We start from the raw sequence: 92,920 nt of genomic DNA on the forward strand, positions 1-92,920 counted from the left end.
CCTTCGCCCTCCTGCCCTTCGAACGCGTGCGGTGCCGCTTGCCGCGCGGCAGGTACTGCCTGAGGTCCAGCGCCTTCTGGGGTTTGGCGTAGATCCACTGGTAGAGGCACTCGTGGCTTATCCGCATGCGCGGGTCGTCGGGCCATTCGATTTTGAGCCGTCCCTCGATCAGCTCCGGCGTCCATCCCTTGCGCAGCGCGTCCATCACCCAGGAGAGCAGCGGGTCGTACGCCATGCGCAGGGGCTTGCGCGACCTGCGGGCGCGGGTCTCGGCCTTGCGCTGCGCGGTCAGGGCCGAGTAGAACGGGCGCGCGGTCCATGCGCCCGTCTTCAGGCGTTTCGGCCTGTACGGACGGTAGGAGTCGTTCTCGTTGGACGCGAACCACAGGCCGCGCCTCAGCTCGCGGCTGACCGTGGACTTGTCCCGGCCGATCCTCAGGGCGATCTGGCGCACGCCGAGCCCCTCTCGGTTCCTCAGTTCGTCGATCCGGACTCGTTCCTCGGCCGACAGGTGGGAATACACTTTCGTCATGGGCGCAGCACTTTCTCTTCGGTTGTGGACTTGAACACTTCCAACCTTAGACAGGTGTTGCGCTTCTATTTAGAACCCGGGGGACGCTACGGGTTCCTCTTGGATATGGTTGCGGATGAATCGGTGGATGAGCAGGTTAACCAATCGACTGACGTCTCGAATGAAACGAAGTGACCATGTAGAGGGCTATCTCAGGCCATCCGCTTTGCTTGTCCGAGTTCCTTGGACGAAGGACGCAATGTGATGAGCTGATAGGCCTTCTGCGCTCCGGTTTCGGCATGTAGGAGCCGTTATAGGTCACCATGGGACATGGCCGGAATGTGTGCCCGGCGGTCCGATCGTCTGGCCGTCATTGTGGCCTATGATCATGCCCTTGCCGGCGGGAGCGGAATGTCGGTGCCATGCCGTCCCTGATTGTTCGGCCTTATCGATTGTCCTCATCAGTCGGCCATTGGCTTCCGACCTCCCTACGGAGGAGGGGCGGGTTCCCGCGCAACCGATCGACCATTCGACAGACGGGATCGAAAGCATGGAGCCGAACGCATAGAATGGGCGGCATGGGACACGCGAGACATCCTTCTGTGCATTCCGATTCCCGAGGCCGCGGCGGTCGACGGGTCGCTATCGTCGTCATCACGCTGATTCTGCTGCTGGCGGTCGGATCGACCGGTGCCATGGTCCTATGGCGCGGGCGATCATCCGGGACCCCGGACGGTTCCGCCGCTGCATCGGCCGGATCATCGATTACGGTGGCGAACATCCGATCCTCGTCGGACTACAACCATAACGGGATCGACGACTATACGGATCTCGTGCGGGGCGCCCGCGCCGAGGCCAAGGTACATCCCATTTACGACGACGGCTACTATCAGGGCGGATACCCGCCCGAAGGCCGGGGCGCGTGCACTGACCTCGTGGAGCATGCATTCCGCGCCGCAGGCTTTGATCTCAAGGCCATGGTGGACGCGGACATCGTCGCTCACCACGAACACTATCCCGGTCTTACCCGGCCCGATCCCAATATCGACTTCCGCCGGTCCGGCGTGCTGGACGGTTTCTTCGGTGCCTACGCCGTACGGCTCACCAATGACGTACGGCCGGGGGATGCGGCGAACCTTGCCCAGTGGCAACATGGTGACATTGTGATCTTCGACCACACCAAGCACATCGCCGTGGTTTCCGATCGCCGCGACGCGCAGGGCGTGCCATACTTGATCCACAACAACCGTCAGCGCGGCGACATGGAGGAGGATTACCTGATCCGCACCCATCGTCGTACGATCACCTCGCACTACCGGTTCGACTCGAGTAGAGTCTCCGCGGACGTCCTCAGAACCTGGCACGGATGACGGCTGATCCGCCATCGAATGAACACAGCATGTCCGGATGGTGACGGAACCGTGCGATGTCCCAGTGGGGACTATCCTTATTGAGGGTTTCGCGGCGACCTCGATCATGGCAACATGGCAACCATGGATCATGGCGATACGGTCACAGACCGCGACCGCAACGAAACAGGCCGGAACACGGTATGTCAGACTGAGGCAGGTGATGCACGATGATGAGGACTTTCAGCACCATCAATGGTCAGATCGAACAGATCGAGAAACCCACGCCCGGATCGTGGATATGCCTCAGCGAGCCCACCGACGTCGAGCTGGCCACCGTCTCCGAGGCCTGCAACATCGATCTGGCCGATCTGCGCGCCCCGCTGGATGACGAGGAGCGATCCCGTGTGGATGTCGAGGACAACTACACGATGATCATCGTGGACATCCCCACCGTGGAGGAGCGGGGAGGCCGCGACTGGTACGAGACCATCCCGTTGTCGATCATCGTCGTCGATGACATCATCATCACCGTGTGCATGCAGGACACCCCGGTGCTGCACCCGTTCATGGAGGGTACGATCCGCGGGTTCAACACCTTCATGAAGTCCCGGTTCATCCTGCAGATCCTGTATCGCAACGCCACGATGTACCTGCGGTATCTGCGCATCATCGACCGCGAAAGCGACAAGCTGGAACTCAAGCTGCGCCATTCGATGCAGAACCGGGAGATCCTCATGCTGCTCGAACTGAGCAAGACGTTGGTCTACTTCACCACATCGCTCAAATCGAACGAGATCGTCATGGAGAAGCTCAACACCCTGAGCCGTATCCGTCAGTATCCCGATGATCAGGACCTGCTTGAGGACGTGATCATCGAGAACAAGCAGGCCATCGAGATGGCGAACATCTACAGCGGCGTTCTCGCGAACATGACGGACGCCTTCGCCTCCGTGGTATCCAACAACCTGAACAATGTGATGAGGGTGTTCACGATCATCTCCATCACCCTGTCCATTCCCACGCTGATCTTCTCGATGTACGGCATGAACTTCGCCGAAGGCCAGCTGGGCATGCCGCTGACCGACAAACCGTGGGGCTTCGCGGCGATCATCATCCTCTCGCTGATCGTCTCCGCGCTGGTGACCTGGTTCCTCACCCGCTCCCGTATGTTCAAATAGCGCAGGCGGATCTCGTGCATCGCGCATTCGGTGATTCGGGCATGCCGAGGCACGCCCGTGGGCATCTTCGCCGGTTACTTGCGGTGGCTATGAGCGTGGCGTTGCTCCTGCCGCTGGCCGCATGCGGTCAGAACGATCCGCTGGGCGCCAGCGAGGTGGTGGGCCCCAGACTGACGATCGGCGTGGCCACCGACCAGCCGACGATGGGATACCGCAAGGGCGACAGCTACACCGGTCTGAACGTCGAGGTCGCCCGCTATGTGGCGGACCGGCTTGGATACGCCGACTGGCAGATCGTGTGGGAGAACGCCACCGAATCGGAAGGCGGCCGCATGCTGCGCGACGGCACCGTGGACATGATCGTGGGCGTGTTCGTCGACGATGCCATGAACGCGGACTACGGTTTCGACTTCGCCGGACCGTATCTTTCCGAGCGGCAGGCGGTGATGGTGCGCAGGCAGGGCGGCCAGCCGATAGATTCGCTGGACGGTCTTGCCGGGCGCAAGACCTGCGTGGTGCGATCGAGCCGATCGGCGGTGCAGATGCGCAAGCGGTTCGGCGAGGAGGCTCGTCTCGTCGAGCAGCCGGGAGCCACACAATGCGTCACCGCGCTGCTCAGCGGCATGGTGGACGCCGTCGTGGCGCCCGGCGCCGTGCTCGCCGGACTGCACGGCGTGGAGAACACCGACACCACGCGAATCCTTCCGGAACGGTTCGGCGACGAAGGACACTATGGCGTGGCGCTGCCCTCCGGCAGCACCCAGCTGAAGCATCGGGTGGATCTCGCGCTGCGTCGGATGCGCGAGGACGGTTCGTGGAAGCGCTCCTATGAGCGGACGTTGGGAACGCTCGGATACGAAGCCGATCCGGATCAGCCGAACGGCTGAGCTGCAACGGGATCGAAATCCGGAGCAGGATGCGGTTCACTAACTGGAACGAAACGTCCGCGTGTCCAGATGAGTGGTGATAATGGCCCCTGTTACCTGAGTAAGTTAGGAGAAAAAGGAGCAGCATGGCCCAGGATGCTACCGATGCCAACGTGACCGCGAATCCGGAGGAACCCGCGTTCCGATACAACGCGCAGCTGGCACAGAGGATCGAAGAGGATTGGCAGAGGCGTTGGGACGACGAGGGTACCTTCTGGGCCGCCAACGTCGAAGGCGATCTGAAGGACGGTGAGGGCCGCAACGCCGAGGGCCGTCCGGCATACTTCGCCATGGACATGTTCCCGTACCCCTCCGGCAAGGGCCTGCATGTGGGTCATCCGCTCGGCTACCTCGCCTCCGACGTGGTGAGCCGCTACCATCGCATGAAGGGCGAGAACGTGCTGCACGCCATGGGCTACGATGCCTTCGGGCTGCCTGCCGAGCAGTACGCCGTGCAGACAGGCCAGCATCCGCGCGTCACCACCGAGCAGAACATCGCCAACATGTCCCGCCAGCTGCATCGCATGGGTCTGAGCTTCGACAACCGACGCACCTTCGCCACCATCGATCCCGGCTACGTGCGCTGGACCCAGTGGATCTTCTCGCGCATCTACGATTCCTGGTATGACGATGACGCCGTCAACCCCAGCGGTTCCAAGGGGTCGGCGAGGCCGATCGCCGAGCTTGTCGCCAAGTTCGAATCCGGGGAGAAGCCGATCCCCGGCCATGAAACCGATGGCGTGGCGTGGAAGGACCTCACCGAAGCCGAACGGCAGGACATCCTCAACGACTTCCGTCTCGCCTACATCTCCAAATCCCCGGTGAACTGGTGCCCGGGTCTCGGCACCGTGCTCGCCAACGAGGAGGTCACCGCCGAAGGCAAGTCCGAGCGCGGCAACTTCCCGGTCTTCCAGCGCGAGCTGCGTCAGTGGTCGATGCGCATCACCAAGTACGGCCACCGCCTCATCGAGGATCTCGACGGCATCGACTGGCCGGAGAAGGTCAAGCTCATGCAGCGCAACTGGATCGGCGAAAGCCACGGCGCATCTGTGCACTTCGCCGTGGAGACCCCCAATGGCGTCAAGGACATGGAGATCTACACCACCCGTCCGGACACGCTGTTCGGCACCACCTTCGCGGTCGTCTCACCGGAGCATCACCTGCTGGAGGACGTGCCCGCCGAATGGCCTGCCGAAACCCCCGACGGCTGGAAGGGCGGATACGCCAATCCCGTCGAGGCCGTGAAAGCCTATCGAATCGCAGCCGAGTCGAAGACCGCGAAGGACCGCGTCGACGAGAACGGCGAAAAGACCGGTCTGTTCACCGGTCTGTACGCCGTCAACCCGATCACCGGCGCGAAGCTCCCGCTGTTCACCGCCGACTATGTGCTGATGGACTACGGCACCGGAGCCATCATGGCCGTGCCGGGCGGCGACCAGCGAGACTACGATTTCGCCGTGAAATTCGGTCTGCCGGTGATCTACACCGTCAAGCCTCTGCCTGATTCCGACGACGATCTTGCGAACTATGAAGGCAAGGCTCCGTTCGTCTCCCACGACGGCATCGTGATCAACTCCTCCGTATCCGCCACCAAGGCCAAGGGGGATGCTCTCAGCCTCGACGGTCTGCGTGTGGACGACGCCATCGCCAAGGTCAACGAGTGGCTCGAATCCGCCGGCGTCGGCAAGGGCACGGTGAGCTACCGCCTGCGCGACTGGCTGTTCTCCCGACAGCGCTACTGGGGAGAGCCGTTCCCGATCGTCTACGGCGAGGATGGCGTACCGCATCTGCTGCCGGACTCCATGCTGCCGATCGGCCTGCCCGACGTGCCGGACTACCAGCCCCGCACCTTCGATCCCATGGACGCCGAATCCAATCCGGAAGCGCCGCTGAGCCGCAACGAGGACTGGGTGAAGGTGACGCTTGACCTCGGAGACGGTCCGAAGACCTACTACCGCGACACCAACACCATGCCGAACTGGGCCGGATCCTGCTGGTACTACATGCGCTACATCGATCCGACCGACACCGCGCATATGGTCGAAAAGAACGAATTCGACTACTGGATGGGCCCGAATCACAACCGGTATTCCGGTGACGAAGGCGGCGTCGATCTGTACATCGGCGGCGTCGAGCATGCCGTGCTGCACCTGCTGTACTCTCGCTTCTGGCACAAGATCCTCTTCGATCTGGGCTACGTGGATTCGGCCGAACCGTTCCACAAGCTGTTCAACCAGGGCATGATCCAGGCCTACGCCTACACCGACGACCGGGGCCAGTACGTGCCGGCCGACGAAGTGGTGGAGGGCCCGGCCGACGCCAACGGCGAACCCACGTTCACCTGGCACGGCGAGCATGCCAACCGCGAATTCGGCAAGATGGGCAAGAGCCTGAAGAACATCATCACGCCGGACTACATGTACGCCAACTACGGCGCCGACACGTTCCGTCTGTACGAGATGAGCATGGGTCCGCTTGACGAGTCCCGTCCGTGGAACACCCGCAACGTGGTCGGCGGCATGCGATTCCTGCAGCGTCTGTGGCGCAACGTCGTCGACGAGAACACCGGCGAGGTGCATGTCGGTGACGATGCGCTCGACGAGAAGACGCTCAAACTGCTCAACAACACCATCCACGACGTGACCGTGGAGATGGAGGGCATGCGTCCGAACACCGCCATCTCAAAGCTCATCGTGCTCAACAACCATCTCACCTCGCTGCCCGTGGTGCCGCGCGCCGCCGTCGAACCGCTGATCCTCATGCTTTCTCCGATCGCCCCGCATATCTGCGAGGAGCTGTGGAACCGTCTCGGCCATCCGAAGTCGCTCGCCCACGAGCCGTGGCCGGTGGCCGACGAACGCTACGTCGGCCAGGACAGCGTCACCGCCGTGGTGCAGGTGAAGGGCAAGGTGCGAGGCAAGCTTGAGGTGAGCCCCGACATCACGCCCGAGGAGCTGGAGAAGCTGGCGCTGGCGCTGCCGGGAGTGCAGAGCCGTCTCGGCGGCCAGCCTCCGCGCAAGGTGATCGTCAAGGCTCCGAAGATCGTCTCCGTGGTGCCCGCGAACTGAACCGTCATCCGATACGAGTCGGTGGTCTCTCGCGCATGAAGCGCTCTGATTCACTGCCGACTCGGATTCCCTAGCCGGACAGGCCCTTCATCCATCGTCAATGGTGGGTGAGGGGCCTGTCCCGTATGGGGACGGGCCACCTGAACGCCGGAGTCAATCCATGTCGGCTTTCAGTCGTGAACACCATGCACGGCTGTTGACAATGCCCGATTCATCCACATGCATACCGGAAAGCGGCCGGATCATCCACAGACACGCCGAATCCCGGGCACGTTCGACCACATCGTCGGATACGGATGCCGCCGGATATCCATCGCGTGCATAGTGGTGTCATGTCCAGATACCGCAAGCCCGCGAAACCGATGCCGGGGCGAACGCTACGACCTCCGCCTCCGCCGTCGAACCGGTGCGGAAACGGCGGTAAGACGACGCTTGGCGAGCTCTGCGGCGTCTCGCCCGACGATCACGGCGTCGACGACCTGCTGGAACGTCGGACCCTCAGGGACATGCCCCGCCTGCAACTGAGTCCGAAGCACAGTGCGATCGTGATACTGATCCTGACGCTGGCATTGTCGCTGAGCCTGACACTGCTGGTGCAGCAGACGATCGGCATGAACCGTGCCATCGGGGAATCCTCCGGAGTCATCGGGGAATCCTCCGGAACAGGCGACTGGTCGGCGACTTCCTCGGCGCCGTCCGCCGCTGCGCCTACGTCCTCGTCATCAGCCTCTGCTACGCCATCCTCCTCCGCGTCGGACTCCACGCAATCGGCGTCTCCGGCGCAATCCCCGTCGGGGTCGACGTCTCCGTCCGCATCATCACCATCCTCCGTCGGAGGGGCTTCGCTCATCGATCTCAATACGGCGACCGCCGAACAGCTGGAAAGCATCAAAGGCGTCGGTCCGGTGACGGCGCAAAGGATCCTCGATCACCGATCGAGCATAGGACGCTACTCCAGCGTCGATGATCTGCTGGACGTGACGGGTATCGGCGGCAAAACGCTGGAGAAGATCCGTCCCCACGTCACCGTCGGTGCCCCCTCCGAGGGAGGTGGACCATGAGCCGCCGCCCCGAGATCGGTAATGATCCGGCATGCCGCGCCTCCAAACGGAAACGCGCGACCGTGGGCCGGGAACGCCGTGCCGTGGAACGGGAAAATGGCAGCCGTGACTGGCGCATGATGCCGGTCGCGCTGGCCTCATGGACCGCGATGCTGATCGAACGGCGAACGTTCGAAGCGCTGGACGGCATGGATCGGCGGATCGACGCATCGGCATGCGCCCCCATGCTGATTCTCGCCGTTCTGACGGTCATGGCATGCTCGGTGCTGCCGAACGCGGTCGCGCGACGGCGAATACGATGCGGTCCCGCGGTCGCCGCGGCCATGCTGTGCGCCGCAACAGCCGGACTGTGCTCGGACATCGTCGGGGCCGGAGACTCCGTGACCGAAACGATGCGTGAGGGCGGAGGGCACGTTTCGATGGTGCTGCGAACGGTTTCCCCAACGACCCGCTCCCCGATGCGGGGATCCGACTGCCAGACGGATGCCAACGTCCAGTGGCTCGAAGTCCATCAGATCAGGTCGCCGTCATCCGCATCCGTCCGCATCTTCGCCGACGATGATCATTGCCGTTGGAACAGGGATGCCGTCTACCGCGTGGAGGGCACACTGTCGAAACCGAAGTACGGTACCGCCGATGCCTGGCTGACCATAGGGAATTCGCCTCGCGACGGCATGACGATGATCCGGAAGGCCGGCATCATACCATCGATGACGCAGACCATGCAGCGTGAATTCCTTGCCGTGACCCGCGGTCTCTCCGACCAGGGCAAGGTGCTCGTGCCGGGACTCACCATGGGCGTGCTCGGGCAGGAAGCCTACCTGAACGATGCCTATCCGATCGAAATCGCGGACGACATCGACACGAACTATGCCGAAACGCTGGAGGACGATTTCAAGGCGGCAGGCATCATGCACCTGATGGCGGTTTCCGGAGGCCATTTCGTGCTGATCGCCGCTGCGGTCATGCGGGCGGCATCCTTCGCCCTGCTGCCGCGATGGGCGAAGGCGTCCGGCGTCATCGGCGCCTATGGCATGCTGACGATATTGATGTTCCCCGCCGATTCCGTGCTCAGGGCGTTTGTCATGGGACTGTTCCCCGTGGCGGCCATGCTGTTCGGCCGTCGGTCGCAGGCCATGTCGGCGTTGAACTGGACGGTGATCCTGCTGCTGATGTTCGACCCGTCTCTGGCCGTGAGCTTCGGCTTCGCGCTGTCATGCGCTTCGGTGTACGGCATCGTGCTGCTCGTCGACCCAATGTCCCGGGCATTGTTGCGATACATGCCGAAGCCGCTTGCCTACGGTGTGGCAATGACGCTTGCGGCCCAATGCTTCACCCTGCCCATACAGGTGCTGATGTCGCCGAGCATCCCTATCTGGTCGGTGCCGGCGAACTGCTTCGCCGCGCCGGTGGTCGCCGTCTCCACCATTGCGGGGCTGGCGTCGCTGACGGTGTCCTGGGCGCTGCCGACCGTGGGATTCGCGCTCGCATGGCTGGCAAGCCTCGGCACCTGGCTGTTGGAGCGATGCGCCACGCTGTTCGGCGGCGATCATGCGCTGGCATGGCCGGAAGGCGTGCCTGGCATGATTCTGGTGTGCGCTGCCGAAACGGTGCTGGCGCTGACCTTCTGGGGCATTCCCCGACTGCTGCGTGTCGTCGCGACGGCATCAGGGCGCATGGCACCGGGAGAGTACCGTCCCGGGCCGGCCGAACGGGTTACGTGCTGGTGGCGGCAGACCTGCAAGATGCTGTTTCCCCGATGATCGCCACGGGATTGTCCACGTCGTCGGGAAGATGGGATGATATGGCAGCAGGAAAAGCAACAGCATCCGGGAGCTCCCCGGTGATCATCGTGTTCGGCGGTGACGGATTCCTCAACCGTCAGAAGGCTCGGGAGCTGTGTCATCAGGCCTGCGAGAGCAGGCCGGACGCTGAATTCATCGAACTTGACGCCTCCTCATGCGATGCCTATGCGTTCGACGAGGCGGTGAGCCCCTCGCTGCTTTCCGACATGGCGGTCGTCAGTCTGGCGAATCTTCAGGACGCCGATGATCGGTTGGGCGACGCGCTGACCGCCTACGCCAGGCAGGCTCGTCAGGCTCCGGCGCAATCCAGCGTGGTGATCTGCCGTCATGAAGGAGGGCAGAAGGGCAAACGCATCGTGGACGCCATGTTTCGCGCCGGCGCCGCCAAGGAGAAGGTGCCGGACCTGAAAAAATACGATGCGAAGATCGACTTCGTCTACGACCGGTTCGAGAGCGAGCATCGGCGGGTGGATCCGCTTGCCGTGCAGCAGCTGGTCGCCGTGCTGGGCGAGCGGACCGGCGAATTGTCGGCCATGTGCGCCCAGCTGTGCTTCGACTTCGACGACGATCCGATCACGATCGACCGGGTGAACCAGTATCTGACCTCCAATCCGCAGGTCACCGGCTTCACCGTGGCCGACAAGGCGATGGCGGGAGACACGGCAGGAGCCATCGTGGCCATGCGATCCGCCATCGAGCAGGGCATCGATCCCATCGCGATGATCGGTGCGCTTGCGATGAAGATGAGGACCTTGGCCAAGGCGTCCGCCGTCAAGACCGGCAAAATCTCGAAGGCCGAGGCGAAGGCCAACCCGTGGGTGTTGGATATGGCGGCCCGACAGCTGCCCGGATGGACTTCGCAGGGCCTCGGCCGCTGCATCCGCATGCTGGCGTGGGCCGACGAGCAGAGCAAGACCAATGGGGGAGACCCGGTGTACGCCCTCGAACGCAGCATCGAGGCCATCGCCGTCAAAGGACGTGCCTGATGGCCGAAGAGGGCGGATCATACGGAACCGGGCCGGTGTTCGCGCAGACCGGACCGACGTCGGGCAGCGTAAGGATGTAGGGAAGCGAAAGGACGGATCGATATGAACGGGTTGACCATGACTGCGGCCACCGCCGAGGACACGAGGGCCGTCGGCGAACGGATCGCCGGACTGCTGCACGGAGGCGATGTGCTGCTGCTGTCCGGCCCCCTCGGAGCGGGCAAGACCACCTTCGCCCAAGGGCTGGGAGCCGGACTCGGCATCGAGGAGCCCATCGTCTCGCCCACCTTCACCATTGCCCGCGAACTCGACGGCCGGTTCCATGACGGCGGGGCCGCCCATCTGATCCACGTCGACGCCTACCGGCTTGGCGGCAACGGATACGCGCCGGGCGAGGACGTCGTCTCCCGGTTGCTGGACGAACTGGAATCCCTCGGTCTGGACGAGGAACTGGAGGACCCCAGCGACGACACGGTCGTGCTGATGGAATGGGGCGAGCAAATGATCGCCGCACTGGCTCCGGAACGCCTGGAGATCCATATCGACCGGCCGATCGACCCCGTCGCCGCAGCAACGGACGATGATCGGGAGCTGACCGGCGACGGGACGAGGACGATCACCCTTATGCCCGTGGGATCGGACTGGACTCGACGGGTGTCGGGCTTACAATAACGGGGAGCAAAACCGACCGTTGGCGGCAAAACAGGCGGAGACAACGGACGGAGCCGGCAACAGAGCGGACAGAAGGGCAGGACTGGACAGGACTATGGTGTGTGAGGATCCGACCGCATTCCCGACCACATTGGTGATCGACACGTCGTACGGTTCCACGGTGAGCGTGGTCGGCGAGGAACCGATCCACGAGGCGGATTCCCGCCTGCATGTGGAACGGCTGCAACCGAACATCGCCACGGCGATCGAACGTGCGGGACTGAAGCCGGAGGACATCACGCGCATCGTGGTGGGTACCGGACCCGCACCGTTCACCGGACTGCGCGCCGGCATCGTCGCGGCCAAGGCGCTCGCCTTCGCCCTTAACGCGCAGCTGCTGGGACAGGACGTGCTGGAACCGCAGGCGGTCTGGCAGGCCGAACGTCGCCTGCGAGCCGATGGTGGTGTGACGTCGGAATACCGGCATTTCGTGCTCGCCGTCAACGATGCCCGGCGCCGTCAACTGTACTGCCGTCTGTACGAAAGCGTGATCGAACCGGCCGATACGTCCGGGCTGGCGAGGGTGGGACTGCCCCGTCCGGTCGGCGACATGGACATCGCGTATCCGAACGACATCGTGGAACGCGTAAACGCGGTCGTTGCCGACATGCTCGGGGAGGATGCCCGTCCGATTGTGGTCGATGTGGTGGGCCACGGCGTGGAGAAATATGCCTCCGCATGGCTGAATCTGATCCGCCGCGGGGACCTGATCGACGATTCCGTGCTGCATGGCGCCGGCGTTGAAGGGCCGATCCTATTCGCCCGCACTGCCGAACGCCATCATGCCGATGGCGACGAGTGCCCGTCCGAGCCGCTGTACCTGCGCAGACCCGATGTGTCGGTGCCGAATCCGCTGAAGCATGTGCTGAACCATGGTGGCGCCGATCGTGCCGGCTCGGATCGTGGCGTCGGAGAAGGAAAGGGTGGCCGATGATCCGCGTATTCACGGACAGTGACATCATGCGCATGGCCGAACTGGAAGCCGACCTGTTCGGCAGGGGCGCATGGAGCGAATCGATGATCCGGCAGGAGCTCGAGGCTCCGGCCCGCTCATACTTCGCCGAAGCGGAGAGCGAGGGCGCTCCGATGCGCGGCTACGCGGGATTCTGGTATGACGGGGACGATGCCGAGCTGATGACCATCGGAGTGGACCGTCGATATCAGCGGCGGGGCATCGCCGCCGCGCTGATGAGCAGGCTGATCGACGAGGCGCGGGACAAGGGTGCCCGAAGGATGCTGCTCGAAGTACGTGTGGACAACGAGCCGGCGCTCGCCCTGTACCGGAGCTTCGGCTTCGAGATGATGGGGCGGCGCAAACGGTATTATCAGCCGGAAGGCATCGACGCCTTCACCATGAGTCTGGAACTGAGCCCGAGAGTGGTGGGTTTCCACGGCTCGCACGATACGCATGATACGTGTGATGCCGTGGTTGAACATGAGAACCGTGAACAGAAGCACGGACGAGGAAACGGGGGAGACGAATCATGAGCGAACCGGTGGTGCTGGGCATCGAGTCCACCTGCGACGAGACCGCGGCGGCGATCGTACGCGGCCGTACGCTGCTGAGCAACGTGGTGGCCTCCTCCATGAACGAGCATGCCCGATATGGCGGCGTGATCCCCGAAATCGCATCGCGCGCCCATGCCGAGGCATTCGTGCCGGTGGTCTCCAAGGCCCTTGCGGACGCCGATATGGAACTGGCCGACGTCGATGCGATCGCGGTCTCCTCGGGGCCGGGACTCGCCGGGTGTCTGGCCGTCGGCGTCTCCGGCGCCAAGGCGTTGGCCTGGGCGGCGAACAAGCCGTTGTACGGCATCAACCATGTGATCGGGCACATCGCCGTCACCCAGCTGCAGTTCGGGCCGTTCCCTCCCGACACGCTGGCGCTGATCGTCTCCGGAGGGCACACATCGCTGCTGCATGTCGAGGACGTTGCACGACATGTCGACGTGGTCGGCACCACGCTTGATGACGCGGCCGGCGAATGCTTCGACAAGGTGGCCCGACTGCTTGGCTTCCCATATCCGGGAGGTCCGCACATCGACCGCCATGCGCAGCAGGGCGATCCGCATGCCATTCGGGTGCCGCAGGGACTGACGCAGGGCAAATCCGCGGCCAGACATCCGTACGACTTCAGCTTCTCCGGCGTGAAGACCGCCGTGGCTCGCTGGATCGAGGAGCAGCAGGCGGCCGGCCGTGAGATCCCCGTGAACGACGTGTGCGCGTCCCTGGCCGACTCGGTGGCCACCGTGCTGGCGCGCAAGGCCATGCGAGGCTGCGAACAGTATGATTCCTCCACGCTGATCGTCGGAGGGGGATTCTCCGCCAATTCGCAGCTTCGTGCCAAACTGCTGGAATTCGGAGCGAAGCATGGCGTCGAGGTGCGGATTCCCGAAATCAAGCTGTGCACCGACAACGGTGCCATGGTGGCGATGCTCGGCGTGAATCTGGTGGAGGCGGGAATCAGCCCGAGCTCCCCCGGTTTTCCCATCGACTCCGCCATGCCCATGACCCGCATCGTCGCCGCCTAGCTCGGATGCCCGTCCTCCAGCGTCTGCTGTTCGACGAGCACCTGCGTGAAGATCTCCACGGGTGTGACGTGCAGCGCGTCGCTGAGCTGCCAGATCTTGTCGAGCGTGGGAGATTTCTCCCCACGCTCGATCTGCCCCACATACGAACGGTCGATTTCGGCGAGAAGAGCCAGCCTCTCCTGCGAGATCCTACGATTCCGTCGCAGTTCCGAGATCGCCCTGCCGAATGCCCTGCGTCGTACGGTTTTCACATCGTCCACATCCATATGGGACATGATTCCCGAAACAGGACCCGCAGTCCACGGACTATAATCCGTATTTTGCTGATTTCTCCGAGCGAACCGGCCGGGCGCGTTTCCGCCAGACCGCCGAGCAAGGGTTGCGATGCCGACGATGCCGACGATTGCCTGACGGTACCGCCCGAGTGCTATTACTGGATTGCGGAAACCGAATCCTTGTTGCTCTTCCGAGGGATCGTCATGACGGACATCGAAGATGGACATATGCCCGGGCCGTTGTCTGCGGCATGGGAGCTGCTGCACCTGCCCTCGCTCGCCGTCACGTTCGCCGTCGGGTATCTCAACTACGGCCGCATGCCGGGCATGGTGGCCACTCATATGAACGCCACCGGACGAATCGACGCCTACACGCCGAAATCCATGACACTGGTATGGCTTCCGGTGGGAATACAGGCCATCATGGCGATCTGCATGGTTGCAGTGCACTGGATGGTGCTGCGATCCTTCCGTTCTGCGGACCTCGTCGCCTCGCCGACTGCTGCGCGGTCCTACGGACTATTCTTCAGGGCATGGAGCCTGTTCGTTCTGATCTGCGGTCTGACGGCGTCCACGATGCTGGGCGTCGGCATGGAGCTTGCGTTCACGGGATTGACCGACATCGGCATGTTCGCGACGATGATGATCGTCGTGGCGCTCGTCGCGATCGCCGGCGCAGTGGCCACCGGTTTGCTGTGCCGTCGGCGCGGATGGAGGCCGGTTCCGAACGTCCATGCCGTCGCGCAATATCCGGCTCGGGATGGAACGACGCCGGACATGGCCTCATCGCCGGCCGGCGACGACGCACCTCCCTATGAGGACGACCGGTATTGGAAGGGCGGCATCATCTACTGGAACCCCGATGATCCCGAGGTGTTCGTACCCGACCGGGCGGGGGATGGCTGGACCTTCAATGCGGCCAGACCGTCCATCTGGATATTCCTCATCGCCATCATCGTCGGACCCGTTGCGTTGGTCTGGTGGGGCAGTGCCACCTGAACCGAGGTGATCCACTCTTCCACGCCGTTGCTATATGGGCTACGATGGAAACGGTTGTGTCAGACATGAAGATAGGGGATGGCGATGATCGATCCGCAACCGTCCGTTCGTGAACACCGCATGCGAACCATGCATGCCAGACTGCTCGGTGCCGTCCCGCGCGTCCGAGCCGACGATCTCATGACCGAGGATCATCCGATACGTCGTTTCGACGCACCTCGAAGGCTCCGATTCAACCCATGGCTGCGTGCAGCGGCGTTTCTGGGGACGATGGTCGTCGCGACGTTCCTGATCGGCGGGGTCCTCCTACTGGCATTCGCCATGTTCACGTCGGGCGGAGGCGGCCTCGATTCACTAACGTCGATCAAGACCTCGGACCAGTCCTCTCCGGAGGCTCTGATTTCATTGTTCGGCGAAATAGCTGGAGCCATTGTCGCCTATCTCGTCGTGGTGATCGCCATGGAGGGGCGTCGTACCCCGGTGGAGCTCTCACCGTCGCGCGCCTTCGATCTGGTGCGCGGAGCGGTGGTCGCATTCGTCTGCATTGCGGTCTGCATCGGCATCATAGCCCTGTTCGGTGGATATCGGATCGTCAGTTTCAATGCCGCGTACAGTCCGTGGGCCGACCTGATCATGCTGGGTCTCACCGCCGGCGTCGTGGAGGAGATCACGATGCGCGGCATACTGCTGCGCCTGCTGGAGGAAGCGATCGGCTCATGGGGAGCCGTCGTGGTTTCCGCACTGGTGTTCGGTCTGTTGCACGTCTCCAACCCCGACGGTACGCTATGGGGCGGCATCGCCATAACGATCGAGGCCGGATTACTGTTCGGCGCCATCTATCTGGCCACGAGGTCGCTGTGGTGGTGCATCGGATTCCACTTCATGTGGAACGTCGCCGAAGGGCCGATCTTCGGTTCCATCGTCTCCGGCAGGGGAGGGGTGCAGCAATCGTGGCTGATCGCTCAATGGCAGGGGCCGGAACTGCTCACCGGAGGGTCGTTCGGTCTTGAGGCCAGCATCGTGCCGGTCGTATTGCTGGGGGCGCTGGCCATCGCCGTGCTGGTGCATCTGCAGCGGCTTGGTCGCATGATCGAACCGGTGTGGATTCAGTGCAGACGTCTTGCCAGCAATCTTGATCCTGCAGGTAATGCTGCGGCCTCGCAAGACGATGCGATTCAGAAGTAGGTGCTCCAGCCGAGCTTGGCGGCGAGGATCACGCCCGCCAGCACGGCGGCCGCGCGCATGATGTTCTCCGGGATTCGACGGACGATCGGCGGGGCGATGTAACTGCCGATGAAGCAACCGATACCCAAGGCGATGGCGAACGGCCAGTTCACCGACCCGCGGGCGATGAACATGATCGACGCGGTGACGTTCGCGCCGAATCCGACGATGATCTTCAGCGCATTGATTTCCACGAACGGGCCGATCCTGCCCAGATCCAGCATGGCGAGGGCCAGCGTGCCCGCTCCCGCACCGAAGTATCCGCTGTAGACGCTGACGAACACCATGCCGAACCACATCCACCACGGGTCTTTGCGGATATCGTCCCGTACCGCATCGCCGACGACCGGCATGGATGGATCGCCGGCACGGATCGACGTCTCCGCCGTGACGGCGTCGGCCTGCATGCGGTTATGGATTCTCCTGCGAGGGTTGAATGCGATGATCGCCGCGCTGAGCAGGATCAGCGGCGGCACGAGATACTCGAACACCTGCGGCGGCAGGTCGAGCAGCAGTATGCCGCCCGCGAAGCCTCCGGCTACGCCGATGATCGCATAGACGATCACACGGCCGCGGTGACCGGTGAGCTCCCGGCGGGCCGAGATGCAGCCGCCGATTCCCGTACCGAGCACGCCGACCGTGTTCGTGGTGTTCGCCAGCACCGGTGGCACGCCCAACGCCAGCATCGCCGGGTAGGAGACCAGCGACGAGGCGCCGACCGCATAACCGACGAAACCGGCGCCGACCCCGGCCAGCAGCATCCACAGCAGTGTGATGATCGACGCTCCCGCGATGGTCATGGCGAACACCTCCGTATGTCATCCGTATGTCATGCCCGATGATGATTCGCGCCGGACTGCGTTCCGTCGGGGCATGTATGGAACGAAACCGCTAACGTTTTCCTAACGCCGCAAGAGAGCATAACGATCGGTTTCCTCCGTGGCAATGGTCCGTCCGAACAGTGGAATCTTCCGAACAGTGGAATCTTCCGCACCGTGATATCTTCCGAGCAGTGGGGAATGCCGGTTCCGGCCTCCGGAGTCGGACGTCGCGCGGGAATTCGCTTGCGTGCCGGCGCCCTACGGTGCTAGCCTGTGAACGCATACGCGGAAACACTAGGGGTGCCTTGCGCTGAGATGGCTTGCCGCCAATCCCTTCGAACCTGATTTGGCTAACACCAACGTAGGAAAGTGGTTTTCGACGTCGGTCGCGTCTGGTAGTTCCAGTGTGCATGTTCGACAACCAACACCGTCACATCGGAAAAGAGCACAGATGACCGACACCGTTTCATTCTCCCAGCGACTCGTCAAGGCCGGCACACCGATCTTCAACGAAATTCTGAAGCATCCGTTCGTACAGGGTATCGCCAACGGCGATCTTCCCAAGGAGGCGCTGACCTTCTACGTGGGCCAGGACTTCAACTACCTCAACGCGTTCATCAAGGTGTATGCGGGGGCGATCCAGAAGTGCGAGAACCGCAAGCAGATGTCGTTCTTCGCCCAGCAGATCGGCTTCGTGCTCAACAGCGAGATCCACCCGCACCATAACTTCTGCGACGTGGCCGGCGTGGAATACGAGTCCCTGCAGCATGAGGCGCAGGCCCCGTTCACCTACCTGTACAACGAGCACATGTACAATGCGGCTCGCACCGGCGATCTCATCGACGTGGTGGCGGCGATGACCCCCTGCCCGTGGACGTACATCGAGATCGGCAACGAGCTGGTGCGGCAGGGGAAGAACTCCGAGAGCAACGTGTTCAAGCCGTGGATCGACTTCTACGCCAACTTCGACGACGAGGACGGCTCCGTGCTGCCGAGCATGTTCGCGATGCTCGACGCCGAGGCTCCGAAGTATCAGGAGGAGCATCTGGCCCGCACCGAGGAGATCTTCCTCAAGAGCTGCGAACTGGAGTGGGAGTTCTGGGATCAGGCGTGGAACCAGCGCGGATGGCGCTTCGTCGAGCCGAAGAACACGCTCTGACAGGTCCATCGACAGGTCCATCCCGTGGACCCTGTGTCATAATCGGGGCATGAGAATCGTATTGCAGCGTGTTTCGCAGGCCAGCGTGGACGTGGTCAACGAGCTGGGCACGCCGGACGTCACGTTCGAACCCCAGCAGATCGGCCACGGCTACGTGATCCTGGTCGGGGTTTCGGATTCGGACGGCGAACGGGAGATCGCATGGCTGGCGCACAAGGTGCTGTGCCTGCGTGTGTTCGAGGACGAGCATGGCCGGATGAACCGTTCCATTCAGGATGTGGGCGGCGAGATCCTCTCGATCTCCCAGTTCACCCTGTACGCCGACGTGCGTAGGGGCAACCGTCCGAGTTTCGTCGGCGCTGGTGAACCCGAGCATGCGAACCTCATGTGGATAGAATTCAACGAGGCGTTGCGTTCCGGGGGAGTGAAGGTGCGCGAAGGTCGGTTCGGCGCCCACATGCGCGTCGGCTTGGTCAACGACGGTCCCGTCACCATCGTGATCGACACCGAGCGCGACATGCCCCGCAGGGCCTAGCGATCCGATGTCCGTATGTTCCGATTATCGTTTCGATGTTTCGGATCGATACGGTTGCGAGCCCGCCCGGCCATGCGGTCCGCTACAGATCCCTTCTGCGAAATCCTCGCCACGCCGCCTTCACCGCGATGGTCAGAACGACCGCCGAGACCAGCGTTTCGATGCATTCCTGATAGGGAATCACGGCCTTCAGACCCATGTCGGTGAACCACATCGAACGGTTGAGCAGTGCGTGCATCGGCCCGGCCGAGATCAGGTGATAGACGCCCCACCATCCGTTTTGGGAGCATATGGCGGGCAGTGCCCCCGTGGCGAACATGGCGAGCCCCGTCACCGAGAACGCCGAGGCCATGCTCCGACACAGGGTTCCCGCCAGCGCCGCCGCCAGCATGGACACCAGCGTCAGCATAAACGACAGCGCCGTCGATGCGGCCAGATACCCGGCGAGCGTGAATCGCGTCCATGTGAGAAACGGTTGCTCCCCCAACTCGGTGGTCATTCGGTTGAACGGTCCCGAAACGTCCATGCCCCAGATGGGCGAGCCGGCGAACATCACCGCATACGGTGCGATCGCCGACAGGACGAACAGCAGGAAACCGCAGACGCCGATCATTGCCGCGGCGAGCGTTTTGGCGGGGACGATCCTACGCCCGAACCGTGCGGTCATGACGGTCGCCTCGGTTCGCATCAGGCGCTCGTATCCCAGCGCATACAGCATGGCGAGCACGGCGAAGGAGATCGCCTCCCACGTCACGCCGCCGAGTATCACACCGAACAGAGCGTTGTGGATCCGTTCGCTGCCCACGCCGAGATACAGATCCGCCGATCCGGCGGGGAGCCGTGCGCCGCCAGCGCGATCGGCGAGCGTCCGATACTTGCCGAGCATGATGTGCGAAAGCGTGGCGTATCCTTCGTCGTGCAGCAGATCGGCATACCGCGTTCCGATGCCGATGACCTCGCGTCCGGTCGGGACGTCGACATTCCCCTGCAGGGCCTGCAGCAGGCTTTTGCGTCGGGGGCTTTCCGGCAGCCGCCGCAGTCGTTGGTCGAATCCGCCGTCGATGCGTCTGCCGGCCGTGGAGACCACGCGGCCGACGAAATCGACGTCGCCGCGAATCGAGGCCGCATGCAGCGAGGCGAGCGCGATGTTCATGACGGCGCATATGACGAGGAATCCCCATATCATCGGCAGCATCGTGATCTTGTGCAGTTCGTCGCGTATGACCGGCCACATCGGAAGGCTCCGGTATTGGCTGTATCGGGGGCATCGGCCGGAACGGCGTCGTCTTCGCGTATTCGTCGTCATAGGTTTGCCGGCCATGTCATACGCCGTTCGGTTCTCGATGACGCAGCCGGATGCCGTCCACGACCCACAGCGCGCAGGCCGCCAGCAGTACGAGCGCGAACAGCATCGGCTCGTTGCCGGGCAGGGGGATCCAACGGTCCAGCGGGCCGGACAGCAGGAACAGGGCGGGGGCGAGCAGCAGCATCGTCGGCGCGATGCATATCACGGTCGGCGGCACTGCGCGAAGCAGCATGGCGATCACGCCGGAGGATCGCCTCGTCAGAAAGGTCACGAGCATCACCACGGCCAGCGAGAACAGCATCGCGACGGCGGCGCCGCCGATCAGATACGATCGCAGGTTCAGGTCGAACCAGATGAGCTGGACGGCCATGACGCTGATGGCGGGACAGGACATGAGCGTCCGGATCGGCCAGACGGCGGGAACGGCCATCATCAGGCAGACGCCGGCCGATGTGATCAGTGTGGTTGCGGATATGGCGGCCATCTGATCCCAGACCACACGTCTTCCGGTGCGGGAGGCGTATTGCAGGGCCAGCATCCGGCGCTGACGATCCCGCGGAATCAGCGGCAATGTCATGATCAGCGAGCAGATCGGCGGGGCGATGAACATCAGGGTCACGATGCTCGTCACCCCGCTCAGCACGTCGGATCCCAGATAGCCGTAGCGCTCGGTGTGGCCGAAGATCGCGTCGATGCGTTGCGTGACGCCGGACGGCAGCTGCGGCAGCCGCGGCGAACCGTTCAGCGGCCTGCCCTGATCGTCGTAGCTTCCCGGCTGCCTCCCTCCGCCGAACACGTCGGTGATGCTTCGGGCGAACGCCATGCGCAGCTGCAATGCCGCCATGTCGCGTGAACGGCGATCCGTTTCGGCCGTCCGGTCCAGCACCTGCTGCAGGAACGCGATGCGGGAGAGCGTGCGGCTCATGGTTTGATCCGCATTCACCGTCTGCAGCAGAGGGTCGCTGTACACGTCGTTGCCGGAGTCGTCGATCGTGACCTCCACCCTGCCGCCGCCGAATTCAGCCTCCTGGTACCGGTTGAACGAATCGTAGTCGCCGATGTTCGCGGCCCGGGCCTGCGGGATCGCGGCGAGTCCTTCGGAGAACAGTCGCTTCTGCCGGTTCAGCTCGCCGGCGAGTCCCTCCTTCGTCCGTCGGTCGAGATTCGGGCCGTATCGTTCGATCATGTCGGCGATGAAGGCGTTGTCCGCGGAATTGCCCAGGGAGTTCGCGGACTGCGGTGCGTCGTGGGTGAACGATGACGCCTGGCCGATGGCCTGCAGCATGAACAGCGTCGCGCACACCAGCATCACCAGCGTCGGCAGCGGGCGCCAGATCTTGCGCATTTCGGCGAAGAATACAGTAGGATTCATCGGTTTCTCTTTTCCGTGCTTGTTCGCGGCCGTGGCGGCCGGTCGCCCTGTGCGATCAGTCAATATGCGATCAATCAATGTGCGCTCAGTCGCCGTAGGCGATCAGGAAAGCGTCCTCCAGATTCGGCTGGACGGTCGTCGTCGCCGAGGCCAGTTCCGTCACCGAGGGGAACGCGGTGACGCCGGGCAGCCGTGTCGGCGAGTAGACGCGTTGCCGGGTGAACGCGCCGTACTGCACCTCGCTGAGCAGTCGGCATCCGTCGGGCAGCGGATCGGATGCCGGCATCTCGTAGATGTGCCCCATCAGCGTCGTGCAGATGTCGGTAGGCGTGCCGTTCGCGATGATGTGCCCGCCTCGGATCATGATGACGCTGCCGGCGATGGTTTCCAGATCGGAGACGATGTGCGTGGACAGAATCACTGTGCGCCGTACGGCGAGATCGTGGATGAGATTACGGAACCGCACGCGCTCCTTCGGATCCAGTCCGGCGGTCGGTTCGTCGAGAATCAGCAGCTGCGGGTCGTGGATGATCGCCTGCGCGATGCCGACCCGCTGAATCATGCCGCCGGAGAGCGAGCGCATCCTCCGATCGGCCATGGCAGTGAGACCCACCATCGCGAGCATCCGGTCGATGCGTTTGTCGACGCGGCTGCGCCGGATGCCCTGCAGCGCCGCGACGTAGCGCAGGAACTGCCGTGGCGTGTAGTTCGGGTAGTAGCCGAAGTCCTGCGGCAGGTAGCCGAGCAGACCCCGGTAGCGTTCGTCCATGGCGATGATGTCCTCGCCGTTCCATTGGATCGAACCGGTGGTGGGATACAGCAGCGTGGCGATCATCTTCATCAGCGTGGTCTTGCCGGCGCCGTTCGGCGCCAGCAGCCCGTATACGCCTTCGCCGAAGGTGAGATCGATGTCGTCGAGTACGGTTTGCTCGCGGAATCGCTTGGAGACATGGCGCAATGCCAGCATGGGTATGCCTTTCTCGTTGGTTGGCTGGTCGATGACAGACAGATGCCGGACGGAGGTCAGACGGAGGCCGGACGGGATTGGACGGTGGCGAGCGCGACTCGCGGGGCGAGCTCCATCGGACGCTCGTCGCAGTACCGTCGCAGCATGGACAGATAGATCATGGCGAACAGCGCCGAGACGCATAGGGTCAGCGTCGCGGGAAGTCGCGCCAGCAGGGGCTCCGCGGAGACGCGGAAGAGCGCCATGGCGATGGACGACGCCGCCCACAGAGCCGGCATCGGCATGAGCGACAGGGGTGATGGCAGGCGCAGATCGGCCAGCAGCTGTCCGGTTGCGAACAGGAACAGGGAGCTGAACGAAACCCCCAGCAATGTCGGGAACGAAACCCGCAGCGGGGATTGGAGCGACACCGTCGCGGCGAACAGGACCGTGCCGGCCGCCGAGATCAGGCTGAAGGCCATCATGCGCATCGCGCGCAGACGTCGGCTTGGCCAGCGATATGTGCGCAGCAGCTGATCCATGCGGGCCTCGCGTTCCTTCCACACGGTCAGCAGGTTCACCAGCCCGTACATCAGGGGCGAGATGATGAACGTCGGTACGTACAGCATCCGGCTCCGCCAATCGACCTCGGCGTCCACGATGGGGGAGAAGCCTCCGGATGCAAGACCGAACACGCCGCCCCACGCGACCAGCGAGACCATCGCCGCCAGCAGCATGCAGTCCCATAGGCCGAATAACACGTTGCGCCACGACAGCGTGCCGGTCACATCGGCCAGCAGGTCGATCAGCCGGGTGCGCGAGGGCAGTCCCCGCTCCACGATCAGCCGGATCCGCCGTCGGTCCGGACTGGCGTCGAACCGCATGCCGGCCGCGTCGTCGGCCAGGCTCATCAGCTTGGCCTCCAGGGCCTGCGATTCCTTCGAATCGTCCGCCATGTCATTCGTATTCATGTCATTCGTATTCATGTCATTCGTATTCATCGCCGAACTCCTTCCGTATACGGTTCAGCAGCCGGTAATGGCGGGCCTTCACCGCCGGCTCGGGCATGTCCATCGCCGAGGAGATCTCGGGGAAGCTCATTCGCTCGTAGATGCGCAGCCGCCAGATCACCTGAGTGCGTTCGTCCTCATCCGCGATCGTCGATTCGATGCGTTCCAGCAGATCGGCATCGGCCGCCTGCGAAGGCACGTTCTGGCTGGAACGCGGTTCGGACGACGCGCTGGCGTCCTCCACGGACAGCGGCGGAGCCGGCCGGGATCTTCGCCAGTCGATTACCCTGCAGGCCGCGATGCGATACAGCCAGGTGGCGAACGCGCCCTTGTCGGGATCGTACGAGGACAATGAGCGCAGCGCGGTGATGAACGACTCCTGCACGATGGCATGGGCCTCATCGGCGTCGCGCAACTGACGGGAGACGAAACGCAGCAGCGCGTCGTAGTAGGCACGAACCAGACGGTCGGCCGCGCGACGGGAACGCCGACGTACGACGGCATCGATCAGTGTGCGTGTGCCGCGCGCCGACAGTGGTCCGTCCCGCATGCGTCCGTCACCCCCGTCTTCCGTATGATGCTTCGTTTCCTGAATCTCGTCACTGGAATATACGGATGGACGCGATGAATCGTTGCGGAGGGATCCGGTTCCCGCCTTCCGGGTGTGTCGCATGTGGAGCCTTGCGGGATGCGGAACCGCGCGGCGTACGGGGCCTATGCGAAACTCGTGCCCGGAACCGTATGACGGAACGGCCGCCGGGCCCGGTCACAGGGAACGCCCGCGAAGGTGCAGGGTGATCACAGCGCGTACTGGTCGTCCTTCGTGAAGCAGGTGCGGTAGACCATCGCCATGATCAGTCCGTCGGCCAGCAGGGTGAGCGCGGCGATGGCGGCGAACACCACGAACTGGTATTTGCCCGCGTTGAGCGGGTCTCCGCCGGCGATCACCTGTCCGGCCATCATGCCCGGAATGGTGACGATGCCCGCCGAGGCGAGCGAGGCGTTGGTGGGCAGCAGTCCCAATCGGATCGACGAGACGATCGAAGGCCGGGCCGCCTCCCATGTGGTGGCGCCGAGCGCGAGCATGGTGTTCACCTCGTCCCGTCGATCCCGCATGCTTTCGTAGAACCGGCTCAGCCCCACGGCCAGCGCGGAGACGGTGTTGCCCAGCAGCATGCCGGTCAGCGGGATCACCAGCTGCGGCGAATACCAGGGCTGCGGGCGCACGATCAGTTCGGTGACCAGCGAGATCATCAGCATCATCGTGACGGTGAGGCTTAGGAACACCGGGCCGACCAGCCCCTTCGGCACGCCCTTCGCCCTCGACAGCGTGATCTGCACGGCGGCGATCAGCATCACCGCGATCAGCGAGAACGCCATCCATGGATTGTTCGCCCGGATCACGAAACCCATGATGAACCCCATGGCGCACAACTGTGCGAGCGCACGGCAGGCCGACCATAGCAGCGTCCGTCCGATGCCCATGCGCATCAGCCCGGAGATGCCGACGGCCACGGCCACCATCGCCAGCGCCACCAGCAGACCCCATACGTCGATCGCGTAATGTATGCCGCTCATGCCAACGTCCTTTCATGCAGACGACCGTCCGACAATTCCACGATCCTCGAAGCATGGCCGTCCGGAGGCCTATGCCGTATGCGCACCACCGCCATGCCACCGTTCGCCGCACAGGTCATGATCCGGGCTACCTTCTCCGCGTTCTCGTCATCCAGACCGGCGTCCACCTCATCGGCCAGCAGCACGCTCGGTTTCGTCATCAATGTACGGATCAGGCTCACTCGCGCGGCCTGCCCGCCGGAAAGCTCCTGAGGCGAACGGGTCAGCCCGATGTCCTCGCATCCCACGGCGTCCAGAGCCTTGCGAATATCTTCGTCGCCGGGATACGTGGGTGCTGCATCCCGGACGAGGGACAGGATCCTCGTCCTCCACGACGATGCCATGTCAGTCTGCCTTCGGCGTACGGTCAGTGTGAACGGCAGTCGGATCACTTCGGCTACGCTTCCGCCGATCAGCACCGGTTTCTGCGGTAGATACGCGATCTCCCTTCGCCACTGTTGCTTGGAGAATTCCGACGAATCGCGTCCGTTCAGCGTGTAGATGCCATGCGCATGCGGATTCAGTCCGGCGAACGCGGTGAGCAGCGACGTCTTGCCCGAACCGGATGGTCCCGTCAGATCCACGATCCGCCCGGCCCTGATCGAAAACGACGATCCCGAAAAAATCGTCCGTGTCCCGTCCGCGTCGTCCATTCCGCTTGCGGTACGGTCGGAATCCACCGTGCACGACACGTCCTTCGCCGAAAACACCATGCTCATGGCTCTCCACGTTACCTGCGCCCCACGGATTATGAGCATGTCGTGTTTCTTAGTGCCGTCTAAGTAATATCGCCCTTGGATATAAGTCGGGAACGCAACGGGACGGAAACGACGCGCGGGACGGAGGCGACCGATGACGGAGCATGAGATGGCTCGGAGACTGCTGCTGCCGGCGATCATGCTGATCGAGGATGATCCGGATCTCGGATCGATGATGAGCGAGATGCTCGACGTGGACTATCGGGTGGATTGGGCTCGGACCAGACGTCAGGCCGATGAGCTGATGAGAGCGGAAGGCTCCTCAGGATACGATGCATTGATCGTGGACCGCCGTCTGCCCGACGGAGACGGGCTCGACCTGATCCGATCCCTGCGTCGTGCAGGCGTGACCGTGCCGGCTCTGATGCTTACCGCGCTTTCAACGGTGGACGACATCGTCGAAGGGCTCGACGGCGGTGCGAACGACTATCTGACCAAACCGTTCCACATCACCGAACTTGAGGCCCGTCTGCGTGCCTTGCTGCGCGGATACCATGCGCAGAGCGCAAACATGATCATCGGGGACTGGCTGCTCAAATCCGACGCCATGCTCATCGAGGACCCGGACGGGCGAACGGTGCCCCTCACCGATACCGAAACCCATTCGCATCCGCACCCGCGTGGATGGTGAGAAAGACGGATTCGTGGTGCAGGGCAACGCGACAGGCATCTCCCGTTGCATCGTCGAGGTGGAATCCACCTCGCGGGACGGCACCACCATGTTGATCTCCCTGCCGCTTTCGCGATGACGGCTCCTCGTGATGATGGCTCCGAATACGAAAACGGCGGGAGAACGACGTCGATGAGACGGCGGGGATGAATCAGGCGACGACGTCGATGGGGGCGGAGAGTTCCGCGCCCGAGGCGTCCCTGCGCATATCCACGTCGGGCAGATCGATCGGAGCGCCGGAAGACGTCGAGGCGAACGGCGGCCAGACGCCCACCCATGCGCGGATCAACGTGTCCTGTCCTTTGAGGAAGCGTTGCGAGCGCACGCCGCCGGTTCCACGGCCCTTGGTCGGATACATCTCCAGAGGGGTGATCTTGGCGGCACCGTTCTCCGTGCCCTCCAGCGCCTCGGAATCTCCTGCGACGGTAAGCACCACCGCGCCGGACTGGGATGTCAGACCGTCCTCGGTCTCCTCATACGTCCATGCCACCTTTCCGGCGGGAATCACGGTGAACGCCGCCACATGGCATCCCGATGCGAGCCGGATGCCGGCCATGCCTGCGGAGTTGCGTCCCTGAGCGCGCACGTTGCCCGCGTCGAACGTCAGCAGCGAGGAATCCGTGGAGACGAACACCATTCGGTCGTCGTCGGCAGCCGGGGCCGCGAACACCACTTCGTCGCCATCCTTGAGATCGATGACCTGCCAGGAGTCCATCGTGGTGGGCGATTCCCTGTTCCATCGCTTGACCACGCCGTTTCGGGTGCCGATGGCCAGCGGCTTGACGTTTTCGCCGAGCTCGACGGCGGTGACGGCATGCTCGCCGGCGACGGGCTCGGTGCTTTCGGTCGAAACCAGCAGATCGTCCGCCCGCACACCCGAGGCAAGCGAGATCTCGTCGGCGGCGGGCAGCGTCGGCAGATCGCTGACATGAGCCAGCACGAACCGGCCTGCCGAAGTGAGCAGCGCATACTGCGAGGTGGTTCTCGTGAGGAAGATGCTGATGATCTGATCATCAGGCACCCGTCTGGTCGAGGCCGTGCGAGCCCGATAGGCATCAAGCGCGCTCTCCGGGGCCCGCGCGATGCGTCCGGAGGCGCTCATCACCACGGTGCAGGGTTCATCGGCGATGGTGAGCGCGGCGGTGTTGGAATCGCTGGCTTTGGCGGCTTCCTTGGCTGCGGCCTGAGCGTCGGCAACGGTGTTGGCGGTGCGGATCGCGGCCAAAGCGGTCTGCGTGTCGGCGGTGGGCGTGCCCGTCGCCGACACGCAGCCGAGAGCCTTCGCCTCGCTGACCACGGGGGTGAGCTTCCCCTCGCCGTCGGAGTCGAGCAGTACGGTCCGTCTCGGATCCCCCCATTGGGCCACGGCCTCATCCATCTCGCCGGTGACCACGCGATCAAGTTCCTCGTCCGAACCGAGGATCACGGTCAGCTCCTCGATGCGCTTACGCAGATCATCACGTTCGGCCTCAAGCTCGATGCGGCTCATCCGGGTGAGCCGGCGCAGACGAAGATCAAGAATGTACTGGGCCTGTACGTCGTCGAGGTCGAATACCGCCATCAGACGGGTCTTGGCGGTGTCGGCGTCCTCGGAGGAACGGATCACCTGAATGACCTCGTCGATGTCGATCATCGCCAGCAGCAGACCCTCCACCAGATGCAGACGTTCCTCGGCCTTGCGCTTGCGATGCTCGCTGCGACGGCGAACCACGGAACGACGATGGTCGATCCACACTTCGAGCAGCTGGCGCAGTCCCATCGTGTGCGGCCGGCCATTGACCAGCGCCACGTTGTTGATGGTGTAGGAGTCCTGCAGGGGGGTGTATCGGAACAGTTGGGCGAGCACGGCTTCGGGGCTGAACCCCGTCTTCACCTCGATCACGATGCGCGTGCCGTTATGCCGGTCGGTCAGGTCGATCGCGCCGGTGATGCCTTCGAGCTTCTTGCTCTTCACCCCTTCGGAGATGCGTTCCAGCACCTTCTCCGGACCCACCATGTACGGCAGTTCGGTCACGACGATGCCCTTCTTGCGGGCGGTGATGTTCTCCACATGGGTCACCGAACGGGTGACGAACGATCCTCGGCCGGTCTCATAGGCCTCGCGGATGCCGTCTCTGCCGATGATGATGCCTCCGCCGGGCAGATCGGGTCCGGGCACGAACCGCATGAGATCGTCCACGGAGGCGTCCGGATGGCTCATCAGATGCTTGGCCGCGGCCACCACTTCGCCCAGATTGTGCGTGATCATGTTGGTGGCCATGCCCACGGCGATGCCGGATGAGCCGTTGACCAGCAGATTCGGAATGGCGCTCGGCAGAACGGTCGGCTCCTGAAGCTTGTTGTCGTAGTTGCCCACGAAATCGACGGTCTCCTCGTCGATGTTCGCGTTCATGCCGAGAGCAGCCGGCGCAAGCCTGGCCTCGGTGTATCGGGAGGCCGCAGGGCCGTCGTCAAGCGAACCGAAGTTGCCGTGGCCATCTACCAGCGGCAGTCGCATCGCGAACGGCTGGGCGAGACGGACCATGGCCTCGTAGATCGCCGAATCGCCGTGCGGGTGCAGCTTGCCCATCACCTCGCCGACCACGCGGGCGGACTTCATGTACGGGCGATCCGGCGTCAGATTCATCTGACCCATCTGGTACACGATTCGGCGCTGCACGGGCTTCATGCCGTCTCGCGCGTCCGGCAGGGCGCGTGCGTAGATCACCGAATACGCGTATTCGAGGAACGACTTGCTCATCTCCTCGTTCAGCGGCGTATCGACGATATGCTCCTTCACCGTGCGCGGGTCGAAGGACGGCTGCGTCTTGTGCTTTCTTGCCAAATCGAATGCTCCTTATCGGGTGAATCGAATACCCATGATACCCAGTCGCCATACCGTGGACGTCGGGTTGCGTCACGGATTCGACTCGTCCCGGTGGTTGAATGGGAATCATGAGTGTTGAAGTGCCGGATTCCGAAGAACTGCTGCGGCTGCAATCCTTGGTGACCTATGACGCGCCGAACGGGCAGGGTCGCGGAGGCGTCCGACATCTCAGCTGCGTGCTGCCCGCGCTTTCCGCGGCCATCGGGCATCCGGTGCCCACCGCGATGCATGCGGATCCGGAGCGGCTGCGCGAGACACTGGGTCTGCCGACGGCGTCGAGCGCCATTGTGGTGATGGTCGATGGTCTGGGATTCTGGAATCTGGCGATGCGTCGCGGACATGCCCCGTATCTGCGCTCGCTGATCGACGAATCCGTGAACATGCATCCGATATCCACCTGCTATCCGAGCACCACCGTGGCGGCGATGAGCACGTTCGGCACGGGCACCTGTCCGGGACTCACCGGCATGACCGGATACACGCAGCTCAACACCGAAACCGGGCAGATGAGCCAGCTCATCCAGTTCAAGGAGGCGATCGCCCCCGAGCGGTTGCAGACCCAGCCGACGGTGTTCGAGCGGCTGCGGGATCAGGGTGTGAGGGTCACGTCTTCCGGACTGCCCAAGTTCGCGGCCTCGCCGTTGACGAGGGCGGCGTTCCGCGGGGCCGACTATGTGTCCAACGTACTGCCGAATGATCGGGTGATGGCCGCCTGCGATGCGGCAAGAACCCCGGGACTGACCTACCTGTACATTCGTGACGCCGATAAGACCGGACACAACTACGGTTGGAATTCGGACAAATGGATCGGGGCCTTCGAGCGCATCGATGCCCAGCTGGCCGCCGTTCGCCGCAATGCGCCGAAGGGCACGCTGATCGTCGTCACCGCCGATCATGGCATGATCGCCACCGATCCGGATCGCCGCATCGACATCGCGGCGGAGCCTCGGCTGGCTCAGGGCGTCGCCGCGGTCGGCGGCGAGCCTCGTGCGGTGATGCTCTATGCGCAGCCGGGGGAGGACCCGGAAGACATCGTCGAGCGCTGGCGGGATCGGCTGGGGGATCACGCCCTGGTGCGTACGCGACGACAGGCCATCGACGAGGGGGCTTACGGACAGGTGGAGCCGCGGGTGGAGCCGATGATCGGGGACGTGCTCGTCAGTGCGGCCGGCAGAACCACCATCGTGGATTCACGCATCCAGTCCGACAAGGCCACGAGACTGCCGTCGGTGCATGGCTCCCAGACGATGGTGGAGATGGACGTGCCGCTGCTGATCGACATGGCCTAGGGGAGGCTCCTGTTTGTTCTTTCGGTCGGCGTGCTATTCGCAGGCCCGCCGATCGCAGACGTGCTATTCGCCGAACAGGATCTCGTCCCAGCTGGGGACGGCGGAACGGCGGGTCTTCCTGTGCTTGTCGTCATGCTGCCGATCATTGCCGTCGGCCGGACCTTCCTTCGACGGGGACCCGGGCCGGTCGGTTTTGACCAGCGGCTCGGGATCGGGGTGCTGGGTGCCGGACGGACGACCCTTCGAACCGTACAGCCAATCGGCGTTCGGATGGGTTCGATCGTGTCCGTCGTCGGTGGCGGCCGGATTTCCCGTTGCACCATCCACGGGTGTTCCGCCGTCCGCTTCGCGGGCGGAATCCGTATTCGGACCCGTGGAATCGCCCGGAATGTCCATATTCTGGACTCCTGAAGGGGAAAACTGTGAAGCGGGTTCGGAGGTCGGGGTTGCGGCGTTCGAAATCATGGGGAACGGACCGAATTTGTTCTCCAGGAAATCGTCGTCGCCCATCAGCGTGGAGGCCTTGAGCAGCTTGGACGAGAGCGAGTTGAGCGGGGTCACCGAGTTGTCCCGCATATCCCACGCCCACTCCGCCTTGAGCATGCGTCCCGCGGCGGTGAACGAGGCATGGATGTGCCAGGGGTCGCGTCCGTGACGGGTGGCCTTCCATTGCAGGGAATCGGAGGTGAGTCGCGCGGAGGCCAGGGACGATTCGATCATGTCCGACACGTCCCGCCCTCGTGAGGCGCCCGGAGCGCGCGCCGAAAGAAACTGCTCGATGGCGTATTTTTTCTCGGTTTCCACGGGGCGTGCGAATCGACGCACCAGCACTTCGCTGACGTCGTACTGCTCCGACACCTCCTTGGTGGAGAACCCGGCTCGAATAAGCGATTGGATGGTCGAGATCGGGATCGTCGCGCTGGCCTGCGGGTCGGGAGCGCCTTCGTTCTCCTCGCGGATCTGACGGCTTTCGAGGATGCCCTGCTCCAGTCGATCGTCGACTCGCACGACGAACCGGCGGCCATCCGCGCTGAAGACCAGATCACCGCTTGAACTGACGTGCTCGAAATGCGCTACTTTGAGCGTTTCGTTCGACATACAGGCACCCGACTTCCTAAAAAGTTCACTGATACTTCTATTGTGCCCTACGTGTCGAATTTTGCGGGTATTTGAAATCGTGTATCCTATGGCGCAGAACAACGACATCACGGTCATGAGAAAGGGGCTCACCAAATGGCTCAGGATTACGATTCTCCGAGAAGCAAGGACGAGGACGAGGAGTCCATCGAGGCGCTGGGCAACAGCTCCCGGCAGAATCAGAACAGCGACATCGACGACGACGAGAACGCCATCGCCGAGGACTATGAGCTGCCGGGTGCCGATCTGAGCAACGAGGACTCGTCCGTCACCGTCATTCCGATGCAGGGAGACGAATTCGTCTGCTCGGAATGCTTCCTGGTGAAGCATCGCAGCCAGCTGGCCTACACCACGGCCGATGGTGATCCGGTGTGCGAGGAGTGCGCTGGCTGATATGGCGTACGACGAGGCATACGACGGTCCCGAGAACGTCGAGGTTCTGGTCCGGTCGCTGACCGGGGATCCGGTGGATCTGCACTACGCCCACGCCGGTGATGCCGGTGCCGATCTGCGCACCGCCATCGACGTGGTCCTCAAACCCTTCGAGAGGGCTCTGGTTCCCACCGGCGTGGCCATCGCACTGCCGCATGGCTATGTCGGATTGGTTCATCCGCGTTCGGGGCTGGCCGTCAAGCAGGGGGTCACCGTGCTCAACGCGCCGGGAACCATCGACGCAGGGTACCGGGGTGAGATCAAGGTTCCGCTGATCAATCTCGATCCGAGGAACACCGTCGAGTTCCATGTGGGTGACCGCATCGCCCAGCTGGTGATCCAACGATACGTCGAGGCGCGGTTCGTCGAGGCCGAACGGCTTCCCGGCTCCGATAGGGCCGAACGGGGATTCGGATCCACCGGGGTGGCGGACTGAGTCCGTTCCCTCGCGCATCCGGGGTTCCGGGGGAAGAAGCCGGTCCCCGGTCTTCAGGGGTAGAACATGCATGGCGCAACGCCGATGCGGATTCGCTGGCCCTACAATGGGCAACACGATCCGGTAGCGGTGCAGGAGAGGAGAACATCATGGCTGAACGTGAACACGGAGATGGCAAGCCGCAGGACATCTCCGCGCATATGCTCGGCTGCGAGATCAGTACCGATCCGCTGAACCCGTTGCAGCCCATCTGGCAGATGTGCGAGTTCCATCATCCCGACGAGGATCTTTCCATACTGCAGCGAGCCTATGATCGGGCTGTCACTCAGCATGCGCCGCAGCGGCGCAAGTCCGGGGAGCCGTACATCATTCATCCTTTGGCTGTGGCGCAGATTCTGGCTGATCTGGGCATGGGGCCGCTGGTGGTGGCGGCCGGCCTGCTGCATGATACCGTGGAGGACACCGACTACACGCTTGAGCAGTGCCGCAAGGAGTTCGGCGATACCGTTACCGGTCTGGTCGATGGCGTCACCAAGCTTTCCAAGATGGACTACGGCGATTCGGCGCAGGCCGAGACCATCCGCAAGATGGTGGTGGCCATGAGCCGCGACGTCCGTGTGCTGGTGGTCAAGCTCGCCGACCGTGTGCATAATGCCCGCACCTGGCGCTATGTGAAGACCCCGAGCGCCCAACGCAAGGCCAGGGAGACTCTCGACGTGTATGCGCCTCTGGCGAACAGGCTCGGCATGAACGCCATCAAGACCGAGCTGGAGGAGCTGAGCTTCAAGGTGCTCTATCCGAAGATCTACAACGAGATCGTGGTGCTGGTCGCGCGTCGGGCCGGACAGCGCGAGGTGTATCTCAAGCAGATCCTCGAAGAGGTCAATGCCGACCTGAAGAAGCAGAACGTCAAGGCCTATGTGACCGGACGGCCGAAGGACTATTTCTCGATCTATCAGAAGATGATCGTGCGAGGTCACGATTTCGAGAACATCTACGATCTGGTGGGCGTGCGCATCATCGTCGATTCGATCCGTGACTGCTATGCGGCCTTGGGCGCCGTTCACGCACGATGGAATCCGGTGCCGGGGCGGTTCAAGGACTACATCGCCATGCCGAAGCTCAACATGTATCAGTCGTTGCATACGACGGTCGTCGGTCCGGGCGGCAAGCCGGTGGAAATCCAGATCCGCACATGGGATATGCATCGTCGTGCCGAATTCGGCATCGCCGCGCATTGGAAGTACAAGGAGAACGGTCAGGCAGGCAGGGCCTTGAACTCTCCGGACAAGTCCGACCGGCAGCGTGAGCAGGGCGAGGAATATCGAGAGCTTTCCGAAGCCGACAATCTCAAGTGGATCCAGCAGCTGGCCGATTGGACCAGCGAGACCCCGGATTCCGATGAGTTCCTTGGCTCCCTCAAGCAGGATCTCGGTTCCGCCGAAGTGTATGTGTTCACGCCGAAGGGGAAGATCGTTTCGCTGCCGGCGGAGGCCACGCCGGTCGATTTCGCGTATGCGGTGCACACCGAGGTCGGTCACCGTACGATGGGCGCGCGCGTCAATGGACGTCTGGTGCCGCTTGACACCAAGCTTGACAACGGCGACACCGTGGAGATCCTCACTTCGAAATCCGATACGGCTGGTCCTTCCCGGGACTGGCTGAGCTTCGTGAAGAGCCCGAAGGCCCGCAACAAGATCCGTCAGTGGTTCAGCAAGGAGCGTCGTAGCGAGGCCATTGAGGAGGGGCGCGACGAACTGACGCGCGCGATGCGCAAGCGCAACATGCCCATCGCCACGCTGCTCACCCCGGAAGCTCTGATAGGCGTGGCTGAGGAGCTCAACTATCCCGATCCGAACGCCGTGTTCGCGGCGATCGGCGAGGGGCAGGTCTCCACGCAGAACGTGATATCCCGTCTGGTCAAGGACGTCGGTCCCGCCGAGGTGGACGACGAGGTGGAGCAGGAGGCTCTGCCGTTGCAGCGGGTGCGCAACGTGGACGCCGCGCCGGGAGTCGCGGTCAAGGGCGTGGACAACATTTGGGTCAAGCTTGCCAAATGCTGCATGCCGGTTCCCGGGGATGCGATCGTGGGCTTCATCACCCGTACGCAGGGTGTGTCGGTGCATCGAGCCGACTGCCAGAATCTGCTTGATCTGAAGAAGCATCAGAGCGACCGCATCGTGGACGTCTCGTGGACGAACGCGAACGGCACGTTCCTGGTCAAGATCCAGGTCGAGGCGCTTGACAGGCCTCATCTGCTGTCGGACGTGACGAAGATGTTGTCGGATCACGGGGTGAACATCATCTCCGGTTCCATCGCCACCGGCGAGGATCGTGTGGCCACCAGCCAGTTCGTCTTCGAGATGGCTGACCCACAGCACCTGACCACGCTGCTGGCCGCGGTTCGCAAGATCGACGGCGTATTCGACTGCTATCGCATCACCGGCGCCAAGGATTCGGCCGAGCCCAAGCTGCGGCACATGTAGGACGGGCATCGATCGATACGCCGGATGATCGACGTGCTTTGGGTGTGGTGTTTCGCTATGCTTCGATCAGATGTTGAGAATGCAGGTGATTGTGGTTGGCGGGTTCGTCGTATTGGCCGTTCTTCGGAATAGGTGGTAAATTGGTTTTACCAAAGATTCAACGATGAAGCGAACTGAGAATTAAGCAGGCATCATTGTATTTCTGCGGCCAATGCATGCAGTGGTTGTGCATTGGCCATGCCGAAGATGGGCCAAGGTTTTCTTGTTGCCGTCATCGTTGGATGAGGGATCGATCAATGCTGATCCGATCGAATACATCGCAGATGATAACAAAGGAGTTACTCACATGGAAACCAGGAAGCTCGGCAACACCGGTCTTGAAGTCCCGATCCTCAGCGTCGGCGGCGCCCCGCTCGGCGGCGAGTACGGCGAGGTCAACCAGGATCTCGTCAACGAGACCATCCAGGTGGCCTTCGAGAACGGCATGAACCTCATCGACACGTCGCCGTGGTACGGCCGCACCCAGTCCGAGAAGAACATCGGCGTAGGCCTCAAGGGCATCGACCGCTCCTCCTACATCATCACCACCAAGTGCGGCCGCTACGAGCCCGGCAAGTGGGACTTCTCCACCGAGCGCATCAAGCGCAGCGTTCCGGAGAGCATGGAGCGCCTCGGCCTCGACTACATCGACGTCATGCAATGCCATGACATCGAGTGCGGGGATTTGAGACAGATTCTTGATGAGGCTCTGCCGGTGCTGCGCGACTACAAGGCCCAGGGCATGATCGGCTTCATCGGCGTGACCGGCTACGATCTCGACCTGCTGGAGAAGGTGGCCGTCGAGGAGGATCTCGACACGGTGATGACGTACTGCCATTATGATCTGCAGAACCGCGGCCTGCTGTCGGTGTCGAAGCGCCTGGCCGAGAAGGGCATCGGCGTGTTCAGCGACTCCCCGCTTTCCATGGGCGCGCTCACCGCCAAGGGTGCTCCGGAATGGCATCCGGCGGATTCTGAATTCCTTGAGCGAGTCAAGGAATCGGTGAAACTGTGCCGGGAATCCGGCACCACGCTGGAGAGCATGGCCGTGCGCTTCTCGGTGAACAATCCGGAGGACAGCGGCATCTCCACCACCGTGGTCGGATGCGGCAAGCCGCAGGATGTGCTGCGCAACATTCCCGAGATCGGCGTGCAGCCCGATCCCGACCTGCTCAGGAGAATCGAGGAGATATTCGGCGATTGGATCGATAGGGACTATGAGCGTCTCGGCCCGGAATACAGCAAATTCGACTGATTATGGTTCAGTGCACTTGGATTGGTGTCTTTGTCGATCAACCGTATCATTGAGATGAACGATCACGAGCGATAAATGTGGGGCTTACGCCATGACGTAAGCCCCACATTCTCAGAATAGAATATCGATTGCCGACTACTTGATGGCGTTCAGCCACTGCTCCTTGGTGGCCTTTTCGGCTTCGAGCGCGGCCTTCTTCTTCGGATCGGTTTCGGCGGCGATCCTCTCGGCGAGCTCGGCGAGCTGCGCGTCCAGCTGACGCTCGAAGTCGGACTTGCGGGCATCGGTCTCCGGATCGGACTTCGTCCATTCGGCGTCCTCGACGGCCTTGATCTGCTTCTCCACGTCATCCAGACGGCTTTCGATGCGATGCACATCACCGCGCGGCACGTATCCGATCTGATCCCACTCGTCCTGAATCTTGCTCAGTGCCTGACGGGCCTCCTTGGCGGCCTTCACATCCTTGACGGGCAGCAGCGCCTCCGCCTTCTTGAGCAGCTCCTCCTTCTTGGCGAGATTTTCCTTCTCGTTGGAGCTGATCTGATCACGATCGGCCTGACGAGCATTGAAGAACGTGTCGGCGGCCTCGCGGAATTTCGCCCACAGCGCATCATCGTCATTGCGACCGGCGCGCCCCGCCTGCTTCCAACGGTCCATCAGCTCGTTGAACTTGCGGGAGGTGTCACCCCAATCGGTGGAGTCCTTGATCTCTTCGGCCTCCTTGATGATCGCCTCCTTGAGTCCCTTGGCCTGGGCGCGCTCGGCGTCCCGGTTCTGGGCCCACTTGCGGCGGGACTGGTTGAACGTGGTGCGGGCGGCGGAGAACCGCTTCCACAGAGCATCGGCCTGGGGCTTGTCGATGCGCACGCTGTTGCGCTGATGGGCCTGCCACTCGTCGAACAGCTCACGGAACTTGTCGGCGGTGGAACGCCAGTTCGTCTTGTCGCCCAGCGATGCGGCCAGCGCCTCGGCCTTCTCGACGATCACGGTACGTTCGGCCACGGCCTTGGCCACGGCCTCCTTACGGGCCGCCACCAGCTGCTCCTTCTTGGCCTCGCCCGCGGCCTTGAGGGATTCGAGCTGAGCCTTCAGCGCGGCGATGTCGCCCACCACGGCCGGGCTGGCGGTCTCCTGCTCCAGCAGCTTGATCGACTCGTCGATCTCATGGGCCTTGATGTTGGCGGAGTTCAGACGCGAGGCCAGGAAATCGAGCTTGGCCTTCAGATCGAGATAACGGGTGGCATACAGACGCAGCGCGCCGCTCTTGTCGGCTTCAGCGAACTGTCCCACCTCGCGTTCGCCCTCGCCCTCCTTGACGAACACGGTGCCGTCCTCGGCAACACGACCGAAGGCCTCCGCACCGGCGAGATCCTCTTCGGAATAGCTGCTCTTGGGGGCGGCGGCCTTGGCCGGCCTCTTGGCGAACGCCGCCGGCGACGGGGCGTGGGGCTTCGGTGTCGGAACGGGCTTTGGCGTGGATGCGGTCTGAGCCGTGCTCGTGACCTCGGTTGCCGTGGTTTCGTTCTCGGGTGTGGTTGCAGTCTCGTCCGACATGGCCTGCTCCTTATGTAGTGCGTAAGAGAGAGGGAAAAAATCGAAAATGGCACGGTTTTTTCCACAACAAGACTTATTATATGGACTCGTGGCAAAAGGCGCATCATTATCAGGTTTCCCGGAGTGGCTTCCCGAAGAACGGGTCGTCGAGCAGCAGGCTATCGACACGCTCCGCAGGATTTTCGAACTCAACGGATTCCTCGGCATCGAGACTCGTGCCGTGGAGCAAGGCTCTTCCCTGCTGAAGAAGGGCGAAACCAGCAAGGAGATCTACCTGCTGTCCCGTCTGCAGGAGGTGGGACAGGAGAACGACACTCCGGTGGAGGATCGTCTCGGACTGCACTTCGACCTCACCGTGCCGCTGAGCCGGTATGTGGTGGAGCACTCCGGCGACGTGGCGTTCCCGTTCAAGCGCTGGCAGATCCAGAAGGTGTGGCGAGGGGAGCGGCCGCAGGAAGGCCGGTTCCGCGAATTCATCCAGGCTGATATCGACGTCGTGGGCAACGGCGAGCTGCCCGAGCACTATGAGGTGGAGCTGCCTCTGGTCATGGTCTCCGCGCTGGAGGCGCTGCGGGCCTTCGGTCTGCCGAAGGCCACGGTCCACGCGAACAACCGCAAGCTTTCCGAGGGATTCTATCGTGGCCTCGGCCTGACCGACATCGAAGGCGTGCTGCGGGAGATCGACAAGCTCGACAAGATCGGTGCCGACGAGGTCACCAAGCTGCTGGTGTCCGAATGCGGCGCCAGCGAGCAGCAGGCGTCCGCGTGCCTCGATCTGGCGTCCATGAGCGCGGCGACCGGCGCCGAACTCGCCGAACGGTTCGACGCGCTGTGCGCCCGGTATGGCATCGCCAAGGAGAGCGACGCCTACGGACTGGCCTCGCAGGGCCTGAACACGCTGGCGATGATCGTGGACGAATCCGCGCGCATCCGTCCCGGCGCGGTGATCGCGGATCTCAAGATCGCCCGTGGACTGGACTATTACACCGGTTCCGTCTACGAGACGTTCCTCGATGGCGCTGCCTCGCTGGGTTCCATCTGCTCCGGCGGTCGCTACGACAATCTCGCCACTCAGGGCAAGAGGAAGTACCCCGGCGTGGGCCTGTCGATCGGCCTGTCGCGATTGGTGTCGTACATGCTGCACACCGCCGGCGCCAAGGCCAGTCGCCAGTCGCCCGCCGCCGTGCTCGTGGCCGTGTGGAACGAGGACGGTCGCATGCAGGCCAACCGCATCGCCGCATCCCTGCGCGAGCGGGGCATCGCCACCGATGTGGCGCCCACCGCGGCCAAGCTGGGCAAGCAGATCAAGTATGCGGACAAGCTCGGCATCCCCTACGTGTGGTTCCCCGGTCAGGAGGGTGAGGGCGACGAGGTGAAGAACATCGTCACCGGAGACCAGACCCCCGCCGATGCCACGTCGTGGGAGCCGGATACCGTGTATGCACGGCAGACCGTGGTCGTCGAGTAGTTCTGCGACTGAAAAGACCGAAAACCGACCGAAGAAATAGACCGAAGCAAAAGGAAGAGAACAGATGAGCCAGACGGCTTTCAGAACACATCATGCCACCGAGGTGACCGAGGCCCTGGTGGGCCAGAAGGTCACGCTTGCCGGTTGGGTTGATCGTCGCCGCGATCACGGTGGCGTCGCCTTCATCGATCTGCGAGACAACACCGGTCTCGTGCAGATCGTGATCTACGACGAGGAGGTCGCCCGCCCGCTGCGCAGCGAATTCGTGATTCAGGTCACCGGTGAGGTTCGTCTGCGTCCGGAAGGCAACGAGAACGATCATCTCGCCACCGGTCGGATCGAGGTCGTGGTGGAGGATCTCAAGGTGCTGGCCAAGGCCGACGCGCTGCCGTTCCAGGTGTCCACCGCGCTGGAGAACGAATCCGAGAACAAGCTCCCCGGCGAGGATGTGCGACTCAAGTACCGTTACCTCGATCTGCGTCGTCCGTCCATGCAGCGCAATCTCAAGCTGCGTTCCGACATGACCCGCGCCGCCCGTCACGCGCTTGAGGAGATGGACTTCACCGAGGTCGAGACCCCGACGTTCATCAAGTCCACCCCGGAGGGCGCACGCGACTTCGTGGTGCCGGCCCGATTGGTGCCCGGCTCCTGGTACGCCCTGCCGCAGTCGCCCCAGCTGCTCAAGCAGCTGCTCATGGTCTCCGGCGTCGAACGCTACTACCAGCTTGCCCGCTGCTACCGTGACGAGGACTTCCGCGCGGATCGCCAGCCGGAATTCACCCAGCTTGACATGGAGATGGCCTTCGTTGATCAGGAGGACGTGATGGCCATGGCCGAGAAGGTCATCGCCGCCATCTGGAAGGCCGCCGGCTACGAGGTGCAGCTGCCGCTGCCGCGCATCAGCTGGCAGGACGCTATGGACAAGTACGGTTCCGACAAGCCGGATCTGCGGTTCGGCAATCCGCTCGTCGACCTCACCGAATACTTCAGGAACACCCCCTTCCGTGTGTTCCAGGCCCCGTATGTGGGCGCCGTCGTCTACTCCGGTGCCGCCGATCTGCCCCGTCGTCAGTTCGACGCCTGGCAGGATTGGGCGCGCCAGCGAGGCGCCAAGGGTCTGGCCTACGTGCAGTTCGAGGCCGACGGCACCCTCAAGGGTCCCGTCGCCAAGAACCTTTCCGAGGAGGAGCGCAACGGCCTGATGGAGGCCACCGGTGCCAAGCCGGGAGACGCCGTGTTCTTCGCCGCCGGGCACAAGGAAAGCTCCCAGCTGCTGCTGGGTGCCGTGCGAGTGGAGATCGCCGATCGTCAGGGTCTGCTCAAGCCCGATGACTTCGCCTTCACCTGGGTCGTCGACTTCCCGCTGTTTAAGCCCACCGACGATCCCGATGACGATGACGTCGCCGTCGGCCACTCCAAGTGGACCTCCATGCATCACCCCTTCACCATGCCGAGCGCCGATTGGATCGACAGGTTCGACAAGGATCCCGAGCATGCCATGTCCGATTCCTACGACATCGTCTGCAACGGCGAGGAGATGGGCGGTGGTTCCGTGCGTATCCACCGCGATGACATTCAGGATCGCGTGCTCAACGTTCTGGGCATCGACCCCGAAGAGGCCAAGGAGAAGTTCGGCTTCCTGCTCGATGCCTTCAAGTTCGGCGCTCCGCCGCACGCCGGCATCGCCCTCGGCTGGGATCGTACCGTGTCGATCCTCGCCGGTGCCGACTCCATCCGCGACGTCATCGCCTTCCCGAAGGCCGGTGGCGGCCGTGATCCGCTGACCGGAGCCCCGGCTCCGATCTCGGACGAGCAGCGCGCCGAAACCGGTGTGGACTACGATCCCGAAGAGGACGAGCAGCACTAGACGAACGCTCGAAAGGACGGGCGATGAATCCCGTCCGGTGCGAGGATCGATAACTCGATCAACATATGGGAAGACCTCCACGATCCGAACCGTGGAGGTCTTCCCATATCTCATGCCGCCGCCGTCGTCCGTCTCTCCGGCGGCGCTATCGGCTCCATCGGCGTGTCACCCCTCACTCCTCATGGATCAGATCCCAGATATGCTGCACGTACGACTGGAACCGTTCGGTGGCGATCATCTCCTGGGTGCGCGGACGCGGTAGATCGATGGCGATGTCCTCTCGCAGACGACCAGGTCGGGGAGTGAGCACCACCACGCGGTCGGCGGTGAATACGGCTTCCTCGATATCGTGGGTCACCATCATCACCGTCATGCGATTCGCCTCCCATACCTGGGTGAGCAGAATCTGCATCTCCTGACGGGTCAGTGCGTCCAGTGCCCCGAACGGTTCGTCCATGAGCAGCACCGACGGCCGGTACGACAGCGATCTCGCCAACGCCAAACGCTGCTTCATGCCTCCGGAGAGTTCGTTCGGATAGGCGTGCTCAAAGCCGGCGAGCTTCACATCGGCCAGATGCTTCCGAGCGATATCCATCCGCTCGGATTTCGACAGTCCGTCCTCTCCTCGCAAGGCGAATTCCACGTTGTCCTGACAGCTCAGCCATGGCAGCAGCGCCGGCTGCTGGAAGACGATGCCTCGATCGCGGCCGGGCCCATCGATCGGCCGCCCGGAGGCCAGCACCGATCCCTGCGTGGGTTCCAGCAGACCGCCGATGATCGACAGCAGCGTGCTCTTGCCGCATCCCGAGGCACCCACCACGGCCACGAACTCGTTCTCGTGGAAATCCAGATCGATGTGCTGCAGCACGTTCAACGAGCCGAACGACATCGATACGTCCCGCACGCTGATGCGAGGAGCATCGATGCCCGCCTTGCGGTCGTCGGATGCGCCGATCCGTGACGTACCATCGCTCATGGTCTTGCCTCCCAACGTTTGAAGGCGCGCTTGCCGATGGCTCGCATCACCTGATCGAAGAACAGTCCGAGAATGCCCAGCACCACCACGTAGCCGATGATCACGTCGGTGGCGAAATACCGCTGCGAAACGGTGATCCGGTATCCGAGGCCCGACGTGGCGGCCACCAGTTCGGCCACCACCAGCCACGTCCACGCCCATCCGAGGCTTACGCGCAACGCATCCCAGATGCGCGGCAGCGACGAGGGGAAGACGATTCGCATGATGATCCGGGACTTCTTCATGCCCAACGTCTCGCCGAAATCGATGAGGTTCTGCGGCACCTGCATCACCGCGTCGCAAACCAGCAGCACCAGTTGGAAGAACGTACCCATCCAGATGATCAGGAACTTCTGCAGATCGTCGGTGCCGGCCCAGATGATCGTCAGCGGCACGAACGCCACGACCGGCATGTAGCGGATGAAGTCCATCAACGGTTCGATGGCGCTGAGCACCCATTCGCTGACGCCCATCATCACGCCGAGCGGAACCGCCATCACCACGGCGATCAGATACCCCACGGTGATGCGGTACACGCTGGTGCCGATGTCGCTCCACAGCACGCCCTGCGTGGCCTGATCGACCAGCGCCTGCGCCACTGCGGATGGGGAGGGCAGGAACAGCGGGTCCACCATGCCGGTTTCGGTCACCGCAGCCCACAGCGCCAGCAGCACCACGAAGGTGGCCAGCGACGCGGCGATGCGCTGGCTGCGGCGCAACGGCGCGCGCAGACGGCGCGACTTCCTTCTCTTCGCTGACGGCATGGTCACTTGGCCGCCTTCTGCGCGAATTCGGCGTTCACATAGTCGTCGGGGTTCAGGGTGCTGCTGACGATCTTGGCCTTGATCGAGGCCTTGTTCACCGCTTCGAACGTGGATTTGAAGTCGCCGGTGAGCTTGCCGGCGTTGTCCTTGGCGGTGAAGTATTTCACGCCGGCGAACGCGGTCTTGAGGTCCTCCTTCTTGGAGCCGATCGCCGTGGCGATGATCTCCTGACCTTCATCGGTGCTCTCGTTGTAGAAGGCGATGGATTGATCCCAGGCCTTGAGCAGACTGGTCAGCTGATCGGGGTGGTTCCTGATGAAGTCGTTGCGGACCACCAGCACGTCGGAGATCAGACCTTCCTTCGCGCTCGGCGTGTACACCACCTTGAGGTTCGGGTCCTTCTGCTTGGCCTCGGTGATGTATGGCTCGTAGGTCACGGCGGCGGGCACCTTGCCGGCGATCACCGCGGTTCCCGCCGAGCTGGCGCTCATCGGCACCTTCTTGATGTCGTTCACGCTCAGCCCCTGCTCCTCCAGCGCGTAGTTGAGCAGCACGTCGGAGGTGCTGCCCTCCTCGTAGGCCACGGACTGCCCCTTGAGGTCGGCCACGCTGGAGACGCTGCCGTCGGAGATGATCGCGTCGGCGGTCTCCGAGGCGTCGAGCACCATCACCACGGAGACGTCCACCTTGTTCTCCAGCATCTGCAGCGCGCTCTGCGTACCCACGTTGCCCGCCTGGATCTTGCCGGCGGCGATGGCCGCGTTCATATCGGAATCGGTGTCGAAGTTCGTGATCGTGGCGTTGACGTTCTGGTCCTTGAAGTAGCCCTTCTTCTCGGCGATGTACCAGGGGGCGTATCCCAGCCAGGGCTCCACGCCGATCGAAACCGAGGCGTTCTCGTCCTTCGAGGACGACGATGAGCTTCCGCAGCCGGCCAGGGCGGTGGCGGAGATCAGTACGGCTGTGGCTGCGGCTGCGACGGAACGGAACTTGCGGGTTAGTGCGTTCATAGATGGGTCCTTATGTTCTCTCATGATCGATGCGCTGCGTGCGCAACGGCCCTCATGATAACCGCGGTCAGGTTAATTTGGTCGGTTTGTCCGTAGGATGGTCAACCAACCAAATTAACATTCCGGATCGAAGTGTGGTGATTTCGGCGTGAAATCAAGGTGTTTCGTGCTTTTCCGCACTGTTTCGGAACGGTACGTCGAACGATTTAATGACCCTGCGGTATCATGCACCGTATGTCTGAAATGAAGATCACCACCGAGGATGCGACGCATCCGCTTGTAGAAATGACCCACGTCGAAAAGCATTTCGGCGATCTCCATGTCCTCAAGGACATCAATCTCAAGGTGGCCAAGGGCGAGGTGCTCGTCGTCGTCGGCCCATCCGGCTCCGGCAAGTCCACCATGTGCCGCACCATCAATCGTCTGGAGACCATCGACTCCGGAGACATCCGCATCGACGGCAGACCGCTGCCTCAGGAAGGCAAGGAGCTGGCCCGTCTGCGCGCCGAGGTGGGCATGGTGTTCCAGTCCTTCAACCTGTTCGCCAACAAGACCATTCTGCAGAACGTGACCCTCGCCCCGATGAGGGTTCGCCACATGTCCCAGAAGGAGGCCGAGGATCAGGCCATGGATCTCCTCCGGCGTGTGGGCGTCGACACGCAGGCGTCCAAGATGCCCAGCCAGCTTTCCGGCGGCCAGCAGCAGCGTGTGGCGATCGCCCGGGCGCTGGCCATGCAGCCGAAGGTCATGCTGTTCGACGAGCCGACCTCCGCGCTTGATCCGGAAATGGTCAACGAGGTGCTTGACGTGATGATCGAACTGGCCCATGAGGGCATGACGATGATCTGCGTGACCCACGAGATGGGATTCGCGCGCCGTGCCGCCGATCGCATCGTGTTCATGGCCGACGGTCGGATTCTGGAGCAGGCCTCGCCCGACGAGTTCTTCGACAATCCGCAGACCGAGCGGGCCAAGGACTTCCTGTCCAAGATCCTCACCCACTGACCGCTCCGGTGTCGTGCAGCAGAGCGTCATCGTCGAGGGAAGTCGAGAAGAAAGACAATCTATGAAATCAATGAGTGCAACCATGCGTCGCATGTGGCGCAGGGCCGTCGCGGTGATATGCGCGTTGGCCTGCGTGTTCGCCGTCTCCGCCTGCGGCTCGTCCGACGAGGAGGGCAAGATCCGCATCGGCATCAAGTTCGACCAGCCCGGTCTGGGCTTCAAGAAGTCGGGAACCTACGTCGGATTCGATGTGGACGTGGCACGATACGTGGCGCAGGAGCTGGGATACTCCGAAGACCAGATCATCTGGAAGGAAGCCCCCTCCAAGCAGCGTGAGGCCATGCTGCAGAACGGCGACGTGGATATGATCCTCGCCTCGTATTCCATCACCGACACGCGCAAGAACGCAGTGTCGTTCGCAGGCCCCTATTTCGTCGCCGGCCAGGATCTGCTCGTACGCCGGGACGACGACTCCATCAAAGGGCCCGAGGACCTCAACGGCAAGCGCCTGTGCTCGGTGACCGGTTCCACATCGGCCACCACCGTGAAGGAGAAATTCGCCAACGAGGTGCAGCTCATGGAACAACCCGGCTACGCCGAATGCGCCACCGCGCTGTTCTCCGGCATCGTCGACGCCGTGACCACCGACGACATCATCCTCGCCGGCCTCGCCTCGGCCTCGCGCGGCAAGCTCAAGGTGGTCGGCAAGCCGTTCACCCAGGAGTACTACGGCGTGGGCATCAAGAAGGGCAATACGGAATTCGCCCGGAAGATCAACGCCGCCATCGCGAAGATGATCAAGGACGGTTCCTGGGAGCGTGCCGTGAAGGACAACACCAAGGGCACCGGATACACGCCGAATGCCGAATACAACCCGCCGAAACCGACGGAGGGGGAGTGACATGCAGAGCTTCATCGACCTGTTTTCCGAATATGACGTGCTCTCCGCGTTCCTGGTCAACATCGAACTGACCCTGTGGTCGACGCTGTTCTCGATGATCCTCGGCGTGATCCTAGTGATGATGCGCATCTCGCCGATCGGCTCCATGCGTGCCGTGGCCGGCGGATACGTGGAGTTCTTCAAGAACATGCCCCTCACCATCATCATGGTGTTCATGGTGCTCGGCGCCTACGCCCAGCTCAAACTCACGTTCTCCGACACCTTCGCCACGAACTTCTTCTGGCTCGCCGTCACCGGTCTGAGCCTGTACACCGCGGCGTTCGTCTGCGAATCGCTGCGAAGCGGCATCAACACCGTGCCGCTCGGGCAGGCCGAGGCCGCACGCGCCCTCGGGTTGGGATTCATGCAGTCCGCCACCGAGATCATCCTGCCGCAGGCGTTCCGCGGATCGGTGGCTCCGCTGGGCAACACGTTCATCGCACTGCTGAAGAACTCCACCGTCGCCGCGGCCGCGTCGGTCGCCACGGAAACGTCCTCGCTGATGAGCGAGATGATCGAATACCATCCCGACGTGATCGTCTCGATCTTCCTGATCTTCGCGTTCGGCTACGTGATCATGATCATCCCGATCGGCATGCTGACCACCTATCTGTCCAACAAACTGGCCGTGCGGAGGTGACGGCGACGATGAACAACACATCCTCATCCGTTCTGTTCGACCAGCCCGGTCCCCGTGGCCGTCGACGCATCAGGATCATCAATTGGATTGCCGCGCTGTTCTTCATCGTAGTGCTGGCACTGATCCTCATGCGACTGCACAATCCGCCGGACGGCGAGAATCAGCTCAGCTGGGAACTGTGGAAGCCGGCTTTGGAACGCGAAGCGTGGACGGACTTCTATCTTCCCGGCCTGTGGATGACCGTCAAGGCATCCGTACTGGCAGTCATCGGATCCGTGGCGTTCGGTCTGGTCTTCGGCGTGGGGCGTCTGCTGCCCAGCTTGATCGTCCGTACCGTCGCCGGCGCGATCGTCGAATTCTGCCGTGCGGTTCCCGTGCTGCTGCTCATGATCTTCTTCTGGCGGTGGTTCGCCTTCTCCGGCATGTCGGAGCCGTCCTATTGGGCCGTGGTGCTTGCTCTGGTGCTGTACAACGGTTCCGTGGTCGCCGAGCTCGTACGCTCCGGCGTGGGCAATCTGCCCGGCGGGCAGCGTGAGGCGGCCCTCGCCCTGGGCCTGACGCGCACCGAATCGCTGATGCAGATCGAGGTGCCCCAGGCCATCACCGCCATGCTGCCGGCCGCCGTGACCCAGCTGGTCGTCGTGCTCAAGGACACCGCTTTGGGATCGATCATCATGTACACCGATCTGTTGCAGGAGTCACGTCGACTCGGCTCGATGTACTTCAACATCCTGCAGACCCTGGTGGTCGCGGCGGTCGTCTACTTCTTCGCCTGCTGGCTGCTGTCCCGCTTGGCCGAATGGTTGCCCGAGCACATGCAGAAGCGCACCGCGGCCCCGGTGGAGCAGGAGCCCGTCGCCCCGATCGCGGCCGGCGACGCATCCAACGTGAACCAGATCGCCGTGGCCAAGGAGGTTGACGAGCGTCCTCTGCGCGGCACTCCGCGTAAGTACCATGTGCATCACCGTGGCACCAACGCGTCGATCCACAACTGGCGCAGGACCCGCTACGAGCAGGGGTACGACGCCACAAGGCCCGAATCACAGGTGGATCCGGAGACCGGCCGGCCGTTCTCCGAGGAGAACCGTGCCGAAGGCGAAGGGAACGACGCACGGTCGTGACCGCAGAATCCGGAAACCGGAAGGCCGGACCCAGGGGGAGGCGATCGCGCATGTTCGACGCGATCGCCTCCTCCTATGAGATGGTGGACGACCTCGCATCGCTTGGACAATGCCGTCTGTGGGCGCGCGCGGTGGCCAATGCGCTGGAAGGCCTCTGCGCCGAAGACCGAGCCGGGCTTGCCGGGACACGGGTGCTTGATGTGGCCTGCGGCACCGGTGTGTCGAGCCGCGCGCTGGCCGCACGCGGCGCCGAGGTCACCGGCTGCGACATCTCCGAGGGGATGCTTGCCGTCGCACGGCGGCGACGGAATCCGGTCCGGCGCGATGGCATCCGCTATGTGACCGCCGACGCCGAATGTCGGCTGCCGTTCCCCGATGAATGGTTCGACGCGGTATCCGTGTCGTACGGATTGCGCAACATGGGCGACCCCGAAGCGGCTCTGCGCCATATGCTGCGGGTGGTCCGTCCGGGTTCGCCCATCGTCGTGCTCGATTTCGACATGCCGGACGATCCGGTGCTGCGAACCCTGTACAGGGCGTATTCGTCGGTGGCTTTGCCGGCGCTGGGAGGACTGCTCACCGGGCAGACGGAGCCGTATCGGTATCTCAACCGTTCCATCGGCGAATGGGAGGGGCGCCGCGGCGTGGCCCGCATGATGCTGGCCGCCGGGTGGCGTGACGTGCGTACCGCCACGCTGTGTGGCGGCATCGCCTCCATCTGCACCGCCCGCCGAGCCGCGCTTACGATGCGCTAAGAATTCACCGCTTCGTAGATTTCATGCCAGATGCGGGTCCAGTATGGTACATCTGTTCACCATATGGTGAAACGGTGGGATTCGAGAAGAACACGCAATTCAGGGATCACGGAACGAATCGCATGGCCGTTTTCGACTGGCTGATCAGAATGGTCGCGGTTCTGGCGATGATCGCCCTGCTCGCCGGTCTTGCGGCGCATCGGGCGGTGGCCGAGGAAACGGCTCCGCAGAAGATCACCATCGCCGAGGTCACCGATTTTCACGGTCACATCGAACAGGCGCGGTGGGTGAACGATCAGCTCATCAAAGCCCGAGAATACAACCCCGGCGGCATGGTGGCGGTATCGGACGGTGATCTGGTGGGCGGCTCCCCGTATGAATCCTCGCGGGAGAAGGACCGTCCCACTCTGGATATCGCGAAGACCTGGGGGCTGACGGTTTCGGCGATGGGCAACCATGAGCTCGACCGGGGAGTGAGCGACTTCAACGGACGCATCGCAAGTCGAAGCAACGGCATCGATTGGCTGGCAGCCAACGTGCGCAAGACCGAACGGTTCTCCAACCTGAAGGACTACACGATCCGAGTCATCGCAGGCAAACGAGTGGCGTTCGTCGGCGCGGTCACCGATCGCCTGTCATCGGTGCTCTCGCACAGCGTGATGCGCAACGTGACTCTGGACGAGTCGGCGGTGGAATCGGTCAATCGGGTGGCGGACCGGCTTTCGGACGGCGACGAGCGCAACGGCGAGGCCGATGCGGTGGTTGCGCTGATCCACGACGACGCCGATCTGGTGGCGAAGGACCGCGTCGGACTGAACGCCAACGTCGATCTGGTCTATGCCGGACATACCCATGCGGTGAAGACGGATCGGAGGACGGCCTCAGGGGCTCCGATCATCGAGGCCGGATGCTTCGGCCGGTACGTGGCCGTGCAGGATCTGCTGATTTCAGGATCCGGACGGCAGGCGCAGGTCAGCGTGCGCAACAGCTTCGGTGGTGCGCTGATCGACGATTCCCCGGCCAACGACGATCCCGCGAAAGTCGTGAATGCGGCCCAGACCACCTACTCGTCAAGCGCCGCGGTCGACTCCATCGTCCGGAAAGCGGACGCCGAGGCGCGGCGAGCCGGCGACGTAGTGGTCTCCTCGGTGAAACAGCGATACGACAAGACCGAGGATGCGGGACAGACGGCGTTGAACACGCTGATCGCCAATGCGGCGCTCGACGGCGCCCGACGAACCACCGAAGGCGCGAACGCCCGGGTCGGATTCGTCAATCCAGGCAGCCTCCGCACACAGGCCCTTGACCTTGACGGCGACGGATTCGTCACCGTGCGTGAGGTGCACGACATGATGGCGCTGCAGTTCGACAACGCGGTGATCACACTCAACGGCATCCAGCTGAGGCAGGCCATCGCCCAGCAATGGCATCGCGACGAGCAGGGCCGATGGCGCAGCGGGCATCTCGGCATATCCTCCAACGTGACCTATCGGATGGATCTCACCGGGGATGATCCCCGCGTCGTCGATCTGCGGGTCGACGGCCGACCCATCGACGATGCGCAGTCGATCACGGTGGCCGGCAACACCTTCCTGCTCACCGGCGGCGACGGGTACACGGCGTTCGAACAAGGAACCGGGTACGCCGACACGGCAGTGCCCTATGCCCAGACCCTCATCACGTTCCTCAAAGCCCACGACTGACATCGACGTTGCATCGTCGCTCATATCGCATCGGCTATAGCCGTCCATAAGCAACGTCGATGATCGACCCGGCGGGTCGGCCGCCCATCCATCGGTATGCTGAACCATGCCATGGAAGGGCATGAGCGTCGGTGGAGTACCAGGCCGACGCCCACCGGCGGGACCGCGGAACAAAAGGGGGAATCATGACATTGCACATCGAGGACTGGCATGACGGGACTCTGCTGGCGCCACCGGTATTCGAAGCGCTGAAAACCCTCCCGGAACAGCTGATCATCGGCGTGACGAGAAACACCGACGAGGAATCGGACACCGACCTGTGGTGCCCGAAATACGGTATTCCGTTCTCGATCACCGGCAACGTGGTGGTGACCCACACCCACAAGACCCGCAAAGCCCCGCCCCAATTCGCCGCCGCCTTCGTCACCGCGGACACGCGTGCCGATCTCAACGGCAAGGTGAAGCACACCCTCGAAGTGAGCAAGGTGTCGTTCGCTCCCATCACGGCCGCAGTGGAGGCCACCGGCATGGAATCGGGAGGCATGTCGCCCATAGGCCTACCGGACGGCTGGCCGCTGCTGGTGGACGAACACATCCTCGGCATCGACGAACTCTATCTGGGCTCCGGAATCCGTCCGTCGAAGCTCGTGGTGAACGGCGCGATCTTCGAACATGTTCCGGGAGTCACCTTCGTGGAGGGGCTCGGCAAGCCCCGAGACTGATCCCGGTTTCCCGGTCGCCAAACTGACGGCCAGCCTCCGGGTATCCGTCCGAAACCGCGTCAGGGTGTTAAGCTCGGCAGCATACGCATGCGACGATGCATAGCAACCGGAACGCGGGAGGCATCCAATGACGGATCAGAACACAAACAAAACGACCAAGACCATCAACAAGACGCTCAGAACCGCGAAGGAAACGAACCGGGACCTTGAAAAGGCCATCAAACGACGCAAGTCGCTGCAGAAACGACTCGAACTCGCCGCCGAAACCTCGGACCTGCTCAGCTCCGTGTGGAGCCGCCATCCCTCTCGTCGACTGCGATTCGGCGATGGCGTGACCGCGCTCGCCGACGTGAAGGGATCCTCCACGCCGGGGTTCCACGCCACCGCCGAGGAGGGAGAGCGGTTCATCGAGCTGAGCTCCGAATCCATCGCACGGTATCAGGACCAGCTGTACGCTGACGGTACGGTCGGCTCCAAACGACGGCTGCTGGTCATTCTGCAGGGTATGGATGCCTCGGGCAAAGGCGGCATCGTTCGGCATGTGTTCCGGCAGGTCGATCCCATGGGCATCCACTACCACGGATTCGGCAGGCCCACCGATGAGGAGGCGTCCCATGACTTCCTGTGGCGCATCGAACGCGAACTTCCCGCCTACGGGTGGATTTCGATCTTCGACCGTTCCCACTACGAGGATGTGGTGATGCCCCATGTCTACGGCACGATGGATCGGCGTGTGTGGCAGGGCAGGTACGAGCGGATCCGGCGCTTCGAGAAGGAACTCGTCGACGACGAATGCGCGATCATCAAGATCTTTCTGGTGATCTCGAAGGAGGCCCAGCGCAAGCAGTTCCTGCAAAGACTCGACGACCCTACCAAGCATTGGAAATTCGACGTCTCCGATCTTGATGCCCGGGATCGTTGGGACGATTACATGAACGCCTGGCAGGAGGTGTTCGACAAGACCTCCACCGATGAGGCGCCATGGTATCTGGTGCCGGCCGACAACCGGTGGTACTCCCGCGCGGTGGTTTCGGAGCTCCTGCGGGTGACGCTCAAGGGCATGGGCCTTGATTGGCCGGAGGCACGGTTCGATCTCGAGGAGGCGCGTCGTCGTCTCGGATGAACGAGTGGACGCGGGCTCCTCCTCGGTCGTGGCTCCGCGACGTCAGTTCCGCCGCGGAGGCTAGAATGAGCGGGATTGATGCGTGCCCGCGGGAACTGATCATGGCGGGATCGATAGGAAACGAGGGGAGTGGACGATGGAGGAGCCTAACGGCGGTCTGGCCGCGCTGATACCCGGATACGGGGACGACGATCGCAATCTCGATGCGGACGACATCTTCGACCGGTTCTTCGGCTGGGTGGAATCACGGGGCATCACGCCTTGGCCGCATCAGGAGGAGGCCGTCATGAGCCTGCTCGCCGGCGATCATGTGATTCTCAGCACTCCCACCGGGTCGGGCAAGTCGCTGGTCGCCCTCGGCATGCATTTCGCGGCGCTATGCACCGGTCGACGCTCCTACTACACCGCTCCGATCAAAGCGCTGGTTTCCGAGAAGTTCTTCGATCTGGTGAACGTGCTGGGGCGAGACAACGTCGGCATGATCACCGGGGATACGCACATCAACACCGATGCGCCGGTGATCTGCTGTACGGCGGAGATCCTGGCCAGCCAGGCGTTGCGGGAAGGCGTTCGGGCGGATATCGGCTGCGTGGCGATGGACGAGTTCCACTATTACGGCGATTCCGAACGCGGCTGGGCATGGCAGGTGCCGCTGCTCACTCTCCCGCATACGCAGTTCCTGCTGATGAGCGCCACGTTGGGCGACACCACGCAGATCGTGAACACGCTGGAACGGCACACCGATTCGGATGTCGCGGTGGTGGACGACGCGAAGCGGCCGATTCCGCTGAGCTATGAATATACCGACAGGATTCTCGCGTCAACGGTGGAGCTGACCATGCGGCGTGGTGAATCGCCGATCTATGTGGTGCATTTCTCCCAGGACGCCGCCTTGGAGACGGCGCAGGCGCTTTCCAGCACCGGAGTGACCACCAAGGAGCAGCGCGCCGCCATCGCCGAGGCCATCAGAGGAACCCGGTTCACCACCGCGTTCGGCAAGATACTGCAGCGTCTGCTGCGTACCGGCGTGGGCGTGCATCATGCGGGTATGCTGCCCCGGTATCGGCGGTTGGTGGAGCAGCTCGCCCAGCAGGGGCTGCTGCCGGTGATCTGCGGCACCGACACGCTCGGCGTCGGCATCAACGTGCCGATCCACACCGTGGTGCTCACCCAGCTCACCAAGTTCGACGGATCCCGCATGAGAAGGCTTCGCGCCCGTGAGTTCCATCAGATCGCCGGCAGGGCGGGACGTTCCGGATTCGACACCGAAGGTCTGGTGATCGCCGAAGCGCCGGAATACGAGATCGAGAATGCTCGTGCCGTGGCCAAGGCGGGCAACGATCCGAAGAAACTCAAGAAAATCAAACGCAAGAAGCCGCCGGAGGGTTTCGTCACCTGGAACCAGAACACCTTCGACAAGCTCATCGACCAGCCTCCGGAGACGTTGACGCCCCATATGCGCATCACCCATTCGATGGTGCTGGCCGAGGTCTCCCAAGGTGGCGACGCGCGTGCGAGGGTGGACGATCTCATCGACGACTCGGCACAGAGCCCGCAGCAGAAGGAGAAGCTGCATGAACGGGCCGATGAGATCTTCCAGACCCTGATCGACACCGACGTCATCGAATACGAGGAGTACGACGACGGAGGTCGCGACTACTACACCACCGTGGATCTTCCCGAGGATTTCGCGCTCGACCAGCCGTTGAGCCCCTTCCTTCTGGCTGCGCTCGAACTGCTCGACCCGGAATCCGAAACCTATGCGCTCGACGTGATCTCGATGGTGGAATCCACGTTGGAGGATCCGAAACAGGTGCTTCGCGCCCAGGAGCGGCAGGCGAGAGATGCGGCCATGTCCGAAATGAAGGCCGATGGCCTCGACTATGAGGAACGCATGGATCGGCTGCAGGAGATCACCTACCCCAAGCCTTTGGCGGACGTGCTCGACGCGGCGTTCACCCAGTATCGCAAGGATGTGCCGTGGGCCAACGACTATTGGCTGAGCCCCAAATCCGTATTGCGCGACATGATCGAAACGGCCTCCGATTTCACCGGATACATCGCCCGATACAACATCGCCCGATCCGAAGGCACGTTGCTGCGCTATCTCTCCGATGCCTATCGCGCTCTTGAACGCACCGTACCGCCGGAGAAGTGCGACGATCAGCTGGACGACATCATCGCTTGGCTTCGCGTGGTGGTCCGCGGCGTCGATTCCTCCTTGGTGGACGAATGGGAGCATGCCGGAAACACGAATCCCGAGGCGGCTGCCACAGCCGCACCGCCGAAGACCGCCGACGAGATCGTGCAGGACAGAAGAGGGCTCACCGTGCTGGTGCGCAACGCCATGTTCCGGCGCGTGGAACTCATGGATCGCGAGGATACGAGAACGCTCGCCGCCATGGACGAGGATTGGGGCATGGGTCTGCGCGACTGGGAGGATACGCTCGACGAATACTACGACGAACATGAGTACATCAACACTGATGCCTCGGCCCGGTCCAAGGACTACTTCGTACTCGACACCTCCAAGGAGCGCAGCGACCGCGTGTGGTACGTGCGTCAGATCATCGGCGATTCCGACGGCGATCATGACTGGGCCATCACCGGTGCCGTGGATCTCAAGGCCACGCAGAACAGCGGCGAGGTGGTGTTCGACGATTATCGAGTGGGACCCGTCGAAGAGCTGTAGCGGGCAGGTTCACCGACAGTTCATCGCCCGGAACCCCATCGTTGCGCTATCGTATACGATAGTTCACCGTACGGGAGTAATCTCACGCCATTGACTATGGTTTCCCGCGCCCGGCCGTGCCGCCGGGCGCCGATGTCGAAAAGCTGGTGACATGCGGTATCCGTCCCCCATCCGTTCCATCGAACCGATCATCGCGACATTGACCGCGCTGACGATCCTGCTGCCGTTCGTCGCGCTGGTTCCCATCGCCCAGGCCTCCGGCGAACCGTCTCCGGTCCAATCCGAAGTCACGCCGCGCGCCGTCGCCGAACGGCTGCCCAATCCGGATCTGGTGAGCCTGCTCGGCAGCTACGAGCGCTACTACTGGCAGCCCCCCAAGGACGGATCGGGAGGCAAGGTGCTCGACGCCTCCACCATGGAACTTGATCAGCGCACGGCCGTGACAATCAATCACCTGGCCGCGCGCGATCGGACGGCCGACGGGCACAGCGAACAGCAGAAACGCGCCTTGGTGGATTCCGACCTGTACGGATGGCAGACCATGCCCGACTCGCTGGGGCCGGTACTCGGCCGCTACATGCGCGAGGGACTGCACGACGGCAGCCTCGCACTGGTGGACGACCTGTTCAAATTCGACATCATCAACACCTTCCGCGCCAAGAACGCTTCCAATCATCCGCGGCCATACCTCGACCGCTCCAATCACGGAGCCAACGATCTCGCCGGACTGAGCCCCACGCTCGACATCATCCAAGTGCAATCATGGGGCGACCACATCCCCGGATACGACAACCTGAAGAACAACAGCTCATTCCCCTCGGGACATACCACATTCGCCTACAGCTGGGGCGTGGCGCTCGCCGGCATGATCCCCGAGCTTGCGCCCCAGATCATGGCCCGAACATCGGAGGCCGGCAACAATCGCATCGTGCTGGGAGTCCATTATCCGCTCGACGTCATCGGCGGTCGCATCGCCGGCAGTGCGCAGAACGGCCAGTACTGGCACAACGAATTCGACACCAAGGTCAAGCCCGCGGCCGACCAGCTACGCGCATACCTCACCGACCGCTGCCGTGCCGACGGACATGGAGGGACCCTCGACGAATGCATCGAACGGCTCGACGCCGCAGGAAAGGGCGGATATCGCAACGACTTCACCGATCCCGTCAGCCGCACCCCGGTGCGCGACCGGCAAAGCGCCATCACGGCCTACGGCGCCCGAATGACCTACGGATTCGATCGAACGGAGACCAAGGACCAGCCCTTCATATCCCCGGATGGTGCGGCCGACATCCTGCGCATCGCCTACCCGCGGCTGCACGTCGATCAACGCAACGAGATCCTCAGACTGACCGCGATCGAATCGGGATACCCGCTCTCCGATTCCTCGAAGGGATGGCAGCGCATCGACTTCGCCAAGGCGCTCTGCGCCCAGGTCACGCTCAACCGTGACGGAGATGTGGTCAACGTGGTTCCGGGCGCAGATCGCCCCACCGTCATCGGCGTACAGTACGCCGACAACGGCATCCATCCGCAGTCCGACCGTTTGATCCGTGTCGATCCGGACAATACAGTCGGCTCGGACGACGACGCGATTCCCGCTGACCAGCGCGGTCGCATGATCGGCGTCTGCCTTGCGGTGATCGCACTGTGCGGGGTGATTCTGCTCATGCCGAGACCGCGTCGATCCTGACGATCCGACGATGCGCAGAGCCGATCATGCATGACATATCCGAATATCGAACACCTGTTCGAGATATGCGACTACACTGGGCTGCATGACCGAAGACCTGTTCACCGCCACCGACGCTCCCGAAGACCTGACCCGGCCACTGGCCGTTCGCATGAGGCCCTCCACCCTCGACGAAGTGGTCGGACAGGATCATGTGCTGGGCCCGGGATCCCCGTTGCGCAGACTCGCGTCCCCCGCATCCCGGGGGTCGCTCGCCGCACCCAGCTCGGTTATCCTCTTCGGCCCTCCCGGCGTCGGAAAGACCACGCTCGCCTACATCGTCGCCAAACAATCCGGCCGTGTATTCGAAGAGCTCTCCGCCGTCACATCCGGAGTCAAAGACGTGCGCGAAGTCCTCCGTCGTGCACACGACAGACTGGTGTCGCAAGGCAGGGAAACCGTTCTGTTCATCGACGAGGTGCATCGCTTCTCCAAATCCCAGCAGGACGCCCTGCTGCCCAGCGTCGAAAACCGTGACGTCACCTTCATCGCGGCCACCACCGAGAATCCCAGCTTCTCCGTCATCTCCCCGCTGATCAGCCGTTCGGTGGTCGTCAAACTCGAATCCCTAGGCGAACGGGACCTCGATACGCTGATCCGTCGGGCGATCGACGACAAGCGCGGACTGTCCGGTGAGGTGAAGGCCAGCGACGAGGCCATCGAAGAGATCATCCGCATGGCGGGCGGAGACGCCAGGAAATCGCTCACCATCCTGGAAGCCGCGGCCGGTGCCGTGACGGGTGACCGGAAACGGAAGAAGGGGGCCCGGAAGCCGATCATCACCCCGCAGATCGTGTCCCAGGTCATGGATGTGGCCACCGTGCGATACGACAAGGCTGGAGACGATCACTACGACGTGGCCAGCGCCTTCATCAAATCCATGCGAGGCTCAGATCCGGATGCGGCCCTGCACTATCTCGCCCGGATGCTCAGGGCGGGCGAGGACCCCCGGTTCATCGCGCGCCGCATCATGATCGCATCCGCCGAGGAGGTGGGCATGGCCGCGCCGCAGATCCTGCAGACCACCGTCGCCGCCGCCCAGGCGGTAGCGATGATCGGCATGCCCGAAGCGCGCATCATCCTCGCCGAAGCCGTGATCGCCGTTGCCACCGCCCCCAAATCCAATGCCAGCTACAACGCCATCAACGAGGCGCTCGCCGATGTCGATGCCGGCCGGATCGGTCAGGTGCCGTTGCATCTGCGCAACGCCCCCACGAAGCTGATGAAGCAGTGGGGCAACCATGAAGGGTACCGGTATGCCCATGATGCGCCCGGTGCTGTGGCTGCCCAGCAGTACATGCCTGATGAATTGGTCGGTCGTGAGTATTATCATCCCAATGATCGAGGTTATGAGCGGGAGATCGGCCCGAGACTGGAACGGATTCGCTCGATACTGCATGGCGCGGATACCATGGAGGACCGGCAGGATGGTGCGGTCGGCCCGTCAGGGTGCAGGCCGGAGGCCTCGGAAGACACGAGAGACAAGGGAGCGCTCCGATGAAGGATAAGACGACCATTCTGATCGTGGATGATGATCAGGCGTTGGGCGAGATGCTGTCCATCGTGCTGGAATCCGAGGGGTTCTCCACGGTGGTATGCTATGACGGCCTGCGTGCGGTGGAGATGTTCCCCACCATCCATCCCGATCTCATGCTGCTTGATGTGATGCTTCCCGGTCTCAACGGCGTGGAGGTGGCACGGGAGATCCGCCGAACCTCACAGGTTCCGATCATCATGCTCACCGCCAAGTCCGATACGCATGACGTGGTCAGCGGTCTTGAGGCCGGTGCCGACGACTATGTGGCCAAGCCGTTCAAGGTGGCCGAACTGGTCGCCCGCGTCAAGGCGCGGCTACGCGCGGTGGCGCCGACCTCCTCGGCCAAGGGTTCGTCCGACGATGGGGTGCAGGAGGTGCACGAGGGGGCGATCGACATCAGCCGCAACGAGCATACCGCCACCAAGAACGGCCGGGATCTGAATCTTACGCCGATGGAGTTCGAGCTGCTGTTCGTGCTGGCGTGCCATAGCGGTGACGTGCTCTCCCGCGGCGATCTGCTCGAACGGGTGTGGGGATATCAGAATTCCGGTGACGCCCGTCTGGTCAATGTGCATGTCCAGCGTCTTCGTCAGAAGGTGGAGGACAATCCCGAAAAGCCCGAAATCATTCAAACGGTGCGCGGGGTGGGATACAAGTTCGTGGCGCCCGCACGCGCATAGTCCGACTACGGCGTCATGCAGGCTGGTCCGATCTCCCGAATCTCGCGGATGCTTCCGCATCTGCGCACCTCCGTCACCCGGTCGCTTCAGCGTAGGGTCATCTTCTCCATCGCGGTCGTCACGCTGGTGGTTGCAGCGGGGTTTTCCGTCGCATCGTTCGCGTCGGTTCGGTCGTCGCTGATGGAGCAGGCCACCAGTCAGGCCCAGAAGGATTTCTCCGATGAAATGGATCGGGCCCAGGCAAATCTTGATTCCGCCGATCTGTCCAGCGATGCGGACGCCCAGCGGTTGATCTCGGATCTCGCCTCCACCCTGCAGGACGACGGCAGTTCGAATCTGCTCGGCATCTACATCATCGGCGAGGGGGAGGGCGGCGCCGACCTGATTCCGGTTTCCACCGATCCGAACTACCTGTCCCTCGTTTCGGAATCGATGCGCGGTCAGGTGCTGAGGTCAAACGCCGGTGACATGTTCTATCAGCCGGTGGGCTTCGACCGTGAGGGGCGTCATGATCTCCCCGGCGCGATTCTCGGAGGACTGCTCACCAGGCCCGACGGTGGGACGCTCAGCCTGTTCGCCGCATACTCCTATGAGATACAGCAGACGACGGTGATGAACATCGAGTTCGCACTGCTGGTTTCGTGTCTGCTGATGAGCATTGTCGTCGGTCTGATCATCTGGCGGGTGATGCGCGGTATCATTCGCCCGGTGAGCAATGTGGCCAGCACTGCGGAAAAGCTGGCGTCCGGCGATCTTTCAGCTCGTACCGAGGTCACCAGAAGAGACGAGATCGGCGTGCTGCAGCAGTCGTTCAACGAGATGGCCGATTCCCTCAACGAGAAGATCGACGAACTGGAGACGGTGAGCTCCATGCAGCGACGGTTCGTCTCCGACGTGAGTCACGAACTACGCACTCCCGTGACCACGATCCGTATGGCGGCTGATCTGCTCGAAGCCCGCAAGGACGGTTTCGAGCCCAGCACCGCACGCACTGTGGAACTGCTGAGCGAACAGACGTCCCGATTCCAGCAGATGCTCGCCGATCTGCTGGAGATCTCCCGCTATGACGCCGGTTCGGCCTCGGCCGATCTGGTCGAGACCGATATTCGCGTGCCCGTTGACGATGCCGTTGACGATGTCCGCGAGATCGCCCAGGCGCGGCATGTCGTGATTTCGATCACGATGCCCGATTACCCGGTGGCTGCGGACATGGATTCGCGACGCATCACGCGCATCATTCGCAATCTGCTGGGTAATGCCATCGATTTCGCCGAGGATAAGCCGATCGAGGTTCGCGTCGCGGCCAATGACCGGGCGGTGGTCGTCAGCGTCCGGGACTTCGGCGTCGGCATCGATCCCGAGGATCTCGAGCACATCTTCGACCGCTTCTGGAGGGCCGACACCTCGCGATCGCGATTGACCGGCGGCACCGGGCTGGGACTGTCGATCGCCATGCAGGATGCCCTGCTGCACGAGGGAGATCTCTCCGTCAGGTCACGGTTGGGAGAGGGCACATGGTTCCTGCTCTCCATTCCCATCAGGGCGGGATCGGGATCCGTTGATGAACGGGATCGGCCTGTGCGCTTCATCGAAGGATCGTATCCGGGGATCATCGGTTCGTTCCTTGAGGGCAGGACCAGACTGGATGGGTACGCGAGCAGCGGCTCGAATGACGCCGCGTTGGAAGCCGAAGGCGGTGACGGGCGATGAGGAAGGCGATCATGCGGTGGTTTCGCGAGTGGAATCGAGAATCGGGAATCCGACGTGCCGTGCGCATCGCCGGCGCGGTGGCATTGGTCGCATCGCTGACGCTTGTTTCGGGATGCTCGATGGGGCTTCCCACCAGTGGACCGGTGGAGCGGGTGAGTCTTACACAGAACGAAGACCATCGCGTCTATATCGATCCCCAGGGGCCGAGTGAGGATGCCGAACCCGAGCAGATCGTGCGGGGATTCATCGACTCCCTGCCGGCTGGTCCGCAGAGCGACGGATTCAAGGTGGCGAAGGAGTTCCTCACCGATGCGGCCCGGAAGACGTGGAAGCCGGATGCGAAAACGGTCATCTATTCGGGGGAGCTTCAGATCTCCCGTGAAGCCGATACGATGGACCTGCAGTCGCGGCAACCATCGCGGGTGACGGTGTCCATCTCCTACAATTCGATCGGCGCGGTCGATTCCCGCGGCGTGTATTCGGCCGAAGGCGCGAGTGGTTCGTCCAGAATCGAGCTTCGTCTCGTCAAAGTGGACGGACAGTGGCGTATTTCCTCGCTGCCCGATGGCATCAGCATTTCACAGTCCGGATTCTTCCAGGTGTTTCGGCAGGTGGAGCTTTACCAGCTCGCTGATTCCGGGCGGACGCTGATTCCCGACCAGCGGTGGTTCGCGTGGAGACAGTGGCGTACGCTTGCCGTGCGTGAGCTGCTTCGTGAGCCGGCGAACTGGCTTGGCGACGCCGCGCAGTCGGTGGGTGACGGTGCGATCGCTCTTGCCATGGATTCCGTGCCGATGTCGCAGGGTGTGGTGCAGGTGAAGCTCACCAACAGTGTGATGTCGCTGACGGTGGATGAGCGTGCCAAACTGATCAGGCGCATTCGGCTGACGTTGGGCGATGGCAGCGGGGAATACCGTCTCAGCGTCGTCGACGACGCGGGGCAGGATCTGTCGAATGCGGACGAGAACGAGAATATCTCGATAGATCAGCCGCCGAGGCACTTGTACACTCTCGCGAACAATTTCATCCTGTCCATCGCCTCGAACAATATCGTACGTCTGGGAGACGTGGCCGGCAGGTTTGACGGGGCCGTGGGCATGGCGTTCACCGAACGCGGTGGCGCCATTCTCAGGCCGGATGGCATTGTGGAATGCGTGACGAAGGACACCGATGCCTGCGGAACGCTGTTCGGCGGCAATGAGGCGAGCATCATCCGAGAGGGCATCGACGACGAGATCTGGGCGGTTTCGAAGGATTCCTCGCAGATCATGGTGCACGTCAATGGGCAGGAGAGGCGTTTCTCGGCATCGATGTTCGAGGGACGTCAGATCACCGCGTTCGATATTGCCCCGGAGGGATCACGCGCCGTGGTTGCGTTGGGACCGAAAAAGGGCGTGGACGGCGGCAGGATTGTCATGATCGGCATCTCGCGGGATTCGAATCGGCTGCCTTCCGGGTTGAGTTCCCATCCGAACACGATTTCGAACAGATCGAATATCGTGTCGCTGACGTTCTACAACGAATCGACGGTGGTGTATGCATTGCGCGATGCGGGCAGTGGATATCAGCAGCTTTCGCCGGGCCCGGAGAGTCCTCAGCGGCTTCCTGAGGACACGCGGGAGCTGGTGGCCGGTCAGATCGACCAGACCCAGAGTCTGATCGCATTGGATGGCGATGGCATGGTCCGTTACGCCCGTGCCTCGTTGAACGCTTCATGGCGTGTGCTCGACTACCAGACCGATGCCATTACCAGCGGATGGTGACGGCTGGCATTTTCGGACCGGCGTCAACGAATGAAGTCGTTGGTTGCGCCGTCGGCGTGTTGACGATAGTCGTGCATCACAGAAACGATCAGGAATGAAGTAAACGAATCGTTGGATCAAACAGAAACGAACATGATCTTTCAAAGAACAGTGTTGTTATCGTTTATTGGCCATTCTGTTATTGATTTGTTATCCACTGGTGTTGATCAGTGAATTGTCAGGTAATAATGTGAACGCTAACGACGGAACAACAGTGTTCGTCCCGATGGTAGAACGACCTACCACCATACTCAAGGAGGAGTCATATGAAGAAAGCAATCAAGACCGGCCTCGCCGCTATCGTGGCAGCTTCCACCATGGTGGGCCTCGCGGCATGCGGTGGCAGCAGCTCCAGCAGCAGCGATAGCAGCTCCGATGGTCAGAAGACCGTCGGTTTCGTGGCGGTCGGTCCCGAGGGCGGCTTCCGTACGGCCAACGAGAACGACATCAAGAAGGCGTTCAAGGACGCCGGCTTCAATCTGGTGTACTCCCCGACGCAGAACAACGATCAGCAGAAGCAGATTCAGGCGTTCAACAAGTTCGTCAACGATGAAGTCGATGCCATCATCCTGTCCTCCACCGAGGACTCCGGTTGGGATGATTCGCTGAAGAAGGCCGCCGAAGCCGAGATCCCGGTCTTTACGGTCGATCGTAACGTCGAGGTCAAGGATGCCGAGGCCAAGAAGGCCATCGTCTCCCACATCGGACCGTCCAACGAATGGGCCGGTGAGCAGGCCGCCGAGCGCATCGCCAAGGACTTCCCGAACGGCGCCAACGGATTCATCCTCGAAGGCCCCGCCGGTCTGTCCGTGGTGAAGGACCGCGGCACCGGCTGGAACAACAAGGTCGCCTCCAACATCAAGGTCCTCGAATCCCAGTCCGCCAACTGGTCCACCGATGAGGCCAAGACCGTCACCGCCGGTCTGCTCGACAAGTACAAGTCCCAGAACCCGCAGTTCATCTTCGCTCAGAACGACGAGATGGGCATCGGCGCCGCTCAGGCCGTGGACGCCGCCGGTCTGAAGGGCAAGGTCAAGATCGTCACCATCGACGGCACCAAGGCAGCTCTGCAGGCTGTGGTCGACGGCGATCTCGACTACGTGATCGAGTACAACCCGATCTTCGGCAAGGAGACCGCCCAGGCCGTCAAGGACAAGCTGGATGGCAAGACCCCCGAGGCCGACATCCAGATCGATTCCAAGACCTTCGACAAGGCTGCCGCCAAGTCCGCTCTCGACTCCGGTGAGCGCGCCTACTGATCCTCAGGATTAACCTTCGGGTTCAACGGCATACGCCAATACGACATAATCAGCAGTGAACGGTGTATCGGATTCATTCCGATGCACCGTTCCTCATGTTCGGCCAAATGTCACAAAACGATAACAACCCCTTTCGTAAGGCAAAGACATGACAGAAAAGCAACCAATCGTCGTGATGAAGGGCATCACGATCGAATTCCCTGGTGTCAAGGCCCTGGACGGTGTCAACCTTCGTCTCTTCCCCGGTGAGGTCCACGCCCTCATGGGCGAGAACGGTGCCGGCAAGTCCACGATGATCAAGGCCCTGACCGGTGTGTACAAGATCGATGCGGGTTCCATCACCGTCGACGGCAAGCCCACTCAGCTCAACGGCACCCTCGACGCCCAGAACGCGGGCATCGCCACCGTGTATCAGGAGGTCAACCTGTGCACCAACCTCTCGATCGGCGAGAACGTGATGCTCGGTCACGAGAAGCGTGGCCCTCTCGGCATCGACTGGAAGAAGACCCACGCCGAGGCCCGCAAGCATCTGGCCAAGATGGGTCTGGAGTATCTTGATCCCCGTGCTCCGCTGAGCTCGATCTCCATCGCCATGCAGCAGCTGGTGGCCATCGCCCGAGCCATGGTCATTGATGCCAAGGTGCTGATCCTCGACGAGCCGACCTCCTCCCTGGACGCCAACGAGGTGGAGGATCTCTTCGAGATCATGCGCAAGGTGCGTGATTCCGGTGTCGCCATCCTGTTCGTCTCCCACTTCCTGGATCAGATCTACGAGATCACCGACCGACTCACGATTCTGCGTAACGGCCAGTTCATCAAGGAGGTCATGACCAAGGAGACCCCGCGCGACGAACTCATCGGCATGATGATCGGCAAGAGCGCCGACGAGCTCAGCCAGATCGGCGCCAAGAAGGCCCGCCGTGAGATCAAGCCCGGCGAGAAGCCCGTCGTCTCCATCAAGAAGCTCGGCCGCAAGGGACAGATCGAGCCCACCGATCAGGACGTGTACGCCGGCGAGGTCGTTGGTTTCGCAGGTCTGCTGGGTTCCGGTCGTACCGAGCTCGGCCGACTGATGTTCGGAGCCGACAAGCCGGACAACGGCGAGTACTACCTCAACGGCAAGAAGGTCAACATCGACAGCCCGTACACCGCGCTGAAGAACAAGATCGCGTACTCCACCGAGAACCGCCGCGACGAAGGCATCATCGGCGATCTGACGGTTCGTCAGAACATGCTGATCGCACTGCAGGCCACCCGCGGCATGTTCAAGCCGATTCCGAAGAAGGAAGCCGACGAGATCGTCGACAAGTACATGAAGGAGCTCAACGTTCGTCCGCCGGATCCGAACAAGCTCATCAAGAACCTCTCCGGTGGAAACCAGCAGAAGGTGCTCATCGCTCGCTGGCTGGCAGTGCATCCGGAGCTGCTGATCCTCGACGAGCCGACGCGAGGCATCGACATCGGCGCCAAGGCCGAGATCCAGCAGAAGGTGCTCGAACTCGCCGCCCAGGGCATGGGCGTGGTGTTCATCTCCTCCGAGCTGGAGGAGGTCGTCCGACTCTCCGACGCCATCACCGTGCTCAAGGACCATCAGAAGATCGCCAATATCGTTAACGACGACACGGTCTCCCAGGCCACCATCGTCGAGACCATCGCCAATTCCGGAAAGGAGGCATGAGATGGCAGCCTCGGATAAGAAGGATGAGAAGAACGGGATCGTCAACAAGATCCTGGGAAACAATCTCACCTGGTCGGTCGTCGCACTCATCGCGCTGATCATCATCTGCACCATCGTCGACCATTCGTTCCTCAAGCTCACCTGGAACACCAACACCGGCGGTCTGGCCGGCCCGCTGATCACCATGCTTCAGGAATCCGCCCGATACCTGATGATCGCCACCGGCATGACGCTGGTCATCTCCACCGCGGGCATCGACCTTTCGGTCGGTTCCGTGATGGCCGTGGCGGGCGCCACCTCCATGCAGCTGCTCGTGGGCGGCGCCAACGTGTGGGTCGCGATCCTCGTCGCCCTGCTCGTCGGCCTGATCATCGGCTCCATCAACGGCCTGCTGGTCTCCGTGCTCGGTCTGCAGCCGTTCATCACCACGCTGATCATGATGCTCGCCGGCCGTGGCGTGGCCAAGGTGATCACCTCCGGTGAGAACACCGACGCCTCCCAGATCGCCGGTGGCGAACCGCTGCGCTGGATGGCCAACGGCTTCATCCTCGGCATTCCCGCGAACTTCGTCATCGCCCTCGTCATCGTGCTGATCGTCGGCGCGGTCGCGCGCAAGACCGCCATGGGCATGATGATCGAATCCGTCGGCATCAACCAGGAGGCCAGCCGCATGACCGGCATCAAGCCTCGCAAGATCCTCTTCCTCGTCTACGCGATCTCCGGCCTGCTGGCCTCCATCGCAGGTCTGTTCGCCACCGCATCCGTGATGCGAGTCGACGTGGTCAAGACCGGTCAGGATCTGGAAATGTACGCGATCCTTGCGGTCGTTATCGGTGGTACCTCGCTGCTCGGCGGCAAGTTCTCCCTCGCAGGCAGCGCTCTTGGCGCCGTCATCATCGCGATGATCCGCAAGACCATCATCACCCTCGGCATCGATTCGGCCGCAACCCCGGCCTTCTTCGCCGCGGTGGTCATCATCATCTGCGTGATGCAGGCTCCGAAGATCCATAATCTGAGCGCCGAAATGAAACGCAAGCGCGCGCTCAAGGCTTCTCAGAAGGCGGTGGCAGCATGACGACTGCAACGGTAAATGCTCCGAAGACCAAGAAGGCCAAGGGCGGCAAGTTCGACGCCCAGATGATTCCGACGATCGCCGCGGTGGTGATCTTCATCCTGATGCTGATCATGGGTCAGGTGCTGTTCGGCACCTACTTCAGGCTCGGCTTCATCTCGTCCCTGTTCATCGACCACGCCTACCTGATCATTCTGGCCGTGGCCATGACCCTGCCGATCCTCACCGGCGGCATCGATCTTTCGGTCGGCGCCATCGTGGCCATCACGGCCGTGGTCGGCATGAAGATGCTCAACGGCGGCACTCCGGCGCCGCTGGTGCTCGTGGTCATGCTGCTCATCGGCGCGGCGTTCGGTCTGCTGGCCGGCGTGCTGATCGAGGAATTCAACATGCAGCCGTTCATCGCAACGCTGTCCACGATGTTCCTCGCCCGAGGCATCGCCTCGATCATCTCCACCGATTCGCTCACCATGCCTGCCAACAACAACTACAGCTGGATCGGCGGCGAAGGCTGGAAGATCATCGACAATCCGAAGATCTCGAACGATCTGAGCATCAACCTCGGCGTGATCATCGCCGTCGCGGTGGTCATCTTCGGCTACATCCTGCTGCACCACACCCGTACCGGTCGCACGATCTACGCCATCGGCGGTTCCCGCTCGTCCGCCGAGCTCATGGGTCTGCCGGTCAAGCGCACCCAGTACGTGATCTACCTGACGTCCGCCACGCTGGCCGCCCTCGCCTCCATCGTGTACACCGCCAACATCGGTTCGGCGAAGAACACCGTCGGCGTCGGCTGGGAGCTCGATGCAGTCGCCTCCGTGGTCATCGGCGGCACGATTATCACCGGTGGCTTCGGCTATGTGCTCGGTTCCGTGCTCGGTGCACTGGTCCGTTCCATCCTCGAACCGCTCACCACCGACTTCGGCGTGCCCGCCGAGGCCGTGCAGATCGTGGTCGGCATCATGATCCTCGTGTTCGTCGTCCTGCAGCGTGCGGTCACCGCATTGCAGAAAGAATAGCGACACGTCCGGTTCTCCTTGGCGAGGCCCGTCGGAATCATCCGGCGGGCCTCGCTTCGTCTCGGAATAGGTCAGCCATGCCAATCGGACAAGTGTGCGTCGTCTCACATTTGAAGGCATAGAGGTCCATAATGTGGAATTATTGGCCGCGATCCGATCATGAGGAGCAAGATTAGAGCGATTCCAAAAGAAGGGAAGACAACCTCCGCGCCGTCGCCTTGCGTTGCACTTGACGACAGCGGGTGTAACGTGGCCTCCGTAGCGGTTCTCGGTTTGGTATTGAGAGGAAATGAAGTCATGTCCACCACATCGGTTTCCGTAACCGGCACCCAGTCCGCAGTGAAGAAGGACTCCGTCGCCGAGATCATTGCGGCATCCATGGTCGGCACCGCCATCGAGTTCTACGACAATTACTGCTATTCCATCGCCGCCGCCAGCTACTTCGGCGTCATCTTCTTCACCGACGTAGCCAAGTCCAATCCCGCCATCGCCACGCTCATGGCCTTCGTCACCTTCGCCGTCTCCTTCCTCGCCCGTCCGTTCGGATCCATGCTGTTCGGTCATTTCGGCGACAAGCTCGGCCGCAAGAAGACGCTGGTCGTGGCCCTGATGACCATGGGCATCGCCACGTTCCTCGTGGGCGTGCTTCCCGGTTACGAGCAGATCGGCGTGTGGTCCGTCGTGATCCTGTGCGTCTGCCGCGCCTGCCAGGGCGTCGGCCTCGCCGGCGAATGGTCCGGCGCCGCACTGGTCGCCACGGAAAACGCTCCCGCCGACAAGCGCGCCCTGTACGGCTCATTCCCGAACCTCGGCGCCCCGATCGGCTTCTTCTGCGCCTACGGCATCAACCTGCTGCTCACCACGCACCTGAGCAAGGCCCAGATGCTCTCCTTCGGATGGCGCATCCCGTTCCTCATGTCCGCCATCCTCGTCGTCATCGGCCTGTACGTGCGCGCCCGCATGAGCGAAACCCCGATCTTCCAGCAGGCTTCCGCCGAGAAGCGCACCTCCAAGCACCCGCTCACCGATCTGCTCCCGTACTGGAAGCAGGTGCTGCTGGGTACCGTGGCCATGGGCATCACCTACACGCTGTTCTACATTCTCGGTACCTGGTCGCTCAGCTACGGCGTCGCCAACCTCGGCTTCAGCCAGCCGCAGTATCTGGCCATGCAGATGGTCTCGGTGTTCTTCTTCGCCGCGTTCATCGTCGTCGGATGCCTGCAGGCCGACAAGCTCGGCCGTAAGAAGGTGCTGATCGCCACCACCGCAGTCACCCTCGTATTCAGCTTCTTCGCTCCGGCGCTGCTTCAGCACGATATGGTACGCATCATGGTGTTCCTCTGCATCGGATTCGTGCTCATGGGTGGCCTGTTCGGTCCTTCCGGCGCCTATCTGCCCGAGCTCTTCCCGATGCATGTGCGCTACTCCGGTGCTGGTCTGAGCTACAATCTCGCCGCCATCTTCGGTGGCGCCTTCGCTCCGTCTCTGGCCACTTGGCTGGTGAGCACCTATGGCATCATGTCCGTCGGCTGGTACATGGCCGCCATGAGCGCCGTCGCGCTGATCGCGCTGCTACTCATCAAGGAGAGCAAGAACATGGATTACACCAAGTGAGCCGGTTCGCGTAGGATTCGCGACGGGCTTGCTCGGGACCCTTTTCGAGCAGAAAGCGGGGGATTCCTCTTCATTCGGAGGGATCCCCCGCTTTCGTCGTTCCGTGGCTGCTTTCGGACGGTTTCCGAGCCGTCGGCCCGATCCCCACGTCCGATCGGATCTCCGATCAGATCAATGCCAGCAGCGCATCGACGTCCTCGGCCTTCGTGGCCCAGCTTGTGGCAAACCGTATCGTGGTGCGGCCATCGTCGGTCCTCTCCCAGAAGCTCAGCGTCGCATGCTCGCGCAACCGCGCCAGCGTATCGTCGTCCACGGTCAGGAACTGCTGATTGGTTGGGGAGTCGAACGGCAGATCATAGCCCTTGGTGAGGAATCCCTCCCTGATGCGCATGGCCTGCTCGTCCGCATGACGTGCGATATGCGTGTACAGGTCGTCGGTGAACAGCGTGCGGAACTGCAATCCCAATAGCCAGCCCTTGGCCAGCAGAGCGCCGTTGAGCTTCATCTGCGTGAAGAACGCGGGAATCATGCCCGGACGCGCGATCACCACCGCTTCGCCGAACAGCGCACCCACCTTGGTGCCCCCGATGTAGAACACGTCGCAGGTTTCTGCCACGGTTTTCAGCGTCACGTCCGTGCCGTCGGCCGCGACCCCATAGCCAAGACGCGCCCCATCGAGATACAGCGGTATGCCGAAGTCACGGCAGACGTGGGAGATCCTTTTCAGCTCGTCGGCGGAGTACAGCGTACCGAATTCCGTGGGATGCGAGATATACACCATGCCGGGATGCACCATGTGGTCATGGTTTTCGTCCCGTCGGAAATCGTCAAGAAACCGTTCGAGCTCCTCGGCGTCGATTTTGCCCTGATGCTGTGGCAAAGGCATCACCTTGTGTCCGGAATCCTCGATAGCGCCGGCTTCATGCACGTTGATATGCGCGGATTGCGCGGCCACGATGCCTTCATACGGTCTCAGCGAGGCGGCGATGACCGTGCGGTTGGTCTGCGTACCGCCCTGCAGAAACCATACTTCGGCCTGCGGGCACCCGCATGCCTCCCGTATGCGTTCACGGGCTTCGTCGCATACCTCATCGAGCCCGTACCCGACGTGCTGATGTCCGGCGTCCGCCAGCAACGCCTCCAGAACGAGCGGATGCGCGCCTTCCATGTAATCGCTGTCGAAATGCAGCATCGATATCTTCCTTCCCCCTTGCCGATTCTTGGCGAATCGACGACTATTCGATAGATATGCAGTGTATTTCGCATAGGCGAAAAATTGAAACGCATGCCACATATAGGGATTCCAGATATAGGGATTTCGGATATTCGGGGACCGTTGGGCTATTGTCGGGGAGAGAGGACGAACCGGCGTGTCGGATTATCGGCGATTGATCGCCACGCCTCCGAGGAGTCAATCCATCTTCGCCAGTTGCCTGAGCAGCGAATCCACATGGCCCGTGGCCCGGACGTTGTATCGTGCCAATTCGATCGTGCCGCTCTCATCGATCACGAATGTGGAACGGATCACGCCGAGTCTCACCTTGCCGTACAGTTTCTTCTCCCCGTAGGCGCCGTACTGCCGGTGCACGGTCAGATCGGGATCGCTCAGCAGCGGGAAGGTGAGTCCGTCTCGTTCGCGGAACCGGGCGAGTCTGTCGAGCGAATCCTTCGACACGCCGACCACCGTGTACCCGGCCGCCGTCAGCCGGTCGAGCCGGTCTCGGAAGTCGCAGGCCTCCTTGGTGCAGCCGGGGGTCATCGCGGCGGGGTAGAAGTATAGGATCACGCGTCCGCCGCGCAGGGAGGAGAGGGTCAGTTCCCCTCCCTGATCGTCGGGAAGGGTGAAATCGGGGGCTGTCATGCCCGCTTCCAGTCGTGTCGTGGTTCCGTTCTGTCCGTTGGTTTCCCTGGTATCGCTCATGCCGACCATGATAGTAGTGGGCGGTCATACGACGAACCGGAGAAGATCACACGACGAACCGGATATAGGTGCGATCGTCGAAGAACCCCGAACCGTTCGGGAAGCCCTTGGTCGATTCGAATTCACGGATCAGACGGGGATCTCGATCACGGAGTTGGGACAATGCTCGCTCGGATTCCTCCAATGACCGCTTCAGGATGGGATATCCGTCACTGGCCAGTATGATCTCATCGCTGGAATTCACCGGGATAACGGGGACGGGCCATTCACGGTCGGTGTATCCATCGAAGACGAAGTAACCGAATGCGTCATCACGTCGATTCGCGAACCGGGATTGCAGTCGCAGCAGCGGCGATATAGCTTCGCGACCGATGTCCCGTTCATCGTCGGCGGGAAAGGCCGCGATGCCGCGCTCGGCGGCCGATCCGCCGTTCAATCCGCCGTTCAATCCCGATCCCAATTCCTCGGAGATCATCCTTCGACCGTCGGCATCCGCCATATCGTATAGCCTGCAGACCATCGACCGCACCGCAGCCAGCACAACGTCCACACGCTTCGTCGTCGGTACGATCGTGCCGTTGACCATCGCCTGACAATCACCAAACAGCCAGATCTCACGCCTCGCCGCGCTGAACACCACGGCGTTCGCCGCCAGCCGCTCCTCCGGATGCACGTCGAAGAAATCCCGCGGATGATCGGGAACGTCGTCATACCGGCCACGCAGCGAGGAATCCAGAAGCCGCTGCATGGTATGCACATCCATATCGGGATGTTCGACATCGGCCACCGCCAGCGTTTCCAACAACGACTCCCGGGCAATCACCCCGGGCGAAGGATTCCACCGAACCAGCCGGCACTTCGACGTCACCCCATCGACCACTGCGACGAAGGCATCGCCGACGAACAGGCCATCCTCATTGAGCGACGAATCCCCATGCTTGCCGTACGTCGCGGACTCCACGATCCTCACGCCGGCAAGTCTAGTCGCCCGGCGCCGCAACACGGCACTGGCCGGGTTCAAGGACGGCGTAGCAGTCCGGGAACCCGCGCGGGCAGGTCTTCGCCCAGCGCCGATCGGACGAACCGCTCCCTGATTCGCCGCCGCACGCTGATAGACTCGGCACTAGCCGGCGTCCCGGCCGGCGATACATCGTAAAGGAGCGATGACATGACAGACGTGGAAGCGATCTTCGATGAGCGATACCCACTCGACAAGTGGAAGAACCCGGACTATTCGATCATGGACCGGTTCTCCCTACGAGGCAAGAAAGGATTCGTCACCGGCGCCGCAGGAGGACTCGGCCGCAACGCCGCGGCGGCTCTCGCACAGGCCGGCGCCGACGTGGCATTGGTCGACCTGCCTTCGACCATGGATCACCTGAAGGAACTCTCCGCACGGATGAGCGAACGATTCGGCGTGAACGTCACGGCACTGCCCTGCGACGTGACCGACGTGGATCAGGTCGCCGAACTCAAGAGGAGCCTCGTGAATGAACTGGGCACCGTGGACTTCGCGTTCCTCAACGCCGGCGTCAACATACCCGGCGACGATCAGGACGCCACCGAAGAGGTATGGACCAAAACCATCGAAATCAACCTCAACGGAGCCTACCGCACCGGACGCATCGCGCACGAGATCATGCGCGAACACGGCCACGGCGGCTCCCTCGTGTTCACCTCGTCCCTCTCCGGCCACAACGCCAACTACATGATGGGCGGCCCCACCCCGGTCAACGCCTACGGCGCCACCAAGGCCGGCATCATGGAGCATTCACGGTACCTCGCCGCCGCGCTCGCGAAATACGGCATCCGTTCCAACACCATTTCGCCCGGCTACATCTGGTCCGGCATCTTCAACGGACGCATCAGCATGGAGGCCCATGACGCCATGCTGGAGGTCGTGCCGGCGCAACGGTTCGGCACCAACGACGAGATCGCCAGTGCCGTGCTGTTCCTCGCTTCCGATGCCTCGTCGTACGTCACCGGCACGGATCTGCGAGTGGATGGCGGATACTGCATCTACTGACGTGGCATGCGGCGGAGCCTTCGACGGGTTCGGCGGAATGCGGCTAAGATGCTGCAAGGACGACGCGTAGGGGAGCGGATCGTATATCTCATTCGGGATCATGCGATTCGTTCTCATCTGCGCCGAATGGAACACCTCGGTCATAGCACAAGGAACCTTTTATGAATCAGCAATCGCCGAAGATGTCGGTTCGTGCAGCGCAGTCGGAACCCTTTCGGGCCATGGCCTTCGGCGCCAAAGCGGATGAATTGGCGGCGCAAGGGCATGACGTGATCAAACTGGGGCTGGGGGAGCCGGATTTCGGCGCGCCCGAAGCCGTGAGACGTGCCATGGCGGAGCTGATGGACGGGCGTCCTCTGCCTTATACCGCCACGTTCGGTATTCCTCGCCTTCGGGAGGCGATCAGCGGCTTCTACCGTGACCGGCATGATGTCGTCGTCGATCCGTCGCGCATCTGCATCACCTGCGGAGGATCCGAAGGGCTGTTGCTGGCTACGGCACTGACGGTCGATCCGGGTAGTCACGTCATCGTGGCGGATCCCTCCTACCCCTGCAACCGTGAGTTGGTGAGGACGTTCGGCGGCATACCGGTGAGCGTGCCTACCAGCGCCCGAACGAAATACCATCTTGATCCTGATGGCGTGCAGAGGTCCTGGACGCCGACCACTGCGGTGGTGATGATCACTTCGCCGTCGAATCCAACGGGTACGTGCATGCCGTTCGACACGCTCGATGCCATCTGCGCCTACGCACGCGAACAGGGGGCGTGGCGCATCGTGGATGAGACCTATCTCGATCTGGCGGATGCGGATGAACGAGGCGAACGCATCCGTTCGGTGCTGTCGTGCGATCCGGACGCCATTACCGTCAACAGCTTTTCCAAATACTTCGGCATGACCGGTTGGAGGCTTGGCTGGATGGTGTTGCCGGAATCACTGCTGCAGGCTGCGGACAATCTGGCCATGAACTATCTTCTGTGCGCGCCCACGCCCGTCCAGTATGCAGCGCTGGCGTGCTTCACGCCCGAATCCTACGCGGAATGCGACGCACGGCGGGAGGAGTTCCTGGCCAGACGTCGACTGGTCGTCGAGGGACTCGCCGCCATCGGACTGCCGCTTGAGGTGCAGCCGACCGGCGCCTTCTATGCGTATTTCGACGTCGGCTCCACCGGATTGGACGCATGGACGTTTTGCGAGCGTCTGCTGAACGAGTATTATGTGGCCCTGACTCCCGGAAGAGACTTCGCCGTGGCTACGGCCGACACGCATGTGAGACTGTCCTATGCGGCGTCCCGAGAGGCGCTGCGGGAGGGGCTGCGACGTACGGGGGAGTTCATCGCGCATCTGTAGCGACGTTTCGTCGTCCACGATGCGGTGTGTCCGGGAGCGAAGTTTGTTGACTGGTTGTTTGGTTTCCTATGCCGAAAGGAGTGGTCGTATGACCGAGATGCAGCTGGGCGAGCGCTTGATCGTCAATTGCCTGCCTCTTACCGAGGCGGAACGCCAGAGCTTTCTGGAAGCTTCGGGCGATGTACGGCAGATTTTCCTTGCCGATCCGTCGCGTCGTGGAACCATGCTGTGGCAGGCGGATGTTCCGCATGACATCCGGGGTCACGCCACCGCGGTGATCGGCAACATCGAAGTCGATACGCTGCCTGATTTCATCAATCTCGAATGGTTGCAGACGTGGAGCGCTGGTGTCGACCGGTATCTCAACTCGGGGGCTTTCCCTCCCGATGCCGTGCTTACCAGTGCTTCCGGCGCCTATGGGCAGACCGTGGCCGAGCATATGTTCGCCATGCTGTGGGCGCTGATGAAGAATCTGCCCGGCTATCGCGATCAGCAGCGTGCCCACGAGTGGAATGATCTCGGTCGTGCCGCCACGTTGGACGGCGCCACGGTGGTGATTCTCGGTACCGGCGATCTGGGTTCGCATTTCGCTCATCTGGTCAAGGGCTGCGGTGCGCATACCCTCGGCGTAAGGCGTGATCCCAGCAAGTCGGCCGACGGCATCGATGCGATGTATGGCTTCGATGCGCTGGATGTGCTGCTCACCAAGGCCGATGTGGTGGCATGCTTCCTGCCGTCCTCCGCCGATACCCATCATCTCATCGACCTGCATCGTCTGGAGTTGCTGCGCGATGGCGCGATTCTGCTCAATGGCGGACGTGGCGACGTGCTTGATGAGCGGTCCCTGCCCTCCCAGCTGCACCGTCTGCGCGGCGTGGGGCTGGATGTCACGGAGGCCGAGCCGTTGCCGGATGACAGTCCTCTGTGGAACGAGCCCAACTGTCTGATCACCCCTCATGTTGCAGGTGGTTACCATCTGGAGGCGACGGAGCGTCGGATCATCGACATCGCACGCGAGAACGTACGCCGATATGCGGCGGGGGAGCCCCTGCGCAACGTGATGAGGCACTGAGCCCGATAGACAGTCGTCGTAATGAATGATGGCCCACCGGCATACGCCCGGTGGGCCATCATTCATTACGGTATCGGTCACCGGGAATGGTGATCGATCCTGCGGGCCACCACATTGCCGATGCTCTGGAAGATCTGCACCAGAATCACGCACAGGACAACCGAAACCACCATCACGTCATACTGATATCGCTGGTATCCGTAACGGATCGCTATATCACCGAGACCGCCGGCACCCACGGTACCGGCCATCGCGGAATATCCGAACAGATTGATGAAGGTGATCGCCGCACCGCGAATCAACGACGGAAGGCTTTCGAACAGCAGCACCTTGGTCACGATCTGCCACAGGCCGGCGCCGAAGCTCTGAGAGGCCTCGATGAGTCCGCCGTCCACCTCGGCCAGACTCTGCTCCACCATGCGCGCCACGAACGGTGCGGCGGAAACCACCAGCGGCACGATAGCCCCCTGCACGCCCAACGATGTGCCCGTGATGAGGCGGGTGAGGGGGATCAACGCGACCAGCAGGATGATGAACGGGATGGAACGGCCGATATTGACTATCCACCCGAGCACCGTGTGAAGCGCGCGGTGCGGCCACAGTGCCTGAGGGGCGCTGATGGTGAGCAGCACGCCGATCGGCACGCCGATCACATAGGCGATCAGCGTGGAGACCGTGGTCATGACGAGCGTGTCCCATGTGCCCTGAATAAGCAGTTCGCCGTATTCGGCGATGAACTCCTGAATCACCGTGGTCATCTCACTTCACCTCCGTTGCTGCGGTGTGGGATCCGCCTTCGTCGCCGGGAACTCCTGTCCCTCCGCGATGGTTCTGTGCATCGGCACTGGCGATCAGGGTCTTGAGGATGTCGCTCTTCGGATTGCGGAACAGCGCTTCCGTCTCGCCGACCTCCACGATGTGCCCTCCATCGATCATGGCGATTCGGTCGCAGATGTTCCGGGCCACGGCAAGGGAATGGGTGATGACCACCATGGTCACGTTCATTTCCCGATTGATCCGCCGCAGCAGGTCGAGGATCTGCACGGTGGTGGTGGAATCGAGCGCGCTGGTGGCTTCGTCGCACAGCATGATGGAAGGATTGTTCGCCAATGCGCGGGCGATCGCCACACGCTGCTGCTGGCCGCCGGAAAGCTGACTGGGGTAGCGGTCGGCGTAATCGCTCAGACCTACGAGATCGAGCAGGCGTTCGGCGCGGGTTCGGCGTTCGTCGGCCGAAACGTGGTGCAGCTCCAGCGGGAATGTGACGTTGCGGAGCACCGTACGCTGCGCGAACAGATTGAAGTCCTGGAAGATCATGCCGATGGATGACCGCAGCCGGGCGAGTTCGGCGCCCGTCGCGTTCGTCACGTCGTTGCCGTCGATGATCACGCTGCCCTTCGTGGGGCGCTCCAGCAGGTTGATGCAGCGTACCAGTGTGGATTTTCCGGCGCCCGATGAGCCGAGGATGCCGAAGACCTCGCCGTCGGCGATGTCGAGGTTGACGTCGTGAAGCACTTCGTGGGCATCCCGACCCTCGCCGTAGCTTTTATGAAGATGTTCGAATTTGATCATTGCTATCCATTTGGTCGAAACTGTTCGGATGTCGTCCGGCCGAAGAGGCCGGGCAGGACCATCAAAAGGCAGTGCGCCCGATCTTGACGAGTCGGGCACACTGCCTTGGAATCCATATGCTTGTTCGGATCGCGGACGATGCCGGTCCTCCCGATCAGAAGACCGGAACGACTGCACCCTTGTAGGTCTTGTTGATGTAATCGCGAACCTCGCTGGAGTTCAGGGCTTTCTTGAGCTCCTTGGTCTTGTCGGTGTTCTCGTTGCCTTCCTTCACCACAAGGATGTTCGCGTACGTCTTCGCGGCGAGGCCGTCGGCCTTCTCGATGGCAAGTGCGTCCTTTGCGGGATCGAACTTGGCCTGAATGGCGTAGTTACCGTTCAGGGCGGCGATGTCGACGTCCTGCAGCACGGTGGGCACCACAGCGGCCTCAAGCTCCTTGAACTTCAGGTTCTTCGGATTCTCGGTGATGTCCTTCGGCGTGGATGCGATGTTCGTGGGGTCCTTGAGCTTGATCAGTCCGGCGTCCTCGAGCAGCAGCAGTGCGCGGGCCTCGTTGGTGGCATCGTTCGGCACGGCCACCGTGGCGCCGTCCGGCAGAGCGTCAAGGGTCTTCGTCTTTCCCGGGTACAGGCCGAACGGTTCGAAATGCACGGCCTCAACCGAAACGAGATGAGTGCCCTTCTCCTTGTTGAAGTCATCCAGATACGGCTTGTGCTGGAAGTAGTTGGCGTCCACGTCCCCCTCTTCCGTGGCGGTGTTCGGCTGGACGTAGTCGGTGAACTCCTTCACCTCCAGCTTGTAGCCGTCCTTCTCCACCAGAGGCTTGACGGCGTTGTTGAGAATCTCCGCGTGCGGAGTGGGGCTTGCCGCGATGGTGATGGTCTTGTCGCCGCCGTTCGATGACGACGAATTCGCAGCGCTGCCGCAGCCGCTCAGAGCAAGCGCCGCGACCGTGGTGATGGCGAGCGCTGCGCCGACGATGGACTTCCTGTTGATCATGATGCTCCCTCCCTCATGGCATCCATGTTGACGGGCCCAACTATATGGGATTTGGAGCGTGGACACGGCTGTTTCATAATCGGAATAATTTATAGGTCGTGAAAGACCCCGACGATGGGCCATGAGTGGAAAAGGGAGGATGAACCACGGACGGTCGGGCGGCGACGTCCTTGCCGCTTCCTCGCCCGACCGCTTACCGCCGTGCTTCTGCCGTAGGTCCGGCATCGAGATAATCGAGAGATCGGTGACGATGCCGAAACCATTCCGGCGACTACTGGATCTCGATCGTTTCGATGATCACCGGGTCGAGCGGGCGATCGCCGGCGTCGGTGGGTACGGCGTCCAGCCTGTCCACCACGGCCTTGGATTCATCGTCGGCGACCTCGCCGAAGATGGTGTGGTGACCGTCCAGCCATGGCGTGGGGACGGTGGTGATGAAGAACTGGGATCCGTTGGTTCCGTGGATCTGGCCGTCACGGCCGCGACGCAGGCCGGCATTGGCCATGGCCAGCAGATAGGGCCTGTCGAACGTCAGCGAGGGGTCGATCTCGTCGTCGAACATGTAGCCGGGGCCGCCGGTACCGGTGCCGAGCGGGCAGCCGCCCTGGATCATGAAGTCCTTGATGATGCGGTGGAAGGTCAGTCCGTTGTAGAACTTCTCGGTACGGGTCTCCCCGGTGAGCTCGTCGTACCACTCCTTCTTGCCGGTGGCGAGACCGACGAAGTTCTCCACGGTTTGGGGAGCCTGCTTGTCGAACAGGTCGATGCGGATGTCACCTTCTGAGGTATGCATGATTACTGTAGTCATGGGTAAAAGTGTCGCATGCCTCCGCGACCATGCCCAAACGGGTGGCGGGGATGCGGACGCTGACGGGGTAATTCGATTCGAGCGGCTAGGATGAACGTGAAGCAATCGGCAGAGGAGTGTATATGACCGACGAACGAAGCAGCGGACGGATCAGGTTCGGATTGGCCCAGATCGATACCTGCGTGGGCGATCTGGACGGCAACGCCGACAAGGTGCTACGGTATGCCCGCCGGGCGGCGCAGGGGAATGCCGATGTGGTGGTGTTCCCCGAGATGACGTTGACGGGATATCCGATCGAGGATCTGGCCTTTCGCGCCACGTTCCGCAGGGCCGCATGGGACAAGGCCGACGAGCTCGCGTCAAGGCTGAACGACGAGGGGTTGGGAGACCTGTATATCGTCGTGGGCACCGTGGGCACCGACCGTGAGGCCTCGCTGCCGCAGAACAGGCTCGTGGTGCTGCATCAGGGTGTGGTCTGGGCAGGTTACGACAAGCATTTCCTGCCCAACTACGGGGTGTTCGACGAGTTCCGCATTTTCAGTCCCGGTTCCGATACGCTGGTCTTCGAGGTGAATGGGCGGCGCATCGGCGTGGCGATCTGCGAGGATATCTGGCAGGACGGAGGTCCTGTGGCGGCGCTGGCCGAGCAGGGCATCGACGTGCTGCTCACCATCAACGGCTCTCCGTACGAGGAGGGCAAGGGCCATGTGCGCGTGGATCTCGGGCAGCGGCGGGCCCATGAGGTCGACGCCCCGCTGATCTATCTCAACCAGGTGGGAGGCCAGGATGATCTGGTCTTCGACGGCGGCAGCTTCGTCATCGACCGTGACGGCACCATTCTGGAGCGCTCTCCGCAGTTCGTGGAGGACCTGAGCTTCTGGACTCTGGCCGAGAAGGGACATGACGGGCTTGTCTCCACGATCGCCGAGGTGCTCGACCCCGATCAGGAGGTGTACACCGCCTGCGTGCTGGGGCTGCGCGACTATATGGCGAAGAACGGGTTCAAGGGTGTGGTGCTCGGCCTTTCCGGCGGCATCGATTCGGCGCTGGTCGCCGCCATGGCGGCCGACGCCTGCGGAGGGGAGAACGTGTGGGGCATCTCCATGCCGAGCCGGTATTCCTCCGACGGTTCGAAGGACGATGCAGCCGATCTGGCTGAAAACATCGGTGCGCATTATGAAATCCAGCCGATCGAACCGCTGTTCGAGGCGTATCAGCGGCAGCTGTCGCTCACCGGCGTGGCTCAGGAGAATCTTCAGGCGCGCATCCGCGGCGTCATCGTGATGGCCTATTCGAACGCCCATGGTCTGCTTGCGCTGGCCACCGGCAACAAAAGCGAGCTGGCCTGCGGGTATTCCACGATCTACGGGGATGCCGTCGGCGGATACGCTCCGATCAAGGATCTGCTCAAGACCCGTGTATGGCAGCTCGCCAGGTGGCGGAACCGCGCGGCGAAGGAGGGAATCGGCATCGGAGGCGTTCAGGTGGCGGGCATCGATCCCGCCTGTCGCGGCGTTCAGGCCAAGGAGATCATTCCCGTCAATTCCATCGTCAAGCCGCCGAGCGCCGAACTGAGGCCTGGACAGAAGGATTCCGACTCGCTGCCGGAATACGATCTGCTCGACAGGGTGCTTGCCGCCTATATCGAACATGCGCATGGCAGGGCCGATCTGCTTGCGGACGGCTTCGACGAGCATACCGTGGATACGGTGATGCGTCTGGTGGATCGCGCCGAATGGAAGCGGCGTCAGTATCCGCTCGGTCCGAAGGTCACGTCTCTGGCGTTCGGACGCGACCGCCGGCTGCCGATCACCAGCCGGTTCCGCGAATAGCGCGAATAGCGCGAATACGGGAATGCGGATCCACGATGATCCACCCCCCTCCCCGAAGGGAACGATGACGTCGTGGTGGCTCAATGACGAAAGGAGCAGCAATGAACGATAAGAAATGGTATTTCAACACCCGTACCGAGCAGGCCGAACTCGGACCCCAGTCACCGATCGGTGAGCGTATGGGGCCGTACGACAGCGAGGAGGATGCGCTCAACGCATGGAAGATCGCGGAGGAGCGCAACCGCAAGTGGGAGGAGCAGGATCGCGGCTGGAGGTGATACGGACCTCTGAGCGAGCCCAGAGGTCGTGACCGATCCCGCATCCGCATCGGGGTCTGCGCGACGTCGTCCGCAGACCCCGTTTCCAACGGACGATCGGCGATGCTAAGGCTTTGTGATCCAGCTCACGGGGTCAATGTGAGCTGGGCCATAAAAGCCATTGAGAGCGTGCTCAAAATGTGAGGAACGTCACGCGAAAAACGGCATGAAACCGCCATTCGCTCGGTAATATTATTGGTGACAGCGGAGCGAAGACGCAGCCGCTGCGGTTCCTCTAACAAGGAGATTGAATATGACAGCAGTAGATGCCGCTAAGGTTTCTGCCGAAGATCTTCAGGCCAAGGCCTGGGCTGGCTTCAACGGCGGTAACTGGCAGAACGAGATCGATGTTCGCGACTTCATCCAGAAGAACTTCACCCCCTACGAGGGCGACGAGTCCTTCCTGGCCAACGCCACCGAGAACACCAAGTACCTGTGGAAGTACCTGGACGATAACTACCTTGCCGTCGAGCGCAAGCAGCGCGTCTACGACGTGGACACCCACACCCCGGCCGGCATCGATGCCTTCCCGGCTGGCTACATCGACTCCCCGGAACGCGACAACGTGATCGTCGGTCTGCAGACCGATGTCCCCTGCAAGCGCGCCATGATGCCGAACGGCGGCTGGCGTATGGTCGAGCAGGCCATCAAGGAAGCCGGCAAGGAGCCTGATCCGGAGATCAAGAAGATCTTCACCAAGTACCGCAAGACCCACAACGATGGCGTGTTCGGCGTGTACACCAAGCAGATCAAGATCGCCCGCCACAACAAGATCCTCACCGGTCTGCCGGACGCCTACGGCCGTGGCCGCATCATCGGCGACTACCGTCGTGTCGCCCTGTACGGTGTGAACTTCCTGATCGAGCAGAAGAAGAAGGATAAGGACTCCATTCCTTACCGCAACGACTTCACCGAGACCGAGATCGAGCACTGGATCCGCTTCCGCGAGGAGCACGACGAGCAGATCAAGGCCCTCAAGCAGCTCATCAACCTCGGCAACGAGTACGGTCTGGACCTGACCCGTCCGGCCCAGAACGCTCAGGAAGCCGTGCAGTGGACCTACATGGGCTACCTCGCCTCCGTCAAGAGCCAGGACGGCGCCGCCATGTCCTTCGGCCGTAACTCCGCCTTCTTCGACTGCTTCATCCAGCGCGATCTGGAGAACGGTGTGATCGACGAGACCCGCGCTCAGGAGATCATCGACAACATCGTCATGAAGCTGCGCATCGTCCGCTTCCTGCGTACCAAGGACTACGACAACATCTTCTCCGGTGACCCCTACTGGGCCACCTGGTCGGACGCCGGCTTCGCCGACGACGGTCGTGCCATGGTCACCAAGACCTCCTTCCGTCTGCTCAACACCCTGACCCTTGAGCACCTCGGACCTGGCCCCGAGCCGAACATCACCATCTTCTGGGATCCGAAGCTGCCTGAAGGCTACAAGCGCTTCTGCGCCAAGATCTCCATCGACACCTCCGCCATCCAGTACGAGTCCGACAAGGAAATCCGTGCTCACTGGGGCGACGACGCCGCCATCGCCTGCTGCGTCTCCCCGATGCGTGTCGGCAAGCAGATGCAGTTCTTCGCCGCTCGTGTGAACTCCGCCAAGGCCCTGCTGTACGCCATCAACGGCGGCCGCGACGAGATGACCGGCATGCAGGTCATCGACAAGGGCGTCATCGATCCGATCGCTCCCGAGGCCGACGGCACTCTGGACTACGCCAAGGTCAAGGCCAACTACGAGAAGGCTCTGGAATGGCTGTCCGAGACCTACGTGCAGGCTCTGAACATCATCCACTACATGCACGATAAGTACGCCTACGAGTCCATCGAGATGGCTCTGCACGACAAGGAAGTGTACCGTACCCTTGGTTGCGGTATGTCCGGTCTGTCGATCGCCGCTGACTCCCTGGCTGCCATCAAGTACGCCAAGGTCTACCCGATCTACAACAAGGACGCCAAGAACCTTGAGGGCCACGAGTACGAGTACGTCGATGGTGCCGATGACGATCTGGTGGTCGGCTACCGTACCGAGGGCGAGTTCCCGATCTACGGCAACGACGACGACCGCGCCGACGACATCGCCAAGTGGGTTGTGTCCACCGTGATGGGCCAGGTCAAGCGCCTGCCCGTCTACCGTGGCGCCGTTCCGACCCAGTCCATCCTGACCATCACCTCCAACGTGGAGTACGGCAAGAACACCGGTTCCTTCCCGTCGGGCCACAAGAAGGGCACCCCGTACGCTCCTGGTGCAAACCCGGAGAACGGCATGGACTCCCACGGCATGCTGCCGTCCATGTTCTCGGTCGGCAAGATCGACTACAACGACGCTCTGGACGGCATCTCGCTGACCAACACCATCACCCCTGATGGCCTTGGCCGCGACGAGGAGGAGCGCATCGGCAACCTGGTCGGCATCCTGGATGCCGGCAACGGCCACGGCCTCTACCACGCGAACATCAACGTTCTGCGCAAGGAGACCATGGAGGATGCCGTCGAGCACCCGGACAAGTACCCGCACCTCACCGTGCGTGTCTCCGGCTACGCGGTGAACTTCGTGAAGCTCACCAAGGAGCAGCAGCTCGACGTGATCTCCCGTACCTTCCACCAGGGAGCCGTCACCGACTGATCCTAAATCAGCCGCAACCGTGTAAACGGTGATATGTTGGGGGCGGGGCAGCGATTGTCCCGCCCCTGTTTTTTCGGAAAAGAGGACGCCGATGTCTTACACCACGCAGTTCAGAACGACTACGCCGCATATGCTGAAAACGAACAAGGAGTATGCCAGCCAGACGCTGATGGGCGGGCTCTCCGGGTTCGAATCACCAATCGGACTTGATCGACGCGATCGTCTGCACGCACTGAAGTCCGGTGATATCGGCTTCGTCCACTCCTGGGACATCAACACTTCCGTCGACGGTCCGGGAACGCGCATGACCGTCTTCATGAGCGGTTGCCCGCTACGCTGCCAGTACTGCCAGAATCCTGATACCTGGAAGATGCGTGACGGCAAGCCCGTATACTTCGATGCCATGGTCAAGAAGATCGACCGTTACAAGGAACTGTTCAAGGCCACAGGTGGCGGCATCACCTTCTCCGGCGGCGAATCCATGATGCAGCCGGCCTTCGTTTCCCGGGTGTTCCGCGCCACCAAGGAGATGGGTGTGCACACCTGTCTCGATACCTCGGGATTTCTGGGGGCCAACTATACCGACGAACAGCTCGACGACATCGACCTGTGCCTGCTCGACGTCAAATCGGGCGACGAGGAGACATACAAGAAGGTGACCGGCGGCATCCTGCAGCCCACCATCGACTTCGGTCAGAGACTTGCCAGGCATGGTGTGAAGATCTGGGTGCGATTCGTGCTGGTGCCGGGCCTGACCGATTCCGAGAAAAACGTCGAGGAGGTCGCGAACATCTGCGAGACGTTCGGCGACGCCGTGGAGCACATCGATGTGCTGGGCTTCCATCAGCTCGGACGCCCGAAGTGGCACGAAATGCGCATTCCGTATCCGCTCGAGGATGCCAAGGGGCCGTCCGCCAAACTGCGCGAACGGGTGTGCAACCAGTTCAAGGACCACGGTTTCGTCGTCTACTGATGGTCGTCCCCGTGGCTGCTCCGCAGGAGCGGCATAGCTGGATTCATCATGCGAACGTCGCGTCTCCGAATCGTCCGGGACGCGACGTTCGCATATCCGCTCACCGTTGTTTTCGCAACCCGCCCATAGGAAAATCCGCGAAATCCGTGCAAACGGGGCCAAACCGTTTAGCCTGTAAGTATGGCAGCAGAAATCTATACGTTTCCGGCCACGATGTCGATGAAGACGGCCGGCTCGACGGATGAGCGGTCCGAAGCACGGACGGACGGCGTACCGAAGGCGGTTGACGAGGCCGTTCGATCGGTGCGGCGGATGACTCTGCGTGATGATCTTGAATATCGGGAGATCCCGGTTCCCGCTTCGTTGGCGGATTACGGCATCGGTGTGGAAATGACGACCGGGGAGCATGTGGACGCAGCCGTGTCCGGATGGATCATGGTGCTCTACGCACGACAGGCCCGTCCCGAGTGGGCGTCTCATTGGCGTTGCGTGGCGTTTGCGTCATGGGCGTTGGGCCCGGAAAATCACAACAGTCTGACCCCGTCACTGTACTGGGCGGATGTCGAGCGTCTGTTGGCCGGGCGTCGGCTGGGCTCTCTGATCGGTACGGTCAGCGTCAATCACAATACGAGGTTTCCTTCGGCTCCGGATGATGGACGGATTTCGGCTTCGGTGGGCTGCGAGGCGCGCGCCTCGTGGACACCGGCGAGCGAAACCGGTATCTTGGACGCAGGAAGACAGATAGACATGTGGGCGCGGTTTCTGAGCTCCCTCATGGACAATGAAGAAGGGACAGACTCTTTCCGTGACTGAAGTCAACGAACCCCATCTGCTCAAGGAACCTGCGGCCGGTGTGCCGGACGTGATCGACACCCGCGAGGAGTTCGACGACATGGTGGACCGGTTCGCCGACGCCGAAGGGCCTCTGGCCGCCGACGCGGAACGTGCATCCGGGTTCAGATACGGGCACGAGGATTGGCTGATCCAGTTCAAGCGTGAAGGTGCGGGCATCGCCTTGGTGGATCCGATCGCCCTTGCCGATCAGGGAGTCGACTGGTCGTCGTTCAACGATGCCATAGGCGACGATGATTGGATCATCCATGATTCACTGCAGGATCTGCCCGGATTCTTCGCGATCGGATTGCAGCCACGGTCGCTGTTCGACACCGAAGTGGCGGCCCGACTGCTGGGAAACACTCGTTTCGGCCTGGCTTCGGTCACCGCTCACTATCTTGGTCTTGTGCTGGCCAAGGAACATTCCGCGGCCGATTGGTCGTATCGTCCGTTGCCAAGGGACTGGCGCAACTATGCCGCCCTTGACGTCGAAGTGCTGATCGAATTGCGCGTCCGACTGCTTTCCGAACTCAGGTCGCAGGGCAAACAGGGGTGGGCGGCCGAGGAGTTCGCATATCTGCTCGATCAGGGAAGCCGTGAGCATCCCGCACACCCCGAACCGTGGCGGCGCGTGTCGCATATCACGGCGCTGAACAACGATCTGAGGGGGCTGGCCGTCGTCCGCAGTCTATGGACGGCCAGGGACGAATGCGCCCGGCGGCTCGACATCGCTCCGAGCCTGCTGCTTTCCGATGCGGCGATCATCGAGGCGGCACAGCGCAAGCCGCGCAACATCCGCATGTTCCGATCCATCCGATCGCTTAACGAGCGCGTGCGGATGCACACCGGCAGCGAGCAGGACAAGATGTTCGAACGCTACGCGCCCATCCAACGAAGCGTCAGGCCGACGGTATGGAGGGACGCGATCATCGAAGCGCTGACGCTGCCTTCGTCCCAGTTGCCGAAGACCGCGCCTCAGTCCGCGGGGGAGAACGCGAACGCACCCCGTTCGATGAAGTACTGGAAGGAGCACCATCCCGACCGGTACTCCAGACTGCAGAACGCGAGGCGCGTCATCGCGCAGATCGGCGAGGACACGCATACGCCGATCGAGATGATCGTCAAGCCGAAGACTCTACGCAACCTATGCTGGCAGGACCCTCTTCCCGACGACATCGCCGGGTATCTTACCGGGCAGGGAGCACGGGACTGGCAGATTTCGCTGGTCGCCGAGTCTCTGGGTAGGGTTATGATATAGCGGTTGCCTTGAATGGCCTAACCAAAGTTTTCAACGAATTGGAGCGCAGAGTGAAAATCAGCGTGAGGAATCTGGAACCCACCAAGGTTCGTCTGACCGTTACCGTCAATCCCGATGAGCTCGACCCGTATCTTGATGCGGCTCGCAAGGAGATCGCCAAGCAGGTGAACATCCCGGGATTCCGCAAGGGTCACGTGCCCGGTCCGATCATCGACCGTCGCATCGGCTTCGGCGCCGTCGCCGGAGAGGCCGTGAACAACGCTGTACCCGAGCTGTACTCCAAGGCCTGCGAGGAGAAGGAAATTCGCCCGATGGCCCAGCCCGAGTTCGACGTCAAGGAGCTGCCGGCCTCCGCCAAGGATGAGACCAAGCTCAAGTTCACCGCCGAGGTCGAGGTTCGTCCGAAGTTCGACCTGCCCGAGCTTGACGGTCTGAAGATCGAAGTGTCCAAGCCCGCCGTCTCCGACGACGATGTGAACGCTCGTCTCGAGAACCTGCGTCAGCGCTTCGGCACTCTTGTGGGCGTTGATCGTCCAGCAGCCAAGGGCGACTTCGCCAGCATCGATCTGGTCGCCGAAATCGACGGCGAGTCCGTTGACTCCCAGGAGGGTGTGAGCTACGAGATCGGTTCCGGCACCATGCTTGACGGCATCGACGAGGCTCTGGAAGGCCTGTCCGCAGGTGAGGAGACCACCTTCGAATCCACTCTGCAGGGTGGCGAGCACGAGGGCGAGAAGGCCCAGGTCAAGGTGAAGGTCAACTCCGTGAAGGCCGAGGAACTGCCGGAGCTGAACGACGACTTCGCTTCCGAGGCCTCCGAATTCGATACCCTCGACGAGCTCAAGGCCGATGTTCGCAAGCAGTGCGAACGCGATGCCGAGGGACGTCAGGCCACCGACGCCCGCGATGCCTTCATCGCCAAGCTTCAGGATTCCGTCGAGATTCCGCTGCCGAAGGGCATCCTCAAGGAGCTGACCGACGAGCGACTCAAGCAGCTGACCCCGGATCCGGAGAAGGCCACCGACGAGCAGCGGAAGGAAGCCGCCGAAGCCGCCGAGAAGGAACTGCGCGATCAGATCACCCTCGACGCGCTTGCCGAGAAGCTGGACGTCAAGGTCGCCCAGAATGATGTGATGAACTTCCTCGCCTCCATTGCGCAGCAGTACGGTATGGAGCCGAACCGTTTCATCCAGTCCATCATTCAGGGTGGTCAGCTTGGTTCCGCCGTACAGGAAGTGGGCCGTTCCAAGGGTCTGCTGGCCGGCATGCGCGCCGTTTCCTTCGTGGATCCGGAGGGCAACGAGATCGATCTGAGCCAGTTCCTTGGCGAGGATGAGGCCGAAGCCGAGGCTCAGGAGAGCGTCGAGGCGGCTTCCGCCGCCGCGGCCGTCGCCGATCAGATCTCCGAGGAGAAGGCCGAAGCCACTGAAGAGTGAATCGTAGGATGGCGACCGACGTATCAGGTCGTCATGCCGAAGGCTCCCGCCTCCTTACAGGGCGGGAGCCTTTTTCGTATTGCCGAGCATGGCTGTGATCATATTCACTTTTGAGCGCAAATCGTCGGTCGGAGTTCATCGACGCTGTAATCTCGGTAATTGAGTCACATTATTGAAGGAGACAAGGTGAGCAACTATCTTCAGTCCTCGCCCATGATGGACGGCGGCGACATGCCCGCCGGGCCGGCTGATCCGATTTTCAACCGGCTGCTCAAGGAGCGCATCATCTGGATGGGCGAAGAGGTCAAGGACGACATGGCCAACCGCATCTGCGCACAGATGCTGATGCTGGCGGCGGAGGATCCCAAGAAGGACATCTGGCTGTACATCAATTCACCCGGTGGCTCAATCACCGCGGGCATGGCCATCTACGACACCATGCAGCTGATCGAGCCCGATGTGGCCACGATGGGTCTGGGCATGTGCGCATCCATGGGACAGTTCCTGCTGAGCTCCGGCACCAAGGGCAAGCGTTTCCTCACCTCCCATGCACGAGTGCTGATGCATCAGCCCTCCGGCGGCGTGGGCGGCACCACCACGGATGTGCGCATCAACGCCGAACTGATCATGGATATGAAGCGCACCATGGCCGAACTGACCGCCGAACAGACCGGGCACACGGTGGAGGAGATCTACCGTGACAACGAGTACGATCATTGGTTCACCGCACAGCAGGCTCTGGAGTACGGCTTCGTAGACAAGCTCGTCACCACTCCGAGCTCCATCACCACCGAGAAGGGGGAGTGATATGGCTTCCGAAGAAGCGCGTTACATCGCCCGTGCACAGCGTCTGGCCGGTTCGATGCCTCAGGCCCGATACATTCTGCCTCAGTTCGAGGAGAAGACCCCATATGGATTCAAGAGGCAGGATCCGTACACCAAACTGTTCGAGGATCGCATCATCTTCATGGGCGTTCAGGTGGACGATACCAGCGCCGATGACATCATGGCGCAGCTGCTGGTGTTGGAAAGCCAGGATCCGAACCGTGACGTGATGATCTACATCAATTCGCCCGGCGGCTCCATGACCGCCATGACCGCCATCTACGACACCATGCAGTACATCAAGCCCGACGTGCAGACCGTCTGCCTTGGACAGGCGGCATCCGCTGCCGCGATCCTGCTGGCCGCCGGCACCAAGGGCAAGCGACTGATGCTGCCGAATGCTCGCGTGCTGATCCATCAGCCTGCCATGGGCCAGGACTTCGGCAAGGCCACCGAAATCGAAATCCAGGCCAAGGAGATGCTGCGCATGCGTGAATGGCTGGAGAACACGCTGGCCAAGCACACTGGTCAGGATGTGGAGAAGATCCGCAAGGACATCGAAGTCGATACCTTCCTCACGGCACCGCAGGCCAAGGAATACGGCATCGTCGACGAGGTGATCGAGAACCGCGCCTGATTCGCTGATCCGCCGAAGGTCGGAGTCCTGGATTTCGAGGGCCCCGACCTTCCGTATATCTCACGGGATCGCCTTCATGACGGGGCGACCGGAAACCACGATTATGGATCGATGAAATCACGGTTGAGGCAAGGCCGCGGCGGTATCGTTGATAAACGGAAGGATCGGCGCACGGGCGCCGGAATGCGGATGAAGGAGCACCGTCATGAGTCGTGTGGTGAGCTATGGCGAAGATGTGCCTTGCTGCACGTTCTGCGGCAAAAGCGAACGTCAGGTGCGCAAGCTGGTCACGGGACCGGGGGCGTCGATCTGCGATGAATGCATCGAACTATGCGTCGACATCATATCCGAGGAGCGGCAGGAGACCGCCAAGGCGAATGCGTTGAAGCTTCCTTCGCCGAGCAGGATATTCTCATATCTCGATCGATATGTCATAGGTCAGAAGGACGCCAAGAAAACGTTGTCCGTGGCGGTGTACAACCATTACAAACGGGTGAATATGGAACTGGCGGAAAAGGGGCAGAGGCTTTCTTCGCGGCGTTCCGATCCGGCCGACCCTCTGGCGAACGTGGAGGTGTCCAAGTCCAATATCCTGCTGATGGGGCCCACCGGCGTGGGAAAAACCTATCTGGCACACACCTTGGCCCGTGTGATGAACGTTCCCTTCGTCATCACCGACGCCACCACGCTCACCGAGGCGGGATATGTGGGCGATGACGTGGAAACGGTGCTGCAGCGGCTGATTCAGGCCGCGGATGGTGATATCGATCGTGCCGGAAAAGGCATTATCTATATCGACGAAATCGACAAGATCGCCAGAAAATCAGGTGAGAACACGTCGATCACCCGTGACGTTTCCGGCGAAGGTGTTCAACAGGCCCTGCTGAAGATCATCGAAGGCACCATCGCATCCGTGCCGCTTGAAGGCAGCCGAAAGCACAAGGACCAGGAGATGGTGCAGATCGACACCAGAAACATCCTGTTCATCTGCGGAGGTGCGTTCGTCGGATTGGACGACATCGTAGAACGGCGGACGGCTCGACGTTCCAGCGGCTTTTCGGTATCGGGGGCGAAGACCGAGGAACCGAACCGAGCGGATCTGCTCCGGCACGTCACCGCCGACGATCTGGAACGTTTCGGTCTGCTTCCGGAGTTCATCGGCAGACTGCCGGTGATCAGCGTACTCGATGATCTGACCGAGACCGATCTCGCCGCCATTCTCACGGAACCGGCCAATGCCTTGATCAAGCAGTATCAGAAACTGTTCGAGGCCGACGGCGTCGGACTGACGTTCACGGACGACGCCGTGCGGTGCATCGCCTCCATGGCGATAAAGCAGGGGACAGGCGCCCGTGGATTGCGCTCCATCATTGAACGGATTCTGGAAGACACCATGTTCCGTCTGCCGGATATGGCTGACGTTGATGAGGTGATCGTCAACGCCGCAGCCGCCGAGGGCCTTGCCGAGCCTGATCTGGTCAGCAGTTCGAAGCGGCGACAAGCCTGAACGCCAGGTCGTTGATCTGAGATCCAAATTCAGATCGGCAGCGCGATGCTCCGGCAATGATCGTATTGGCTTGAGAACTGATCACATTGGCTTGAGAACGATGCGTTTCCGATGCACTTCATGGACGGGATCGACATAGGTGCCGTCCGTCCGTTTGGCACCCCAATGCACGCACGAACCGTCACAGTGATCCGAATGCCCCGAAACATGGGCGAATGACATTCCCCGAGATACCGATGCGCCGACCCCAAGACTCGTTCTGGCGGGCTCATAGGTGGTGGTCAAACCATGATGATGCCGAATACTGACCACATGCTTGCCTCCCACACCGCCCGCGAATGAAATCGCGCCCGGAGCGGGAGCGACCAGCTGCGTCCCCTCATCTGCGGCGATATCGACTCCTCGATGACCGGGCAGCCATGGCTTCGCGGGATTATCGAAGGTCTTGGTCAGCGGAGGATCGGCTCCGCCGGACCTCACCGGCCATATGAAGGATGCGCGGCATGATCCTGCGACGTCTGCAACCGCGGCCGGAGCGAGCCCTGATTCGGGGACAATCAGTCCCACCCATAAGCCAAGCACGCTCACCAGTGCCATGGTCGTCGCCACCGAAAGACGTCGTCGATACGAACGTTCGCCTTTACGCCTCATGCTATGGGCATACCGCCGCCTACGGTCTTTCGCGTATCCGTTTTTACGAGGATTCATCATGCCGTTCTCCTGTCCCGATTCTTTCGGCGCAGTTGCAGCACGATACTGTTCATGCGCCGTTCACGGTGATCGGGGGTCTGGCTGGGTTGCCGATCCGCCGGTCTTGGTGTCCATCCAATCTGGTTGTAGAGCGATCTGCCAACTCGACGATGAATTGTGGTCGAATGTTTGATTGCCTTGAAATTTCAAGGATTGGCGGGCATCTATGAAACGAACGGTATGAGAATCCGTATGCGACACGCCACGGTTGCGTTTATGGAATTTGCTTGCTAATATTTAATTTTTGTGAGCTGATGGATTCGGCCTACAGCATTCCTGCGTAGCTCAGTTGGCAGAGCATCCGACTGTTAATCGGACGGTCGCTGGTTCAAGCCCAGCCGCAGGAGCCACCAGGAACCGTGGTCGGGAGTCGCCCGCCACGGTTTTTTCGTTTTCGGGAACATCCATGCTGTTCAAGAGCGAATCATCAATGAGGTGCTCAATGCTCGTGCCGAGAAAGCGCGATGCATTGACAAGATCGATGATCGACCAGCCTGTTCTTCCGGTCATTTTTTGAGACATTGCGGACCGTTTAATACCTAATGCCTCAGCCAGAGCCGTCTGAGAGCGACCTTTTGCCGCCAGTGACACCTTTATGTTAAACGCAATGACGGCTGCCAGACGTTGCTCGGAATCCTTCGTCATTGGACTTGCTGTTGCCGCAGTCATGTTCGCTCCGTTTCCTTTCATACGCGATTTAGCATTCTTAAACGAAGTATATATCCAAAATTTGCGTTTAACAAATCCAATCGCTAATCTTCGTGATTAGGAAAAACGAATAAGGAGAGAATTTGTGAACAATCCGATAAAAATGTGGCTTTCAGCCAACCACATCAGCTATCGACAACTAGCCACGGCAATGGGTCAGTCACCGGCCTCGATCTCATTGAAGGTCAATGGCCAGGTCGGCTGGAATCGCAATGATCTG

At 62.1% G+C, this 92,920-nt stretch carries 79 protein-coding genes, 1 tRNA gene and 1 riboswitch; of the genes, 56 read left to right on the plus strand and 24 right to left on the minus strand.

The window, feature by feature from the left end; all coding sequences use genetic code 11:
- Positions 1-532 (minus strand): helix-turn-helix domain-containing protein (locus Uis1B_RS09205; protein WP_133124910.1); only part of this gene is annotated, 532 nt, incomplete at its 3' end.
- Positions 533-1,089: 557 nt separating this feature from the next.
- On the opposite strand from Uis1B_RS09205, the gene Uis1B_RS09210 reads away from it, so the two are divergent.
- The 11 genes from Uis1B_RS09210 (at position 1,090) to tsaD (ending at position 14,129) form a co-directional block, all read left to right on the plus strand.
- A complete protein-coding gene (locus Uis1B_RS09210; RefSeq protein ID WP_243390329.1) occupies positions 1,090-1,881 on the plus strand; it encodes a DUF1287 domain-containing protein in 792 nt (263 codons plus the stop codon).
- A 209-nt stretch (positions 1,882-2,090) separates the two neighbouring features.
- Complete coding sequence (locus Uis1B_RS09215) at positions 2,091-3,041, plus strand: magnesium transporter CorA family protein (protein ID WP_101617652.1); 951 nt, start codon at positions 2,091-2,093, stop codon at positions 3,039-3,041.
- An 89-nt stretch (positions 3,042-3,130) separates the two neighbouring features.
- Positions 3,131-3,928 carry a transporter substrate-binding domain-containing protein gene (locus Uis1B_RS09220; RefSeq protein WP_165782826.1) on the plus strand — a complete coding sequence of 266 codons (798 nt, stop codon included), beginning with the start codon at positions 3,131-3,133 and terminating at the stop codon, positions 3,926-3,928.
- Positions 3,929-4,053: 125 nt separating this feature from the next.
- Positions 4,054-7,035 carry a leucine--tRNA ligase gene (gene leuS / locus Uis1B_RS09225; RefSeq protein WP_101617656.1) on the plus strand — a complete coding sequence of 994 codons (2,982 nt, stop codon included), beginning with the start codon at positions 4,054-4,056 and terminating at the stop codon, positions 7,033-7,035.
- A 332-nt stretch (positions 7,036-7,367) separates the two neighbouring features.
- Positions 7,368-8,096, plus strand: a complete 729-nt coding sequence (locus Uis1B_RS09230; protein WP_101617658.1) for a ComEA family DNA-binding protein — start codon at positions 7,368-7,370, stop codon at positions 8,094-8,096.
- Positions 8,093-9,859 (plus strand): ComEC/Rec2 family competence protein, encoded by a 1,767-nt coding sequence (locus Uis1B_RS09235; RefSeq protein WP_101617660.1) that lies wholly within the window; start codon positions 8,093-8,095, stop codon positions 9,857-9,859. The genes Uis1B_RS09230 and Uis1B_RS09235 overlap by 4 nt, the downstream gene beginning before the upstream one ends.
- 41 nt (positions 9,860-9,900) lie before the next feature.
- Positions 9,901-10,887, plus strand: coding sequence for a DNA polymerase III subunit delta (gene holA / locus Uis1B_RS09240; protein ID WP_101617662.1), 987 nt, complete (start codon positions 9,901-9,903; stop codon positions 10,885-10,887).
- A gap of 102 nt (positions 10,888-10,989) precedes the next feature.
- Entirely contained in the window at positions 10,990-11,559 is a 570-nt protein-coding gene (gene tsaE, locus Uis1B_RS09245) for a tRNA (adenosine(37)-N6)-threonylcarbamoyltransferase complex ATPase subunit type 1 TsaE (RefSeq protein ID WP_101617664.1), read from the plus strand.
- Between the two features lie 94 nt (positions 11,560-11,653).
- Positions 11,654-12,532: a tRNA (adenosine(37)-N6)-threonylcarbamoyltransferase complex dimerization subunit type 1 TsaB gene (gene tsaB, locus Uis1B_RS09250; RefSeq protein WP_101617666.1), complete on the plus strand. Its 879-nt coding sequence runs from the start codon at positions 11,654-11,656 to the stop codon at positions 12,530-12,532.
- Positions 12,529-13,086, plus strand: coding sequence for a ribosomal protein S18-alanine N-acetyltransferase (rimI, locus tag Uis1B_RS09255; protein ID WP_101617668.1), 558 nt, complete (start codon positions 12,529-12,531; stop codon positions 13,084-13,086). Before tsaB ends, rimI begins: the two co-directional genes overlap by 4 nt.
- Positions 13,083-14,129 carry a tRNA (adenosine(37)-N6)-threonylcarbamoyltransferase complex transferase subunit TsaD gene (gene tsaD, locus Uis1B_RS09260; protein WP_101617670.1) on the plus strand — a complete coding sequence of 349 codons (1,047 nt, stop codon included), beginning with the start codon at positions 13,083-13,085 and terminating at the stop codon, positions 14,127-14,129. Before rimI ends, tsaD begins: the two co-directional genes overlap by 4 nt.
- On the opposite strand, the gene Uis1B_RS09265 is transcribed toward tsaD, so the two are convergent.
- Positions 14,126-14,404 carry a helix-turn-helix domain-containing protein gene (locus Uis1B_RS09265; RefSeq protein WP_243390330.1) on the minus strand — a complete coding sequence of 93 codons (279 nt, stop codon included), beginning with the start codon at positions 14,402-14,404 and terminating at the stop codon, positions 14,126-14,128. The two genes, tsaD and Uis1B_RS09265, sit on opposite strands and share 4 nt — an antisense overlap.
- A 204-nt stretch (positions 14,405-14,608) precedes the next feature.
- Here Uis1B_RS09265 and Uis1B_RS09270 point away from each other — a divergent pair, with 204 nt between their 5' ends.
- Positions 14,609-15,403, plus strand: a complete 795-nt coding sequence (locus Uis1B_RS09270; protein ID WP_165782827.1) for a DUF1648 domain-containing protein — start codon at positions 14,609-14,611, stop codon at positions 15,401-15,403.
- A gap of 84 nt (positions 15,404-15,487) precedes the next feature.
- Positions 15,488-16,588, plus strand: coding sequence for a CPBP family intramembrane glutamic endopeptidase (locus tag Uis1B_RS09275; protein WP_165782828.1), 1,101 nt, complete (start codon positions 15,488-15,490; stop codon positions 16,586-16,588).
- On the opposite strand, the gene Uis1B_RS09280 is transcribed toward Uis1B_RS09275, so the two are convergent.
- The gene (locus tag Uis1B_RS09280; RefSeq protein ID WP_101617678.1) at positions 16,579-17,427 is read right to left on the minus strand and encodes a sulfite exporter TauE/SafE family protein; all 849 of its coding nucleotides are present in this window, start codon (positions 17,425-17,427) and stop codon (positions 16,579-16,581) included. The genes Uis1B_RS09275 and Uis1B_RS09280 overlap by 10 nt on opposite strands.
- 307 nt (positions 17,428-17,734) lie before the next feature.
- Positions 17,735-17,833: riboswitch (TPP riboswitch) on the plus strand.
- 66 nt (positions 17,834-17,899) lie between these two features.
- Here Uis1B_RS09280 and tenA point away from each other — a divergent pair.
- Together tenA and dtd are read left to right on the plus strand one after the other, a co-directional pair.
- Complete coding sequence (tenA, locus tag Uis1B_RS09285; RefSeq protein ID WP_101617680.1) at positions 17,900-18,607, plus strand: thiaminase II; 708 nt, start codon at positions 17,900-17,902, stop codon at positions 18,605-18,607.
- Between the two features lie 49 nt (positions 18,608-18,656).
- On the plus strand, positions 18,657-19,142 hold the full coding sequence (dtd, locus tag Uis1B_RS09290) for a D-aminoacyl-tRNA deacylase (RefSeq protein WP_101617682.1): 486 nt from the start codon (positions 18,657-18,659) through the stop codon (positions 19,140-19,142).
- An 82-nt stretch (positions 19,143-19,224) separates the two neighbouring features.
- Here dtd and Uis1B_RS09295 read toward each other — a convergent pair whose 3' ends face one another.
- The 7 genes from Uis1B_RS09295 to Uis1B_RS09325 all read right to left on the minus strand — a co-directional run bounded on the left by Uis1B_RS09295 (position 19,225) and on the right by Uis1B_RS09325 (position 26,112).
- The gene (locus tag Uis1B_RS09295) at positions 19,225-20,376 is read right to left on the minus strand and encodes a hypothetical protein (protein WP_101617684.1); all 1,152 of its coding nucleotides are present in this window, start codon (positions 20,374-20,376) and stop codon (positions 19,225-19,227) included.
- 88 nt (positions 20,377-20,464) lie between these two features.
- A complete protein-coding gene (locus Uis1B_RS09300; RefSeq protein ID WP_101617686.1) occupies positions 20,465-21,820 on the minus strand; it encodes a hypothetical protein in 1,356 nt (451 codons plus the stop codon).
- An 85-nt stretch (positions 21,821-21,905) separates the two neighbouring features.
- Complete coding sequence (locus Uis1B_RS09305; protein WP_101617688.1) at positions 21,906-22,787, minus strand: ABC transporter ATP-binding protein; 882 nt, start codon at positions 22,785-22,787, stop codon at positions 21,906-21,908.
- A gap of 56 nt (positions 22,788-22,843) precedes the next feature.
- Positions 22,844-23,767, minus strand: coding sequence for a hypothetical protein (locus Uis1B_RS09310; protein WP_165782829.1), 924 nt, complete (start codon positions 23,765-23,767; stop codon positions 22,844-22,846).
- Positions 23,754-24,326, minus strand: a complete 573-nt coding sequence (locus Uis1B_RS09315; RefSeq protein WP_165782830.1) for an RNA polymerase sigma factor — start codon at positions 24,324-24,326, stop codon at positions 23,754-23,756. Before Uis1B_RS09315 ends, Uis1B_RS09310 begins: the two co-directional genes overlap by 14 nt.
- Before the next feature lie 248 nt (positions 24,327-24,574).
- The gene (locus tag Uis1B_RS09320; protein WP_101617694.1) at positions 24,575-25,354 is read right to left on the minus strand and encodes an ABC transporter permease; all 780 of its coding nucleotides are present in this window, start codon (positions 25,352-25,354) and stop codon (positions 24,575-24,577) included.
- The gene (locus Uis1B_RS09325; RefSeq protein WP_101617696.1) at positions 25,351-26,112 is read right to left on the minus strand and encodes an ABC transporter ATP-binding protein; all 762 of its coding nucleotides are present in this window, start codon (positions 26,110-26,112) and stop codon (positions 25,351-25,353) included. The genes Uis1B_RS09320 and Uis1B_RS09325 overlap by 4 nt, the downstream gene beginning before the upstream one ends.
- 133 nt (positions 26,113-26,245) lie before the next feature.
- On the opposite strand from Uis1B_RS09325, the gene Uis1B_RS09330 reads away from it, so the two are divergent.
- Positions 26,246-26,782 (plus strand): response regulator, encoded by a 537-nt coding sequence (locus Uis1B_RS09330; RefSeq protein ID WP_101617698.1) that lies wholly within the window; start codon positions 26,246-26,248, stop codon positions 26,780-26,782.
- Between the two features lie 190 nt (positions 26,783-26,972).
- Here the strand turns inward: Uis1B_RS09330 and Uis1B_RS09335 are convergent, their stop codons facing one another.
- Complete coding sequence (locus tag Uis1B_RS09335; RefSeq protein WP_101617785.1) at positions 26,973-29,561, minus strand: DNA gyrase/topoisomerase IV subunit A; 2,589 nt, start codon at positions 29,559-29,561, stop codon at positions 26,973-26,975.
- Positions 29,562-29,755: 194 nt separating this feature from the next.
- On the opposite strand from Uis1B_RS09335, the gene Uis1B_RS09340 reads away from it, so the two are divergent.
- On the plus strand, positions 29,756-30,976 hold the full coding sequence (locus Uis1B_RS09340; protein ID WP_101617787.1) for an alkaline phosphatase family protein: 1,221 nt from the start codon (positions 29,756-29,758) through the stop codon (positions 30,974-30,976).
- 63 nt (positions 30,977-31,039) lie between these two features.
- Here Uis1B_RS09340 and sepH read toward each other — a convergent pair whose 3' ends face one another.
- A complete protein-coding gene (gene sepH / locus Uis1B_RS09345; RefSeq protein ID WP_165782831.1) occupies positions 31,040-32,074 on the minus strand; it encodes a septation protein SepH in 1,035 nt (344 codons plus the stop codon).
- 135 nt (positions 32,075-32,209) lie between these two features.
- On the opposite strand from sepH, the gene Uis1B_RS09350 reads away from it, so the two are divergent.
- The 4 genes from Uis1B_RS09350 (at position 32,210) to Uis1B_RS09365 (ending at position 36,761) form a co-directional block, all read left to right on the plus strand.
- On the plus strand, positions 32,210-32,506 hold the full coding sequence (locus tag Uis1B_RS09350) for a DUF4193 domain-containing protein (protein ID WP_101617702.1): 297 nt from the start codon (positions 32,210-32,212) through the stop codon (positions 32,504-32,506).
- Between the two features lies 1 nt (position 32,507).
- Positions 32,508-32,981, plus strand: a complete 474-nt coding sequence (dut, locus tag Uis1B_RS09355) for a dUTP diphosphatase (RefSeq protein ID WP_101617704.1) — start codon at positions 32,508-32,510, stop codon at positions 32,979-32,981.
- Positions 32,982-33,130: 149 nt separating this feature from the next.
- The gene (locus tag Uis1B_RS09360) at positions 33,131-35,467 is read left to right on the plus strand and encodes a RelA/SpoT family protein (RefSeq protein WP_101617706.1); all 2,337 of its coding nucleotides are present in this window, start codon (positions 33,131-33,133) and stop codon (positions 35,465-35,467) included.
- A gap of 346 nt (positions 35,468-35,813) precedes the next feature.
- A complete protein-coding gene (locus Uis1B_RS09365; protein ID WP_165782832.1) occupies positions 35,814-36,761 on the plus strand; it encodes an aldo/keto reductase in 948 nt (315 codons plus the stop codon).
- 135 nt (positions 36,762-36,896) lie between these two features.
- Here Uis1B_RS09365 and Uis1B_RS09370 read toward each other — a convergent pair whose 3' ends face one another.
- Positions 36,897-38,315: a DUF349 domain-containing protein gene (locus Uis1B_RS09370; RefSeq protein ID WP_101617710.1), complete on the minus strand. Its 1,419-nt coding sequence runs from the start codon at positions 38,313-38,315 to the stop codon at positions 36,897-36,899.
- Positions 38,316-38,403: 88 nt separating this feature from the next.
- On the opposite strand from Uis1B_RS09370, the gene hisS reads away from it, so the two are divergent.
- Together hisS and aspS are read left to right on the plus strand one after the other, a co-directional pair.
- On the plus strand, positions 38,404-39,783 hold the full coding sequence (gene hisS / locus Uis1B_RS09375; protein ID WP_101617712.1) for a histidine--tRNA ligase: 1,380 nt from the start codon (positions 38,404-38,406) through the stop codon (positions 39,781-39,783).
- A gap of 64 nt (positions 39,784-39,847) precedes the next feature.
- Positions 39,848-41,650 (plus strand): aspartate--tRNA ligase, encoded by a 1,803-nt coding sequence (gene aspS, locus Uis1B_RS09380; protein ID WP_101617714.1) that lies wholly within the window; start codon positions 39,848-39,850, stop codon positions 41,648-41,650.
- Between the two features lie 172 nt (positions 41,651-41,822).
- Here aspS and Uis1B_RS09385 read toward each other — a convergent pair whose 3' ends face one another.
- The 3 genes from Uis1B_RS09385 to Uis1B_RS09395 are packed head-to-tail and all read right to left on the minus strand — an operon-like array spanning position 41,823 to position 44,439.
- Positions 41,823-42,626 carry an ABC transporter ATP-binding protein gene (locus Uis1B_RS09385; RefSeq protein ID WP_207763412.1) on the minus strand — a complete coding sequence of 268 codons (804 nt, stop codon included), beginning with the start codon at positions 42,624-42,626 and terminating at the stop codon, positions 41,823-41,825.
- Positions 42,623-43,429, minus strand: coding sequence for an ABC transporter permease (locus Uis1B_RS09390; RefSeq protein ID WP_101617716.1), 807 nt, complete (start codon positions 43,427-43,429; stop codon positions 42,623-42,625). Before Uis1B_RS09390 ends, Uis1B_RS09385 begins: the two co-directional genes overlap by 4 nt.
- A gap of 2 nt (positions 43,430-43,431) precedes the next feature.
- On the minus strand, positions 43,432-44,439 hold the full coding sequence (locus tag Uis1B_RS09395; RefSeq protein ID WP_165782833.1) for an ABC transporter substrate-binding protein: 1,008 nt from the start codon (positions 44,437-44,439) through the stop codon (positions 43,432-43,434).
- A 234-nt stretch (positions 44,440-44,673) separates the two neighbouring features.
- Between Uis1B_RS09395 and Uis1B_RS09400 the strand changes: the two genes are divergently transcribed.
- The 19 genes from Uis1B_RS09400 (at position 44,674) to Uis1B_RS09490 (ending at position 69,246) form a co-directional block, all read left to right on the plus strand.
- Positions 44,674-45,444, plus strand: coding sequence for an amino acid ABC transporter ATP-binding protein (locus Uis1B_RS09400; protein WP_423734886.1), 771 nt, complete (start codon positions 44,674-44,676; stop codon positions 45,442-45,444).
- 70 nt (positions 45,445-45,514) lie between these two features.
- Positions 45,515-46,345, plus strand: a complete 831-nt coding sequence (locus Uis1B_RS09405) for a glutamate ABC transporter substrate-binding protein (protein WP_423734887.1) — start codon at positions 45,515-45,517, stop codon at positions 46,343-46,345.
- Position 46,346: 1 nt separating this feature from the next.
- A complete protein-coding gene (locus Uis1B_RS09410; protein ID WP_101617721.1) occupies positions 46,347-47,024 on the plus strand; it encodes an amino acid ABC transporter permease in 678 nt (225 codons plus the stop codon).
- Between the two features lie 8 nt (positions 47,025-47,032).
- Complete coding sequence (locus Uis1B_RS09415) at positions 47,033-48,145, plus strand: amino acid ABC transporter permease (RefSeq protein ID WP_101617723.1); 1,113 nt, start codon at positions 47,033-47,035, stop codon at positions 48,143-48,145.
- A 50-nt stretch (positions 48,146-48,195) separates the two neighbouring features.
- Positions 48,196-48,900 carry a ubiquinone/menaquinone biosynthesis methyltransferase gene (locus Uis1B_RS09420; protein ID WP_101617725.1) on the plus strand — a complete coding sequence of 235 codons (705 nt, stop codon included), beginning with the start codon at positions 48,196-48,198 and terminating at the stop codon, positions 48,898-48,900.
- Between the two features lie 122 nt (positions 48,901-49,022).
- Positions 49,023-50,603: a bifunctional metallophosphatase/5'-nucleotidase gene (locus Uis1B_RS09425; RefSeq protein ID WP_165782834.1), complete on the plus strand. Its 1,581-nt coding sequence runs from the start codon at positions 49,023-49,025 to the stop codon at positions 50,601-50,603.
- Between the two features lie 185 nt (positions 50,604-50,788).
- A complete protein-coding gene (locus Uis1B_RS09430) occupies positions 50,789-51,325 on the plus strand; it encodes a YbaK/EbsC family protein (RefSeq protein ID WP_101617729.1) in 537 nt (178 codons plus the stop codon).
- Between the two features lie 127 nt (positions 51,326-51,452).
- Positions 51,453-52,448, plus strand: coding sequence for a PPK2 family polyphosphate kinase (locus Uis1B_RS09435; protein WP_101617731.1), 996 nt, complete (start codon positions 51,453-51,455; stop codon positions 52,446-52,448).
- Positions 52,449-52,584: 136 nt separating this feature from the next.
- A complete protein-coding gene (locus tag Uis1B_RS09440; protein WP_101617734.1) occupies positions 52,585-55,140 on the plus strand; it encodes a DEAD/DEAH box helicase in 2,556 nt (851 codons plus the stop codon).
- Between the two features lie 151 nt (positions 55,141-55,291).
- Positions 55,292-56,833: an acid phosphatase gene (locus Uis1B_RS09445; RefSeq protein WP_101617736.1), complete on the plus strand. Its 1,542-nt coding sequence runs from the start codon at positions 55,292-55,294 to the stop codon at positions 56,831-56,833.
- Between the two features lie 85 nt (positions 56,834-56,918).
- The gene (locus Uis1B_RS09450; RefSeq protein WP_101617738.1) at positions 56,919-58,373 is read left to right on the plus strand and encodes a replication-associated recombination protein A; all 1,455 of its coding nucleotides are present in this window, start codon (positions 56,919-56,921) and stop codon (positions 58,371-58,373) included.
- The gene (gene mtrA, locus Uis1B_RS09455; protein WP_101617740.1) at positions 58,370-59,089 is read left to right on the plus strand and encodes an MtrAB system response regulator MtrA; all 720 of its coding nucleotides are present in this window, start codon (positions 58,370-58,372) and stop codon (positions 59,087-59,089) included. Before Uis1B_RS09450 ends, mtrA begins: the two co-directional genes overlap by 4 nt.
- Positions 59,090-59,104: 15 nt before the next feature.
- A complete protein-coding gene (mtrB, locus tag Uis1B_RS09460) occupies positions 59,105-60,799 on the plus strand; it encodes an MtrAB system histidine kinase MtrB (RefSeq protein ID WP_101617742.1) in 1,695 nt (564 codons plus the stop codon).
- Between the two features lie 11 nt (positions 60,800-60,810).
- Complete coding sequence (locus tag Uis1B_RS09465) at positions 60,811-62,562, plus strand: LpqB family beta-propeller domain-containing protein (protein ID WP_165782835.1); 1,752 nt, start codon at positions 60,811-60,813, stop codon at positions 62,560-62,562.
- A 305-nt stretch (positions 62,563-62,867) separates the two neighbouring features.
- A complete protein-coding gene (fruE, locus tag Uis1B_RS09470; protein WP_101617746.1) occupies positions 62,868-63,860 on the plus strand; it encodes a fructose ABC transporter ATP-binding protein FruE in 993 nt (330 codons plus the stop codon).
- A 148-nt stretch (positions 63,861-64,008) separates the two neighbouring features.
- Positions 64,009-65,538: a fructose ABC transporter ATP-binding protein FruK gene (fruK, locus tag Uis1B_RS09475; RefSeq protein ID WP_101617748.1), complete on the plus strand. Its 1,530-nt coding sequence runs from the start codon at positions 64,009-64,011 to the stop codon at positions 65,536-65,538.
- Position 65,539: 1 nt separating this feature from the next.
- Entirely contained in the window at positions 65,540-66,613 is a 1,074-nt protein-coding gene (gene fruF, locus Uis1B_RS09480; RefSeq protein WP_101617750.1) for a fructose ABC transporter permease FruF, read from the plus strand.
- Positions 66,610-67,632, plus strand: coding sequence for a fructose ABC transporter permease FruG (fruG, locus tag Uis1B_RS09485; protein WP_101617752.1), 1,023 nt, complete (start codon positions 66,610-66,612; stop codon positions 67,630-67,632). The genes fruF and fruG overlap by 4 nt, the downstream gene beginning before the upstream one ends.
- Before the next feature lie 297 nt (positions 67,633-67,929).
- Positions 67,930-69,246 (plus strand): MFS transporter, encoded by a 1,317-nt coding sequence (locus tag Uis1B_RS09490; RefSeq protein WP_101617754.1) that lies wholly within the window; start codon positions 67,930-67,932, stop codon positions 69,244-69,246.
- A 166-nt stretch (positions 69,247-69,412) separates the two neighbouring features.
- On the opposite strand, the gene Uis1B_RS09495 is transcribed toward Uis1B_RS09490, so the two are convergent.
- From Uis1B_RS09495 to Uis1B_RS09505, 3 genes are all read right to left on the minus strand, one after another.
- On the minus strand, positions 69,413-70,438 hold the full coding sequence (locus Uis1B_RS09495) for a threonine aldolase family protein (RefSeq protein ID WP_101617756.1): 1,026 nt from the start codon (positions 70,436-70,438) through the stop codon (positions 69,413-69,415).
- A gap of 219 nt (positions 70,439-70,657) precedes the next feature.
- The gene (bcp, locus tag Uis1B_RS09500) at positions 70,658-71,176 is read right to left on the minus strand and encodes a thioredoxin-dependent thiol peroxidase (RefSeq protein ID WP_165782836.1); all 519 of its coding nucleotides are present in this window, start codon (positions 71,174-71,176) and stop codon (positions 70,658-70,660) included.
- Between the two features lie 37 nt (positions 71,177-71,213).
- Positions 71,214-72,128 carry a hypothetical protein gene (locus tag Uis1B_RS09505; protein ID WP_101617758.1) on the minus strand — a complete coding sequence of 305 codons (915 nt, stop codon included), beginning with the start codon at positions 72,126-72,128 and terminating at the stop codon, positions 71,214-71,216.
- A 207-nt stretch (positions 72,129-72,335) separates the two neighbouring features.
- Here Uis1B_RS09505 and Uis1B_RS09510 point away from each other — a divergent pair, with 207 nt between their 5' ends.
- The 3 genes from Uis1B_RS09510 to Uis1B_RS09520 all read left to right on the plus strand — a co-directional run bounded on the left by Uis1B_RS09510 (position 72,336) and on the right by Uis1B_RS09520 (position 75,614).
- Entirely contained in the window at positions 72,336-73,193 is an 858-nt protein-coding gene (locus tag Uis1B_RS09510; protein ID WP_101617760.1) for an SDR family NAD(P)-dependent oxidoreductase, read from the plus strand.
- Positions 73,194-73,354: 161 nt separating this feature from the next.
- Complete coding sequence (locus Uis1B_RS09515) at positions 73,355-74,542, plus strand: pyridoxal phosphate-dependent aminotransferase (RefSeq protein WP_243390332.1); 1,188 nt, start codon at positions 73,355-73,357, stop codon at positions 74,540-74,542.
- A gap of 88 nt (positions 74,543-74,630) precedes the next feature.
- The gene (locus Uis1B_RS09520) at positions 74,631-75,614 is read left to right on the plus strand and encodes a D-2-hydroxyacid dehydrogenase (protein ID WP_243390333.1); all 984 of its coding nucleotides are present in this window, start codon (positions 74,631-74,633) and stop codon (positions 75,612-75,614) included.
- 77 nt (positions 75,615-75,691) lie between these two features.
- Here Uis1B_RS09520 and Uis1B_RS09525 read toward each other — a convergent pair whose 3' ends face one another.
- The 4 genes from Uis1B_RS09525 to Uis1B_RS09540 form a co-directional block, all read right to left on the minus strand.
- Positions 75,692-76,372 (minus strand): methionine ABC transporter permease, encoded by a 681-nt coding sequence (locus tag Uis1B_RS09525; protein WP_101617762.1) that lies wholly within the window; start codon positions 76,370-76,372, stop codon positions 75,692-75,694.
- A 1-nt stretch (position 76,373) separates the two neighbouring features.
- Entirely contained in the window at positions 76,374-77,186 is an 813-nt protein-coding gene (locus Uis1B_RS09530; RefSeq protein ID WP_101617764.1) for a methionine ABC transporter ATP-binding protein, read from the minus strand.
- 154 nt (positions 77,187-77,340) lie between these two features.
- Positions 77,341-78,186: a MetQ/NlpA family ABC transporter substrate-binding protein gene (locus Uis1B_RS09535; RefSeq protein WP_207763413.1), complete on the minus strand. Its 846-nt coding sequence runs from the start codon at positions 78,184-78,186 to the stop codon at positions 77,341-77,343.
- Between the two features lie 271 nt (positions 78,187-78,457).
- Positions 78,458-78,994 carry a peptidylprolyl isomerase gene (locus tag Uis1B_RS09540; RefSeq protein ID WP_101617766.1) on the minus strand — a complete coding sequence of 179 codons (537 nt, stop codon included), beginning with the start codon at positions 78,992-78,994 and terminating at the stop codon, positions 78,458-78,460.
- A gap of 122 nt (positions 78,995-79,116) precedes the next feature.
- On the opposite strand from Uis1B_RS09540, the gene Uis1B_RS09545 reads away from it, so the two are divergent.
- The 10 genes from Uis1B_RS09545 to clpX all read left to right on the plus strand — a co-directional run bounded on the left by Uis1B_RS09545 (position 79,117) and on the right by clpX (position 91,242).
- A complete protein-coding gene (locus Uis1B_RS09545; protein WP_101617768.1) occupies positions 79,117-80,826 on the plus strand; it encodes an NAD+ synthase in 1,710 nt (569 codons plus the stop codon).
- Positions 80,827-80,927: 101 nt separating this feature from the next.
- Positions 80,928-81,104 (plus strand): hypothetical protein, encoded by a 177-nt coding sequence (locus tag Uis1B_RS12065; protein ID WP_165782837.1) that lies wholly within the window; start codon positions 80,928-80,930, stop codon positions 81,102-81,104.
- 292 nt (positions 81,105-81,396) lie between these two features.
- Entirely contained in the window at positions 81,397-83,772 is a 2,376-nt protein-coding gene (pflB, locus tag Uis1B_RS09550; protein WP_101617771.1) for a formate C-acetyltransferase, read from the plus strand.
- A 91-nt stretch (positions 83,773-83,863) separates the two neighbouring features.
- Complete coding sequence (pflA, locus tag Uis1B_RS09555) at positions 83,864-84,745, plus strand: pyruvate formate-lyase-activating protein (RefSeq protein ID WP_101617773.1); 882 nt, start codon at positions 83,864-83,866, stop codon at positions 84,743-84,745.
- Between the two features lie 180 nt (positions 84,746-84,925).
- Positions 84,926-85,558, plus strand: a complete 633-nt coding sequence (locus Uis1B_RS09560) for a DUF3000 family protein (protein WP_101617775.1) — start codon at positions 84,926-84,928, stop codon at positions 85,556-85,558.
- Positions 85,527-86,837 carry an HRDC domain-containing protein gene (locus Uis1B_RS09565; protein ID WP_101617777.1) on the plus strand — a complete coding sequence of 437 codons (1,311 nt, stop codon included), beginning with the start codon at positions 85,527-85,529 and terminating at the stop codon, positions 86,835-86,837. Before Uis1B_RS09560 ends, Uis1B_RS09565 begins: the two co-directional genes overlap by 32 nt.
- A gap of 50 nt (positions 86,838-86,887) precedes the next feature.
- Positions 86,888-88,273, plus strand: a complete 1,386-nt coding sequence (tig, locus tag Uis1B_RS09570; RefSeq protein WP_101617778.1) for a trigger factor — start codon at positions 86,888-86,890, stop codon at positions 88,271-88,273.
- Between the two features lie 216 nt (positions 88,274-88,489).
- Positions 88,490-89,080, plus strand: coding sequence for an ATP-dependent Clp protease proteolytic subunit (locus Uis1B_RS09575; protein ID WP_165776696.1), 591 nt, complete (start codon positions 88,490-88,492; stop codon positions 89,078-89,080).
- A 1-nt stretch (position 89,081) separates the two neighbouring features.
- Positions 89,082-89,735 carry an ATP-dependent Clp protease proteolytic subunit gene (locus Uis1B_RS09580; protein WP_101617780.1) on the plus strand — a complete coding sequence of 218 codons (654 nt, stop codon included), beginning with the start codon at positions 89,082-89,084 and terminating at the stop codon, positions 89,733-89,735.
- A 205-nt stretch (positions 89,736-89,940) separates the two neighbouring features.
- On the plus strand, positions 89,941-91,242 hold the full coding sequence (gene clpX / locus Uis1B_RS09585; protein ID WP_101617782.1) for an ATP-dependent Clp protease ATP-binding subunit ClpX: 1,302 nt from the start codon (positions 89,941-89,943) through the stop codon (positions 91,240-91,242).
- Between the two features lie 81 nt (positions 91,243-91,323).
- On the opposite strand, the gene Uis1B_RS09590 is transcribed toward clpX, so the two are convergent.
- Positions 91,324-91,839 carry a M23 family metallopeptidase gene (locus tag Uis1B_RS09590; RefSeq protein ID WP_165782838.1) on the minus strand — a complete coding sequence of 172 codons (516 nt, stop codon included), beginning with the start codon at positions 91,837-91,839 and terminating at the stop codon, positions 91,324-91,326.
- A 427-nt stretch (positions 91,840-92,266) separates the two neighbouring features.
- Between Uis1B_RS09590 and Uis1B_RS09595 the strand changes: the two genes are divergently transcribed.
- Positions 92,267-92,342, plus strand: a tRNA-Asn gene (locus Uis1B_RS09595).
- Positions 92,343-92,920: the final 578 nt, after the last annotated feature.

Origin of the sequence: Bifidobacterium margollesii (assembly GCF_002860355.1) — a bacterium.
Classification (GTDB): Bacteria; Actinomycetota; Actinomycetes; order Actinomycetales; family Bifidobacteriaceae; genus Galliscardovia; species Galliscardovia margollesii.

What these genes read in the sequence shown, in the direction of transcription:
- Uis1B_RS09210 (WP_243390329.1), top strand. Translation starts at nt 1,090, where the DNA reads ATGGGACACGCGAGACATCCTTCTGTGCATTCCGATTCCCGAGGCCGC.
- Uis1B_RS09215 (WP_101617652.1), top strand. Translation starts at nt 2,091, where the DNA reads ATGATGAGGACTTTCAGCACCATCAATGGTCAGATCGAACAGATCGAG.
- Uis1B_RS09220 (WP_165782826.1), top strand. Translation starts at nt 3,131, where the DNA reads ATGAGCGTGGCGTTGCTCCTGCCGCTGGCCGCATGCGGTCAGAACGAT.
- leuS (WP_101617656.1), top strand. Translation starts at nt 4,054, where the DNA reads ATGGCCCAGGATGCTACCGATGCCAACGTGACCGCGAATCCGGAGGAA.
- Uis1B_RS09230 (WP_101617658.1), top strand. Translation starts at nt 7,368, where the DNA reads ATGTCCAGATACCGCAAGCCCGCGAAACCGATGCCGGGGCGAACGCTA.
- Uis1B_RS09235 (WP_101617660.1), top strand. Translation starts at nt 8,093, where the DNA reads ATGAGCCGCCGCCCCGAGATCGGTAATGATCCGGCATGCCGCGCCTCC.
- holA (WP_101617662.1), top strand. Translation starts at nt 9,901, where the DNA reads ATGGCAGCAGGAAAAGCAACAGCATCCGGGAGCTCCCCGGTGATCATC.
- tsaE (WP_101617664.1), top strand. Translation starts at nt 10,990, where the DNA reads ATGAACGGGTTGACCATGACTGCGGCCACCGCCGAGGACACGAGGGCC.
- tsaB (WP_101617666.1), top strand. Translation starts at nt 11,654, where the DNA reads ATGGTGTGTGAGGATCCGACCGCATTCCCGACCACATTGGTGATCGAC.
- rimI (WP_101617668.1), top strand. Translation starts at nt 12,529, where the DNA reads ATGATCCGCGTATTCACGGACAGTGACATCATGCGCATGGCCGAACTG.
- tsaD (WP_101617670.1), top strand. Translation starts at nt 13,083, where the DNA reads ATGAGCGAACCGGTGGTGCTGGGCATCGAGTCCACCTGCGACGAGACC.
- Uis1B_RS09265 (WP_243390330.1), bottom strand. Translation starts at nt 14,404, where the DNA reads ATGTCCCATATGGATGTGGACGATGTGAAAACCGTACGACGCAGGGCA.
- Uis1B_RS09270 (WP_165782827.1), top strand. Translation starts at nt 14,609, where the DNA reads ATGACGGACATCGAAGATGGACATATGCCCGGGCCGTTGTCTGCGGCA.
- Uis1B_RS09275 (WP_165782828.1), top strand. Translation starts at nt 15,488, where the DNA reads ATGATCGATCCGCAACCGTCCGTTCGTGAACACCGCATGCGAACCATG.
- Uis1B_RS09280 (WP_101617678.1), bottom strand. Translation starts at nt 17,427, where the DNA reads ATGACCATCGCGGGAGCGTCGATCATCACACTGCTGTGGATGCTGCTG.
- tenA (WP_101617680.1), top strand. Translation starts at nt 17,900, where the DNA reads ATGACCGACACCGTTTCATTCTCCCAGCGACTCGTCAAGGCCGGCACA.
- dtd (WP_101617682.1), top strand. Translation starts at nt 18,657, where the DNA reads ATGAGAATCGTATTGCAGCGTGTTTCGCAGGCCAGCGTGGACGTGGTC.
- Uis1B_RS09295 (WP_101617684.1), bottom strand. Translation starts at nt 20,376, where the DNA reads ATGTGGCCGGTCATACGCGACGAACTGCACAAGATCACGATGCTGCCG.
- Uis1B_RS09300 (WP_101617686.1), bottom strand. Translation starts at nt 21,820, where the DNA reads ATGAATCCTACTGTATTCTTCGCCGAAATGCGCAAGATCTGGCGCCCG.
- Uis1B_RS09305 (WP_101617688.1), bottom strand. Translation starts at nt 22,787, where the DNA reads ATGCTGGCATTGCGCCATGTCTCCAAGCGATTCCGCGAGCAAACCGTA.
- Uis1B_RS09310 (WP_165782829.1), bottom strand. Translation starts at nt 23,767, where the DNA reads ATGAATACGAATGACATGAATACGAATGACATGAATACGAATGACATG.
- Uis1B_RS09315 (WP_165782830.1), bottom strand. Translation starts at nt 24,326, where the DNA reads ATGCGGGACGGACCACTGTCGGCGCGCGGCACACGCACACTGATCGAT.
- Uis1B_RS09320 (WP_101617694.1), bottom strand. Translation starts at nt 25,354, where the DNA reads ATGAGCGGCATACATTACGCGATCGACGTATGGGGTCTGCTGGTGGCG.
- Uis1B_RS09325 (WP_101617696.1), bottom strand. Translation starts at nt 26,112, where the DNA reads ATGAGCATGGTGTTTTCGGCGAAGGACGTGTCGTGCACGGTGGATTCC.
- Uis1B_RS09330 (WP_101617698.1), top strand. Translation starts at nt 26,246, where the DNA reads ATGACGGAGCATGAGATGGCTCGGAGACTGCTGCTGCCGGCGATCATG.
- Uis1B_RS09335 (WP_101617785.1), bottom strand. Translation starts at nt 29,561, where the DNA reads ATGAGCAAGTCGTTCCTCGAATACGCGTATTCGGTGATCTACGCACGC.
- Uis1B_RS09340 (WP_101617787.1), top strand. Translation starts at nt 29,756, where the DNA reads ATGAGTGTTGAAGTGCCGGATTCCGAAGAACTGCTGCGGCTGCAATCC.
- sepH (WP_165782831.1), bottom strand. Translation starts at nt 32,074, where the DNA reads ATGTCGAACGAAACGCTCAAAGTAGCGCATTTCGAGCACGTCAGTTCA.
- Uis1B_RS09350 (WP_101617702.1), top strand. Translation starts at nt 32,210, where the DNA reads ATGGCTCAGGATTACGATTCTCCGAGAAGCAAGGACGAGGACGAGGAG.
- dut (WP_101617704.1), top strand. Translation starts at nt 32,508, where the DNA reads ATGGCGTACGACGAGGCATACGACGGTCCCGAGAACGTCGAGGTTCTG.
- Uis1B_RS09360 (WP_101617706.1), top strand. Translation starts at nt 33,131, where the DNA reads ATGGCTGAACGTGAACACGGAGATGGCAAGCCGCAGGACATCTCCGCG.
- Uis1B_RS09365 (WP_165782832.1), top strand. Translation starts at nt 35,814, where the DNA reads ATGGAAACCAGGAAGCTCGGCAACACCGGTCTTGAAGTCCCGATCCTC.
- Uis1B_RS09370 (WP_101617710.1), bottom strand. Translation starts at nt 38,315, where the DNA reads ATGTCGGACGAGACTGCAACCACACCCGAGAACGAAACCACGGCAACC.
- aspS (WP_101617714.1), top strand. Translation starts at nt 39,848, where the DNA reads ATGAGCCAGACGGCTTTCAGAACACATCATGCCACCGAGGTGACCGAG.
- Uis1B_RS09385 (WP_207763412.1), bottom strand. Translation starts at nt 42,626, where the DNA reads ATGAGCGATGGTACGTCACGGATCGGCGCATCCGACGACCGCAAGGCG.
- Uis1B_RS09390 (WP_101617716.1), bottom strand. Translation starts at nt 43,429, where the DNA reads ATGCCGTCAGCGAAGAGAAGGAAGTCGCGCCGTCTGCGCGCGCCGTTG.
- Uis1B_RS09395 (WP_165782833.1), bottom strand. Translation starts at nt 44,439, where the DNA reads ATGAACGCACTAACCCGCAAGTTCCGTTCCGTCGCAGCCGCAGCCACA.
- Uis1B_RS09400 (WP_423734886.1), top strand. Translation starts at nt 44,674, where the DNA reads ATGTCTGAAATGAAGATCACCACCGAGGATGCGACGCATCCGCTTGTA.
- Uis1B_RS09405 (WP_423734887.1), top strand. Translation starts at nt 45,515, where the DNA reads ATGAGTGCAACCATGCGTCGCATGTGGCGCAGGGCCGTCGCGGTGATA.
- Uis1B_RS09410 (WP_101617721.1), top strand. Translation starts at nt 46,347, where the DNA reads ATGCAGAGCTTCATCGACCTGTTTTCCGAATATGACGTGCTCTCCGCG.
- Uis1B_RS09415 (WP_101617723.1), top strand. Translation starts at nt 47,033, where the DNA reads ATGAACAACACATCCTCATCCGTTCTGTTCGACCAGCCCGGTCCCCGT.
- Uis1B_RS09420 (WP_101617725.1), top strand. Translation starts at nt 48,196, where the DNA reads ATGTTCGACGCGATCGCCTCCTCCTATGAGATGGTGGACGACCTCGCA.
- Uis1B_RS09425 (WP_165782834.1), top strand. Translation starts at nt 49,023, where the DNA reads ATGGCCGTTTTCGACTGGCTGATCAGAATGGTCGCGGTTCTGGCGATG.
- Uis1B_RS09430 (WP_101617729.1), top strand. Translation starts at nt 50,789, where the DNA reads ATGACATTGCACATCGAGGACTGGCATGACGGGACTCTGCTGGCGCCA.
- Uis1B_RS09435 (WP_101617731.1), top strand. Translation starts at nt 51,453, where the DNA reads ATGACGGATCAGAACACAAACAAAACGACCAAGACCATCAACAAGACG.
- Uis1B_RS09440 (WP_101617734.1), top strand. Translation starts at nt 52,585, where the DNA reads ATGGAGGAGCCTAACGGCGGTCTGGCCGCGCTGATACCCGGATACGGG.
- Uis1B_RS09445 (WP_101617736.1), top strand. Translation starts at nt 55,292, where the DNA reads ATGCGGTATCCGTCCCCCATCCGTTCCATCGAACCGATCATCGCGACA.
- Uis1B_RS09450 (WP_101617738.1), top strand. Translation starts at nt 56,919, where the DNA reads ATGACCGAAGACCTGTTCACCGCCACCGACGCTCCCGAAGACCTGACC.
- mtrA (WP_101617740.1), top strand. Translation starts at nt 58,370, where the DNA reads ATGAAGGATAAGACGACCATTCTGATCGTGGATGATGATCAGGCGTTG.
- mtrB (WP_101617742.1), top strand. Translation starts at nt 59,105, where the DNA reads ATGCAGGCTGGTCCGATCTCCCGAATCTCGCGGATGCTTCCGCATCTG.
- Uis1B_RS09465 (WP_165782835.1), top strand. Translation starts at nt 60,811, where the DNA reads ATGCGGTGGTTTCGCGAGTGGAATCGAGAATCGGGAATCCGACGTGCC.
- fruE (WP_101617746.1), top strand. Translation starts at nt 62,868, where the DNA reads ATGAAGAAAGCAATCAAGACCGGCCTCGCCGCTATCGTGGCAGCTTCC.
- fruK (WP_101617748.1), top strand. Translation starts at nt 64,009, where the DNA reads ATGACAGAAAAGCAACCAATCGTCGTGATGAAGGGCATCACGATCGAA.
- fruF (WP_101617750.1), top strand. Translation starts at nt 65,540, where the DNA reads ATGGCAGCCTCGGATAAGAAGGATGAGAAGAACGGGATCGTCAACAAG.
- fruG (WP_101617752.1), top strand. Translation starts at nt 66,610, where the DNA reads ATGACGACTGCAACGGTAAATGCTCCGAAGACCAAGAAGGCCAAGGGC.
- Uis1B_RS09490 (WP_101617754.1), top strand. Translation starts at nt 67,930, where the DNA reads ATGTCCACCACATCGGTTTCCGTAACCGGCACCCAGTCCGCAGTGAAG.
- Uis1B_RS09495 (WP_101617756.1), bottom strand. Translation starts at nt 70,438, where the DNA reads ATGCTGCATTTCGACAGCGATTACATGGAAGGCGCGCATCCGCTCGTT.
- bcp (WP_165782836.1), bottom strand. Translation starts at nt 71,176, where the DNA reads ATGGTCGGCATGAGCGATACCAGGGAAACCAACGGACAGAACGGAACC.
- Uis1B_RS09510 (WP_101617760.1), top strand. Translation starts at nt 72,336, where the DNA reads ATGACAGACGTGGAAGCGATCTTCGATGAGCGATACCCACTCGACAAG.
- Uis1B_RS09515 (WP_243390332.1), top strand. Translation starts at nt 73,355, where the DNA reads ATGAATCAGCAATCGCCGAAGATGTCGGTTCGTGCAGCGCAGTCGGAA.
- Uis1B_RS09520 (WP_243390333.1), top strand. Translation starts at nt 74,631, where the DNA reads ATGACCGAGATGCAGCTGGGCGAGCGCTTGATCGTCAATTGCCTGCCT.
- Uis1B_RS09525 (WP_101617762.1), bottom strand. Translation starts at nt 76,372, where the DNA reads ATGACCACGGTGATTCAGGAGTTCATCGCCGAATACGGCGAACTGCTT.
- Uis1B_RS09530 (WP_101617764.1), bottom strand. Translation starts at nt 77,186, where the DNA reads ATGATCAAATTCGAACATCTTCATAAAAGCTACGGCGAGGGTCGGGAT.
- Uis1B_RS09535 (WP_207763413.1), bottom strand. Translation starts at nt 78,186, where the DNA reads ATGATCAACAGGAAGTCCATCGTCGGCGCAGCGCTCGCCATCACCACG.
- Uis1B_RS09540 (WP_101617766.1), bottom strand. Translation starts at nt 78,994, where the DNA reads ATGACTACAGTAATCATGCATACCTCAGAAGGTGACATCCGCATCGAC.
- Uis1B_RS09545 (WP_101617768.1), top strand. Translation starts at nt 79,117, where the DNA reads ATGACCGACGAACGAAGCAGCGGACGGATCAGGTTCGGATTGGCCCAG.
- Uis1B_RS12065 (WP_165782837.1), top strand. Translation starts at nt 80,928, where the DNA reads ATGAACGATAAGAAATGGTATTTCAACACCCGTACCGAGCAGGCCGAA.
- pflB (WP_101617771.1), top strand. Translation starts at nt 81,397, where the DNA reads ATGACAGCAGTAGATGCCGCTAAGGTTTCTGCCGAAGATCTTCAGGCC.
- pflA (WP_101617773.1), top strand. Translation starts at nt 83,864, where the DNA reads ATGTCTTACACCACGCAGTTCAGAACGACTACGCCGCATATGCTGAAA.
- Uis1B_RS09560 (WP_101617775.1), top strand. Translation starts at nt 84,926, where the DNA reads ATGGCAGCAGAAATCTATACGTTTCCGGCCACGATGTCGATGAAGACG.
- Uis1B_RS09565 (WP_101617777.1), top strand. Translation starts at nt 85,527, where the DNA reads ATGAAGAAGGGACAGACTCTTTCCGTGACTGAAGTCAACGAACCCCAT.
- Uis1B_RS09575 (WP_165776696.1), top strand. Translation starts at nt 88,490, where the DNA reads ATGGACGGCGGCGACATGCCCGCCGGGCCGGCTGATCCGATTTTCAAC.
- Uis1B_RS09580 (WP_101617780.1), top strand. Translation starts at nt 89,082, where the DNA reads ATGGCTTCCGAAGAAGCGCGTTACATCGCCCGTGCACAGCGTCTGGCC.
- clpX (WP_101617782.1), top strand. Translation starts at nt 89,941, where the DNA reads ATGAGTCGTGTGGTGAGCTATGGCGAAGATGTGCCTTGCTGCACGTTC.
- Uis1B_RS09590 (WP_165782838.1), bottom strand. Translation starts at nt 91,839, where the DNA reads ATGGCACTGGTGAGCGTGCTTGGCTTATGGGTGGGACTGATTGTCCCC.